Raw genomic sequence first — 112288 nt, 5'->3', positions numbered from 1 at the left:
CGTCGGATCGCCGCCCGGAGCAAGCTCGCTCCCACAGGGTCGAGGTATACGCAAAAGATCAGCGGTAATCGTCCACCGGCACACAGGCGCAGAACAGGTTGCGGTCGCCGTAGACGTTATCGACCCGGTTCACTGCAGGCCAATATTTGTTCGCCTTGGTGTGCGCATCCGGCGTGATGCCCTGCTCGATGCTGTATGGCCGTTCCCACACGCCGGTGATATCGGCCAGGGTGTGCGGGGCCCGTTTGAGTGGGTTGTCCTCGGCCGGCCAGTTGCCGTTCTGCACCTCGGTGATTTCTGCGCGGATGCTCAACATGGCGCCGATGAAGCGATCCAGTTCAGCCTTGGACTCACTCTCGGTCGGCTCGACCATCAAGGTGCCCGGCACCGGGAACGACATGGTCGGCGCATGGAAGCCGTAATCCATCAGGCGCTTGGCGACGTCTTCCTCGCTGATGCCGGTCTGCGCTTTCAGCGGCCGCAGATCCAGAATGCACTCGTGGGCGACACGCTCATTGCGACCGGTATACAGAACGGGGAAAGCACCGGACAGGTGCTGCGCCAGGTAATTCGCCGCGAGGATCGCCACTTCACTGGCATCCGCCAGTTGTGGCCCCATCATCGCGATGTACATCCAGCTGATCGGCAGAATGCTCGCACTGCCCCATGGTGCGGCGCTGACCGCACCGTTCTGCGGTTGCGGCCCGTCGATCGGGATCACCGGATGGTTGGCAACGAAAGGTGCCAGATGCGCACGCACGCCAATCGGCCCCATGCCCGGCCCGCCCCCGCCGTGGGGAATGCAGAAGGTCTTGTGCAGGTTCATGTGCGACACGTCGGCGCCGATGTCCGCCGGCCGCGCCAGCCCGACCTGAGCGTTGAGGTTGGCGCCGTCCATGTACACCTGACCGCCATGCTTGTGGATAACTTCGCAAATTTCGCTGATGCCCTCCTCGTACACGCCATGGGTCGACGGGTAGGTCGCCATCAGGCACGACAGCTTGGCCCCGGCCTCGGACGCCTTGGCTTTCAAGTCCTCCAGATCGACGTTGCCGGCGTCGTCACACTCGACAATCACCACGCGCATCCCGGCCATCTGCGCCGAGGCCGGGTTGGTGCCGTGGGCCGACGAAGGAATCAGGCAGATGTCGCGTCCACCCTGCTGGCGGCTCTCGTGGTATTTGCGGATAGCCAGCAGCCCGGCGTACTCGCCCTGTGCACCGGAATTGGGCTGCATACAGATTGAATCGAACCCGGTGATCGCGCACAGCCAGCGTTCCAGTTCCTCGATCATCAGCGTGTAACCAACGGCCTGCTCCCGGGGCACGAACGGGTGCAGATTGGCGAATTGCGGCCAGGTGATCGGGATCATTTCACTGGTGGCGTTGAGCTTCATGGTGCAGGAGCCCAGTGGAATCATCGACTGGTTGAGCGCCAGATCCTTGTTTTCCAGTTGCTTGAGGTAGCGCAGCATCTCGGTTTCGCTGTGGTGGGCGTTGAACACCGGGTGACGCAGGTACGGCGTGCTGCGTTGCAGCGTGTCGGGAATGCCGCAGGCCAGCGTTTCGGCGTCGAGATCATCGACGCTCAACCCGTGATCGGCGCCCAGCAGCACATCGAACAGTCTGGCCACGGTGTTTTCATCACAGGCCTCGTCGAGGCTCAGACCCAGTTGGCCACGACCGAGAATGCGCAGGTTGATCTGCGCGGCCTGGGCGCTTTCGATGATCGCGGTTTGCGCCCCGCCCACGTCCAGCGTGAGGGTATCGAAGAAGTGTTGGTTGAGGCGCTTGATGCCATGGCGTTCAAGCCCGGCGGCGAGAATGCAGGTCAGTCGGTGCACGCGCTGGGCGATTCGTTTCAGCCCGTCCGGGCCATGATAGACCGCATAGAAACTGGCGATGTTGGCCAGCAAGACCTGGGCGGTGCAGATGTTCGAATTGGCCTTCTCCCGGCGAATGTGCTGTTCGCGAGTTTGCAGGGCCATACGCAGCGCGACGTTGCCGCGGGCATCTTTCGACACGCCGATGATCCGTCCGGGAATCGCCCGTTTGTATTCCTCGCGACTGGCGAAAAACGCCGCGTGCGGACCGCCGTAACCCATCGGCACGCCGAAGCGTTGGGATGAGCCGAACACCACGTCGGCACCCAACTCGCCCGGCGGGGTCAGCAGCAACAGACTGAGCAGATCGGCCGCCACGCACGCCAGCGCCTGTTGCGCGTGCAGGTGATCGATCAGCGGCCGCAGGTCGCGGATCTCGCCGTGGGTGTCGGGGTATTGCAGCAGCGCGCCGAACACCTGGTGCTGCTTCAAGTTATCCACAGTGTCGACGATCAGCTCGAAGCCGAAGCCTTCGGCGCGGGTCTGCACCACGGAAATGGTCTGGGGATGACAGTTTTCGTCGACGAAGAACAGATTGCTTTTCGACTTCGCCACACGTTTGGCCAGGGCCATGGCTTCCGCCGCCGCGGTGGCTTCATCGAGCAGCGAAGCGTTGGCCAGCTCAAGGCCGGTGAGGTCGATGGTCAGTTGCTGAAAGTTGAGCAACGCTTCGAGCCGGCCTTGGGCGATTTCCGGTTGATAAGGCGTGTAGGCTGTGTACCAGCCGGGATTTTCCAGCACGTTGCGCAGGATGACGGTCGGCGTCAGGGTGCCGTGGTAGCCCATGCCGATCAGGCTGGTCCAGACCTGGTTCTGCTCGGCGTAACCGCGCAGCTTTGCCAGCGCCGCCTGTTCGTCCAGCGCCGGCGGCAGGTCCAGCTCGCGGTTGAGGCGAATGCCCGGCGGCACGGTCTGTTCGATCAGCTCGACCCGGCTGCCGAGACCGAGGCTGTCGAGCATCGCCTGTTGCTCGGCGGCATCGGGGCCGAGGTGGCGGCGCAGAAAGGCATGGGGATCGCGTAACTGGCTCAGGGATGGCAACTGGGACATGACGGGCTCTCTCTTGGCTGGCGGCTCGGCGTCAATGCAACACGGTCAAACCAGCATAGCAGCCACCCCGACGGCAAAAGTCCCGGGCAGAAAAAAGCCCCGACGGGTCGGGGCTTTGGGATCTCGCCTGCAGCTTATTCGCCGATGGCAGCCTTGTAGGCGGCAGCGTCGAGCAGCTTGTCCAGCTCGGCCTTGTCGCTTGGCTTGAGCTTGAAGATCCACGCGGTGTACGGGTCTTCGTTCAGCAGTTCAGGCGAATCCGCCAGTTCTTCGTTGACCGCGAACACTTCACCGCTGACCGGAGAGTAGATGTCGGAAGCGGCCTTGACCGACTCGACGACACCAGCCGCATCACCGGCGGCGAATACCTTGCCCACTTCTGCCAGCTCGACAAACACCACATCACCCAACGCTTCCTGGGCGTGATCGCTGATGCCCACGGTGACGGTGCCGTCGGCTTCCAGACGCGCCCATTCATGACTTTCGGCAAAACGCAGTTCAGCTGGGATGTTGCTCATGCTCGGTGTCCTCAAGAAATTGTCAGCGGTCGTGCCCGCCGGAAAAGGTTTAGATCAAGGTTTTGCCGTGACGGACAAAGGTCGGTTTGACCACTCGTACCGGATACCACTTGCCACGGATTTCCACTTCGGCGCGGTCGGCAGTCGCCATCGGTACACGCGCCAGGGCAATCGACTTGCTAAGCGTAGGAGAGAAACTACCACTGGTGATCTCCCCTTCGCCAACATCAGCGATACGAACCACCTGATGGGCCCGCAAAACACCGCGTTCCTCAAGCACCAGGCCGACCAGTTTGTGCTGCACGCCGGCGGTTTTTTCCGCTTCCAGCGCATCACGACCGATGAACCGGCGCGTGGCCGGTTCCCAGGCGATGCTCCAGGCCATGTTCGAGGCCAGTGGCGAAACGTCCTGGTGGATGTCCTGACCGTAAAGGTTCATGCCGGCTTCGACCCGCAGCGTGTCGCGGGCGCCGAGGCCGATAGGGGAAATGCCGGCGCCCACCAGATCGTTGAAAAATCCGGGGGCCTGATCGGCTGGCAGGGCGATTTCCAGGCCGTCCTCACCGGTGTAGCCGGTGCGCGCAATGAACCAGTCGCCGTCGACGTGGCCTTCGAAAGGCTTGAGCATCTGGATCAGATTGGCGCGGGACTGGGTCACCAGTTCGGCAATCTTGTGCCGGGCATGGGGGCCTTGAATGGCGAGCATCGCCAAATCCGTACGCTCGTGTAGATGCACGTCGAAGCCGGGGAGTTGCGCCTGCATCCAGGCCAGATCCTGATCGCGGGTGGAGGCGTTGACCACCAGACGATAACCATCGTCGAGGCGATAGACGATCATGTCGTCGACGATACCGCCGCGCTCGTTGAGCATGGTGCTGTACAACGCACGGCCGGGGCTGTGCAGGCGTTCGACGTCATTGGCCAGCAAATGCTGGAGCCAGGCCTTGGCCTGGGGCCCCGCGACATCGATTACGGTCATGTGGGAAACATCGAAAACCCCGCAATCGCGACGCACTTCGTGGTGCTCCTCGACCTGCGAGCCGTAATGCAGGGGCATGTCCCAACCGCCAAAATCGACCATCTTCGCGCCGAGGGCGAGATGCAGGTCATACAGAGGCGTACGCTGTCCCATGGGTTTCTCCTTCCGGGCGTGGCGAAGGTGCGGAGCGCTGCTGCACGGATCGGAAAACCCTGTAAAAAAGGGCTTTCAGCCGATTTCAGCGACAGGGTCTGTCAGACGGACCGCACCGAATGCCGCGCATTGTAGCCGCATGATTCAGGACTGACGACTAAGTGTTTCTGTGCGCCGAGCGCCGGATCAAACCAATAACCGGCAACAGACCGACCAATACCAGGGTCAGCGCCGGCAACGAAGCCCTCGCCCATTCGCCTTCGCTGGTCATTTCGAAGATCCGCACCGCCAGTGTGTCCCAGCCAAACGGGCGCATCAGCAGGGTCGCGGGCATTTCCTTGAGCACATCGACGAACACCAGCAACGCCGCGCTGAGCGTGCCGGGCAGCAACAACGGCAGATACACTTTGAAAAACAGTCGCGGCCCGCTGACGCCCAGGCTACGTGCCGCTTCAGGCAAAGATGGCCGTATACGCGCCAGACTGCTTTCCAGCGGCCCATAGGCCACCGCCACGAACCGCACCAGATACGCCAGCAGCAACGCCGCCAGACCGCCCAGCAGCAACGGTTTGCCCGCCCCGCCAAGCCAGCCGGACAGCGGAATCACCAGCTCCCGGTCCAGATAACTGAACGCGAGCATGATCGACACCGCCAGCACCGAGCCCGGCAAGGCATAACCGAGATTGGCCAGACCGACCGCGGAATTGATCGTCCGGGTAGGCGCCAGACGCCGGGCGAATGCCAGCAACATCGCCACGCTGACCGTGATCAACGCCGCCATGCCGCCCAGATACAGGGTGTGCAGAATCAGTCCCGCGTAGCGCTCATCCAGATCGAATCGCCCGCGCTGCCAGAACCACACCACCAGTTGCAGCACCGGAATGACAAACGCGCAGGCGAACACCAGACCGCACCAGCCGGTCGCCGCCCAGGCTTTTGGCCCGCGCAGGTGATACAACGCCTTGACCCTTGGCCGCTCGTTGCTTGCCCGATTGGCGCCGCGCGCGCGACGTTCGCCGTACAGCACCAGCATCACCACCAGCAGCAACAGGCTGGCCAGTTGCGCGGCGCTGGGCAGGCTGAAGAAGCCATACCAGGTCTTGTAGATCGCGGTGGTGAAGGTATCGAAGTTGAACACCGAGACTGCGCCGAAATCCGCAAGGGTTTCCATCAACGCCAGCGCAACACCGGCACCGATGGCCGGCCGCGCCATCGGCAATGCCACACGCCAGAATGCTTGCCACGGTGACTGGCCGAGCACTCGCGCGGCTTCCATCAATCCCTTGCCCTGCGCGAGAAACGCAGTGCGCGCCAGCAGGTAGACGTAGGGATAAAACACCAGCACCAGCACCAGAATCACCCCGCCGGTGGAGCGCACTCGTGGCAGGCGCAGGCCGGTGCCGAACCATTCTCGCAGCAGGGTTTGTACGGGGCCTGCGAAATCCAGCAGGCCGACGAAGACGAACGCCAGCACGTAGGCCGGGATGGCGAACGGCAGCATCAGCGCCCAGTCGAGCCAGGGGCGGCCGGGGAATTCGCAGAGGCTGGTGAGCCAGGCGAGGCTTACGCCCAGCAGGGTCACGCCGATGCCGACGCCAAAGACCAGTGTCAGGGTGTTGCCCAGCAGACGCGGCATCTGGGTTTCCCACAGGTGGGACCAGATCTGGTGGTCGATGGTTTGCCATGAGAGCAGGAGCACGCTGAGGGGGAGCAGCACCAACGCGGCGATGGCGAAGACGATGGGGTACCAGCGGCGTTGGGCGGGGTGGGCCAAGGAAACAGTCTCGTTCAAATGATTGTGCCCACGCTCTGCGTGGGCACACATTCTGTGACGCTCTGCGTCACGCTGTCGATGATACGACGCAGAGCGTCGAGGGCTGCATTCCCACGCAGACGGTTCGACGTAGGAAAGATCAATGTTGTTGTATGTTAAAACTCAGTTCCAACCCGCCCGATCCATCATCCGGATCGCTTCAGCCTGTCGCTTGCCCGCCACTTCAACCGGCAGCGTATCCGCCACGAACTGCCCCCACGCCGCCACTTCTTCCGAAGGCTTCACCGCCGGATTGGCCGGGAACTCCTGGTTCACATCGGCAAAGATCTTCTGCGCCTCAGGCGTAGTCATCCACTCCACCAGCGCCTTGGCTGCTTCCGGGTGCGGTGCATGTTTGGTCAGGCCGATACCCGACAGGTTGACGTGCACGCCACGATCCGCCTGATTCGGCCAGAACAGTTTCACCGGCAGATCCGGCTTCTGCTTGTGCAGGCGACCGTAGTAGTAAGTGTTGACGATGCCGACGTCGCACTGGCCGGCGTTGATCGCCTCCAGCACCGCGACGTCGTCGGAGAACACGTCGGTGGACAAGTTGTTGACCCAGCCCTTGAGGATCTTCTCGGTCTTCTCGGCGCCGTGGACTTCGATCATGGTGGCGGTCAGCGACTGGTTGTAGACCTTCTTCGCCGTGCGCAGGCACAGGCGACCTTCCCAGTTCTTGTCGGCCAGCGCTTCGTAGGTGGTCAGTTCGCCCGGTTTCACCCGTTCGGTGGAGTAGGCGATGGTTCGCGCGCGCAGGCTCAGGCCGGTCCAGGCGTGGCTGGACGAGCGATATTGCAGAGGGATGTTGGCATCGATGGTTTTCGAGGTGAACGGCTGGAGAATGCCCATCTGCTCGGCCTGCCAGAGGTTGCCGGCATCGACGGTCAGCAGCAGGTCGGCGGTGGCGTTCTCGCCCTCGGCCTTGATCCGCTGCATCAGCGGCGCTTCCTTGTCGGTGATGAACTTGATCTTCACCCCGGTCTTGGCGGTGTAGGCGTCGAACACCGGCTTGATCAGTTCATCGATACGCGAGGAGTAGACCACCACCTCGTCGGCGGCCTGGGCGGCAGTGCTGCCGATCAGGGTCAGGGCCAGTGCGGTCAGAACACGCTTGGATGCCAACATGGGAGCGGTCTCTCGGTAGGGAAAAGTGGCCCAAATGATAAGGACTCACATTTACGAGCTCAATCGAACACTTTCCCAAGGAGTTACCAGATGTTGCACAGCATAGGCGGTGCCTGATCTGACGCCTTCGCGGGCAAGCCCGCTCCCACAGGGTTCCAGGGTGTACTCAAATTTGAATTTCACACTGACCACTGTGGGAGCGGGCTTGCCCGCGAAGGGGCCATCAGCCGCAATGAAGATCTCAGGCCTTGGCGAGGGCCGGCAAGTCCCCGGTCAGCCCCAATGCCTCGCGCACGAACAACGCTTTGGCTTCGGGCATTTGCTCGACGATTTTCAACCCGGTGTTGCGCAACCAACGCAGCGGCAGCGGGTCAGCCTGGAACAAGCGCTCGAAACCTTCCATCGCCGCCATCAGCGCCAGGTTGTGCGGCATGCGCCGGCGTTCGTAGCGGCTCAGCACTTTAACATCCGCCAGACGCTCGCCCCGATCGTTGGCTTGCAACAGCACTTCGGCGAGTACGGCAGCGTCGAGGAAGCCGAGATTCACGCCCTGCCCCGCCAACGGGTGAATGGTGTGCGCGGCATCACCGATCAGCGCCAGGCCTTCGGCCACGTAGCGTTTGGCGTGACGTTGACGCAGCGGCACGCACAGGCGCGGGTCGGCGCTGATGACGTCGCCGAGGCAGCCTTCGAAAGCGCGCTCCAGCTCGCGGCAGAAATCCGCTTCATCCAGCGCCATCAGCCGTTCGGCTTCGCTCGGCGTGGTCGACCAGACGATCGAGCACCAGTCCTGCTGACCGTCTCGCTCCAGCGGCAAAAACGCCAGCGGCCCGTGATCGGTAAAACGCTGCCACGCGGTCATGCGGTGCGGTTTGCTGCTGCGCACGCTGGTGACGATGGCGTGATGCAGATAATCCCACTCGCGAGTGGCGACGCCGGTCAGACGGCGCACCGCAGAATTGGCGCCGTCCGCCGCGATCACCAGCGGCGCGCGCAAGGTGCGGCCATCGGCCAGGGTCAGCAGCCAGTCGTCACCGGAACGGCGCATCTGCTCCAGTCGCGCGTTGGCCAGCAGGCCCATATCGCAATCGTGCAGACGGTCGAGCAAGGCATCCTGGACCACGCGGTTTTCGACGATATGCCCGAGCACATCGGCGTGTACGCTACTGGCCGAGAAATGGATCTGGCCGGTGCCGCTGCCGTCCCAGACGTGCATGTCGGTGTAAGGGCTGCTGCGTCGATTGACGATGCCGTCCCACACGCCGAGGCGATCGAGGATCCGCTGACTGGCCGCCGACAGTGCGCTCACCCGTGGTTCGAACGGCGCATCGCCATTGAAGGGTTTGACGCTCAACGGGCTGCCGTCGAGCAGCAGGACTTCCAGCCCGCTGTCCTGCAACGCCAGCGCCAGGGCACTGCCGACCATTCCGGCTCCGACAATCAGCACATCCGCGCGCATTTCCATGCTTTAAGCCTGTCTCGCTGGCGGCTTGAGCCGCACGTAAAGGGTTTTACCGACCCGCGCCACCAGGTTGCCGGCGCCGTCATGAATGTCGACCTGCAACTGCGGCAAGTATTTCTCGCCACTGGCGGTCTGCCGACGGATCTCGTCGAGCAGGGTGTCGTCGATGTTGAACCGGGCGAACACCGGGCCTTTGCCCGGCGATATGAAATCAATGTCGGCGGCCTTGTCCCAGACGATGTACCGCGAGCCGAGGTTTTCCATGAGCATCAACATGAAGAACGGGTCGACCATCGAATACAGACTGCCGCCGAACTGGGTGCCGACGTAATTGCGGTTGTACCAGCCCAGGCCCATCGAGACCTGGATGTCACGAAAGTCATCGCTGATGTGCTTCACCCGGACGCCGGCGCCGAAGTACGGCGGGTAGAACGTCATGATCCAGCGCATCAGCCGCGCCTTGCCAAACTGTTTGATCAGCCACTCACGCATCCGGCCGCGTCCCCAGCCCCATGGCCTGACGGGCGAACCAGCGCTTGGCCGGCGGCAGCAGATCGAGACCGAGCAGGCCGATGTTGCGCCCCAGCGACACCAGCGGCTGGGTGCTGCCGAACAGGCGCGTGACCTGATCGGAGAAACCGACAGTGAGGTCCTGATCGAGACGCTGACGCTCGCGATAGGCCTGCAGCGTGGCGAAATCCCCCAGCGGTTTGTCACTGGCCAGCAGCGCGGCGGCCAACGCATCGGCATCGCGCAGGGACAGGTTGAAACCCTGCCCGGCAATCGGGTGCAGACTGTGGGCGGCGTTGCCGAGGACGGCCAGATGCGAACGCACCTGCTCTTCGGCTTCCACCAGCGACAGCGGGTACAGATGTCGCGCGCCAACCTGTTTCAGAGTGCCGAGACGGTAGCCGAACACGCCTTGCAGCTCGCTGAGGAAATCACGTTCGCTCAGGTCGGCCAGCCGTTGCGCGTCCATGCCCAGACGGGTCCAGACCAGCGCGCAGCGGTTTTCCGGCAGCGGCAGCAGCGCCATCGGCCCTTCGTCGGTGAAGCGCTCGAAGGCCATGCCGTTGTGCGCTTCGCTCGGCGTGATGTTGGCGATCAGCGCGCTCTGGTTATACGGGCGCTTGCGCACGTTGATGCCCAGTTGTTCGCGCAGACCGGAACGGCCGCCATCCGCGAGCACTGCCAGATCGCATTCGACCGTGGTTTCGTCATTGAGGGTCAGGCGATAGCCGTCGGGCAACGGTTCCATGCGGGTGACTTCCGCCGGGCAACGCCAGCTGATCACCTCTTTGTCGAGGTGCTGCCACAGGCACTGGCCGAGCCAGGCGTTTTCCACTACATAACCGAGCGCCGGGACGCCCTCTTCCATTGCCGAGAGACGGGCTGTGGAGAAACGACCACGGTCGGACACGTGAATCTGTTTGATCGGCTCGGCGCGGCGGGAAATTTCCTGCCACACGCCCAGCCGCTGATAAATCTGCCGCGAGCCGAAGGAAAGTGCCGAGGAACGCGCGTCGTAGCTTGGCTGCCAGGTGTCACCGGGGGCGAACGGTTCGATCAGCACGATCTTCCAGCCACGGGCCTTGGCTCCGGCCTGCAAGGCCAACGCCAGACTGGCGCCGACCAGACCGCCACCGATGATTGCCAGATTGACCCGGCTCATGCCGCGCAGGTCCGTGCTTGCGCCATCAGGGCTTCGATCTCGGCGACGGTTTTCGGCACGCCACCCGTAAGGATTTCACAACCACTTTTGGTCACCACCACGTCATCCTCGATGCGCACGCCAATGCCGCGCCATTTCTTCGCTACGTTCTGATTGTCCGGGGCAATGTAGATGCCCGGCTCCACGGTCAGCGCCATGCCGACTTCCAGCACTCGCCACTCGCCGCCGACCTTGTATTCGCCGACGTCATGCACATCCATCCCGAGCCAGTGGCCAGCGCGGTGCATGTAAAACGCCTTGTAGGCCTCGGAGGCGATCAATTCGTCGACTTCGCCCTGCAACAGCCCCAACTTCACCAGCCCGGCGGTGATGACCCGAACCGTGGCTTCGTGCGCCTGGTTCCAGTGTTTGTTTGGAGCAATTTCGGCGAACGCTGCTTCCTGCGAGGCCAATACCAATTCGTAGATCGCTTTCTGCTCGGCGGAAAACTTGCCGTTGACCGGCCAGGTGCGGGTGATGTCGCTGGCGTAGCAGTCGATTTCGCAGCCAGCGTCGATCAGTACCAGATCGCCGTCCTTGAGCAGCGCGTCATTCTGCTGGTAATGCAGGATGCAGCTGTTGCGCCCGGCAGCGACGATCGAACCGTAGGCGGGCATTTTCGCCCCGCCCTTGCGGAACTCGTAATCGAGCTCGGCTTCAAGGCTGTACTCGTACAGCCCGGCACGGCTGGCCTGCATCGCCCGGATGTGAGCCTGGGCGGAAATCCGCGCCGCTTCGCGCATCACCTTCACCTCTGCCGCCGATTTATACAGGCGCATGTCGTGCAGCAGGTGATCCAGGGCAACGAATTCGTTCGGCGGCTGGGCGCCGAGGTGCGCCTTGGAGCGGATCACGTTGATCCAGTCCATCAGGTGGCGGTCGAATTCCGGGTTGCTGCCCATGGCCGAATACACCCGATCGCGGCCTTCGATCAGGCCCGGCAGGATGTCGTCGATGTCTGTGATGGGGAAAGCGTCGTCGGCGCCGAAATCACGAATCGCGCCTTCCTGGCCGGCGCGCAGGCCGTCCCAGAGTTCGCGTTCGGCATTGCGTTCACGGCAGAACAGCACGTATTCGCCATGTTCGCGACCGGGCATCAGGACGATGACCGCCTGTGGCTCGGGAAAACCGCTGAGGTACTGGAAGTCGCTGTCCTGGCGATAGACGTGCTCGACGTCGCGGTTGCGAATGGCGACCGCGGCGGCGGGCAGGATCGCGATGCTGTTGGGTTCCATCTGCGCCATCAGCGCCTTGCGGCGCCGGGCGTATTCCGCTTTCGGGATATGGATCATGGGCAGATGGCTTTCCCTGGCACGCGATCAGTGCAGCGACGGCTTGGCCGCTGGCGGCACGTCGGCCTTTTTGGTTTCGGAGAACAGCAGCAGCGGAGCGACACGCAGGTACTCCATGACTTCCATATAGTCGCTTTCGCCGTCTTCGGATTCTTCCAGTGCGTCTTGCACTTGGGAGATCGCTGCCAAATCCTGCAACACTTCGGTGGCTTCGGTGCTCAGCATGCTGCTGTCGCGGCAGTTCAGGCCGAAACCGGTGAGGAAGCCCTGGCACCATTCACCCAGCGCGACGGCGCGCTCGGCCAGGGGCGCATCATCGTTCGGCAGCAGCAGAACCACAGTGATATCGTCGCCGGTGAGTTCGCTCTTGACCATCTCCTGCAGACCGATCAGCGCGTTGCGGACGTTGTCCTGCGGCTCGCTTTCGAGCAGCTCGGCGGCATCGATCAGCCACTCTTCGGCGTTGAAGCCGGCGCCGGCGCAACTGCGGCCCAGCAACAGGCCGTGCAGTTCGGCAGGCGAAACGGAATGACCGCTGGAGTTCAGCAGAGTGGCAAAGCCTTGGTACGGGGAATTCTGAATGGGCATGGGCAGCTAGGCGCCAGACGGCGCTATGTCTAGAATGAAGGCCTTGTATCCTACATCGACAGACTCGCCAAGACCATTAAAGGCTGTCCGCCAGCCAAACCCATCAGACCGAATCAGTGGACACAATGGAAGACACCGACCTGCAAGCGCTGATGGCCAGACTCGAACTGCTGATTACCCGAGTCGAGCAACTAAAGAGTCAAAATGCACTCTTACTTGCTCAGGAAAAGACCTGGCGCGAGGAACGCGCGCACCTCATTGAAAAAAACGAAATCGCCCGGCGTAAGGTCGAATCGATGATTTCGCGCCTCAAGGCCCTGGAGCAAGACTCATGAGTTCAAGCAATAGCGTTACCGTGCAGATCCTCGACAAAGAGTATTCGATCATCTGCCCGCAGGAGGAACGCAGCAATCTGGTCAGCGCCGCGCGCTACCTGGATGGCAAGATGCGCGAGATCCGCAGCAGCGGCAAAGTCATCGGCGCCGACCGTATCGCCGTGATGGCTGCGCTGAACATCACCCACGATCTCTTGCACAAAGAAGAGCGCCCGGACATCCAGGCCAGCGGCTCGACCCGTGAACAGGTGCGAGACTTGCTTGATCGTGTCGATCTGGTGCTGGCCGACGATCCGGACATCAGCAAGGGCTGATTCGCCAGGCCGCTTGAGGTATACTCGCCGCACTCCCTGGGGTGCTTGCCAGTTGACGATGTCCCTGAGCCGATTTGCACTACCCTGGGGGTTGCACGTTGGGCTGGTGTGCATGTCCGCCAGACGGAAAGCCTTAAAGCCTACTGCATCCTCCACCTTGAACTCTCGGGTTCAAGGGCTAAGTCGACAGCGGCTCATCCGGGGAGCCTGATTCGAATCCGATGCCGGTGCATGCCGGCATCGGATTTTTTATGCGTACGTTTTCGTCCCACCCTGCCGAAGCCGAACCATGACCGAACCCGCGTTGCTGCCCCGTCCCCAACTGCGCCGTCTGCTGCGCAAGGCCCGCCGCTCCCTGACGCCAAGCCAGCAACGCGCGGCCGCCGAAGGTCTGTACAAGCAACTGGCACAAGACCCGCACTTTCGCCGGGCGAAACACATTTCCCTGTACCTGCCCACCGACGGTGAAATCGATCCGCGCCTGTTGCTGCGCGCCGCTCAGCGTCGGGGCAAGAAAACCTACCTGCCGGTGCTCAGTGCCTGGCCACGGACCAAAATGATCTTTCAGCAAATCCGCCCCGGCGAAAAACTCAAACCCAACCGCTTCCGTATCCTCGAGCCGCGCGCCAATCTGGCCCGTCAGCGCAAGGTCTGGGCGCTGGATCTGGTGTTGTTGCCACTGGTGGGATTCGACGATGTCGGCGGGCGTCTGGGCATGGGTGGAGGATTCTACGACCGCAGCCTGGCATATCTGGCCCGACGCCAGAACTGGCGCAAGCCGACGCTGCTGGGCCTGGCCCATGAATGTCAGAAAGTCGAACGTCTTGCGCAGGCGAGCTGGGATGTACCGTTGCAGGGAACGGTGACAGACAAGGCGTGGTATTTCGCGGGATAGACGCCGCACGGATCAGCGGCGTCGAAAAGGCAGTTTCAGCGTTTGAAAGCTGTCGACTGTTGTACTTGTTGCGCTACTTCAATCGGTGCATCGGCCTTGTTGGCCCACAGACTTTGCGCATAACCGGTGGTCACGACGCCCAGACCGAACAAAATTACCAAAGTCCACAGCAAATCCGGTTTGCGTTTCATCGATTGCCCCCCCTCAAGGCACATCATCACGATGACAGCAGCGGTTTCCATTCGTAGGCCGTGCAGCAGCGTCAAGCTTTAAAGGCCGGCATTTTGCGACAACGTGAACCTCTGCGCAAACGCTGACGTCAACCGACCGTCGGTTTGTCATAAAATTGCCGGACAACCTGCCCAATGACCGCTTGAGGAGCACACACCATGGCCTACTGGCTGATGAAATCCGAGCCCGACGAGCTCTCGATCAAGGGCCTGGAAAAGCTCGGCAAAGCGCGCTGGGACGGGGTTCGCAACTATCAGGCACGCAATTTCCTTCGGGCCATGGCGGTGGGGGACGAATTCTTTTTCTACCACTCCAGTTGCCCGGAGCCGGGCATCGCCGGGATCGGCAAAATCATCGAGGCCGCGTACCCGGATCCCACCGCACTGGAACCGGAAAGCCATTACTTCGACCCGAAAGCCACGGCGGAGAAAAACGCATGGAGCGCGATTGATGTCGCCCACGTCGAAACTTTCAGCCGGGTGTTGAAGCTGGATTATTTGAAACAGCAGACCGCGCTGGCCGAGATGCCGCTGGTGCAGAAGGGTTCGCGGTTGTCGGTGATGCCGGTGACGGCCGAGCAGTGGGCGGCGGTTATCGCGTTGAAACCCTGAGTCATTTGTCGCCTGACAAAATGCCATCGCGAGCAAGCTCGCTCCCACAGGTTTCAGCGGCGATCACACAAATGTGTGGCACCACAAAACCACTGTGGGAGCGAGCTTGCTCGCGATGAGGCCCGCCCGGACAACGAATGCCTTACTGAATGATCAGGTTGTTGAACAACAGATCTTCAACCACCGGCCTGCCGGTCTCGTCATTCATCACTTGCTGAGTCTGCTTCAAGGCTTCCTGACGCAGCTTTTCCTTGCCCTCGATGCTGCCCATCGCATCAGTCGTCTGCTGAGTAAACAGAGCCACCAGCTGATTGCGGATCAGCGGCTCGTTGGCCTTGACCAGCTTGGTCGCCTCTTCACCGGTCACCCGCAGTGCCACGTCGGCCTTGTAGACCTTGAGCTTCGGCGTGCCGTCCAGCCCGTAGTTGCCCACGAAGGGCGGGCTCAGGGTGATGTAGTTGACCTTCGGCGCCTCGCCTTCTTTGGCTTCTTCGGCCAGCGCTGCCACAGGCAGAGACAGGGCCAGCAACAACATGATCCACGCTTTCACAATTCGCTCCTTATCCGGTTTGCGGCCTAGCATAACGACCCGCCGCGCAAGCACAAGCTTATGGCGGACTATCAGGGCCGGGCATGCTCGTTGACCCGTTGACTGCCACACCTACACTTATCGGCCATCACTCCCAAAGGAATAGCCCTGATGAAAGCCGTGCTGTGCAAAGCCTTCGGCCCTGCCGAATCGCTGGTGCTGGAAGACGTCGCCAGTCCTGTCGCCAAGAAGAACGAAATCCTGCTGGACGTGCACGCCGCCGGGGTCAACTTCCCGGACACGCTGATCATCGAGGGCAAGTACCAGTTCAAGCCTCCCTTCCCGTTCTCGCCAGGTGGCGAAGCCTCCGGCGTGGTCAGCGAAGTGGGTGAAAAGGTCAGTCACCTGAAGGTCGGCGACCGGGTCATGGCCCTGACCGGCTGGGGCAGCTTCGCCGAGCAGGTCGCAGTGCCGGGCTACAACGTGCTGCCGATCCCGCCGTCGATGGATTTCAACACCGCCGCCGCGTTCAGCATGACCTACGGCACGTCGATGCACGCCCTCAAACAGCGCGGCAACCTGCAACCGGGTGAAACCCTGCTGGTACTCGGTGCTTCCGGCGGCGTCGGCCTGGCCGCCGTGGAAATCGGCAAGGCCATGGGCGCCCGGGTGATCGCCGCCGCCAGCAGCGCGGAAAAACTCGCCGTGGCCAAGGCTGCCGGGGCCGACGAACTGATCAACTACAGCGAAACCAGCCTCAAGGACGAGATCAAGCGCCTGACCGACGGACAGGGCGCCGACGTGATCTACGACCCGGTCGGTGGCGACCTGTTCGACCAGGCCATCCGCGCCATCGCCTGGAACGGCCGCCTACTGGTGGTCGGGTTCGCCAGCGGCCGCATTCCCGAACTGCCGGTCAACCTCGCCCTGCTCAAGGGAGCGGCGGTACTCGGCGTGTTCTGGGGCTCCTTCGCCCAGCGCCAGCCGCAGGACAACGCGGCGAACTTCCAGCAACTGTTCGGTTGGTTTGCCGAGGGCAAGCTGAAGCCGCTGGTGTCACAGGTCTACCCGCTGGGCAATGCCGCGCAGGCGATCAATGATCTCGGGCAGCGCAAGGCTGTGGGCAAGGTTGTGGTGCAAGTGCGCTGAGCCGATCGAGCGATCCGGAATTGAAGGCAACTTCCGGATCGCCCTTCAGAACATTCCAGCCCTACATCAGACTGCGAATATCCTCCGGCAACAGGCTCATGTATTTCCGGACCGGACTGTCCCGGCATCCCCTGACAATCGTCGGAATCCGCTTGTTCAGCCTGGCGATCATCGCCAGGCGTTGTTCGTCCGGCAGTTGCGCTTTGTGGAAGACATTGGAAAGGTAGGCCCTGGTGTGAACGAATACCTTGGTATCGATCCACGACTGCTCCGCAATGTTGCCGAGATATTCGTTCAGGGTTCGGCACTTTAACGCTTTCAGTTGTCGGTTGATGTGAATGGGTTGATCCAGATCCAGCCTGAACACCATCGGCGCAAGGACTCGCCTTTCTGTCGGTCTGTCGCCCTCGACCGTCCAAGGTTTGAAACGCCATTGCTCGACGGCGACCCTGACCGCTTCGATGAGCTCCGGATGGCTGTTTGCCGCAAAGCTGATCCGGTCGACTGAACCGTCGGCATGGACGGTGAACTCGGCGCCCACCTCACCGACCACGCCAGCCCTGAAAAGCCCCCGCGGATAGACCGGCCTCGGGTTGTTTTCCGGAATGAGCAGCACCTCTAACGCCCACGTACCTCCCGATGCCATCAGCAAAAACAGCAACACACACCACCGCATGAGCCCTCCCCCCTTCACCGCACGAATGCCCGATTGGCACCCTCAAAAGGGTAGAGCCCGAAGGCCTGAAACAGAACGCCGTGCCTTCTGCATTGTCCGCAGGACATTTCCCAAACCTGTGCCCTACAACGCACCGAAACCCGGCAGGAAGACGCCGAAGTAACCTTTCCCACAACGCCCCGCACTTATATCTGAGCGACATGTTCATAAAGGAACGCGCGACTTCCAACATTTCCGCTGTTTTGCCGATGGGAAGCGGTGCTATTTTCGGTAACGAAACTGTAACATTCGCATCCGCAGTCAAAACAAGAAATCTGGAGCTCTTGAATGTTTGCTTTCTTTCGTCCTGCCGCACATCAGGCTCCATTGCCTGAAGAAAAAATCGACAGCACCTACCGACGCCTGCGTTGGCAGATCTTCGCCGGCATCTTCTTTGGCTATGCGGGTTATTACCTGCTGCGCAAGAACTTCTCGCTGGCCATGCCGTACCTGATCGACGAAGGCTACAGCCGTGGCGATCTGGGTCTGGCGATGTCGGCCATCGCCATCGCCTACGGTCTGTCCAAGTTCCTCATGGGGCTGGTGTCCGACCGCTCCAACCCGCGTTACTTCCTGCCATTCGGCCTGCTGGTTTCGGCCGGGGTGATGTTCATTTTCGGTTTCGCGCCTTGGGCAACCTCCAGCGTGACCATGATGTTCATCCTGCTGTTCATCAACGGCTGGGCCCAGGGCATGGGCTGGCCGCCGAGCGGACGCACGATGGTGCACTGGTGGTCGCAGAAGGAACGTGGCGGCGTGGTGTCGGTGTGGAACGTGGCGCATAACGTCGGCGGCGGCCTGATCGGCCCGCTGTTCCTGATCGGCATGGGCCTGTTCAACGACTGGCACGCAGCGTTCTACGTCCCGGCTGCTGTGGCTCTGGCAGTAGCGGTGTTCGCTTTCGTGACCATGCGCGACACCCCGCAATCGGTCGGCCTGCCGCCGATCGAGAAGTACAAGAACGACTACCCGGAAGGCTACGACGCCAGCCACGAAGACGAATTCAGCGCCAAGGAAATCTTCGTCAAATACGTGCTGCGCAACAAAATGCTCTGGTACATCGCCATGGCTAACGTCTTCGTCTACCTGCTGCGCTACGGCGTGCTGGACTGGGCACCGACCTATCTGAAGGAAGCCAAGGGTTTCACCGTGGATAAAACCTCGTGGGCCTATTTCTTCTACGAGTGGGCAGGTATTCCGGGCACGCTGCTGTGCGGCTGGATGTCGGACAAGATCTTCCGTGGCAACCGTGGCCTGACCGGCATGGTGTTCATGGCACTGGTGACCGTAGCGACCCTGGTGTACTGGCTGAACCCGGCCGGCAACCCGACCGTCGACATGATCGCGCTGTTCTCGATCGGCTTCCTGATCTACGGCCCGGTGATGCTGATCGGCCTGCAGGCGCTGGAACTGGCACCGAAGAAAGCCGCCGGTACTGCCGCAGGCTTCACCGGCCTGTTCGGGTATCTGGGTGGTTCGGTCGCGGCCAGTGCAGCGATGGGCTACACCGTCGACCACTTCGGCTGGGATGGCGGTTTCGTGCTGCTGGTGGGCGCTTGCCTGCTGTCGATGGCCTTCCTGGCCCCGACCCTGTGGCACAAGCAAGTCGCCAGTCAGAGCCGCGAAGCAGTCGCCTGATCGGTCTTTGACTTACAGCGCTTGAGCCGCGCCTCTAGATTCCGGTCCGGCATGGCGTGGCTGCGCAGGGCGTGCGCGGTCTGCTCGACATAATCGCGAGTCGTGCCGTAACGCCCGCAAGCGCTTTCGAACACCTGGCTCAGCACATGATCCGGCAAATTGCCGGCATAGCTGGGCAGGTGTCGCTCCAAGACGAATCCCAAGGCCTGTACCTGGCTGCCATCTTCGAGTCGGCAGTTGAGCCAGTGTGGCCGATAGGACGGGAACGGCATCTCGCGTTTCCACAACGCATACAGCGCGCTGTCCAGATTGTCTTCCGGCAACCGATAGGCGAAACCGCTGCAAGAACCGCCACGATCCAGACCAAAGACCAGACCCGGCATTTCCGGCGTGCCGCGATGTTCGTGAGACCACAGGTACAAACCACGATGGTAGCCATGCACTCGGCCGCGCATCCGCTCCACCGCCGTGCATTCCGGCCGCCAGATCAGCGAGCCGTAGGCGAACAGCCACACCGGCCCGCCCTTGTGGCGCGCCATGGCCGATTGCATGGAAGCGATAAGTTGTTCGTGCGTTAGCTGCGGCCCAAGATCGAGCCGCGGAGGGTAAGCCAGGTTCAGAAAGGCGTTTTCAATGGCGCTCATGGCGAATAGCGTTCAGCTCCCCGCGGGTGAAGAATTACTTAATAGAACGCACCGCTGTAACAATAAGGCACATATGTTTTAAGGCAATTTGAGTGCCATGGCACAGTTCTTAATTGATTGCCTGATCGATATATAACCTACCGGTATTTATGTAATTGCATAAATACCGATCGGCTATATAGAGAGTTATAACGAACTTACGACGAGACTCAAGAGCGCGGCGCGTAAGCGAACACATCCGCACGCATCTGATGAGCATCCATCCCCGCTTCCACCAGCGCATCCAGCGTGCCGTAGACCATGGCCGGCGAGCCGCTGGCATAGACGTGCAGCGGCTTCAAATCAGGGAAATCCTCGCAGACCGCTTCATGCAACATGCCGCAGCGCCCTTCCCAGCCGCACTGATCGCTGACGACCTTGTGCAGGAACAGGTTGGGCAACTTCAGCCATTCGTCCCAATGTTCGATTTCGTAGAAATCTTCCGGACGACGCACGCCCCAGTACAAGTGCACCGGATGCTTGAAGCCATTGGCCCGGCAATGTTCGATCAGGCTGTGGATCTGGCCCATGCCGGTGCCGGCGGCAATCAGCACCAGCGGCCCGTCCGGCAGTTCCGCCAGGTGGGTATCGCCGAACGGCAGTTCGACCCGCACCATCGGGTTGCGCCTGAGCTGATCGATCAGGCTCTGCGCACTGGATTCGCGCGCCAGCACATGGATTTCCAGATCGCGCCCGCCGTGGGGCGCCGAGGCCATGGAGAACGCCGACTTCTCGCCGTTCTCGCGCTCGATCATCAGATACTGACCGGCGTGATAACGCGGCGGCTTGCCGGCCGGCGCCCGCAGGCGCACACGAAAGGTATCGCCACCGACGTCCCGGCATTCGATGACCTGACACGACACGCTGCGCACGGGCAGTTCTCCCAGCGCGAGCACGCCATCCCACAGCACGATGCAGTCTTCCAGCGGCTCCGCTATGCAAGTGTAGAACTCGCCGTGGTCGTGCACCTTGCCGGCCTGTTCGACCCGGCCTTCCACCAGCAGCGCCGCACACACATGGCAATTGCCATTGCGGCAGCTTTGCGGGCATTCGTAGCCCAGGCGCCGCGCGCCATCGAGAATCCGCTCTCCGGGCTGTATCTCAAGCACTGCTCCGGAGGGCTGCAGGGTTACACGCATCAATCTATTCCTAACTGATTCCAGATGGCATCGATCCGTTGGGTGACGGCGTCATCCTTGACGATGACGCGGCCCCACTCGCGAGTGGTTTCGCCCGGCCACTTGTGGGTGGCGTCAAGGCCCATCTTCGAGCCGAGCCCCGACACCGGCGAGGCGAAGTCGAGGTAGTCGATCGGCGTGTTGTCGATCATCACCGTGTCGCGCTTGGGGTCCATGCGCGTGGTGATGGCCCAGATCACGTCGTTCCAGTCCCGCGCGTTGATGTCGTCGTCGGTGACGATAACGAACTTGGTGTACATGAACTGTCGCAAAAACGACCAGACACCCAGCATCACGCGCTTGGCGTGGCCCGGATACGACTTCTTCATCGTCACAACGGCCATGCGGTACGAGCAGCCTTCCGGCGGCAGGTAGAAGTCGGTGATCTCCGGGAACTGTTTCTGCAGGATCGGCACGAATACTTCGTTCAGCGCCACGCCGAGAATCGCCGGCTCATCCGGCGGACGGCCGGTGTAGGTGCTGTGGTAGATCGGCTTGATCCGGTGGGTGATGCGTTCGACGGTGAACACCGGGAAGCTGTCGACTTCGTTGTAGTAACCGGTGTGGTCGCCGTACGGCCCTTCATCGGCCATCTCGCCCGGATGGATCACGCCTTCGAGGATGATTTCGGCAGTGGCCGGCACTTGCAGGTCGTTGCCACGGCACTTCACCAGCTCCGTGCGACTGTCGCGCAGCAGACCGGCGAAAGCGTATTCGGAGAGGCTGTCCGGCACCGGAGTAACGGCGCCGAGAATGGTCGCCGGATCCGCGCCAAGGGCCACGGACACCGGGAACGGCTGGCCCGGATGCTTCTCGCACCACTCACGGAAATCCAGCGCGCCGCCACGGTGACTGAGCCAGCGCATGATGACCTTGTTGCGGCCGATCACTTGCTGACGGTAGATGCCGAGGTTCTGCCGATCCTTGTTCGGCCCTTTGGTAACCGTCAGGCCCCAGGTGATCAGCGGCGCCACGTCGCCCGGCCAGCAGGTCTGTACCGGCAGCATCGCCAGATCCACGTCATCGCCTTCGATGACCACTTCCTGGCACGGCGCGTCTTTGACGACTTTCGGCGCCATCGCGATGATCTTGCGGAAGATCGGCAGCTTCGACCACGCGTCCTTCAAGCCCTTCGGCGGCTCCGGTTCCTTGAGGAACGCCAGCAGCTTGCCGATTTCGCGCAGCTCGCTGACCGACTCGGCGCCCATGCCCATGGCGACCCGCTCGGGAGTGCCGAACAGGTTGCCGAGCACCGGGATGTCGTAACCGGTCGGCTTCTCGAACAGCAGCGCCGGGCCCTTGGCCCGCAGGGTGCGGTCGCACACCTCGGTCATTTCCAGCACCGGCGAGACGGGAATCTGGATGCGTTTCAACTCTCCGCGCTGCTCAAGCTGCTGCACGAAATCCCGAAGATCCTTGAATTTCATTGACGATGGCACCCTCAAAATAGGCGTACATCCTACCTGCTATGCCGGTCGCTGGCAGCCCGTCACTGCTTACTTGGCTGCATTCGCCTGGCCTTTTCCGAGTTTTGCCCTGGCTTGCAGGCTCACAAACAGCGGTTCAAGGATCGGCGCAACGAATCTCGCGCCGACCTCCGACAAGTGATTGTCATCGGTGTACAGCGAGTAGCCATTGAGCTCGACGCGGCACAGGCCGCTTTCATCGCACAGCTTCGGGGCCGGATCGACGACGCGTACTGCCGGGTCTTTCGCCAGATCGGCGAACAATTGGCTGATGAACACCTGACGCCTGTGATGTTCGGCGACGTTCAGCCCGACGTCATCCACCGGACGATCCAGCATCGCCAGACGCGTCAGACGGTAAGGCGGACTGAAAGCCTGCAGCGGCGCCTCTTTCACTAGCCAGACCCGATGCCCTCCGGCCCGCAACTGCGCCACGCGCGCGCGCAGGCCGTCAGCCAGGCGCTGCTCGGCAGCCACACGGTCGTAGTGTCCGTCGGACGCTTTTAGTGCGTGGCCCAGATCACCTTTGGCATCGCCATAGAGGTACAGGCTCCAGCGCGCCACCAGCACCACATCGCTGACGGCCTGCGGCTTGAGCGCCTGCACCACTCGCTGGTTGAATCGCGCGCAGCGGGCGTCGTGCTCCAGACCTTCCACCGGTACGCATCCTGGCGAACTGGCGAGGATCACACTGATTCCGTGGGCTTGCGCGCCATCGTCGAACACCGGGATCAATGCGGTGGCATGGCTGTCGCCCCAGACCAGCGCTCGCGAGGCACGGTTTTGCAGACCGTAATGGCAGAAGAGCTTGTCATCAGGGGTCTTGTCATCCGCCAGGCAAGCCATTAATTCCGGCCGCCAGTCGCGCCCCTTCGCATATTGCAGCGCCTGATCGGACAGACGCCACGGCAGGCCATCGGTCCAGCGCAAGGCTTGCCCGGCCAGTCCGAGCACCAGCACACCACAGGCACCGGCCAGGAGAATCTGCCGACGCCCGGCCAACACGCGCCGCTCCCGAAACGGCGTCTCGACAAACTTCCACGACAGATAACCCAGCACCATCGTCAGCAGAATGAGTCCGGCACTGTCGAGCGCGCCTGGCTCATCGACGCTGGCGTAGCTGGAAAACACGAACACTGGCCAGTGCCACAAGTACCAGGAATAGGAAATCAGGCCGAAACCGACCATGACCCGACTGCTCAAGATTTGACCAACCCAGGTCTGACGATGACCATTGGCCAGGATCAGCAGCACAACACCAAGCACCGGCAGCAACGCGGCCGCACCGGGAAACGGCGTGCGCTTGTCGAAACCGAACACCGCCAACAGAATCAGGCCCATACCCAACAGGCTCAACAATTGCGCCGCCATCGGCTTGAGGCGCCACGCATGCTTCGGCGCGATCGCCAGCATCGCACCGGCCAACAGCTCCCATGCGCGCATCGGCAACAGAAAGAAGGCTTTTTCCGGGTGATGATGGACCGCCCAGACACTCAGCCCGAACGAAACGAGCAGCACGCCGAACAGCGCCAGCCGCCAGTGCTTCAAGCGGCTCGATATCAATGTCAGCAACAACGGGAAGACGATGTAGAACTGCTCCTCAACCGCCAGCGACCAGGTGTGCAGCAGCGGTTTGAGATCCGAAGCGACATCGAAGTAGCCGTCCTGACGCATGAACAGGATGTTCGAGACGAACAGCACCTGATAGCGCACCGAGCGCCCCAGCTCTTCGTAGTCCTTGGGCGCCATCAGGAACCAGCCCACCGCCAGCACCGCAATGATCATCGCAAACAGCGCCGGCAGGATCCGCCGCGCACGCCGCGACCAGAACTCGACGAAACTGAACCGGCCGGCCTGACGCTGGTTCCAGATGATCGAGGTGATGAGGTAACCGGAGATCACGAAGAACACGTCCACACCGACAAAACCGCCGGTAAACCCCGGGACGCCAAAATGGAACAGCACCACGGCAATGACCGCGACTGCCCGCAAGCCGTCGATATCCCTTCGATAAGCAAGTGTGCTCATAAATCTTTAATGCCAATCAGATGGTTATTTTTTGTACAGCATCGAACGCTGCTTCTTGTTTTGCCAAGTCACTGACCTTACCAGATCGCAAACCTCCTGCCGGCCAGACAAAAAACAGGCAAAAAAATGGCGCCCCCTGAGGGACGCCATTTTCTGAATCAACCGACGATGTTACTTGCGCTTCATCGACAGGAAGAATTCGTCGTTGGTCTTGGTCGTTTTCAGCTTGTCGACCAGGAACTCGATGGCAGCCACTTCGTCCATCGGGTGCAGCAGTTTGCGCAGGATCCACATACGCTGCAGCTCGTCGTCGGCGGTCAGCAGCTCTTCGCGACGGGTACCGGACTTGTTGATGTTGATGGCCGGGAACACACGCTTCTCGGCGATACGACGGTCCAGTGGCAGCTCCATGTTGCCGGTGCCCTTGAACTCTTCGTAGATCACTTCGTCCATCTTCGAACCGGTTTCAACCAGCGCGGTGGCGATGATGGTCAGCGAGCCGCCTTCTTCGATGTTGCGCGCGGCGCCGAAGAAACGCTTCGGTTTCTCCAGGGCGTGGGCATCGACACCACCGGTCAGCACCTTGCCGGAGCTCGGAATCACGGTGTTGTAGGCACGGGCCAGACGGGTGATGGAGTCGAGCAGGATCACCACGTCTTTCTTGTGCTCGACCAGGCGCTTGGCCTTCTCGATCACCATTTCAGCAACCTGCACGTGACGGGTCGGCGGCTCGTCGAAGGTCGAGGCAACCACTTCGCCGCGCACGGTGCGCTGCATTTCAGTCACTTCTTCCGGACGTTCGTCGATCAACAGCACGATCAGGTGAACTTCAGGGTTGTTACGGGCGATGTTCGCTGCGATGTTTTGCAGCATGATCGTTTTACCGGCTTTCGGCGGTGCAACGATCAGACCACGCTGGCCTTTGCCGATCGGGGCGCACAGGTCGATTACACGACCGGTCAGGTCTTCGGTGGAACCGTTACCGGCTTCCATCTTCATGCGCACGTTCGGGAACAGCGGGGTCAGGTTCTCAAAGAGAATCTTGTTCTTCGCGTTTTCCGGACGATCGAAGTTGATCGTATCGACCTTGAGCAGGGCGAAATAACGCTCGCCTTCCTTCGGAGGGCGAATCTTGCCAACGATGGTGTCACCGGTGCGCAAGTTGAAACGGCGGATCTGGCTCGGCGAGACGTAGATGTCGTCAGGGCCGGCGAGGTAGGAAGCGTCAGCGGAGCGCAGGAAGCCGAAGCCGTCCTGGAGAATCTCCAGCACGCCATCACCGGAGATTTCCTCACCGCTTTTAGCGTGCTTTTTCAGCAGGGAGAAAATCACGTCCTGCTTGCGCGAACGGGCCATATTTTCTATGCCCATCTGTTCGGCCAATTCGAGCAGTTCGGTAATCGGCTTTTGCTTGAGTTCAGTCAGATTCATATAGGAATGACGTAATCATTTATGGAGGGGGGGAAATTAAGCTTTTGGCTTAATGAGGCCGCGCCGCGGAGAAGGCGACAGGATCGCGTACTTATTCGAAAAGGAGTGCGTCGGCGACGGCTAGCAGGGGGCAGTGGAGAAACCAGTGCGGGGCCGAATGTATCACCTGAGTTTCGGAGCGTCTAGCCCTGAATACGCAAAAAGCCCCGCAATTTGCGGGGCTTTTTCAGGACAATCTTTACAGCGACGCTTAGATGTTGGCGTCGAGGAAAGCAGCCAGTTGCGACTTCGACAGAGCGCCGACCTTGGTCGCTTCCACGTTGCCGTTCTTGAACAGCATCAGGGTCGGAATACCACGTACGCCGTGCTTGGCAGGGGTTTCCTGGTTTTCGTCGATGTTCAGTTTGGCAACGGTCAGCTTGCCTTTGTAAGTCTCTGCAATCTCGTCCAGAACCGGAGCGATCATTTTGCAAGGGCCGCACCATTCAGCCCAGTAGTCGACCAGGACAGCGCCTTCGGCCTTGAGTACGTCGGCTTCGAAGCTAGCGTCGCTAACGTGTTTGATCAGATCGCTGCTCATGGAATTCTCCAGGTTGTAAGCAAAAAAACGTGGCCCATCATAGCCGCCCTTCCCTTGTTCAGGAAGCCGCAGATGATTGAGTCTTGCTATGGCACTCGATGAGTTTGGGTATAGCTCAAGTCAAGCGCTGGCGGGGGCAATGAAGGAAATTCCGGTGCGCAGCGCCGCGTTACGCACGTGTTCCTGCATGGCTTTCTGCGCCGCAGCGGAAGCGCGGCGAGCCAGGGCGCGGAGGATCTTGCGGTGCTCCTGCCAGGTTTCCATGGCCCGTTCGACGCGGATGAACGGTAGTTTCTGGCTCTCCAGAAAAATGTCGGCGCTGGCGGTGAGGATGCTCAGCATCGCCTGATTGCCGCTGGCCAGCAGGATCCGCCGGTGGAATTCGAAATCCAGTCTCGCCGCTGCCTCGAAGTCGCCGGCGCGCAGTTGCTCGCGCATGGCCGCGACGTTGTCTTCCAGCTCATCCAGATCAAATGTGCTCAGCGTCACCGCCGCCAGACCGGCCGCGAACCCTTCCAGCGCGTAGCGCAACTGAAAGATTTCCAGCGGCGAAGCCTGGGCTGCAAACGGCCACGCCGGTGCGCCCTCGCCGCGCGTCAGCTCCACCGGTGCCTGCACGAACACGCCTTTGCCCGGCTGAATGCTGACCACACCCAGCGCACTCAAGGACGACAAGGCCTCACGCAACGACGCGCGACTGACGCCCAGCTGAACCGCCAGATCCCGTTGCGAAGGCAGCGCATCGCCGGGGCCGAAGCCTTGCTCGGTAATCAGTTTGCGGATCGCTTGCAGCGCCACTTCGGGTACGGCGCGGGAGATCGAGTTCATGGTTTTCCAGATGGACCAGGCCAAGGTGCGGCCAGTTGTAATGCTATTCGAGGCATCAGGCAAGTCGTGCCCCAGCGGGGTTCGACAGTGCGCGTCGATGCGCTATCGCAGTGCGAAACCCGACCTGACTGTTCAGACCAGTAAGACCGAATAAACCCGCTAAACCCGTGGCTTTGCGGGGCCAAACCTCTGTATTGGCACGGCCCATGCTCTGTCCGATCGCAGAATTTACTTCCCGCCGATCCGGAGATTGTCCATGACGAAGCGTTACAGCGCCCTCCTCGCCGCCCTGTTTGCCGGTCTGATGTTGAGCCAGGCCCCCGCCCATGCCGATGGTCTGGATGACGTGGTCAAACGTGGCACATTGAAAGTCGCCGTGCCTCAGGACTTCCCGCCATTCGGCTCGGTCGGCCCGGACATGAAGCCGCGCGGTCTCGATATCGACACCGCGAAACTGCTGGCCGACCAGCTCAAGGTCAAACTCGAACTGACCCCGGTCAACAGCACCAACCGCATCCCGTTCCTCACCACCGGCAAGGTCGATCTGGTGATTTCCAGCCTCGGCAAGAATCCCGAGCGCGAGAAGGTCATCGACTTCTCTCGCGCCTATGCGCCGTTCTACCTCGCCGTGTTCGGCCCGCCGGACGCAGCCGTCAGCACCCTCGACGACCTCAAGGGCAAGACCATCAGCGTCACCCGTGGCGCCATCGAGGACATCGAGCTGACCAAAGTCGCCCCCGAAGGCGTGACCATCAAGCGCTTCGAAGACAACAACTCGACCATCGCCGCCTATCTCGCAGGGCAGGTCGACCTGATCGCGAGCGGCAACGTGGTGATGGTCGCGATCAGTGAAAAGAATCCGAAACGCGTCCCGGCGCTGAAGGTGAAACTCAAGGACTCGCCGGTCTACGTCGGCGTGAACAAGAACGAGCCGGCGCTGCTGGGCAAGGTCAACGAGATCCTGGCCACCGCCAAGGCTGACGGCGCACTGGAAAAGAACGCGCAGACCTGGCTCAAAGAGCCACTGCCGGCCGACCTCTGACCGGCGACGCGGGAGACTTTCATGGCCTATCAGTTCGATTTCTTGCCGGTGGTGGAAAACACCGACCTGCTGCTGCGCGGGGCGTTGTTCACCCTTGAGCTGACGGCCATCGGCGCGATGCTCGGGGTTGGCGTGGGCATCGTCGGGGCGCTGGTGCGGGCGTGGAACATCCGCCCGTTCTCGACGATCTTCGGCGTTTATGTGGAGTTGATCCGCAACACGCCGTTCCTGGTGCAACTGTTCTTCATCTTCTTCGGCCTGCCGTCCCTCGGCGTGCAGATTTCCGAGTGGCAGGCGGCGGTGCTGGCGATGGTGATCAACCTCGGCGCGTACTCGACCGAGATCATCCGCGCCGGCATCCAGGCGATTCCGCGCGGGCAGCTGGAAGCTGCGGCGGCATTGGCGATGAGCCGCTTCGAAGCGTTCCGCCACGTGGTGCTGCTGCCGGCGCTGGGCAAGGTCTGGCCGGCGCTGAGCAGCCAGATCATCATCGTCATGCTCGGTTCGGCGGTGTGTTCGCAGATTGCCACCGAAGAGTTGAGCTTTGCCGCCAACTTCATTCAGTCGCGCAACTTCCGCGCCTTTGAAACCTACGCCCTGACTACCCTCATTTACCTGTGCATGGCGCTGCTGATCCGTCAGTTGCTGAACTGGCTCGGTCGGCGCTACCTGTCGAAAAGCAGCGCAAGGAGCAGCCAATGAGCGACTTCACGTTCTGGGACATCCTGCGCAACCTGCTGACCGGCCTGCAATGGACGCTGGCGCTGTCGCTGGTGGCATTCATCGGCGGCGGGATCGTCGGGTTGCTGATCCTGATCATGCGCATCTCGAAAAACTCGCTGCCCAGCAGCATCGCCCGCACCTGGATCGAACTGTTCCAGGGCACACCGCTGTTGATGCAGCTGTTTCTGGTGTTCTTCGGCGTGGCACTGGCCGGGGTGGAGATTTCGCCGTGGATGGCGGCGGCGATTGCCCTGACGCTGTTCACCAGCGCCTACCTGGCAGAGATCTGGCGCGGCTGCGTCGAGGCGATTCCCAACGGTCAGTGGGAAGCTTCGTCGAGCCTGGCGCTCAATCCGCTGGAGCAACTGCGCTACGTGATCCTGCCGCAAGCGCTGCGGATTGCCGTGGCGCCGACCGTGGGCTTCTCGGTGCAAGTGGTCAAGGGCACCGCGGTGACCTCAATCATCGGTTTCACCGAACTGACCAAGACCGGCGGCATGCTCGCCAACGCCACCTTCGAACCGTTCATGGTCTACGGCCTCGTTGCCCTGGGCTACTTCCTGCTCTGCTACCCCCTGTCCCTCAGTGCGCGCTACCTGGAAAGGAGACTGCATGCCTCTGCTTAGAATTTCCGCCCTGCATAAATACTACGGCGATCACCACGTGCTCAAAGGCATCGACCTGAGTGTCGAGGAAGGCCAGGTGGTGGCGATAATCGGCCGTAGCGGCTCGGGCAAATCCACCCTGCTGCGCACTCTCAACGGCCTGGAGTCGATCAACGACGGTGTGATCGAAGTCGACGGCGAATACCTCGACGCCGCCCGCGCCGACCTGCGCAGCCTGCGGCAGAAAGTCGGCATGGTGTTCCAGCAGTTCAACCTGTTCCCGCACCTGACGGTCGGCGAAAACGTGATGCTCGCGCCGCAGGTGGTGCAGAAAGTGCCCAAGGCCAAGGCGCAAGAGCTGGCCCGACAGATGCTGGAGCGCGTCGGTCTGGGCGAGAAATTCGATGCGTTCCCGGAACGGCTCTCGGGTGGCCAGCAACAGCGTGTGGCGATTGCCCGAGCGCTGGCGATGTCGCCCAAGGTGTTGCTGTGCGACGAGATCACCTCGGCGCTGGACCCCGAACTGGTCAACGAAGTGCTCAGCGTGGTCCGCCAGCTCGCGAAGGAAGGCATGACCCTGATCATGGTCACCCACGAAATGCGCTTCGCCCGGGAGGTCGGGGACAAACTGGTGTTCATGCATCAGGGCAAGGTGCACGAGGTGGGGGATCCGAAAGTGCTGTTTGCCGATCCGCAGACGCCGGAGCTGGCGAATTTCATTGGCACGGTTGAAGCGACAGCCTGAGGGCTCTGCGGGGGCTTGACGGACGCCTACGCGAGCAAGCTCGCTCCCACAAAGGAACGCGTACCCCTGTGGGAGCGAGCTTGCTCGCGAATGGCCGCGCCGCGGTCTTGAGACTTTATGCGCTGAATCAAGGGTTTGAACCCTGCGCGTTGGCGCCAGCGTTTGATCGTGGCACGATGTCGGGGTTATCGACCGAGACCCCCAGACCATGCCGCAATCCCAAGCCAAGAATCTGTCCCTGATCGCCGCGATCGACCTGGGCTCCAACAGCTTCCATATGGTCGTGGCCAAGGCCCAGAACGGCGAAATCCGTATTCTCGAACGTCTCGGGGAAAAGGTTCAGCTGGCCGCCGGCATCGACGATGAGCGCCAGCTCAACGAAGAATCCATGCAGCGCGGGCTCGACTGCCTCAAGCGCTTTGCCCAACTGATCAACGGCATGCCGCTGGGCGCCGTGCGGATCGTCGGCACCAACGCCCTGCGCGAGGCGCGCAACCGTGGCGAATTCATCCGCCGTGCCGAAGAAATCCTCGGCCATCCAGTTGAAGTCATCTCCGGCCGTGAAGAGGCCCGCCTGATTTACCTCGGCGTGTCCCATACCCTCGCCGACACCCCGGGCAAACGCCTGGTCGCCGACATCGGCGGCGGCAGTACCGAATTCATCATCGGCCAGCGTTTCGAACCGCTGCTGCGCGAAAGCCTGCAAATGGGCTGCGTGAGTTTCACCCAGCGCTATTTCAAGGATGGCAAGATAACCCCGGCCCGCTACGCCCAGGCGTACACGGCGGCGCGGCTGGAAATCATGAGCATCGAACACGCCCTGCACCGCCTGACCTGGGATGAGGCCATCGGCTCCTCGGGCACCATCCGCGCCATCGGCCTGGCGCTGAAGGCCGGCGGTCACGGCACCGGCGAAGTGAACGCCGAAGGTCTGGCGTGGCTCAAGCGCCGCCTGTTCAAGCTCGGCGATGTCGACAAGATCGATTTCGAAGGCATCAAGCCGGATCGTCGGGCGATCTTCCCGGCGGGTCTGGCGATTCTCGAAGCAATCTTCGACGCCCTTGAACTGCAACGCATGGATCACTGCGAAGGCGCACTGCGTGAAGGCGTGCTGTATGACCTGCTGGGTCGCCATCACCACGAAGACGTGCGTGAACGCACCCTGACCTCGCTGATGGAGCGCTACCACGTCGACCTGGAACAGGCCGCACGCGTCGAGCGCAAAGCTCTGCATGCGTTCGATCAAGTGGCCGTGGATTGGGAGCTGGACGACGGTATCTGGCGCGAACTGCTGGGATGGGCGGCGAAAGTGCACGAAGTCGGGCTCGACATCGCGCACTATCACTACCACAAGCACGGCGCCTACCTGATCGAGCACTCGGACCTCGCCGGGTTTTCCCGCGAAGACCAGCAAATGCTCGCCCTGCTGGTGCGCGGCCACCGCCGCAACATTCCCAAGGACAAGTTCGCCGAGTTCGGCGACGACGGCGACAAGCTGATCCGCCTGTGCGTGCTGCTGCGTTTCGCCATCCTGTTCCACCACATCCGTGGCACCCAGGCGATGCCGCAAGTGGCGCTGCATGCCAACGGCAACAACCTCGATGTGGAATTCCCGGAAAACTGGCTGGATGAAAACCAGCTGACCCAGGCCGATTTCGGGCTTGAGGCCGAGTGGTTGACGCGGGTGGGGATTGTCCTGACCGTACACTGAGTAACCGGCAGGTACAAAAAAGGCGATCCGGATGGATCGCCTTTTTTATTGTTCCGAAATCTTCGGTCAGCTGCTCACCGGCAAAATCGGGCTGCCCAACCGCTCCAGCAACGTCGCCTGCGCACTGCGCGGGTTCTGGTTGCCGGTCGGCGTGTTGCGGATGTAGCGGCCGTCCGATTGCAGGCTCCAGCTATGGGTGTTATCGGTCAGATACAGCTCCAGCTCTTTCTTGACCCGAGTCAGCAGCTTCTTGCCTTCCACCGGGAAGCAAGTCTCGACGCGCTTGTCGAGGTTACGCTCCATCCAGTCGGCGCTGGACAGGAACATCTGCTCCTCGCCACCGTTGAGGAAGTAAAACACCCGGGTGTGCTCAAGGAAGCGGCCGATGATCGAGCGCACGTGAATGTTGTGCGAAACCCCGGCGATGCCTGGACGCAGACAGCACATGCCGCGCACCACCAGATCGATGCGCACACCGGACTGGCTGGCCTTGTACAGCGCACGGATGATCTTCGGATCGGTCAGCGAGTTGAACTTGGCGATGATGTGCGCAGGCTTGCCGTCGAGCGCAAATTGCGTCTCGCGGGTGATCATGTCGAGCATGCCCTTCTTCAGGGTGAACGGCGCATGCAGCAGCTTCTTCATGCGCAGCGTTTTACCCATGCCGATCAACTGGCTGAACAATTTGCCGACGTCTTCGCACAAGGCGTCGTCGGAGGTCAGTAGGCTGTAGTCGGTGTACAGACGGGCGTTGCCGGCGTGGTAGTTACCGGTGCCGAGGTGCGCGTAACGCACGATCTCACCGGCCTCACGGCGCAGGATCAGCATCATCTTGGCGTGGGTCTTGAAGCCGACCACGCCGTAGATCACCACCGCACCGGCCGCTTGCAGACGGCTGGCCAGTTGCAGGTTGGACTCTTCGTCGAAGCGCGCACGCAGTTCGATGACCGCCGTCACTTCCTTGCCATTACGCGCGGCGTCCACCAGCGCATCGACGATCTCCGAGTTGGCGCCGGAGCGGTACAGGGTCTGGCGTACAGCCAGAACGTGCGGGTCTTTGGCAGCCTGGCGCAGCAGGTCGACCACCGGGGTGAACGACTCGAACGGGTGCAGCAGCAGGATGTCCTGTTTGCTGACAACACTGAAAATGTTCTCGCTGTTTTGCAGCAGTTTCGGGATCTGCGGCGTGAATGGCGTGTATTGCAGCTCCGGATGACTGTCCAGACCGGTGATGCTGAACAGACGCGTCAGGTTCACCGGACCGTTGACCTGGTACAGCTCGGTTTCGCTCAGGTTGAACTGCTTGAGCAGGTAGTCCGACAGGTGTTTCGGGCAGGTGTCGGCGACTTCCAGGCGCACGGCGTCACCGTAACGACGGGAGAACAACTCGCCACGCAGGGCGCGGGCCAGGTCTTCGACGTCTTCGGAGTCGAGCGCAAGGTCGGCGTTTCGGGTCAGACGGAACTGGTAGCAGCCTTTTACCTTCATGCCCTGGAACAGGTCATCGGCGTGGGCGTGGATCATCGACGACAGGAACACATAGTTGTCGCCAGGGCCGCCAACTTCTTCCGGCACCTTGATGATTCGCGGCAGCAGGCGCGGCGCCGGGATGATCGCCAGACCGGAATCGCGACCGAAGGCGTCGATGCCTTCGAGCTCGACGATGAAGTTCAGGCTCTTGTTCACCAGCAACGGGAACGGGTGCGTCGGGTCAAGGCCGATCGGGGTGATGATCGGCGCGATCTCGTCGCGGAAGTAACGGCGCACCCAGGTCTTGAGCTTGGTCGTCCAGTAGCGGCGACGGATAAAGCGGATCTGATGCTTTTCCAGCTCCGGCAGGAGGATGTCGTTGAGGATCGCGTACTGGCGGTCTACGTGACCGTGTACCAGCTCGCTGATGCGGGCCAGAGCCTGATGCGGTTGCAGGCCATCGGCGCCAGCCTGTTCGCGGGCGAAGGTGATCTGTTTCTTGAGGCCGGCGACGCGGATTTCGAAGAATTCGTCGAGGTTGCTGGAGAAGATCAGCAGGAACTTCAGCCGCTCCAGCAACGGGTAGGACTCGTCCAGCGCCTGTTCCAGCACGCGGATGTTGAACTGCAGTTGCGACAATTCACGGTGGATATACAGGCTGCTGTCATCCAGACCGGGAATCGCGATCGCCGGGACCGCCGCGGCGGCTTCTGCGGCCGGCGCGGGTGGCGCTGGCTCCAGTTCCGGCGGGGTTTCGGTAATCTGCTCGACCACGGGTTGAGCTTCTTTTACGGCAACTTCAGTGAGTCCTTCGGTATTCATCGAATGTTCCTGGGAGGGCTATTTCTGCTCTCGTAACAATTGAGCGGCACGGACAGCAAAGTAAGTCAGGATGCCATCAGCGCCGGCACGTTTAAAGGCGGTCAGGGATTCGAGGATCACGCCTTCGCTCAACCAGCCATTCTGGATCGCCGCCATGTGCATGGCGTATTCACCGCTTACCTGATAGACGAAGGTCGGCACTTTGAAGGCATCTTTTACCCGGAACAAAATGTCCAGGTACGGCATGCCGGGTTTGACCATGACCATGTCCGCGCCTTCAGACAAGTCCGCGCCCACTTCGTGCAGCGCTTCGTCGCTGTTGGCCGGGTCCATCTGGTAGGAAGCCTTGTTCGCCTTGCCCAGGTTCGCGGCCGAACCGACAGCATCGCGAAACGGGCCGTAATAGGCGCTGGCGTACTTGGCCGAATAGGCCATGATCCGCACGTTGACGTGACCGGCCAGCTCCAGCGCTTCGCGGATCGCCTGAATGCGGCCGTCCATCATGTCCGACGGGGCAACCACCTGGGCGCCCGCAGCGGCGTGGGACAAGGCCTGTTTGACCAGTGCATCGACGGTGATGTCGTTCTGCACATAGCCTTCTTCATCGAGAATGCCGTCCTGACCGTGAGTGGTGAACGGGTCGAGGGCGACGTCGGTGATCACGCCCAGCTCGGGGAATCGGTCACGCAGGGCGCGGGTGGCGCGCTGGGCGATACCTTCGGGATTCCAGGCTTCGGCGGCATCGAGGGATTTGAGTTCAGGAGGGGTGACCGGGAACAGCGCCAGCGCCGGAATCCCCAGTTCGACCCATTTGGCAGCTTCTTCAAGCAGCAGGTCGATGGTCAGGCGCTCGACACCCGGCATCGAGGCCACGGCTTCGCGGCGGTTTTCACCGTCAAGCACGAACACCGGCAGGATCAGGTCATCGACCGTCAACACATTCTCACGCACCAGCCGCCGGGAAAAATCATCACGACGATTGCGACGCAGACGGGTGGCAGGGAACAGACGGTTGGCTGGGGTAAAGCTCACGGCAGACTCCTGAGCCCGCGCAAACGGGCGAGCGTGACAGTTATAGACGGCCATTATGACGAACAGATGACAGTTGTGTGAGACCTGTGACGTGTAGTCGCATTCCATTCTCAGCGTAGGAATTGTTCACGTCGAGACACATTTCGACACTTTCCTGAATGTGCCCGAAGGGTTAGGCTGCGCGTTCATTTCGCCAGCACCCAGACAATGCTCCAACAATTTCTGCATGACTTCGGCTACTTTGCCCTGTTTCTCGGCACGTTTTTCGAAGGCGAAACCATCCTGGTGCTCGCGGGCTTCCTTGCGTTCCGTGAATACATGGACATCAAACTGGTGGTGGTCGTGGCGTTCTTCGGCAGCTATGCCGGCGATCAGCTGTGGTACTTCCTGGGCCGCAAGCACGGGCGCAAATTGCTGGCGCGCAAACCGCGCTGGCAGATGATGGGCGACCGCGCGCTGGAACACATCCGCAAGCACCCGGACATCTGGGTCTTGAGCTTCCGCTTCGTGTACGGCCTGCGTACGGTGATGCCGGTGGCGATCGGCCTGTCGGGCTATCCGCCGGGACGTTATCTGCTGCTGAACGGTATCGGCGCCGCGATCTGGGCCACCGCCCTGGCCGCTGCCGCCTACCATTTCGGCGCCGTGCTCGAAGGCATGCTCGGCAGCATCAAGAAGTATGAGTTGTGGGTGCTGGGTGCGCTGCTGGTGCTCGGCCTGGGCCTGTGGCTGCGCCGTCGGTTCAAAAATGCCCGGCTGGCAAAAAAGGTCTACGAGCAAGAGCAGGCCGAGCAACTGGCCAAGGCCGAACGGCACAAAGCCGAAATGGCCAAGGCCGCCGACCCTAAGACGCCAGCCGAGTAAGTCGCTGGCGGCAGCAATACAGCCCGATGCCGCTGAGCAGGCTGTAACTGAGCAGGCCGACCCACATCCCCGGGCTGGCCGGCCACAGCCCGACCAGCGGCGCCAGCCACACCAGCGGCAGATTCGATGCCAGCCGCAGCACTTCCAGCTTCCCCGCCCACGGGCGATTCTCCAGGGCCACGCCCAACACGAACAAACCGAACGCCATCGCGCCCCAGCCGAGCAGTAATGCGCCGGTGGACAGACTGCGTTCCAGATTCAGCAGATAACTGCCCAGCCCCACATAAACGCCGAACTGCATCCCCACGTACCACTGCTGACGGTTGTCCAGCGGCACCTCGAATTTGCGGAACTGACTGAGGTCCGGCTTGCTCATCGGGTACTTCGCCGCGACGTCCGCCGGACGCCAGCCAGTACGCATGAACCAGATCCGGATCTTGTCCCACGTGCGCTCGGCCCGGCGCGCGTCATCCCATAGCTGCGCGTAGAACTGCAGATTCGCCCACAACGGATTCCAACTCGCCAGCGGCGTAGTGACGCCGAAAATCACCGGTTCATTGTCGTCCTCTTCCTGAAACGAGCCGAACAGACGGTCCCAAATAATGAACACCCCGCCGTAGTTGCGATCCATGTAGAGAGCGTTCTGTGCATGGTGGGCCCGATGATTGGACGGCGTAACGAAGCACCACTCGAACCAGCCAAGCTTGGGAATGTGCCGGGTATGGACCCAGAACTGATAAAGCAGATTCAGCGCTGCGACACTGACGAACACCAGCAATGGCACCCCGAGCACCGCCATCGGCAGGTAGAAAATCCAGCCCAGCAGAAACCCGGTGCTGGTCTGGCGCAAGGCCGTGGAAAGGTTGTAGTCCTCGCTCTGGTGATGCACCGAATGCGCGGCCCAGAGGATGTTGCGCTCATGGCCCATGCGATGCAGCCAGTAATAGCAGAAGTCATAGAAGACAAAGGCAAACACCCAGACCCAGACGCTGTCTGCCGGCAACCTGACCAGCGCCAGATGCTCCAGGGCAAACGCATAGGTCACCAGGCCCACACCCTTGGTCAACAGGCCGGTGGTGGTCGACAAAACCCCGGTGCTGATGCTGTTCACCGCATCGGCCAGGCGATAGTTGCTCACTCTTCGCCAGCGGTCGGCGATGAGTTCGGCGGCGATCAATACGAAGAAAAACGGCACCGCATACAGAATGAAGTTCATGACGTGCCTTGGTCGGAATCTGTAGCACAGATCCTAGGTGTAGCCGCGGCTTCACCCTATGGCAACGGACGACAAATTAGTGGACATTTAACGCCATGAATCTGGAGAGAAACCCATGAGCAAAAAAGTTGCAGTGATCCTGTCCGGTTGCGGCGTGTACGACGGCGCCGAGATCCACGAGAGCGTCATCACCCTGCTGCGCCTCGACCAACGCGGCGCCCAGGTGCAGTGCTTCGCCCCGAACATCGCGCAATTGCATGTGATCAACCACCTGACCGGCGAAGAAATGCCCGAATCGCGCAACGTGCTGGTGGAATCGGCACGCATCGCCCGGGGCAACGTCAAGGATCTGGGTGAGGCCGATGTCGAGGACTTCGATGCGCTGATCGTGCCCGGCGGTTTTGGTGCGGCGAAGAACCTGTCGAACTTCGCCATCGAAGGCGCCGGCTGCACCGTGCAGCCGGAAGTGCTGGCGCTGGCCGAAGCCTTTGCCGAAGCGGGCAAGCCGGTGGGCCTGATCTGCATCTCGCCGGCGCTGGCCGCGAAAATCTACGGTCCGGGTGTGACCTGCACCATCGGCAACGACGCCGACACGGCCGCCGCCATGAACAAGATGGGCGCGACCCACGAAGACTGCGCGGTAACCGACATCATCGAAGACAAGGCGCGCAAACTGGTGACCACCCCGGCGTACATGCTGGCGCAGTCGATCAGTGAGGCGGCTTCGGGGATCAACAAGCTGGTGGATCGGGTGTTGGAGTTGACCCACGAAAACGACGCCTGAGCACCTCTTCCACTGGATCAAGACTGAACCCTGTGGGAGCGAGCTTGCTCGCGAAAGCGATGGGCCATTCAATATTGTGTTGTTTGGCCTGACGCCTTCGCGAGCAAGCTCGCTCCCACAGGTCTTGTATGAGGCTCAGGATTGGCGGGAAAGGCGGGTGAGGATCCGGTCCAGCGCATTGGCGAACGCCTGCTTCTCCCGGTCACCGAACGGCGCCGGGCCGCCGCTGACCTGGCCCTGTTCACGCAGGTCGGTGAACAGGTTGCGTGTCGCCAGCCGCTCACCCATGTTCTGCGCGTCGAACTCCTTGCCTCGCGGGTCCAGCGCTGCAACGCCCTTCTTCACCAACCGGTCGGCCAGCGGAATGTCGCTGCAGATCACCAGTTCGCCCGGCACCGCGTGTTCCACCAGATAATCATCCGCCGCATCCGGGCCGCTCGGCACCACGATCAGCTTGACGATCGCCAGCGCCGGTTTGCTCTGTGGCTGCCCCGCCACCAGCACCACTTCGAAGCGGCGCTTGAGGGCGAACTTCACCACCAGCTCCTTGGCCATCTTCGGGCAGGCGTCGGCGTCGATCCATACGCGCATGTTTTCTACCTCCAAAAAATTCGCGAGCAAGCTCGCTCCCACAGATTACGCACCAACCCTGTGGGAGCGAGCTTGCTCGCGAAGTGAGTGCAACGAATGCTGTTTAAGCAGTCACTCGGCGCTTTTCCGCCACCCAACTGCGACCATACAGCACGATAATCGCTGCAATCGCCACGGCCTGCGCCGTCAGCGAATAGGCATCGGCATGAATTCCCAGCCATTCGAAGTCGAAGAACGCCACCGGCCGGGTGCCGAAGATCCCGGCTTCCTGCAACGCCTTCACGCCGTGACCGGCGAATACCACCGACAGAGCGCACAGCAGCGCTGCGTTGATGCTGAAGAACAGCGTCAGCGGCAGTTTCGCCGAGCCGCGCAGGATCACCCACGCCAGACCGAACAGCAGCACCAGCGCCGTCGCACCGCCGGCGAGCACCGCGTTGTGCCCGGCGGGACCTGCCTGCAGCCACAGGGTTTCATAGAACAGAATCACCTCGAACAGCTCGCGGTACACCGAGAAGAACGCCAAGATCGCGAATCCGAAACGCCCACCGCCACCAACCAGGCTCTGCTTGATGTAATCCTGCCAGGCCGCCGCGTGCCGACGGTCGTGCATCCACACGCCGAGCCACAGCACCATGACGCTGGCGAACAGCGCCGTGGCGCCTTCGAGCAGTTCACGCTGGGAGCCGCTGACATCGATCACATATGCCGCCAACGCCCAGGTGCCGAGGCCGGCCAGCAACGCCAGACCCCAACCGACGTTGACGCTGCGCACCGCCGATTGCTGGCCGGTGTTGCGCAGGAACGCGAGGATCGCTGCCAGCACCAGAATCGCTTCCAGGCCTTCGCGCAGCAGAATCAGCAGACCGGAGATGTAGCTCAGCGACCAGCTCAGACCGTCGCTGCCCAGCAGGCCGGCGGATTCCTTGAGTTTGGCCTTGGCCGCGTCCAGACGCTGCTCGGCCTGCTCCACCGGCAAGCCGTCCTGCAGCGATTGCCGATAGGCCATCAGGGATTTTTCGGTGTCCTTGCGCACGTTGGCGTCGACGTTGTCCAGCGAGCTTTCGACCAGTTCGAAGCCTTCCAGATACGCCGCCACCGACAGGTCATAGGCCTGATCGTGTTCACCGGCGCGGTACGCCGCCAGGCTCTTGTCCAGAGTCGCGGCGGTGTAGTCGAGCAACTGCGCCGGGCCGCGTTTGACCTGCGGCGGCTGCGCTCGCTGTACACGGAAGATCGCGGCGGCGTCAGCACCTTCGGCGGCCTGCACTTCGGCCGGGGTCTGACGGGCCAGGTCGGCGATGTTGTAGGTCTTGTCGGATTTGGCCGTGGCCGGATCGGCGCTGAACTGTGCGATGTAGGTCGCCAGATCCCAGCGCTGACGGTCATCCAGCTGATCGGCGAAGGCTGGCATGTCAGTGCCTTCCACACCTTGGCCAAGAGTGCTGTAGATCGCGTACAGGCTCAGGTGATCCATCCGCGCAGCGTCGCGCAGATTGGCCGGCGCCGGCGTCATGCCGAGACCCGCCGGGCCGTCGCCGGCACCCGCGTCGCCGTGGCACACCGAGCAGTTTTGCGCGTACAGCGGCGCGCCACGGGTCGGATCGGGCGTGATGATCGGGGCCTGGCTGACTTCATAAGCCACCGCCAGTTTCGCGCCCAGTTGCCGGGCCTGACGGGCGACGTCCGCGCCGTCCTGTTTCGCGGTGATCGCGGCGTGCAAGGCGGTGACGCCCTGTTCCAGCACCGCTTTCTCCGGTTTGGCCGGCAGGCCGGCGATCAACCCTTGCAGCACCTGGGTGAATTCCAGCTGCTCGCGGTATTCGCCATCGTCAATGACCTTGCCTGCCTCCACCGTCGGCGGGTAATCAGCGCTGATGTAATCCAGCAGGTGCAGCGCTTGCGGCGCGCCTTCCACGGTGTCGGCCAGCAGATTGAAGCTGCTCAGGGCGCACAACGGGAACACCAGCCAGGCCAGGAATCGGGACGCGGCAGTCATGAATGAGTCTCAAGTGGAAATGCGAAGTTACATATTGTTCACGTCGATCGAGATCGACTCAAGCTTTCTCGGTGACTTGTCGAGAGATCTGCGCTGCTCAACGCCAATACTCATCCCTATAATGCTGGCCCGCCCCGCCCTTTCCGTTCAAGGAAGAACCGTTGCCCATGCGTCGACACTCGCTGCTTCTACTGCTCGCCAGCGTCGCCCTGCAATTGAGCGGGTGCGCCGCCTACCGCAATTACGACCTGGAAATGCAACAGACCAACGACCGGCTGATGCACGCCGACTACCAGGGCGCCCTGGATGTGCTGGAGTGGAACAACCCGTGGGAAGACAAGGATCTGCTGTATTACTTCGAGAAGGGCTCAATCCTCAGCTTCGCCAACGCACGGCCCCAGAGCCAGACAGCCTGGCGCAGCGCCGACCGGATGGTGTTCCAGCGCGAAGAGGCGGTGCCTTCTGCGCCCATGAAGCTGCTCAACCGCTTCGCCTATGAAATGGGCACCATGCTGGTCAACGACAAGCTCAGTCGCTACGAAGGTTACGACTACGAAAAAGTCATGCTGACCACGCAGATGGCCCTCAATCAGCTGGCCGAAAGTGATTTCGACGGCGCCCGGGCCGACATCAAGAAAACCCACGAACGCGAAACCCTGATCGCCCGCCAGCGGGAACGCCAGTACGAAGAACTCGAAGAGCAGGCCAAGGCTCAGGGTATCGCCGTGCATTACAAGGACCTGCAAGGCTATCCGGTCACCACCCTCGATGCGCCGGCCGTCATTGAATTGAAGAACGGTTACCAGAGTGCCTTCAGCCATTACCTCGCCGGGTTCACCTACGAAGCGCTGGGCGAACGCGGCCTGGCTGCGCCGGGTTATCGCCAGGCGATCGAGTTGCGCCCGAACACGCCCTTCCTCGAACAGGCGCTGCGCAATCTCGACAAACCGCCAGCCAAGGATGATGAAAGCGATGTTCTGATCGTTGTCCAGAGCGGTCTGGCGCCAGCCCGCAGCTCGGTAACTGTGCCGATCCCGGTCCGGCTCAATGAAACCCTGGTCATCACCGCGCCGATCTCGTTTCCCATTCTGGTGCCGGATACCGTCACACCGGCGTTCGACCACATCCTGGTCGATGGCCGCAAACGGCCACTGACCGTGATCAACAGCGTCACCGACATGGCGTTCCGTACGCTGCGCGACGACATGCCGGCGATCATTTCCCGGGCGATGTTTCGCGCCAACATGGCCGCCATTTCCCAGGCTCAGGAAAACGAACGCAATCCGGCCAAGGCATCGCTCGTGGTGACGGAGCACGATCCGTTTGAAGAAGCCGACACCCGCACCTGGCGCACCCTGCCGGACAAGACGCTGGTGGCACGAGTGCGCCTCAAAAAAGGCAATCACCAGTTCAGTGCGCCCAATGCCCCGGCAGCGGCGCCGGTCACCTTGCGTATCAACCGCGACCATCAGTTGATCAACCTGCGGGTTTTGAGCGACGTCGCCAACGTCATCGGCAACGCCAGACTGCCCGACAAGTAATGGCACCTAACTAACCGGTGCAATTAAAAAGCTATTACATGGCCAGCATCACCCGCCTATAATGCCGCGCCCGCGCTATCGCGATGCGGCATTAAAGCTCCTCTTTTTATGAGGAATTGGCAGGAGGCCAACGCCACTGCCGATCGGTCCCAGCAGCCCGACCCGCACCGAGGCTGTCGCTACTCATGGAAGAAGTACCCCATGGCATTCCGCGCTCCCACTCTGATCGCGCTCAGCGCTGTCACCCTGCTGTCCGGCTGTTCGGCGTTTCGCAACTACGATTCCGAACTGGCCCAGACCAACCAGCAACTGGCCACCGGCAACGTCGACGCCGCCCTGACCCTGCTGGAAAAGAACAACACCGGCCCGGACAAAGACCTGCTCTATTACTTCGAGAAGGGTGAGCTGCTGCGCGCCAAGGGCGATCTGTCCGGCAGCCAGAGTGCCTGGACCAGCGCCGACCAGGTGGTGGGCAAGTGGGAAGACTCAGTCAAGCTCGACACCGACAAGTACCTGGCCCAGTTCGGCAGTTTCCTGGTCAACGACAAGGTGCGCCGCTACGAAGGTTACGACTACGAGAAAGTCATGCTGACCACGCAGATGGCCCTGAACCTGCTGGCGGTCAACGATTTCGACGGCGCCCGCACCGCGATCAAGAAGACTCACGAACGTGAGGCCGTGATCGCCGACCTGCGTGACAAGGAATACCTCAAGAGCGAAGAGGAAGCCGAGAAGGAAGGCGTCAAGACCGAATACAAGGACTTGCAGGGCTACCCGGTCGCCAGCCTCGACGCGCCGGAAGTGGTCGGCCTGAAAAACAGCTACCAGAGTGCGTTCAGCCACTACCTGGCCGGTTTCGTCTATGAAGCCCTGGGCGAGAAAGACCTCGCTGCGCCGGGCTATCGCAAGGCTGCCGAGCTGCGCCCGAACACCCCGCTGCTGGAGCAGGCGCTGGTCAACCTCGACAAGCCGGTCAAGAGCGATGACAGCGACATCCTGATCGTGGTGCAAAGCGGTCTGGCGCCGGCCCGCGATTCGATCCGCGTGCCGTTGCCGCTGCCGATCTCCAACAACGTGGTTATCACCCCGCTGTCGTTCCCGATCATCAAGCCTGACACCTCCACCGCGCCATTCGCGCAGATCGGTGTCGACGGCCAACAGGTCGACCTGACCGCGCTGAACAGCACCACCGCCATGTCCCGCCGCGCCTTGCGCGATGACATGCCGGGGATCATCCTGCGCACCACCGTGCGTGCGATCACCAAAGGTGTGGCGCAAAAGAAGATCAACGAGACCAACCCGCTGGCCGGTCTGGCAGTCGGTATTTCTTCAGCTGTGCTCGAAGGTGCCGATACCCGTACGTGGCGCACCCTGCCGGACACCACTCAGGTGGTACGTCTGCGCTTGAAGAAAGGTGAGCACCACGTCACCCTGCCGAGCGCCGTCGGTGGCTCTCAGGTCAAGGTGACCGTCGATCAGCGTTACCAGGTGATCACCCTGCGCGCCGTCGGCAATCAGGTGTTCGCCGCCGGCCTCGCCGCCCACGTCACCCCGAGCGCTGGCGCCACCGCCGTGGCCAGCCTCAAACAACCTTAAGAACGGAGTCTTTGCATGCGCTTCAAACTCATCGCCGTCGCCGCCCTCGCCCTTTTGGCGAGCGGTTGCGCCACCCCGCCACCACCGGAGCCGGGCAGTGCCGCGAGCAAGGTCGTGGCCATGGGCCCGCAGAAACACATCGTGGTCGGCGCGATGCGCGTGGCCCGCGAAAACGGCTTCATGACCGTCAACGTACAGTTGAGCAACACCCTCAACAGCAACAAGACGTTCTACTACCGCTTCGCCTGGCTCGGGCCGGAAGGTTTCCCGATCGCCGAAGAAGAAGTCTGGAAGAGCCAGATGATGTACGGCGCCCAGACCAGCTTCATCCAGGGCATCGCCCCGACGCCGAAAGCTGTGGACTTCCGTCTGGAACTCAAGACGCCTTAAGCCCGACACCCTATTCCCGATTCAGAGACCATTCCCATGTTTGCACGCTTTTCCTTCATCGCCGTCCTCGCCCTGCTGGCCTCCGGTTGCGCCAACACTTCGCCGACCCTGGGCAGCAAGAACATCAGCTACGGCGACACCAAGGCCGTTGAAACCGTGACCAACGAGTTCGGTTCGACCGACCTGCAGATGATCGCCGAGTCAATGACCCGTTCCCTGGCCCAGTCCGGCATTCTGCAGGGTCGCCCTGTGGTGCAGGTCTACGACGTGAAGAACAAGACCAGCGAATACATCGACACCCGCGAAATCACCACCAGCATCAAGACCCAGCTGATGAAGTCCGGCACCGCCCGTTTCGCCAGCGACAACACCGCCATGCAGAGCCAGGTCGACCAGCTCAAGCTGCAAAACCAGAGCGGTCTGTACAAGAAGAGCACCGTGGCCAAGACCGGCAACATGATCGCCGCCAAATACCGTCTTGAAGGTTCGATCAGCTCGATCGTCAAGCGCAGCAGCGACTACAAGGACGTCTTCTACAAATTCAGCCTGCAACTGATCGACGTTGAAAGCGGTCTGGCCGAGTGGATGGACGAGAAAGAGATCCGCAAAACCACGGAGCGTTAATCGATGCGCACATGGATTGGCATGATGGCCCTGGCTTGCGCGTTCAGCGTGCAAGCGGCCCCGAAAGTAGCGGTGACGGATCTGGCGTACCAGGAACGTGTGGAGCAATACATCCACATCGTTTCGGCCCAGAACAATTACCGCGAGGGTTACTACAGCTCCAGCGGTTCTTCGAGCTACAACGAACTTGAAGCCACTACCAGCTACATCGAACAGACCGAACTGCGCAAGTTCACCGGCGACATCAAGGGTGAAATCCTGCGCACCGGCATGTTCCAGCTGGTGCAGGGCACGCCGTACACCGCGTCCTCCAAGGGTGACGTCTACGACGTGATCAAGCGGATCAAGGCCGGCAACTTCAAGGGCGCCGACTACGTGCTGTTCGGCACCGTGTCGGACATCGACTTCACCCAGGACGTGAACGAGCTGGCGAACACCGACAGCTATTCGGCAGTGCTGGGCCTGACGCTGGTGGCCGACTTCAGCCTGATCAACACCAAGACCTACGAAATCACCTCAGCCTTCACGGCGATGGGTGAAGCGCAGGACACCAAACTGGTGAACCACCGCGACATCAAGATCTCGCTCAACCGCCCACGGGTGGTGCGTGACGTGTCGAAGGCGCTGGGCGAAGACGTGGCCGGACAGCTGAGCATGCAGCTCGGCGGTGGTGGTTACGAGCAGCCGCGTGAACCGCAGCAGCGCAACAATCTGCCGCGTGATACTGCACCGGTGATTCTGCGCTGATCGACAGCCGGAAACGAAAAAGGCGACCTGAAAAGGTCGCCTTTTTTATGCCTGTACGCTTTACGCAGCAGCTTTGCGCAACGTCGCCATGAACGCCGCCGCGCCGATGAATAGCCCGGCAAACGTGCGGTTCATGCGTTTCTGCTGGGTCGGTGTACGCAACAGGCGCAACACCTTCGACGCCAGACCGGTGTAGCCGGCCATGACGATCAGGTCGACCGCGATCATGGTCACGCCGATCACCACATACTGGATCAACAGCGGCGCATGCGGATTGATGAACTGCGGCAGCACCGCCAGCATGAATACCAGCGCCTTGGGGTTGCTGATGTTCACCAGAAAGCCACGGAACACCAGGGCCAGCGGCTTGCCGATCGGCCGGACCGCCGCGTCGTCACTCATATCCATCGGCAGTGCGCGCCACTGTTTGATCGCGAGATAAACCAGGTAGGCGACACCGAACCATTTGATCGCATGGAACGCGGTGGCCGAAGCGGTGAGGATCGCGCCGACACCGGCGCCGACGATGGCGATCTGCACAGCCAGGCCGATCTGCAGGCCCAGGGCATTCCAGTAGCCGCGCCAGAAACCGTATTGCAGGCCGCTGGACATCGACGCAATGGCACCGGCACCCGGAGAAAGACTGATCACCCAGCAGGCGGCAAAAAACGCCAGCCATGTTTGAAGCTCCATCGCACACCTCGACTTCGGACTCGTGACAATCCTCAAAGCTAATGCGGATTTGGCTGGTTGACTACCGATTTTTTGCAGGATGTTGCAGCCGCCGACCGTGGGAGCGAGCCTGCTCGCGAAAAGCGTCAGTACAAACGCCGGGAGCCTACTTTTCGAAACCGCTGGAAGGGAAGACATCCGACCCGCGCCAGCGTCGCACCGAACGCTGGAAGAACAGGCTGTTGGGCACTTGTACCATGGCGCTGCCGGTGCCGAGTTCTTCAGCTTCGATCAAGGTGGTGTAGAGCAGATTGATCGCCACCACCCGGCCTTTGACGCCGGGTTTGTCGGTGGTGTCGACCAGTTCGACCACGTCGCCGAGACGGAACGGGCCGACGGTGAAGATCAGAATTGCGCAGAGCAGATTCGACAGCACACTCCACATGGCGAAGAACGCCACCGCCGCCACCGCGACGAAGCCCGACAACGCAGTCCACAGCACCGTGGCCGAGACCCCGAGGCGTTCCAGCACAAAGATCAGCGCACTGCCCATGATCAGCCAGCTCAGACCGCCGCGCAGCGGCATCAGCAACTGCGGCGGGAACGGGTACTTCTCGCCGAGGCGAGTCAGGAAGCGGGCGACGACGCGCTGGGCGAAGTAGCCGGCCAGCAGGATCAGCAGAATCTGCACGCCGAGCCAGATCGGCTCGACCCACATCGCCGGCAATGGAAGTTTGAAAGCTTCCATCAGGACAACGCCTCCAGCTCCGCCTGCATGCTTTCCAGCGTTTCCAGAGCTTCCATCCACGCTTCTTCAAGTTCGCCTTCGCGGACTTTCAGCTTGGCCTGTTCGGCCAGCAGTTCACGCAGTTCGTTCTTGCGTGCCGGCTCGTAGATGTCGCTGTCGCCAAGGCTGGCATCGACCTTGGCCAGTTTCTCATGCAGCTTTCCGAGCTCGGCTTCGAGCTTGTCAGCTTCGCGTTTATGCGGCGCCAGTTGCTGACGCAACGCAGCGGCAGCCTGGCGCTGGGCCTTCTTGTCGGTCTTGTCCGGGTTGACCGGCGTGTTGCTGACCGGGGCGTTGCGCTGACGGTATTCGACCAGCCAACGGGCGTAGTCTTCGAGGTCGCCGTCGAACTCTTCGACCTTGCCGTCCGCGACCAGGAAAAAGTTGTCGGTGGTGCTCTTGAGCAGGTGCCGATCGTGGGAAACCACCAGCACCGCACCACTGAATTCCTGCAACGCCATGGTCAGCGCCAGGCGCATTTCCAGATCGAGGTGGTTGGTCGGTTCGTCGAGCAGCAACAGGTTCGGCCTTTCCCAGGCGATCAACGCCAGGGCCAGGCGGGCCTTTTCGCCACCGGAGAAGTTCAGCACCGGCTCGTCGATCCGCGCGCCACGGAAATCGAAACCACCGAGGAAATCGCGCAGGGTCTGTTCGCGCTCGGTCGGCGCCAGACGCTGCAAGTGCAGCAACGGGCTGGCCTTGGAGTCCAGCGAGTCGAGTTGATGCTGGGCGAAGTAACCGACCACGGTGTTCTCACCGCGAGTCAGACGCCCGGCCAGGGGCTCGAGTTCACCGGCGAGGTTCTTGATCAGGGTCGATTTACCCGCGCCGTTGGGGCCGAGCAAGCCGATCCGCGCGCCGGGAGTCAGTTGCAGCTTGACCTTCTCCAGCACGGTTTTCTCGCCGTAACCCAGGCGCGCATCGGACAGGTCGATCAGCGGGCTGGAGATCTTGGTCGACTCGCGGAACACGAAGTCGAACGGCGAATCGACGTGGGCCGCCGACAGCTCTTCCATCCGCTCCAGCGCCTTGATCCGGCTCTGGGCCTGACGGGCCTTGGTGGCCTGGGCCTTGAAGCGGGCGATGTAGCTTTCCATGTGCGCACGCTGCGCCTGCTGCTTCTCGTAGGCCTGTTGCTGCTGGGCCAAGCGTTCGGCACGGGCGCGTTCGAACGCGGTGTAGCCGCCACGGTAGAGGGTCAGCTTGCGCTGATCGACGTGGGCCACGTGATCGACCACTTCATCGAGGAAATCCCGGTCGTGAGAAATCAGCAGCAAAGTGCCGGGGTAACTTTTCAGCCACTCTTCGAGCCAGATGATGGCGTCGAGGTCCAGGTGGTTGGTCGGTTCGTCGAGCAGCAGCAGGTCTGATGGGCACATCAAAGCCTGCGCAAGGTTCAGACGCATCCGCCAGCCACCGGAGAAATCTCCTACCTGACGATCCATCTGCTCGTTGGTGAAACCGAGGCCAGCCAACAATTTGCGAGCCCGCGCATCGGCGGTGTAGCCATCGGCGCTGTCGAGTTCGGCGTGCAGGCGGGCCAGCGCGGTACCGTCGTGGGCCTCTTCGGCTGCCGCGAGCTCACGCTGCACTTCGCGCAGGCGCAGGTCGCCGTCGAGCACATAGTCGACCGCCAGGCGTTCGAGCGTGTCGACCTCCTGGCGCATGTGGGCGATACGCCAGTCGGCCGGCAGCAGGCAGTCACCCGAGTCCGGGTGCAACTCACCGCGGAGCAAGGCGAACAGGCTGGATTTGCCGGCGCCGTTGGCACCGATGAGGCCGGCTTTGTGGCCGGCGTGCAGGGTCAGCTCGGCGTCTTCTAGCAGACGTTGCGGGCCACGCTGTAAAGTCAGGTTCTGAAGTCGGATCATAATGGCGGCGGAGTCTACCAGCTTCCCCCGCAACTGGCGCGAGTAGCACGATGTCCTCTGACCTGTGGAGCTTTGCCCTTGCCGTCTACGCCCGTCCCGGCGTGGAGGATGCCTGCCTGCGCCTGCAATCGGCGGGGGCCAACGTGTGCCTGATGCTGTGCGGTTTATGGCTGGAACAACGCGATGCGACCTGTGACGAGGCATGCGCCCGGCAGCTTCTGGAACTGACAGAGCCTTGGGACAGGGAAGTGGTCCAGCCGTTACGCGCATTGCGCATGCAGTGGAAAACCCTGGCCGACACCGATCCGGTACTCAAGGGCATGCGCGAGCAGATCAAGGGATTGGAGCTGGAGGCGGAGCGTGCGCTGCTGTCACGCCTGGAAGGCGTCGCGCAAGGCTGGAAGCGTAATTCGAAGGAATCGAGTGACTGGCTGCAAGTGCTGGCCGGCCCTGCGGCCAACCTGAACCGCGACGCGCTGCAAGTGCTGCGCGTCGCGGCGACCGGCGCTTAGGAGGCGCTGGACGGGTTGCTGGCGACGCTCGACACCGGCGCCGGCGATGGCGTGGTTGCGGTGGTCGAGGTAGTGGCGGCGGATGCCGGTGCTGCGGTCGGAGCCGGAGTTGCCGGTGCGGCAGGTTTGGCAGCAGGCGCAGTGGCAGGTTTTGCTGCAGCTGGTTTTGCGGCTGGCTTGGCGGCAGCCGGCTTGGCAGCGGCAGGTTTTTTCACCGCAGGTTTTGCAGCTGGTTTCGCTGCCGGCTTGGCGGCCGGTTTAGCAGCGGTCGCTGGCTTGGCTACGGTCGTTGCAGGCTTCGCTGCTGCAGCCGGTTTGGCCGCTGGTTTTGCAGCAGGTTTGGCCGCAGGCTTGGCCGCTGGTTTCGCCGCCGCTTTGGCAGCAGGTTTGGCAGCAACCGGTTTGGCAGCGGCTTTCGCCGCAGGCTTGGCTGCAGCAGTTTTGGCGGCCGGTTTAGCGGCGACTTTAACGGCTGGTTTTGCTGCCGGTTTAGCGGCCACTTTGGTGGCTGGCTTGGCAGCTGGTTTTGCAGCGGCGGTTCTTGCCGGTGCCGCTTTTGCAGCAGCGGTTTTCGCCGCAGGTTTGGCGGCTGGTTTTGCAGCAGCCGGTTTGGCGGCAGCTGGTTTGGCCGCTGTGGTTTTAGCCGCAGGTTTGGCAGCGCTGGCGGCTGCGGGTTTCTTCGCGGCTGGTTTTGCAGCGGTTTTCACTGGCGCTTTCGCAGGCGCTTTGACCGGTGCTTTTGCAGCAGGTTTGGCAGCCGCTTTTTTCGCAGGTGCCGCTGCAGGTTTAGCCGAACGCAGGGACAACGCCTTGCCGACGGCCTCTTGAACACGACCGACACCCTGGGCCAGTTTCAGGCTTTCCTGGGCATCGCGCTTGAGTTGCAGAATGTAGCTGCGGGTATCGGACTGACGATCCTTCAGCGCATCGAGCAGGTCTTCGAGTTCCTTCACGGCAGCCTTGGCCTTGGTCTGCGCCTTGGCTTTACCGGCTGTTGCTGCGTCCTGCAATTTGGTGCGGGATTTGTGCAGTTTTTCTTGCGCCTTGCCGCGTTGCTTTTCCAGTTTGGCGAGCAGTTTTTCAGCATCAGCCAAAGCTTGGGAGCAAGCGTTTTCCAGATGCTCGAGCAGGCTGCCCGAGAGTTGTTGGAGTAAATGCAACGGAGTGTTTACAGGCTTCTTGGTGGCCGACATGGTTTACCTCCTGGCTGACGTGAGTGCGGCTCATACTAGACCTCTGCTGCTACCGCCGCTAGGGCATGTTGACAGTATCGAAAGCACTCGGTTGCAGGCTTGCGAAAAACTTCTGCGCATTGGCAAAAGCAGTTCACCGTTGCAGACGTTCGCGCTGGCATAATCCACCGCAATTCAGGACGGAGAGTGCCCATGTCGCGCTACCTTTTTTTATCCCTCTGCATGATCTTTTCCGTGGCCCAGGCCGACGAAAAAACCACCGCGAACGATGCTCACGATCTGGCTTACAGCCTCGGTGCCAGCCTCGGTGAACGGCTGCGTCAGGAAGTGCCGCAGCTACAGATCCAGGCATTGATCGAAGGTCTGCAGCAGGCCTATCAAGGCAAGCCGTTGGCGCTGAGCGAGGCCCGCATCGAGCAGATCCTGGCTGATCATGAATCGCAGACAGCCGAGCAGGCAGCGATGCCTTCGACTGAAGCGGCGATGGAAAACGAGCGACGTTTTCTCACCGCCGAAAAAGCCAAGCCGGGTGTGAAGGAGTTGGCCGACGGCATCCTGCTGACCGAGCTGGCACCGGGGAATGGCACGAAGGCCGGGCCGGACGGAAAAGTGCAGGTGCTGTACATCGGCCGGCTGCCTGACGGCACCGTGTTCGACCAGAACACTCAGCCGCAGTGGTTCAATCTCGACAGCGTGATCGCCGGCTGGCGCACCGCGTTGCAGAACATGCCGGTCGGTGCGAAGTGGCGACTGGTGATTCCATCGGATCAGGCTTATGGCGCTGACGGTGCTGGCGACTTGATCGCGCCGTTCACACCGCTGGTGTTCGAAGTGGAATTGCGCGGCGCGACCAGTTGATCGCCCAATAAAAAACGGTGCGCTGTGGGCGCACCGTTTCTGTGTCTTGCGAAGTCCGATTCAGGCCTGAACCGAATCCTCTTCCTTGTGTGCGGTATGCAGCACTTCGATCAGGCAGTCTTCCAGTTCGAAGCGCTCGTGGAGCAGGCCGCCCAGCTCCTTGAATTTCTCCGCAACGCATTTGCCTTCATCGCAAAGGTCGTTGAATGCGAGCAGCTTTTCGGTGATGACATCGATCCGCGGATAGATCGTCTCTGCCAGTTCCAGGCCGCGCTTGTCGTTGAAAGCCTTGGCCTCGCCCGTCAGCTGTTCGTAGATCTCGAAGTGGCCGGCCGAGACATAATCGACGAGCACTCCACAGAATTCCTGCAGGGGTTTTCGATCTTCGGACAGCGCTTGAGGTTTGGCGCCCAGCTTGTCGTAAGCAGCGATCAATTCCTCGCGCTCCTGGAGCCAGCGGTCGATCAGCAGATGAACTCCACCCCAACGTTCCTGAGCATTCTGACAACTTTCGAGCATGGCGATCTCTCTTCCCTTGTGGGTCATGCTGCCCTGCACCCGCGCCCCTTCTTGTGACTATTGCTATGAGAGGCGGCCGGGCAGAGCGTCATCGAGCAACTAAAAATTGCTATGACACGTGCGGGCCAGATTATGCCCGCACGCCTATGGCTTCAAGGTACGCAGGAGAGAAAGTTCATACAAGTGTTTAATCCCTGACCAGCGCCAGGTGCGACGGTTGGCCGCTGAGGGGGCGCTGCAGAACCATCCAGACCTGGCGCAGCAACTGGTATACCGCCAGGATCGACATTCCCACGAAGAACAGCAGACTCCATTCCGGAATACTCAGATCGAACAGCGTCCAGGACAATTCCGCGCAGTCGGCAGTGTCATTGAACATACGCATCAACGCGCATAACCACGGCAGGCTGCTGAACATTTCTTCCGGCCCGGGCCCGCAATGCGCCAACCTTTGAAGGGAGTCACTTTGCAACAGCACTTGCCGCCACGCCGCCGTCATCCCGCCAAGACTGGTCAGCAATGCCGTCGTCCAATACAGCGACAAACCGACACGTTGCGGTCCATGAACCGCCGCCACGCCACAACAAAGGGTAAGTACGCTCATGAACAGGCGCTGGACCAGACACAGGCTGCAAGGCACCAGACCGACCGCGTATTCGAGGTAATAGGAAGCTCCCAGGGCCAGAATCCCCGCAGTGAAAGCCATAAAGAACAGGGAGCGTGAGCAGGCCAACGACATGGCTTATCCGTAACAATAAAGACAGGCAGTTACGGTAGAGGAAAGGGCCTCGGGCTTTCAAGGCAGGTCACTGTCGACACTTCAGCAGAAGTGTAGGGAAATCCCGACAGGCACCGAAGGATTCGGTGTAGCCCTCTGTAGGACGTTGCTCGGGAGGAGATTTACCGGTAACTATTCAGTCACCGGAAAGAAAAGGAGGAGCATGCTCCCCCTTTCTGATCACGCCCGAACGGCTACGGGCAATGGCGAAGCCAGCAGTCGTTCATCCAGCATGCCGAGCCCTTCCTGAAACAGCAGGTTGCTGCGCTCGGTGTCGCCCAGCCGGGCCAGCAGACGCGCCAACTCGGCGCACGCTTCCGGATTGCGCTGCACTCGCAGACTGCTTTCCAGATAGTCCCGCGCCTTGCCCCACAGACTGGCTTGCAGGCACAGACGCCCCAGCGTCAGCAGCAGGCTGGCATCGCCCGGATGATCCTTGAGCCAGCCCTCGGCCGTCTGCAACTGACGCGCCGGATCGCTGCCACGCACCAGACCGTATAGACGCGCCAGATGGCTGTCGTACTTGCGCTTGAGCGCCGTGCGCAGCATCTCTTCCGCTTCGACCTGAGCGCCCAGCTGACGCAATTGCTCGGCGTAAGCCAGCACCAGCGCAGGCTCCTGGCGCTGGGCAGACGTCAGTTGCTGCCAGGCGCGGTTGAGCGACTGCAAACCGACTGCGCCATCCTCTTCACGCTGGGCCGCCAGGGACAGGTTTTCTCCCCAGGCACGACGCTCGAGTTCGGTCAGTTCGGCCGGTGGCAGGACTTTGTCCTTGCGCAGCTCCGGCAACAGCCGGATCACGGACGACCAGTCACCGCGCTGCTGATGCAGACGCTGCAGCTGGCGCAAGGTCTGGACATTGTGCGGATGACGTTCGTGCATTGCCTGCAAGGTGACCAACGCGCCATCGGTATCGCCACGATCGGTTTGCAGTTGCGCATGGCTGAGGGCGATCGCCAGCTCGGCCTGCGGCTGACGCTCGAGGGCGCGCTCCAGCAAACGATCGCTTTCCTCGTAGTTACCCTGTTCGTTGGCGGCGCGGGCGGCGCCCAGGTAATAGAGCAACGGTTGACGTTCGGCTTCGGCGGCCCGGTAAAGGTGACGCTGGGCACTGGCCCAACGACCTTCGGCCAGATCGAGCTGACCATGCTCGATCGCCACCTGCACGCGGCGGCTGCGGTTACGTCGCGACCATGGATTGACCACACCGCCAGAGGTCAGCACCAGCTCGACCAGCACCTTGATCCCCCAGACCAGCAGCCACAGGACTGCCACCACCGCCAGGGTCGCCCACAGGCTCGATTCATAACGAAAGGTTTTGTAGGCGACCAGCACGTACCCGGAATGCTCGGCAATCGCCAGGCCCAGCGCCGCAGTCGCGGCGATCACCAGAAACACGATCACATACAGGCGCTTCATGGTGTCGCCTCCTGCGCGCTGCTGGCGGCCGGTTTGGCGAAGGGTTTGACCGAGTCCTCGGCGTTGACGTTACGGCGCTCCAGGTACGCCTGCACCGCGCTCAAGGTTCCGGTGAGATCCGGCGTGTTGACGGTAACCGGTTGCTTGCTCAATTCCGCGACCTGCTCGAGCATGATTTTGCTCTGCGGGTTGTCCGGGTTGAAGTTGCCCGTGAGGACGTCACGCGCTTCTGCCAAGGCCTGGGTGTATACCGGCGCCTGACCGTTGAGCGCGGCCCATTGCGCCTGCTCGAGCGAAAGGCTCAGGGCCAGACGCACCTGGCTCAGGCTCTGGCCAGCGAGCAGCGGCCGGACGTTTTTGTCGGCGTTGAAATCGATGCGGATGTAGCGCGAGATCTGATCCCACCACTGCGCCCAGCGACTGGCACCGTCGCCATCGGAGGTCAGGCCCAGCAGTGAATCGCCACGATCCTTGTACTCCGGCGCCAGCTCGGTGAGGCCGACGACCTGATCGCGCAAGGCGCCCAGGCGCAGGAACAGCCCCGTGCGATCCGGCTGCTCGGTACTGCGCAGCGCCACCAGGGTTTTCGCCACTTGCTCGCGGGCAGCGAACGAGCCGGGATCATTCTGCTCGCGCAGGATTTCGTCGGCACCCTGCACCAGCGCCTGGGCGCTGCTGATGTCCTGGAGGGCGGAAAGACGCAGGCTGGCCAGACGCAGCAAGTGCTCGGCCTCGGCCAGACGCCAGTCCTTGCGGCTGGCGCCGAGGACGGTTTCCAGACGTTGATTGAGGCGTTGCTGATCACCTTGAAGTTGCGTCACCAGACGCTGGCGATCAGCAAGTTCATCGGCGCCGGGCAATTGCCCGAGGCGTTCGGTCAGTCGTTGTTCGTTGAGCTTCAGGGTCTGAGCCTGATCGTTCAACGCCTGAACCTGACTCAACTGATTCTGAGTGCTGGCCTGCAGGTGTCGCACCTGCCAGACACCCCAGCCACCCACCGCAACACCGGCGGCGCCAAGCAGCAGCGCGAGAATGGCCAATCCGTTGCCTCGGCGCGGTTCCGCGGCCGGTGGCGGTGCATCAACCGGTGCATCGATCACAGGTTGAACGTCATCTTTAGGCAAGGCTGTTTCGCTCACGTATCCATCCTTTGCATTAGAAAACGGGCACGGGATGCTCCCGTAACGCCGTCAGCAAGGCCGCGGCACTCGCGCCGCGACAATCCACAACTGTTCGGGCCCCGGCGGCACTGGCCTGCTCGGCAACCCTTGGGCTTGGAACAAACAACGGCAACTGCGCAAGCACAGGCCAGGTGTCGCCGGCCAGTTGGCGCAGGTGCTCGAAACCCTGTCCACTGCTGACCACCAGCCCGTTCAGGCGTTCCGCAGTAATCCTGCGGGGCAGCTCCTGCGGCGGATAGTCCGGCAGGTCGCGACGGTACAACTCTAGATATTCGACACTAGCACCAAGCGCGCGCAGGCGCTCGGCCAGCAGTTCGCGTCCGCCCTCCCCGCGCAGGATCAACACCTGCGAGCCGGGCTCGGCCACCGCCGCCAGCAGACGCGGCAATTGCAGCAAGGCTTCGCTGTCGTCGCCCGCGTCCGGGAAGCTCACATCCAGCCCCCGATCCCGAAGGATAGCGGCGGTCGCTGCACCCACGCTGAACCACGGCATCGTCGGAGTCGCCAAACCCAAAGAGTCGAGCAGATCCACCGCGATCCGCGCCGCCGGCTTGCTGACCACGATCACCGCGCTGCAACGCGGCAGTTGCGTGATCGTGCGGCGCATTGTGTCAGAGACCGGCATTGGCGCGATTTCCAAAAGCGGCAGACAGCTGCTGAAAAACCCTTGTTCGGCCAGCACGGCGGCGAGCGCCGAACAGTCCTCCGCCGGGCGCGTCAGCAGCAGGCGCCAGGCGGTCACTCGTGACCTGCCTCGCCGTAGACTGCCTTGAGAATATCGTCGGCGCCCTGGCTGAGCAGGTCTTCAGCAACCTGCACGCCCAGCTTCTCCGCTGCGGCACGCGGGGCGCGAGCTTGCGCGCTGAGCAGCTTGCCGCCGCTCGGCTCACCCACCAGACCGCGCAACCACAACTGATCGCCTTCGAGTACGGCGTAGCAGGCGATCGGCACCTGGCAGCCGCCATTCAGATGTTTGTTGAGGGCACGCTCGGCGGTGACACGGTCAGCGGTGTCGGCATGATGCAAAGGTGCGAGCAAGGCATGGATTTCCGTGTCGGCGCTGCGGCATTCGATACCGACGGCGCCCTGGCCACCGGCCGGCAGGCTGTCGTCGATGCTGATGGCCGAGGTGATGCGGTCTTCGAAACCGAGGCGGATCAGGCCGGCTGCCGCGAGGATGATCGCGTCGTACTCGCCGGCGTCGAGCTTGGCCAGACGAGTGTTGACGTTACCGCGCAGGAAACGGATTTCGAGGTCGGGACGGCGAGTCAGCAACTGCGCCTGGCGACGCAGGCTGGAGGTACCGACGATGCTGCCGGCAGGCAACGCATCGAGGCTGGAATACGTATTGGAGACAAATGCATCGCGTGGATCTTCACGCTCGCAGATGCAAAACAGACCGAGGCCTTCGGGGAAGTCCATCGGCACGTCTTTCATCGAGTGCACGGCAATATCGGCTTCGTTTTCCAGCAGCGCGTTTTCCAGTTCCTTGACGAACAGGCCCTTGCCGCCGATTTTCGACAGGGGCGAATCGAGCAGCTTGTCGCCGCGACTGACCATGGGCACCAACGTCACCAGCAGGCCCGGGTGGGCTGCTTCCAGACGGGCTTTGACGTATTCGGCCTGCCAGAGGGCCAGAGCACTTTTGCGGGTGGCGATGCGGATTTCGCGAGAGGACATGGATCAATCCGTACTGAATAGATACGGCGGATAATAACAGCTCAGCCAAATCCTCTTTGACCTGAATCAGAAACGGCGTGGCCTCCCTGGCCTGCGATGCCTGGTAAAAAGAACGAAGAACCGCTCGGAGCCTGCGGATTAAAGCCCCTGCATCATTTTGCGCACGCCTGCCACATGTCGGCGGCTGACGATCAGCGCGTCACCGTTCAGGCCCTTGAGGAACAACTGGAAGTGGCCCAGCGGTGTGCGTTGCAGTCGCTCGATGCGGTCACGGGCGACCAGCGCGTTGCGGTGGATCCGCACGAAGCGCTCGCCGAATTCATCTTCCAGCGCCTTGAGCGGCTCATCCAGAAGGACTTCGCCACCTTCGTGGCGCAAGGTCACGTATTTGTGGTCGGCTATGAAATACACCACCTGATCCAGCGGGATCAGTTCAATGCCTTTTCGGGTCCGGGCGCTGATATGGCTGCGCGGGCCGTTGCCACTTTCGGCAGCAGGACGGGTCAGGGCCGAGAGCTGGGCCCGGTTGGGACGTTCGGCTTTTTTCAGGGCGTCATGCAGATGTTCGGTTCGCACGGGTTTCACCACATAGCCCACGGCGCTGGCCTGCAGGGCTTCCACGGCAAATTCATCGGGACCTGCGCAAAACACCACGGCTGGCGGGGTTTCGCGTTCGCACAGTCGGGCAGCAACCTGCAGGCCGTCGAGGCCCGGCATCCGGATATCGAGCAGCACGATATCCGGCTTGTGGCTGTCGATCAGTGCCAACGCCTCTTCGCCATTGGTGGCGCTGGGCTCCAGGACTGTGTAGCCCTCAAGCTCGCTCACCATTCGGGCAAGGCGCTCGCGGGCCAGTGGTTCGTCATCAACGATCAGGACATTCATATTGCGCTGGATTCCTGCGTGAGTCTCGCACAAGGATAGCGTAGACAAGTGGAGTGACGTCCGTCACCGCGGTCCACGCTAAGACTAGCGCGAGCGCCGAAAAGTGCCGTACGTCGGCCGGCAATATTTGCCGACGCCCGGTACACATCGCTCAGGGCCCGCCGCTGACTGCGTTTTACGCAGGGTATGCCAATGGCCAATCCACCTACCCCCTCTTCTTATAGCCGGTAGCCGGATCTTTAGCTGATCTGCGCCCCACCGACCCTTATGTCCTACTGTAGACGCTCGTCGGGACGATATTGCTCAATCGGAAAATATCCTTGCGCAAAACCCTCGGAGACGGCGAAGACTATGGAGGAGCGAATGAGAAAAAAACGTATCGACCAGTGTCAGCGACAGGATTGGCAACCCTGTTATTATCCGCGCCAGCGTTTCACGCCTACTTTCTTCAAGCCGATACGAGCGAATTCATGAGCACTGACAAGACCAATCAGTCCTGGGGCGGCCGCTTCAGTGAACCCGTCGACGCCTTCGTCGCCCGCTTCACCGCCTCCGTCACTTTCGACCAGCGCCTGTATCGCCACGACATCATGGGTTCGATCGCCCACGCCACCATGCTGGCCAAGGTCGGCGTGCTGACGGATGCCGAGCGCGACAGCATCATTGATGGCCTGAAGACCATCCAGGGCGAAATCGAGGCCGGCCAGTTCGACTGGCGCGTCGATCTCGAAGACGTGCACATGAACATCGAAGCACGCCTGACCGACCGCATCGGCGTCACCGGCAAGAAGCTGCACACCGGCCGTAGCCGCAACGACCAGGTCGCGACCGACATCCGCCTGTGGCTGCGCGACGAGATCGACCTGATCCTGAGCGAAATCACCCGCCTGCAAAAAGGCCTGCTGGAGCAGGCCGAGCGTGAAGCCGCCAGCATCATGCCGGGCTTCACCCACCTGCAGACCGCTCAGCCGGTGACCTTCGGGCACCACATGCTGGCCTGGTTCGAAATGCTCAGCCGCGACTACGAGCGTCTGGTCGACTGCCGCAAGCGCACCAACCGCATGCCACTGGGCAGCGCCGCGCTGGCCGGCACCACTTACCCGATCGATCGCGAATACACCGCGCAACTGCTGGGCTTCGATGCCGTCGGCGGCAACTCGCTGGACAACGTGTCCGACCGTGACTTCGCCATCGAATTCTGCTCGGCCGCGAGCATCGCGATGATGCACCTGTCGCGTTTCTCCGAGGAGTTGGTGCTGTGGACCAGCGCGCAGTTTCAGTTCATCGATCTGCCGGACCGCTTCTGCACCGGCAGCTCAATCATGCCGCAAAAGAAAAACCCCGACGTGCCGGAGCTGGTACGCGGCAAGACCGGCCGTGTGTTCGGCGCCCTGATGGGCCTGCTGACCCTGATGAAAGGCCAGCCTCTGGCCTACAACAAGGACAACCAGGAAGACAAGGAGCCGCTGTTCGACGCCGCCGACACCCTGCGCGACTCGCTGCGTGCCTTTGCCGACATGATCCCGGCGATCAAACCGAAACACGCGATCATGCGTGAAGCGGCGCTGCGCGGGTTCTCGACCGCCACTGACCTGGCCGACTACCTGGTTCGCCGTGGCCTGCCGTTCCGTGATTGCCACGAGATCGTCGGTCACGCGGTGAAGTACGGCGTCGACACCGGCAAGGATCTGGCGGAAATGAGCCTGGAAGAACTGCGCCAGTTCAGCGACCAGATCGAGCAGGACGTGTTTGCCGTGCTGACCCTGGAAGGCTCGGTGAATGCCCGCGACCACATCGGCGGCACTGCGCCGGCGCAGGTCAAGGCTGCCGTGGTTCGCGGTCAGGCTCTGATCGTCAGCCGCTAAAAGCCAAAAGCATCGCGAGCAAGCTCGCTCCCACAGGATTTGCGTAGAACACACAATCGTGTTTCAACACAAACCCTGTGGGAGCGAGCTTGCTCGCGAAGGCGACCCTCAGAACAGCAAAAACTTACTTCTTCGCAGCGATCATCGCCAAAAACGCCGGCATCGCCGCATCCTTGTCCGCCGCAATCTTCTGCACGTGCGGATTCTGCTCAAGCCGCTCCAGCAGCGCCTTGGCCTTCGGCATCTCCGCCAGCAAATCCAGACCGAACAGTTTGTGCCCCACCGCAGCCGCCAGCGGCACGCTGTAGAGGAAGTACAAATCCGCAATGCTCAGGCTGTCGCCCGCCACATACGGGGCGAACTTGCCGTGACGTCCCAGCGCTGCAAAGCCCAGCAGCAATTCAGCCTTGGTTTTCTCCTTGATCGCCTCCGGCAACACCGTGCCGAAAAACGCTTCGCCGTAACAGGCACGGGCCGGCAGCTCGATGTACAGCTCGATTTCCTTGGCCACCGCCAACACCTGGGCACGGGCGAACGGCTCGGTCGGCAACAGCGGGACACCCTTCTGGCTGCTTTCGAGGTATTCGAGCATTACCATCGTTTCGTTGATGTACCCGCCTTCAGCTCCCAGCACCGGCACCTTGCCGCGCGGGCTGATGGCCAGAGATTCAGGCGTAGGCGTCGGGTAGAACGTGACCTCTTCGAACGGCAGACCTTTTTCCAGCAGCGCCAGTTTGACCATGTTGTAGTAGTTGCTGACGGAGAATCCATAGAGCTTGAACATCACATAGCCTCCAGGCCGTGCGGGGTGGGCAGTGCCTGTTTATAGATCGCTCCGGGGAATCCTGCCAGCAGCATCACGCCGCTGAATGCGGGTAAACTGGCGCCTTTCCTTGAGGAGCCTGCCATGAGCGAGCCGACTGACATCGACAATGATGAAGAAGAGTTCACCGAATCGACGCTGATCGAAGCGATCGAGAACCAGATCGAAAGCGACAACCCGCCAGCGGCCAAGGCAACCTTCAACAAGCTGACGCTGGTCGGTTACGAGCGTGACGACATCCTGAATCTGATGGCCCACGTGCTGGCCTACGAAATCGACGCGATGCTCGACGATGACCGCGCGTTCGATACCGAATGGTACGAAACCGCGCTGCGCGCACTGCCGGAACTGCCACCGGAAAAACAGTAAACGGCCCCTCGCTGTGGGAGCAGGCCTGCTCCCACACAATTTGTCACCCATCTGCGCGGCCTTCTGCCGCCCCCTGACTACACTGGAATCCACCCCGGGACAAAAACCCTGACACGCGCACTGGACAGGCCGCGCCGGCAGGTTCACCTTAGGGGCGCTGTCGTCCAATTCCTAGAAAGTCTGGAGTCCTTATGTCGCTTACCCCTGAGTTGGTTGCCGAACTGGAAGTCCTCGCACTCTTCAACCTGGACAGTTCCCAGGAAGGTCTGAAAATTCATCAGACCGCTGCCCCGAAGCACATTGCCGCCGCACAACGCCTGTTCGAAAAAGAACTGACAGACCAGCCTGATGGCGGTTACCTGACCAGCCTCGGTCGCGATGCCGCACAGAACGTGCAAACCGTACTGACGATTCTCAAAGAGCAGCAAACCGCCTGATCCTCCCGACTTTGCCCACGGAAACCCCTGCCACGGGATTTCCGCGGGCCAGCCATGAACGTCGCCCATCGCCGCGCGATAGAAATCTGACGTCAAAAAACAAATTCAGCTTAAAACTCCTGCTGCTCAGGCGCTAAACTCCCGGACACCCGAGACCCCTTGCCTCCGAGCCCTGCGCGCCGGTTTGAGCCGACATGACCCGCACCCATGAAATCCGCCCCGACCTGGACGAAGGCATCGACCGCAAGGTACTCAGCCAGCTACGTGCACGTTTTCTGAAACTCAACGAAGGTCGCCTGAACCGGGCACTGGAAGGTCTTTCGACGCGCCAGCAAAGTGTGCTGACGCTGCTGCCGCTGTTTTTTCACGTCAATCATCCGCTGTTGCCAGGTTACGTCTCGGGCAGCACGCCAGCCGGGCTGTCGAATTACGAACCGGACGCCGACGCCCTCGCCGAAGCCCAGCGCCTGACCCGCTCGTTCTCCTACAAGCCGCGTCACGGCAGTAACCCGCCACGACCGATTCACGGTCTGTTCCTGATGGGCAGCCTCGGCACCCTGGCCCAGGCCGACCAGAGCGACATGGACGTGTGGGTCTGCCACGCCTCCGACCTGAGCGACAGCGAACTGGCCGAGCTGCGCAAGAAGTGCCAGTTGCTCGAGACCTGGGCTGCCAGTCAGGGGGCCGAGGCGCACTTCTTCCTGATCGACCCGGCACGTTTCGTCAAAGGCGAGCGCGACACCCAGCTCAGTTCCGAAGATTGCGGCACCACCCAGCATTACCTGCTGCTGGACGAGTTCTACCGCACCGCGATCTGGCTCGCCGGGCGCACACCCATCTGGTGGCTGGTGCCGGTCTACGAAGAGCGCGCCTACGACGCATACACTCACACCCTGATTTCCAAGCGCTTCATCCGCAACGATGAAACCCTCGACCTGGGGCCGATGGCACACATTCCGCCGGGCGAATTCGTCGGCGCCGGCCTGTGGCAACTGTTCAAGGGCATCGAATCACCTTACAAGTCGGTGCTCAAACTGCTGCTGACCGAGGTCTACGCCAGCGAGCACCCCCAGGTGCAGTGCCTGAGCCTGCGCTTCAAGCAGGCGGTGTTCGCCAACCGACTAGACCTCGACGAGCTGGATCCGTACATGGTGGTTTACCGCCGGATCGAGGAATACCTGACCGCGCGCAGCGAGCCGGAGCGCCTTGAGCTGGTGCGCCGTGCGCTTTACCTCAAGGTCAATCGCAAGCTCACCGGCAACAGCCGCACCCAGAGCTGGCAGCGTTCACTGCTGGAAAGACTCGCCAGCGAATGGCACTGGGATCAGCGTCAGCTTGCGCTGCTCGACAGCCGCAGCCAGTGGAAAGTCCGTCAGGTCAGCGCCGAGCGCCGGGCGCTGGTCAACGAACTGAACTACAGCTACCGCTTCCTGACCCAGTTCGCCCGCACCGAACAGACTGTCAGCCTGATCAACAAGCGCGACCTCAACGTTCTAGGCCGACGGTTGTATGCGGCATTCGAACGCAAGGCCGACAAGGTCGAGTTCATCAACCCCGGCATCGCCCCGGACCTGGCAGAAGACACGCTAACCCTGGTGCAATCGCCGAACAAAAAGGAACCGGGCCAAACCCAGTGGGGCCTGTACAACGGCAGCCTGACGGCGCTGGAGTGGGAACACTTCGCGCCGATCAAGCGCAGCCGCGAGTTGCTGGAACTGCTGACCTGGTGCCATCGCAACGGCGTGATCGACAGCAGCACCCGACTGGCCCTGCACCCCGGCACCAGCGATATGAGCGAGTTCGAGCTGTTCAACCTGCTCGGCAGCCTGCAACAAAGCATCGCCCTGCCCTTGTCGACCGTTGCCGAAGAACCGCTGCTGCGCGCCGCCGTGCCGAGCGAAGTATTGATGCTGGTGAATGTCGGGGTCGATCCGCTCAAGCATCACCGCGACCTGAACATCCTGATGACCACCGAGCGCACAGACTCGCTGAGCTACGCCGGCGTACGCGAAAACCTGGTGCTGACCCTCGATCAGGTCACGCTCAACAGCTGGAACGAAGTGCTGGTCAACCGCTTCGACGGCCCGCATGCCTTGATGGACTGCCTGCGCGATTACCTCAACAATCTGCCGCGCGGGTCGCAACAACCATCGCTGCGAGTGCGCTGTTTCTGTCACAACCGCGCGCAATTCATCGCCCGCCGGGTGGAAGAAATCATCGACACCGCGCAGACCCTGTTGCTCAGTGACCTGAATCACCGCTACCTGATCCAGGTGCAGCAGCACTATCACGTGCTGGAACTGGTGCCGGGTCAGGTCAGCCATGTCGCCCTCGCCACCCTGCCGGCGCTGCTCGATTACCTGGGCGAGGAACAGCCGCGCTACAGCCCGCTGCACCTGGACCCGATGGCGCTGGAAGACCACGACCTGGCGTTGATCCTGCCAATGGGCCAGCCTGAATGCATTCAGGTGTTCTACCGGATCAGTGAGCAAACCGCCGAGTTGTACGTACTCGACGAATTCAATGCGCTGTGGCAACAGCACTTGCCCTATCACGACGAGCAAAGCCTGTTGGTACCGTTGCAGCGGTTCCTGCAATCGATCCAGTTCCGCCGCGAAGCGCTGCTGCCGATGGATGCGGGCCATGCCGCCAGCCTTGAAATCTTGTATTACCAGTTATTGCCATCGGGGCCGGGACGCGCGCGACGGGTCGAAATGCGCCCGGCGCCGCAGACGCCGGTCAACAAACCGTTCTACGACGTGCAGGCGATCGTCGGCAAAGCCGCGCCAGGCGAAGTGCAAGTCACGCTGTATTGCAATCAACGGGAATTCAGCGAGCTGGAACATGGCGACCAGCTGTTCAGCGTGGTCGCCCGGGAGATCGTCGGGCAGCGCCGGGAAACCGAGCGCTACCGCTGCTACATCACCGACCTGGACCTGTCGGGCGTGATCGGTGACGGGCAGAGTTCGAGCAATCTGTATCTGCGTTACAAAGCCGACCTGGAACGCTCTCTGAACGAAGCGCTCGAGCAGGTCTAGGGCGGGTTACTCCGGGAAATCACCGCCGTTGGCCGGCTGCGATTCGACTTCGAGCAAGGTCAGTTTCAGGGTCTTGCCACCCGGAGCCGGCCAGTCGATGTGCTGACCAACCTTCAGGCCCAGCAGCGCACTGCCGACCGGGGCCAGGATCGAGACTTTGCCTTCATCGGCATTGGCGTGCTTCGGGTAGACCAGGGTCAGGTGGTAGTCCTTGCCACTGCTTTCTTCGCGGCAGTGCACACGGGAATTCATCGTCACGACGTCGGCAGGCACTTCATCGTGACCGACCAGGGTATCGGCGCGGTCCAGTTCGGTTTGCAGCGCGATCACGCCCGGCAGCGTGTCATCCAGGCTGTCGATCAGGCGCTCCAGACGTTGCACGTCCAGACGGGTAAGGGTGATGGAAGGTGCGGTCATGATCCGGGCAGACTCCTTTCTTCTGCACACAAAAAAAGCAAAACCCCGCCAAAAAAGACGGGGTTTTCACCAGGCCTCGATGGGTTGAGGCGTTTCCGGACACTATCACAGCTCAAAAAATATACAAGCTACGCTCCGGCGAGCTGCCGGCGCTGAGACGCTTGCGCGCAAATCACCCGGCGGCGCTCATCATCGGCCGAACGCCACTCGCGGATGTCTTCGACATGGCGCATGCAGCCGAGGCAGACCTTCTGCTCATCCAGCCGGCACACGCCGGTACACGGCGAAGGCACGGCCGGGCTGACGTTGCTGTAGAGCGGCTTCGGCGGACGGACGGGCGCGGTGTCAGTCACGAAATCACAGGCCTTCGAAATCGAATTCGGTGCCAGCCTGCTGCTTGACGATACGCTCGAGCATTTCGCCCAGCTGTTCTTCGCTCTTGTCGCACATCCAGCGTTCGCTTTCTTCGTCGTAGTCGAAGTGGAAACCGCCGGAGACAGCGGCCAGCCACAGCTGACGCAGCGGTTCCTGACGACTGAAGATCAACTGGGTGCCGTTCTCGAACTTGACGGTCAGCACACCGGCCGAGTTCTCCATGTCGATGTCCAGGTCGCTGTCGTCGAAGATGTCTTCCAGTTTTTCCTGGGTTTCATCGACCAGATCGTGGAAACGGGCTTCGGACAAACTCATTGCGGCAACCTCAAAAAATGTCTGATCAGGCTCAAGCGCCGCAAGATACGGACGCTGTCAGCCGATTGCAAAGGATAACGACCAACAACCCTGTCTGCACTGCTTCCTGTGGGAGCGAGCCTGCTCGCGATAGCGGTGGATCAGACAACCAGATGTTGAATGTGCTGACGCCATCGCGAGCAGGCTCGCTCCCACATGGATTGCACTTGATCGACCCGCCTGCGGGCGAGCCCCGCCGGACGGGAGTTCCGTCGCATAGGCAAGCTGCCGGGTGGCCGGTATACTCCGGCGCAATTAACGCATTTTCAAGGATTTCGCCATGAAGCGCCTGATCTCTTCCCTTGCTGCGCTCGTCGCGGTTGCCTGCCTTGTTTCGGCTTGTGGTCAAAAAGGCCCGCTGTACCTGCCCGATGAAGATCAGGACCCGGCCGAGCAAGCCAAGTCGTCGCAACAACAGCCTGCCTCCAAAGCACACAAGCACGACGTTTACTAAGGGATCGCCATGGACGCTTTTAACTACCGTGGCGGGGAACTGTTCGCGGAAGGTGTGGCGCTGTCCGCCATCGCCGATCGCTTCGGTACACCGACCTACGTCTACTCCCGCGCCCACATCGAGGCCCAGTACCTGGCCTACGCCGATGCCCTGGCCGGCATGCCGCATCTGGTCTGCTTCGCGGTCAAGGCCAACTCCAACCTCGGCGTCCTGAATGTCCTGGCCCGTATCGGCGCCGGTTTCGACATCGTTTCTCGTGGTGAGCTGGAACGCGTACTGGCCGCCGGCGGCAGCCCGGACAAGATCGTGTTCTCCGGCGTCGGCAAGACCCGTGACGACATACGCCGTGCGCTGGAAGTCGGCGTGCATTGCTTCAACGTCGAATCCACCGACGAGCTCGAGCGCCTGCAAGTGGTCGCCGCCGAGCTGGGCGTTCGCGCGCCGATCTCGCTACGCGTGAACCCGGACGTCGATGCCGGCACCCACCCGTACATTTCCACCGGTCTCAAAGAGAACAAGTTCGGCATCGCCATCGCCGACGCCGAAGACGTGTACGTGCGTGCCGCGCACCTGCCGAACCTGGAAGTGGTTGGCGTCGACTGCCACATCGGTTCGCAACTGACCACTCTGCCTCCATTCCTCGATGCCCTTGATCGCCTGCTGGATCTGGTCGATCGCCTCGGCGATTGCGGCATCCATCTGCGCCACATCGATCTCGGTGGCGGCCTGGGTGTGCGTTATCGCGATGAAGAGCCGCCGTTGGCCGCCGATTACATCAAGGCTGTGCGCGAGCGTCTGGTCGGTCGTGATCTGGCGCTGGTGTTCGAACCGGGCCGCTTCATCGTCGCCAACGCCGGCGTGCTGCTGACCCAGGTCGAGTACCTCAAGCACACCGAACACAAAGACTTCGCCATCGTCGACGCGGCCATGAACGACCTGATCCGTCCGGCGCTGTACCAGGCCTGGATGGACGTGACTCCGGTCAAGCCACGCGATACCGCAGCGCGTACCTACGACGTCGTCGGCCCGATCTGCGAAACCGGCGACTTCCTCGCCAAGGAACGCGAACTGGCGCTGGAAGAAGGCGATCTGCTGGCCGTGCATTCGGCCGGTGCCTACGGTTTTGTGATGAGCTCCAACTACAACACTCGCGGCCGTGCCGCCGAGGTGCTGGTGGATGGTGATCAGGCATTTGAAGTGCGTCGCCGCGAAACCGTGGCCGAGCTGTTTGCCGGCGAAAGCCTGCTGCCGGAGTAACCCCATGCTGCTGCGTTTTACCAAGATGCACGGCCTGGGCAACGACTTCATGGTCCTCGACCTGGTCAGCCAGCACGCGCATATTCAGCCCAAGCACGCAAAAATGTGGGGCGACCGGCACACCGGCATCGGTTTCGACCAGTTGCTGATCGTCGAAGCGCCGAGCAACCCGGATGTGGATTTCCGTTACCGGATCTTCAACTCCGACGGTTCCGAAGTGGAGCAGTGCGGCAACGGTGCGCGCTGCTTCGCCCGCTTCGTGCTCGACAAGCGCCTGACCGCCAAACGGCAGATCCGCGTCGAGACCAAGGGCGGCATCATCGAACTGGACGTGCGTAACGACGGCCAGATCGGCGTGAACATGGGCGCCCCGCGCCTGGTGCCGGCGGACATTCCGTTCCAGGCGCCGGAGCAGGCCCTGAGTTATCAGGTGGATGTCGACGGTACGCCGGTCGATCTGGCAGCGGTATCGATGGGCAACCCCCATGCGGTGCTGCGGGTCAGCGATATCAACACTGCACCGGTGCATGAACTGGGGCCGAAAATCGAACACCATCCGCGCTTCCCGGCGCGGGTCAACGTCGGTTTTCTCCAGGTCATCGACCGCCATCGCGCACAACTGCGCGTCTGGGAACGCGGCGCCGGGGAAACCCAGGCCTGCGGCACCGGTGCCTGCGCTGCTGCTGTAGCTGCGATCAGTCAGGGGTGGATGGATTCGCCACTGCTGATCGACCTGCCGGGCGGGCGCCTGTCCATTGAGTGGGCAGGCCCCGGCCAACCGGTGTTGATGACCGGCCCGGCAGTGCGCGTATACGAAGGACAAGTGCGTCTTTGAGTGAGCAGAAGCCATGACCGACAAGCCTCAGGTACCCGCCCGACAGTCCGGTGAATCAGCGTCCGAGAGCCTGGAGGCGGCAGCGGTTGCCGCATACCTGGAGGCTCATCCGGACTTCTTCGCCGAACATGAAGAACTGCTGCCGTCCCTGCGCATCCCCCATCAGCGCGGCGATACCGTCTCGCTGGTCGAGCGTCAGATGGCCATCCTGCGCGACCGCAACATCGAGATGCGTCATCGCCTCTCGCACTTGATGGACGTCGCCCGGGACAACGATCGCCTGTTCGACAAGACCCGTCGCCTGATCCTCGCGCTGATGGACGCTGCCACTCTGGAAGACGTGGTGATCAGCGTCGAAGACAGCCTGCGCCAGGATTTCCAGGTGCCCTTCGTCAGCCTGATCCTGCTGGGCGACAACCCGGCCCCGGTCGGCCGCTGGGTGACCCACGCCGACGCGCAGACCGCCATTGGCGGATTGCTCACCGAAGGCAAAAGCGTCAGCGGCAGCCTGCGTGAACACGAGCTGGACTTCCTGTTCGGCGAAGAACAGCGCAAGCAGATCGGCTCCACCGCCGTGGTCGCCGTCAGCCATCAGGGCATCCACGGAATCCTGGCCATCGCCAGCCGTGATCCGCAGCACTACAAGAGCTCGGTCGGCACGCTGTTCCTCAGCTACATCGCCGAAGTCATGGGTCGCGTGCTGCCACGGGTCAACAGCTCCCTGCGCTCGGTACGCTGAGCATGGAACGACAACTGGACGCTTACTGCGAACACCTGCGCAGTGAGCGACAGGTGTCGCCGCACACGCTGTCGGCCTACCGGCGTGACCTCGATAAAGTCCTCGGCTGGTGCATCAAACAGAACATCGGCAGCTGGCAGGCCCTGGACATCCAGCGTCTGCGCAGCCTGATCGCCCGCCTGCATGCCCAGGGCCAGTCCTCGCGCAGTCTGGCGCGCCTGCTTTCGGCGGTGCGCGGGCTCTATCACTATCTGAATCGCGAAGGCCTCTGCGATCACGACCCGGCAACGGGTCTGGCACCGCCCAAAGGCGAACGCCGCCTGCCGAAAACCCTCGACACCGATCGCGCCCTGCAACTGCTTGAAGGTGCCGTGGAGGACGATTTTCTCGCGCGACGCGATCAGGCGATTCTGGAGTTGTTCTATTCCTCAGGACTGCGCCTGTCGGAGCTGACCGGGCTCAATCTCGATCAGCTCGATCTGGCCGACGGCATGGTTCAGGTGCTCGGCAAGGGCAGCAAGACGCGTCTGTTGCCGGTCGGCAAAAAAGCCCGGGAAGCACTGGAGCAATGGCTGCCGCTGCGGGCGCTGACCAATCCTGCGGACGACGCGGTATTCGTCAGCCAGCAAGGCCGACGCCTCGGCCCGCGAGCGATTCAGGTGCGGGTCAAACTGGCCGGCGAGCGCGAACTGGGGCAGAACCTGCACCCGCACATGCTGCGGCACTCCTTCGCCAGCCATTTGCTTGAGTCCTCCCAGGATCTGCGCGCGGTGCAGGAATTGCTCGGCCACTCGGACATCAAGACCACCCAGATCTATACCCACCTGGACTTCCAGCACCTGGCGGCGGTCTACGACAGCGCCCATCCACGGGCCAAACGCATGAAAGGCGACGATTCATGAGCATCCAGTTGATCACCTTCGACCTCGACGACACCCTGTGGGACACCGCCCCGGTGATCGTCAGCGCCGAAGCGGTTTTGCGCGAATGGCTGAGCGAACATGCGCCGAATCTGGGCGCGGTGCCCGTAGAGCATCTGTGGTCGATCCGCGAGCGGGTGCTGGCCAACGAGCCGGGACTCAAGCACCGCATCAGCGCGCTGCGCCGGCGAGTGCTGTTCCATGCGCTGGAAGAAGCCGGGTACGCCCACGGCGAAGCGTCGGAGCTGGCAGACAAGAGTTTTGAAGTGTTTCTGCATGCGCGGCATCAGATCGAGGTGTTCCCGGAGGTCGAGCCGATCCTGGAAACCCTCGCCAAGCACTACGCCCTCGGCGTGGTCACCAATGGCAACGCCGATGTGCGTCGCCTCGGGCTGGCGGACTACTTCAAGTTTGCGTTGTGTGCCGAAGACATCGGCATCGCCAAGCCGGATGCGCGGCTGTTCCATGAAGCGTTGCAGCGCGGTGGCGTGAGCGCCGAAGCGGCAGTGCATATCGGTGATCACCCGGGGGATGACATCGCCGGGGCGCAACAGGCCGGATTGCGTGCGATCTGGTTCAACCCGGCGGGCAAGGTCTGGGAAGCGGAGCGCCTGCCGGATGCCGAAATTCGCAGCCTCAACGATCTGCCTGCCGTGCTCGCCCGCTGGAATGCTACCTCCCACTGACACATAACCTCTGTGGGAGCGAGCCTGCTCGCGAATACGCTGTGTCATTCAGCATTGCCGTGACCGACCTGGCGCTTTCGCGAGCAAGCTCGCTCCCAGAGGATGTGCATTCGTTTGTTTTTGTTTCAGACATGAAAAAGCCCGCAGCGACGGCGGGCTTTTTCAGCAAGCAAGCGACACGCCTCAGATAGGGCGGCTACCGTACTTGTTGTCCGGCTTCTTGGGCGGATCGGCGACCACGTTGGCCTCCACTTCCTGCACCTTGCCGCCGCGCGCAAGGAACTCTTCCATGGCCTTGGCCAAGGCATCGCGCTCCTTGTTCTTGGCTTCGATGCTCGGCAACTCGTCGACCGACACCGCAGCCTTGGCCTTGCCTTTGGCAGCCGGGGCCGGCGTATCGTCACCGCCATCGTCTTCAGCAACGTCTTCCGCTGCTGCTTCCAGACCGTCCTCGGCCTCGTCTTCGTCGCCTACTTCGAGGTCGTCGTTTTCCAGATCATCGTCGCTCATGTTCTACCTCATGACTTGCGAAAAGCAGATTAGTTATAGACCAGCTTTGGCGACTGTCGAAAGTCGCCGGAAAAAAATCAGTAACCATTGGTGACCAACGGTTTATGCCCCTTCACCGTGCAAGGTGGCGAGGACTTTACGGGCACCGCCATGATCACGGTGCTCGCCCAGGTAAACGCCTTGCCAGGTGCCCAATGCCAGCCGGCCCGCCGTTACCGGCAAACTGATCTGACAGCCCAGCACGCTGGCCTTGAAGTGCGCCGGGAGGTCGTCCAGGCCTTCGTCGTTATGCTCATAGCCGTCTGCTCCTTGTGGGATTAGACGATTGAAAAATCGTTCGAAGTCGCGACGTACCGCCGGATCGGCGTTCTCGTTGATGGTCAACGACGCCGAGGTATGCTGCAGCCACAAATGCAACAGACCGACCCGGCATGCCTTGAGTTCGGGCAGGCCGGCGAGCAACTCTTCCGTTACCAGATGAAAGCCCCGGGGCCGTGCCCGCAGGGTTATCAGAGTCTGTTGCCACATACAGTTCTCCGCACGTTCGGGGCGCATTCTAGCGCGCTCTGGAAAAAAACAAAGGCCCTGATGTTCCTTCAATGATGTAAGCCTTTGGCCGCAGAAAAACACTCGTCGTAAACACGACCAAAGCAGTACGAAAAATCCTTTCAGCTGTATCAGGGAAGACAAATTCCAGACAAAAAAATGCCCGGCAAGCCGGGCAAGTTTTTTGCGGCGCGTGCTTACAGGTTGTAGCCGCGCTCGTTGTGTTGTGCCAGATCCAGACCGACCGATTCTTCTTCCTCGGTCACGCGCAGCCCCATCACTGCATCCAGTACCTTGAGGATGATGAAAGTGACGATGGCGGTGTAGATCACGGTGAAGCCGACGCCTTTGCACTGAATCCAGACTTGTGCGGCGATGTCGGTGACGGTGCCGAAGCCACCCAGCGACGGTGCGGCGAACACACCGGTCAGGATCGCGCCGAGGATACCGCCGATACCGTGCACGCCGAAGGCGTCCAGGGAGTCGTCATAACCGAGTTTGCGTTTCAGGGTAGTGGCGCAGAAGAAGCACACCACACCGGCCGACAGACCGATCACCAGTGCACCCATAGGGCCCACGGTGCCAGCGGCCGGAGTGATCGCAACCAGACCTGCAACGACGCCGGATGCGATACCCAGTGCGCTTGGTTTGCCGTGGGTGATCCACTCGGCGAACATCCAGCCCAGTGCAGCAGCGGCGGTCGCGATCTGGGTCACCAGCATCGCCATGCCGGCGGTGCCGTTGGCGGCCGCAGCGGAGCCGGCGTTGAAGCCGAACCAGCCGATCCACAGCATCGCCGCGCCCATCAGGGTGTAACCCAGATTGTGTGGCGCCATCGGGGTGGTCGGGAAGCCTTTGCGTTTACCCAGTACCAGGCAGGCAATCAGACCGGCCACACCGGCGTTGATGTGCACCACGGTGCCGCCCGCGAAGTCGAGTACGCCCCAGTCCCACATCAGGCCGCCGTTGCCGGACCAGACCATGTGCGCGATCGGTGCATAAACCAGGGTGAACCAGATGCCCATGAAGATCAGCATCGCGGAGAACTTCATCCGCTCGGCGAACGCACCGACGATCAGCGCCGGGGTGATGATCGCGAAGGTCATCTGGAAGGTGATGAAGACCGCCTCGGGGAACAGCGCCGCCGGGCCGGTCAGGCTCGCTGGCGTGACACCGGCCAGGAACGCCTTGCCGAAACCGCCCACGAACGAGTTGAAGTTGACGACGCCTTGCTCCATGCCGGTGGTGTCGAACGCGATGCTGTAGCCATAAATGACCCACAGGACGCTGATCAGACCGGTAATGGCGAAGCACTGCATCATCACGGAAAGAATGTTTTTCGACCGAACCATGCCGCCGTAGAACAGCGCGAGGCCGGGAATGGTCATGAACAGCACGAGGGCTGTGGAGGTGAGCATCCAGGCGGTGTCGCCGGAGTTCAGGACTGGAGCTGCCACTTCGTCTGCCGCCATGGCCAGGCCGGGCATTACGATAGACAACAGGGCTCCTAGCCCTGCGAATTTACGCAGAGTCATATTGTTTTCTCCTGGGGCGTTGGGTTTGTGGCGGCGTTTAGATCGCGTCGGTATCGGTTTCGCCGGTACGGATGCGGATCGCCTGTTCCAGATTGACCACGAAGATCTTGCCGTCACCGATCTTGCCGGTGTTGGCAGCCTTGGTTATCGCCTCGATAACCCGATCCAGATCCTTGTCGTCGATGGCAACGTCGATTTTCACCTTGGGCAGAAAATCGACCACATACTCCGCGCCGCGATACAGCTCGGTGTGTCCCTTCTGCCGACCGAAGCCTTTGACTTCAGTAACGGTAATGCCCTGCACGCCGATTTCGGACAGCGACTCGCGCACGTCGTCCAACTTGAACGGCTTGATGATGGCAGTGACTAGCTTCATGAAACTCTCTCCCGAATTGGTGGACTTGCCCCAGGAAAACAAACCCGACTCAAGTCTAAGCGCAGTGCCTGGCTTTGTAACGCTTCGTTGTCGACGCCAGCTAACCGCTCCAGACGAAACTCCCCGCTCCGTCTGCCGCACTGCATTCGTCACAGCGACTGCATCAGTGCATGGGTCGAAGGTGACTAAGCAGAAAGCTTGCCATCTCGCCAAAAACCACTGATTTCAATCCCTTGGCCGCTGCCGCAGATGCCATCACCCAAATGGCACTCGGGATACGCACAACAACGGTGCGTGGCCGTGCATCCAGTTGCGCGAAAAGCGTGCATCCGTGCCTGCGCCAATGACTATAGACACTGCGTGATACACTGCCGGCCATAGTTTCCAGGACATATCCCATGCTCGCGCCCAAAGACTTCCTCGACGCCCTGAGCGGCACCGCTTCCCGCCTGTTCAGCGGCGACACGCCGTTGCCAAAAGCCGAAATCGAAAGCCAGTTCAAGATGCTGCTGCAAAGTGCCTTCAGCAAACTGGACCTGGTGAGCCGCGAAGAGTTTGACAGTCAGATGGTGGTGCTGGCGCGCACTCGCGCCCGGCTCGAGAGCCTTGAGGCGAAGGTGGCGGAGATGGAAGCGAAGCTGACGCCGCCGGCTGAGTGAGGCCTCATTCCAGCCCGCAACTGGCTGGAAGAATTTCGTTGATGCTTGTGCCACTGAGCAAACCTGCATAACCTCAGCAAACGCGAGTGTGTCCACTAAGGATGCGCAGGCCTTGGCCTCACCGAAGCCTGCAACTGAAAACCGTCTCCTCAAGGCGGTTTTTTTTCGCCTTGAGATAGCTGCGACAATTGGTTTTCTGAGGAGTAGTCACTGCAACTGTTCAGCTCCCAGCCGTACGACCTTGGATTCAGATCAAGCGCAATGCGCCAGCCGCTGCACTTGATCACGGACGGAAGCTCCTCTCTAAACCTCAGCTTTTCGCAAATCGTAAATCGACTGAAGATTCATCCAGAACTCAGGCGTGGTGTTGAGATGGATCGCCAGCCTGATTGCCAGATCGGCGCAGATCCTGAGCTGGCATTTCACAAGCTTCTCGATCTCGGTTTCAGGCCAGTTTGTGGGCATGGCCAAGTCCATGACAGTCATGCCCAATGGCTCCATGAATTCCTTATTCAGAACCTCCCCCGGATGAATCGGGCGCATACCATTGCGGTCCATTTTTCGCCTCCAGAGGCTGCATTGAGCGGCCAAACTGGAGCATCCCATTCGGCTATTCAAGACCTCCGCCACCGTTTCGCCGACGTCCTACAACCATCAAAGCATGGCCCTACAAGAATCACCTCCCGCGCCCGATTCCGTGATTTTTTACTTGTAGTTACGCTCCTGGCCATCACCTACGCTGATCGATCCATCACGTCGAGTTTCAGAAGGATCACATTGATTGCCAGACTTTCTGGTTCTGGACTCCCTCTTGTCTGATTTGCTCACACAAAAAGAAAACACGCTGGTTCGGCACCCAGATGGTAGTTACATCTTTGGTGCGATCCCCGATATGCCAAAATTCGGCTTGCCAGGGGGGAAGATTTATTTGCGAATAGGTATTCACCGCCGAGCGAATAGTGGTTTTGGCGTAGTACACATATGGGAAGCGCACAGAACCGATTTGCTCAAGCATGGTTGCCAGACTGTCGATGGGGTAGCAGCGATTGTTGCGAAAATGATCGCCCCAGGAGCACTAATCTATTGCGAGTTCAAAGAACAGCGATGTGGAAACAGGGTCGCGGTACTGAGAACATCCATGGGAACACTGATTCTTGAACCGCGACACGAGCGCGCCACAGGATTTGGTTACTTCGTGGTGACTTGGTACCCGCAAAAGCGCGCACATGGCACGTTGGTGGGGCAGATTCCACGAGCACCATCCAATCAGAAATAAAAAAGGCGTCCGAAGGACGCCTTTTGAATATTTTTTGAGGAGTAGTCGCAGCGATTCTTTAGCTCCCGGCTTTAAATCCATGGGTTCAGAATCCGACAGGCTATCCCGTCGTCACTACTTCAGAGAAACCAGCTTTCTCTGCTGCCAAAAATGCGGGGGAGCTTTTGCTGGTGCCCAGTCCCGACGAATGCGCAGTTGCAGTCCTCGAACGGGATGATCCGTCAATGCCGGCCGAGAGTCAACGCTCCAATTCAGGGAAGCAGTGACACTGACGCCAGGTCTTGATACGTCTTGTAAACCTCAATTCATACACTGAAACCCGGCTCAACTACCCTTCAAAAACCCGCAGGAAGCGGCCCCTCGATTCAACTCAAGGAACGACCATGTCCCTCGCCATCGTCCATAGCCGCGCCCAAATTGGCGTGGATGCGCCCGCCGTCACCGTTGAAGTTCACCTCGCCAACGGATTGCCCTCGCTGACCATGGTCGGCCTGCCCGAGGCGGCAGTGAAGGAGAGCAAGGACCGGGTGCGCAGTGCGATCATCAATTCCGGGCTGCAGTTTCCGGCGCGGCGGATCACATTGAATCTGGCACCGGCGGATCTGCCCAAGGATGGCGGGCGGTTCGATCTGGCGATTGCGCTGGGGATTCTGTCGGCGAGTGTGCAGGTGCCGACGTTGACGCTGGATGATGTGGAATGCCTCGGCGAACTGGCGTTGTCCGGCGCAGTGCGGGCGGTGCGCGGGGTATTGCCGGCGGCGCTGGCGGCACGCAAGGCCGGGCGGACGCTGGTGGTGCCACGGGCGAATGCCGAGGAGGCTTGTCTGGCGTCGGGACTGAGGGTGATCGCGGTGGATCATCTGCTTGAGGCCGTGGCGCATTTCAATGGACATACACCGGTCGAACCTTATGTCTCGGACGGGCTGATCCATGCCGCGAAACCCTATCCCGACCTGAACGAAGTACAGGGCCAACTGGCCGCCAAACGGGCGCTGCTGATTGCCGCTGCCGGCGCGCACAACCTTTTGTTCAGCGGGCCACCGGGGACGGGCAAGACGTTACTGGCCAGTCGATTACCCGGGTTACTGCCACCGCTGGCCGAGAGTGAAGCGCTGGAAGTGGCAGCGATTCAATCCGTTGCCAGCGGCGCGCCGTTGACCCACTGGCCGCAACGGCCCTTTCGACAACCTCACCATTCGGCCTCCGGGCCGGCACTGGTCGGTGGCAGTTCAAAACCGCAACCCGGCGAAATCACCCTCGCCCATCATGGCGTGCTGTTCCTCGATGAGCTGCCGGAGTTTGATCGCAAGGTGCTCGAGGTGCTGCGCGAACCCCTGGAATCCGGCTGCATCGTGATTGCCCGAGCCAAGGAACGGGTGCGGTTTCCCGCAAGATTCCAGCTGGTGGCGGCGATGAATCCCTGCCCCTGTGGATATCTTGGCGAACCGAGCGGCAAGTGTTCGTGCACGCCGGACATGGTGCAGCGCTATCGCAACAAACTGTCGGGGCCGTTGCTGGACCGGATCGATTTGCACCTGACGGTGGCGCGGGAGGCGACAGCACTGAACCCTGCGGTGAAACCGGGAGAAGAAAGCGCCAGCGCGGCCACGCTGGTCGCCGAGGCCCGCGAGCGCCAGCAAAAGCGCCAGGGCTGTGCCAATGCATTTCTCGATTTGCCGGGACTGAAGAAGCACTGCAAGTTATCCACAGCCGATGAAACCTGGCTGGAGACCGCGTGCGAGAGACTGAGCTTGTCGCTGCGCTCGGCGCATCGGCTGCTCAAGGTCGCGCGGACGCTGGCGGATCTGGAGAAGCGCGCGGATATCAGTCGCGAACATCTGGCCGAAGCGTTGCAGTATCGGCCGGCGACTCAGTAAGTGCCGAGGTCGTGGCGGGCCCAAACGCGAGCAGGCTCGCTCTCACAGATCCAACAAAAACCCTGTGGGAGCGAGCCTGCTCGCGATAGCTGTTTCAGAGAGACCTCAACGGAAGCGGTCGACCTCCTGACGCAGGTCGGCTGCCAGGCCTTCCAGCTCCTTCGCAGTGATTGCCAGGTTCGACACCACTTCGCGCTGCTCGCTGTTGGCCATCGCGATGCTCTGCAGATTGCTGCTCAACAGCGTCGCGGTGCTGCTCTGTTCCTGGGTCGCGGTGGTGATCGCAGCAAACTGTTGCCCCGCCGAACGGCTCTGCTCATCGATCCGCGCCAGCGCCGACGCCACGTTGGCGTTGCGCGACAGACCTTCCTGCATCAGCAGGTTGCCCTGCTCCATGGTGCTGATGGCGTTGCCGGTTTCCTGCTGAATACTGTGAATCATGCTGGAGATTTCGTCCGTCGCCTGACGGGTGCGCGAAGCCAGGCTGCGCACCTCGTCTGCCACTACGGCGAAACCACGACCTTGTTCACCGGCTCGGGCGGCTTCAATCGCAGCGTTGAGCGCCAGCAGGTTGGTCTGTTCTGCAATCGACGTGATCACGCCGACGATGCCACCAATCTCCTGGGAGCGCTGGCCGAGGGTGTTGATCACCGTGGCGGTGCTATTCAGCGCACCAGCAATCTGTTCGAGCGACGACGATGCTTCTTCCATCGAAGTACGACCGATCTGGGTCTGCTGGGCGTTTTCCTGTGCCAGACGCTGGGTGTTCCCCATGTTGTCCGCGATGTTCAGCGATGTAGCGGAGAACTCCTCCACAGCGCCAGCCATGCTGGTGATCTCACCCGACTGTTGCTCCATGCCTTCGTAAGCGCCGCCAGACAGACCGGACAAGGCCTGGGCACGGCTGTTGACCTCTTGCGAAGCGCGGCGGATGTGCTCGACCATGGTCGACAGGGCCTGGCTCATCTGGTTGAAGGCGCGGGCCAACTGGCCGATTTCGTCATTGCTCGACACGCTGAGACGCACACTCAGATCACCGGCACCCAGGGCTTCGGCCTGACGCACCAGATCACCCAAAGGCGCCAGCTTGCTGCGCAGCAACCAGACCACGGAACCGACCGCCAGCAGCATCGCCAGCAGACTGCCGATGGCCAACTGAGTGCCGACGCTCCAGGTCACCGCGCGGATCTCGGCTTTAGGCATGCTCGCCACCACCGACCACGGGCCGCCCTCGAACGGCACCGCGATGCTGTAGAAGTCTTCAGACTTGTCGCTCCAGAACTGTCCTTTACCCGGCGCTTTCGCCAGACCATTGATCACGGAAACTGCTTGATCCACTGCCTGCACGCCGGCCGGCGCGACCAGCCACTGGTTTTTCTCGTCCAGCAGCGCCAGCGAGCCGGTCTGGCCGATACGGAAGCGCTTGAGGTTGTCGAACTGGGCGTTCTGCGCGTCGGTGTAATCGAAGCCGACGAACAACACGGCAATCACCTTGCCGCTGCTGTCACGCACCGGGGTGTATTGAGTCATGTAAGAACGATCGAACAGCAATGCGCGGCCGACGTAACCCTGCCCCGCCATCAGCTTCGCATAGGCCGGATGCGCGTGATCGAGCACGGTGCCGATGGCGCGGGTGCCGTCCTGTTTGGTCAGGGAGGTGCTGACGCGGATGAAGTCTTCGCCGCTGCGCACGAACAGCGTGGCAACACCCGCCGTCATCTGTTTGAACTCGTCGACTTCCTTGAAGTTGTTGTTCAACACTTCGCTACCCAGATGCAGGCCCGGGGTCTGGGTGCCGGCAACGTTGACCGGCTCGCTCGGATGAATGCTCAGGCCGGCGCTGAAGCGCTTCTCGAACAACCCGCTCAGGCGCTGGGTGCTTTCCCGCAGCGTGCCGTGGAAAGTGCTCAGTTGGTCGGCGAGCAGGCGTGCCTCGCTGGCCAGGTGTTCTTCACGGGTGGCGAGGTTGGCGGTATCCAGCGAACGCAGGGCGAACACCGTACTGCCGCTGATGACTATCGCCAGTATCACGGCGAGCGCGAGGCCCAGCTGCGAGGCGATCCGAGCGCGAGGTTGAGACATGGACAGCTCCTGTTCGAACCTGCTGATCCTCCCTGATCGCGGCTCGGAATATTCTAATAATGGGGGTGAGTCGTGAAACCGGCACGAAGGTTCCACCTGCACGTATTCGGCGGTGAAACCGAATACTTGAGTGAGCAGCGGGGTTATGGCTAAAGGCCGGCATTGTGCAGGCTCGAACGTTTCAGCTCAAGCGCGTGACCGCCGGCAGCGCCATGGCGCGGACTTCGCTTTGCAGGAAGTCACTGAGGCGGCGCAAACGTTCACCTCCCGGACGGGTTTTTGGCCACACCAAGTAATAATTCAGTCCACTGGCGACTGCCGTCGGCCACGGCAGACTCAGGCGCCCTTGCGCGACATCCTCGGCCACCATCAGCAAGTCGCCCATGGAAACCCCATAGCCCCGAGCCGCCGCAATCATCCCCAGTTCCAGGGTGTCGAACACCTGCCCGCCCTTGAGCGAAACCTGATCAGAAAGCCCCATATATTCCAGCCAACTACGCCAGTCCCGCCGATCCGGTGTCGGATGCAACAACTCGGCGCTGGCCAGCCGTGCCACGTCCCAGGGCTGGTCGTTGAGCAGATTCGGCGCACCGACCGGAATCAGTTCCTCTGGAAACAACAGGCTGGCTTCCCAGTCCGGCGGGAAATGCCCGTCACTCAGCAACACCGCGCAATCGAAGGGCTCGTTGTTGAAGTCCACCGAATCCACGTCCATCCATGCACTGGTCAGTTGCACCTCGTTGCCTGGCTGTAAATGCCGGAAGCGACTGAGCCGTGCCAACAGCCAGCGCATGGTCAGGGTCGACGGGGCTTTCATGCGCAGGATGTCATCTTCGGCGCGCAAGGTATTGCAGGCCCTCTCCAGTGCGGCGAACCCCTCGCGGATGCCCGGCAGCAGCAGGCGCGCCGACTCGGTCAGTTGCAGGTTGCGCCCGCTGCGGTGGAACAAGCGGCAGGCGAAGTGCTCTTCGAGTGTGCGGATGTGCCGGCTCACTGCGCTTTGAGTGATCGACAACTCCTCGGCTGCCCGGGTGAACGAACTGTGGCGGGCCGCCGCTTCGAATGCGCGCAGGGCATACAAGGGTGGAAGACGACGGGACATGCACAACGCTCCAATGGCGGGATTGCGCCAACTTAGCAGAATCGCGGCAGGATGAGTTTTAATCATGCCACCCATCCTTTTTATCCCTTTGTGCAACCTGCGCCAAACCCTGAGAATCGACGGTCTCTTGCTCCCTCTTTTATAAGGATGTGAAAACATGCAGCGTCCTGTGCGTACCGAACTCTGGGCCATCCTGCGGCTGGCGGGGCCGTTGATCGCCTCGCAGTTGGCGCACATGCTGATGGTGCTGACCGACACCCTGATGATGGCGCGCCTCAGTCCCGAAGCGCTGGCCGGTGGCGGTCTGGGAGCGGCGAGCTATTCGTTCGTGTCGATTTTCTGCATCGGCGTGATTGCGGCGGTCGGCACCCTGGTGGCGATTCGTCAGGGCGCCGGCGACATTATCGGTGCCGCCCGGCTGACTCAGGCCGGACTCTGGCTGGCGTGGCTGATGGCGTTGGGTGCCGGGTTGCTGTTGTGGAATCTGAAACCGGTGTTGCTGCTGTTCGGCCAAACCGAGACCAACGTCAACGCCGCCGGGCAATTTCTGATCGCCCTGCCGTTCGCCCTGCCCGGCTACCTGAGCTTCATGGCCTTGCGCGGCTTCACCAGCGCCATCGGCCGGGCGACACCGGTGATGGTCATCAGCCTCGCCGGCACCGTGGCCAACTTCCTGCTCAATTACGCGCTGATCACCGGCATGTTCGGCCTCCCAAAACTCGGGCTGACCGGTATCGGCCTGGTCACGGCGATTGTCGCCAACTGCATGGCGCTGGCGCTGGCCTGGCACATTCGCCGGCATCCGGCATACGACGCGTACCCGTTGCGCGAAGGCCTGTCGCGGCCAAACCGGCAATACCTCAAAGAACTCTGGCGCCTGGGTCTGCCGATCGGCGGCACCTACGCGGTGGAAGTCGGGCTGTTCGCCTTCGCGGCGCTGTGCATGGGCACCATGGGCAGCACCCAACTGGCGGCACACCAGATTGCCCTGCAAATTGTTTCGGTGGCATTCATGGTCCCCGCGGGGATGTCCTATGCGATCACCATGCGTGTCGGCCAGCATTACGGCGCCGGGCAATTGAGCGATGCGCGGATGTCCGGGCGGGTCGGCATCGTCTTTGGTGCAGTGGTGATGCTGGGGTTTGCGATGGTGTTCTGGTTGCTGCCGAATCAACTGGTTGGTTTGTTCCTCGACCATAACGATCCGGCGTTTGCCGAGGTGATTCGACTGGCCGTGAGCCTGCTGGCGGTGGCGGCCTGGTTCGAGCTGTTCGACGGCACGCAGACGATTGCCATGGGCTGCATCCGTGGACTCAAGGATGCCAAGACCACATTTCTGGTCGGGCTCGGTTGCTACTGGCTGATCGGTGCGCCGGCGGCGTGGCTGATGGCGTTCCATTTGCACTGGGGGCCGACCGGCGTCTGGTGGGGTCTGGCACTGGGCCTGGCCTGCGCGGCGATCAGCCTGACGCTGGCATTCGAATGGAAGATGAAGCGGATGATTCGGCTCGAGCCGCAAACTCAAGGCTTCAAGATCGCTCAGCCCGAGTGAGTTTCACTGTGGGAGCGAGCTTGCTCGCGATAAGGGTGTGTCAGTGACTAATCGTTCGACTGATACTCGGCCATCGCGAGCAAGCTCGCTCCCACAGGGTCTTGAGGCTAAACCACGATTCCCAGCGGAGGCTGGCTGGCATCTGCCACCAGGTAATCAACCAGCTCCGCCAACGGCAACGGCTTGCTGATCAGGTAACCCTGCACCTGATCGCAGCCGAACCCTCGCAGCAAATCCAGTTGCTCGCGGGTTTCCACCCCTTCGGCAACCACTTCCAGGTGCAGGTTGTGCGCAAGGTTGATCATCGCGTGCACCAGTTTGCGATTCTCTTCGCGCTGCTCCATGCCGCCGACGAAGCTCTTGTCGATCTTCAGCAGCGTGATCGGCAGGCTGTTGAGGTGCACGAACGATGAGAATCCGGTGCCGAAATCATCCAGCGAAAAACGCACGCCGAGGCGACCGAGGGCGTCCATGGTCTGCTTGACCAGATCGCTGCGGCGCATCACGGCGGTTTCGGTGAGTTCGAACTCCAGCCATTGCGCCTCGACCCCGCGCTCGGCGATCAGACGGCTGAGCGTCGGCAGCAACTGACTATCCTGGAACTGGCGGAACGACAGGTTGATCGCCATGTGCAGCGCCGGCAGACCGCGCTCGCGCAACGCCTGCATGTCACGCAGGGCCCGGGAAATGACCCAATAACCCAGCGGCACAATCAAGCCGCTCTGCTCGGCCAGCGGCACGAATTCGCTTGGCGCAAGCAAACCGCGCTCACTGTGGCGCCAGCGCACCAGCGCCTCAAGGCCGACGATCTGGCCATCCTGCAGGTTCAGGCGCGGCTGGTAATGCAACTCCAGCTCATCGCGACGCAAGGCCCGGCGCAGCTCGCTTTCGAGGTCGGCCATGCTCCGCGCGTTGCGGTTGATCCGCTCGTTGAAGATGTGAAAGGTGCAGCCCTGAGTGCTCTTGGCCTGCTGCATGGCGATGTGCGCGTGCCACATCAGCGGATCGGCGCCGCCCTGGGCGCGGGCATGGGCGATGCCCAGGCTGGAGCCGATCAACAGGCTTTCGCCATCGACCCAGTAAGGTTCGGCCAGGGCTTCGGTGATCCGTTCGGCCATCCATTCCGCCCGTTGCGGGGCGCGGCGGGTGTCGATCAGCAAGGCGAATTCATCGCTGCCGAGGCGCGCCAGTTGATCGCCGACTTCCAGCTGACTTTTCAGCCGCGCGACGACTTGCAGGATCAGGCGATCACCGGCCTGATGGCCGAGGGCGTCGTTGGCGTGGCGGAAGTTGTCGAGATCTAGATGCCCGAGGGCCAGGCCGCGACCGTCATTTTCGGCCAGGCGCGCCGTGAGCAAAGTCTGGAAACCCTGACGGTTGGCGATGCCGGTCAGCGGATCCTGCTCGGCCAGGCGTTGCAGAGTGTTTTCCAGCACGCCGCGTTCGCGCACATGCCGCAGGCAACGCCGGAGCATGCCGGCATCGAGGGCATCGAATACCAGCCAGTCGCTGACGCCATCGGGCGCGGTCGCCGGCTCGTGTTCCAGAAGCAATACCGTCGACAGGCTGCAACGACCAGGCGCCGGCTGCAACGCGGGAACGGTCAACAACACCGCGTGGCGGTTGTCTTCGAACAGACTGCTGACCGACTCCCAGTTCGGCGCGCTGATCAGCACCGCCGCACTCCCCAACGGAGCCAGACACTCGCGCAATAACGCTGTCCACGCTGGCTCTTCGGCCAGTAGCAGCAAACGCAAGGGTTCGACAGGCGTAGTCAAGCTGACTCCCTAGACTCTGCAATGATGTGGGCGGCGGGCATTATGCCGTTGTGGCAACCAATGACCAAATGACAACGGTTATCAAAACGTTATTTTGTGTCACGAATGAGTACATTAGCCGCAAAATCACCGCGCATCCTGCGTGAAAGTAACAAAACCGGCAAATATGAATCGCGCGGTACGTCACAAGTCGGAGAGAGCAGCACAATTTGCTGAGCCTGTTAAAATGCCGGCCCATTTCGTCAACGACTCCCGTATTTTCGTATGTCCCGACTCAATCCCCGGCAGCAAGAAGCCGTGAACTACGTCGGCGGCCCTCTATTGGTGCTCGCCGGTGCTGGCTCCGGCAAGACCAGCGTGATCACGCGCAAGATTGCGCACCTGATCCAGAACTGCGGCATCCGTGCCCAGTACATCGTCGCCATGACCTTCACCAACAAGGCCGCGCGCGAGATGAAGGAACGGGTCGGCACCCTGCTGCGTGCCGGCGAGGGTCGCGGCCTGACGGTCTGCACCTTCCACAACCTGGGCCTGAACATCATCCGCAAGGAACATGAACGGCTGGGCTACAAACCCGGTTTCTCGATCTTCGACGAAACCGACGTCAAGTCGCTGATGACCGACATCATGCAGAAGGAATACGCAGGCGACGACGGCGTCGACGAGATCAAGAACATGATCGGCGCCTGGAAGAACGACCTGATCCTGCCGGCCGAGGCACTGGAAAACGCCCGCAACCCCAAGGAGCAGACCGCCGCCATCGTCTACACCCACTACCAGCGTACGCTCAAGGCGTTCAACGCAGTGGACTTCGACGACCTGATCCTGCTGCCGGTGAAACTCTTCGAAGAACACGCCGACATCCTCGAAAAGTGGCAGAACAAGGTGCGTTACCTGCTGGTGGACGAATACCAGGACACCAACGCCAGCCAGTACCTGCTGGTGAAAATGCTCATTGGCAAGCGCAACCAGTTCACCGTGGTGGGCGACGACGACCAGTCGATCTACGCCTGGCGCGGCGCGCGGCCGGAAAACCTGATGCTGCTCAAGGACGACTATCCGTCCCTGAAAGTGGTGATGCTGGAGCAGAACTACCGCTCCACCAGCCGCATCCTGCGTTGCGCCAACGTGCTGATCTCGAACAACCCGCACGAATTCGAGAAGCAGCTGTGGAGCGAGATGGGCCACGGCGACGAGATCCGCGTGATCCGCTGCCGCAACGAGGACGCCGAAGCCGAGCGCGTGGCCATGGAAATCCTCAGCCTGCACTTGCGCACCGACCGCCCGTACAGCGATTTCGCGATCCTCTATCGCGGCAACTACCAGGCCAAGCTGATCGAATTGAAACTGCAGCACCATCAGGTGCCGTACCGTCTGAGCGGCGGCAACAGCTTCTTCGGCCGTCAGGAAGTGAAAGACCTGATGGCCTACTTCCGCCTGATCGTGAACCCGGACGACGACAACGCCTTCCTGCGGGTGATCAACGTGCCGCGCCGCGAGATCGGCTCGACGACCCTGGAAAAACTCGGCAACTACGCCACCGAGCGCAAGATCTCGATGTACGCCGCCACCGACGAACTCGGTCTGGGCGAGCATCTGGACAGCCGCTTTACCGATCGTCTGTCGCGCTTCAAGCGCTTCATGGACAAGGTGCGCGAGCAGTGCGCCGGCGAAGACCCGATCTCCGCCCTGCGCAGCATGGTCATGGACATCGACTACGAGAACTGGCTGCGCACCAACAGCTCCAGCGACAAGGCCGCGGACTACCGGATGAGCAACGTCTGGTTCCTGATCGAAGCCTTGAAAAACACCCTGGAAAAAGACGAAGACGGCGAAATGACCGTCGAGGACGCCATCGGCAAACTCGTCTTGCGTGACATGCTGGAACGTCAGCAGGAAGAGGAAGACGGCGCCGAAGGCGTGCAGATGATGACCCTGCATGCGTCCAAGGGGCTGGAATTCCCTTACGTGTTCATCATGGGCATGGAAGAGGAAATTCTCCCGCACCGTTCCAGTATCGAAGCCGACACCATCGAAGAAGAACGCCGCCTGGCTTACGTGGGTATCACCCGCGCGCGCCAGACCCTCGCGTTCACCTTCGCCGCCAAGCGCAAACAGTACGGCGAGATCATCGACTGCGCGCCAAGCCGCTTCCTCGATGAACTGCCGCCGGACGACCTGGCCTGGGAAGGCAACGACGACACACCGACTGAAGTCAAAGCCGTGCGGGGCAACAGCGCATTGGCTGATATACGCGCGATGTTAAAGCGCTAGAATTGACCACTTTTTACTAGACCTTCGACGCACAAAGCGTCAAATGAGGACAGCTTCATGGAAGCATTGCACCAGAAAATCCGCGAACTAGGCATTGTGCTTTCCGACCAGGTCCTGAAGGTCGACGCCTTCCTGAACCACCAGATCGACCCGGCCCTGATGAAGCTGATCGGCGACGAATTCGCCACGCTGTTCAAGGATTCGGGCATCACCAAGATCGTCACCATCGAAGCCTCGGGCATCGCTCCGGCGATCATGACCGGTCTGAACCTCGGCGTGCCGGTGATCTTCGCCCGCAAGCAACAGTCCCTGACCCTGACTGAAAACCTGCTGTCGGCGACCGTTTACTCGTTCACCAAGAAGACCGAAAGCACCGTGGCCATCTCCCCGCGCCACCTGACCAGCAGCGACCGCGTGCTGATCATCGACGACTTCCTGGCCAACGGTAAGGCGTCCCAGGCGCTGATCTCGATCATCAAGCAGGCCGGCGCCACCGTCGCGGGTCTGGGCATCGTGATCGAGAAGTCATTCCAGGGCGGCCGTGCGGAGCTGGATTCGCAGGGTTACCGCGTCGAGTCGCTGGCTCGCGTGAAGTCGCTGGCGGGCGGCGTCGTGACGTTCATCGACTGATCACTGACTCAACTGCGCCGCAATACTTGTGGGAGCGAGCTTGCTCGCGATGAGGCCATTACATTCAACATCGTGTTGGCTGTAAGGCCGCCATCGCGAGCAAGCTCGCTCCCACAGTGTTTTGTGTGGCTGCTACTGCGCGGTGGCCTTCAGGCCAGTGAGCAACAACCGCTGAAACAGGTCTTCCTTCAGACCTTCCGGATCGGTGAGCTGCATGCGCGCCAGATGCTCCGGAAACAGCGAAGCCTCAGGCGCATCCAGCGCTGCCTTGCCCAGTTCCAGAATCTCGGTCAGCTTGAACTTGCTCTTGAGCCAGTTCAGCGCCCGCAACAGATCCTTCTCGATCTCAGTGAAATCGCAGCCCAGCGGATACTCCGGAAACAGGTTCGGATGCCGCGCAGCAATCGCCTGCAAGCGTTGCGGGGTGTTGTCGGTAAAGCGCGGATCGAGACGGAAATCCTTCGGCAGCTTGCCGACCTTCTGCGCCTGCTCGATCAGCCCCTGCTGGAAGCGCGAGTCGCTGATGTTCAACAGCGTCTCGATTACCACCGCATCCGACTTGCCGCGCAGATCGGCGATGCCGTACTCAGTCACCACGATATCGCGCAGGTGCCGTGGAATCGTGCAGTGGCCGTACTCCCAGACGATGTTCGAACTGACATCGCCACCGGACTCGCGCCAGCTGCGCAGCAACAGGATCGACCGCGCATCGTGCAGCGCATGGCCCTGAGCAACGAAGTTGTACTGCCCGCCGACGCCGCTGAGTACCCGCCCGTCTTCCAGTTGATCCGCCACGCCCGCCCCGAGCAGGGTCATGGTGAATACGGTGTTGATGAACCGCGCATCCAGACGCTGCAGGCGCTTGAGTTCTTCCTGACCGTACAGCTCGTTGATGTAGCTGATGCGGGTCATGTTGAATTCAAGGCGTTTGCTCAGCGGTAACTCACGCAAGCGCTCATAGAAACTGCGCGGCCCGAGGAAGAAACCGCCGTGGATCGACAGGCCATCGGTTTGCGCCGCCTCGTCGAGCGTCCCGGCGTTGGCCTGCTCCTGGGTCTGCACATCCGGATAGACCTTGCGCCGGATGATTCCGGCTTCGGCCAGCACCAGCAGGCCGTTGACGAACATTTCGCTGCAGCCGTACAGGCCTTTGGCGAATGGCTCGATGCCGCCCTCGCGTTCGATCAACTGCGCCCACTGGCTGAGGTTCGCATCGGCCAGCAAGTCCTGGTATCCGGCGTTGTCCGCCTGACGCGCCAGCAACGCTGCGGTCAGCGCATCGCCCATCGAACCAATCCCGATCTGCAAAGTACCGCCATCGCGCACCAACGTGCTGGCGTGCAAACCGATGAAGTGATCCTGAAACCCGACGGGCATGTTCGGCGTGGAAAACAGCGTGCTGCTGTCCTTCTCGTCGATCAGCAGGTCGAAGGTATCGATATCGACTTCGGCGTCGCCCGGCATGTACGGCAACTCGGTGTGCACCTGGCCGACCAGCAGAATGGTCTCCCCCGCCGCCCGGCGTTTGGCGATCATCGGGAACAGGTCGAGGGTGATGTCCGGGTTGCAACTCAGGCTCAGACGATCCGGATGTTCGCTGCTGCTGGCGAGCAACTGCGCCACCAGGTTCAGGCCGGCGGCGTTGATGTCACGGGCGGCATGGCTGTAGTTGCTGCTGACGTAGTCCTGCTGGGCCGGCGCGCTGTTGAGCAGGCTGCCGGGCTGCATGAAGAATTGCTCGATGCGGATGTTGGCCGGCAGGCTGTCGCGGTGTAGGTCGGCAAGAAACTCCAGCTCCGGGTAATCGCCGAACACCCGCTCCACGAAGGGTTCGATGAAGCGCTTCTGCAAACCGTCGCCCAGGGCCGGGCGGCCGAGACACAGGGCGGTGTAGATCGTCAGTTGCCGGTCGGGCAATCCGGCAACCCGCCGGTACAGCGCGTTGACGAAGGGGTTGGGCTTGCCCAGTCCCAGCGGCAGGCCCATGTGGATATGCGCCGGCAACCGCGCCAGTACGTCGTCCACTGCCTGTTCGATCGAACACAACTGCACCATCTGAAGCCTCCTGCCCGTTCCGTGAATAGAGGTACGACCGAGATTGCCGGTTGTTTGCTGCAAAGAACAGCCTCAGGCCTGAGTCACGGGCACAAAAAAACCGTCCGGAGACGGTTTTTTTCGTCAGAAGCGCGGCTTATTTCAGGCCGGACATCTTCTGGATGGCGCCCTTCAGCTCTTCATCGGAGCAGTCGGCGCAGGTGCCTTTCGGTGGCATGGAGTTGATGCCGGTGATGGCCTTGGCCAGGATGCCGTCGAGGCCGCCCTGGTGATCGGCGCGCTCTTTCCAGGCTGCGGCGTCACCGATTTTCGGTGCGCCCAACAGGCCGGAGCCGTGGCAGGCGTTGCAATGTTTGGCAATCACTTCGTCCGGCGTCTTGGCGCCGCCACCGCCACCTGCCGAAGCAGCGACTTCCATCCCCTTGCACTCTTGCCCTTGAACACACACCTGGCCGACCGGCTCGAGGCGTTTGGCAATATCGTCATTCGTCGCAGCTTGAGCGCTGACAGCCCAGAGGGCCAATACGGTTGCTGGTGCAGCCAGCATTTTCATAATTAGGTTCACGCGTTCACCCTCAATGGTGGCTATTCACGCCTGCGGCCACGGTTCGCAGGCGGGCGCAAGTATAGCGGTTAGCCCGCTTCACTGAAACAACCCCAAAGTCGAAGGGGTTATATCGCGCTGTGGAAAAACGTTTCGGGTGCCTTCGCCGGTATGGCCTGGCGCCTCTTTGTTTAAAAATTCGCCGGCGTGGCTGCGCTGATTAGTCGCGCCGGTGCATCGAACGGATTACGGAAACGATGCGGCTTGGTACTTTCAAAGTAGTAGCTGTCGCCGGCTTCGAGGATAAAAGTTTCAAGACCTACGACCAGCTCCAGGCGACCTTCCACCAGAATCCCGGTTTCCTCGCCTTCGTGGGTGAGCATTTCTTCGCCGGTGTCGGCGCCCGGCGGGTAGATTTCGTTGAGAAACGCGATGGCCCGGCTCGGGTGCGCGCGGCCGACCAGTTTCATGGTCACGGCGCCGTCGGAAATGTCGATCAGCTCGTTGGCCTTGTAGACGATCTGGGTCGGAACTTCCTGCAGGATCTCTTCGGAGAAGAACTCGACCATGGACATGGGAATCCCGCCCAGAACTTTCCTCAGCGAACTGATCGAAGGGCTGACGCTGTTCTTTTCGATCATCGAAATGGTGCTGTTGGTGACGCCCGCGCGCTTGGCGAGTTCACGCTGGGAAAGCCCTTTGAGCTTGCGGATCGATTGCAGTCGTTCACCGACGTCCAAGGCTGGAGCCTCCTGATGCTGTAGAAATATTGAGCGTTATCATGGCGACAGCGTTCAGTATTTACAACACTTGGGCCCCGCTCGCGCTTCAACCCTCGGAATAGAGCCTTGGCACCCGGCGCAGGTTGCAGAAGATCTGGTACGGAATGGTATCCGCCCACTTCGCCACGTCGCTGGCGAGGATGTTCTTGCCCCACAACTCGACGGTCGAACCGAGGCCGGCTTGCGGCACGTCAGTCAGGTCGATGCACAGCATGTCCATCGACACCCGGCCAAGAATACGGCTGCGCTGACCGGCCACCAGCACCGGGGTGCCGGTGGGCGCCTGACGCGGATAACCGTCGGCGTAACCCATGGCGACCACGCCGATGCGCATCGGTTTGTCGGTGATGAATTTCGCGCCGTAACCCACCGGTTCGCCCGCCGGCAGTTCGCGCACGCTAATAACTTTCGATTCCAGTGTCATCACCGGTTGCAGGCGCTCGGCCACGGCGTTGGCTTCTTCGAACGGGGTGGCGCCATAGAGCATGATGCCAGGACGCACCCAGTCGCTGTGAATCTGCGGCCAGCCCAGCACAGCCGGCGAGTTGCGCAGGCTGACTTCAGCCGCCAGGCCCTGACGTGCCGCTTCGAACACCGCAACCTGATCGGCGCTGCTTTGCTCGTGCAGTTCATCGGCCCGGGCGAAGTGGCTCATCAGCACAACTTTCGCCACTTTGCCGCTGGCCAGCAAACGCTGGTAAGCCGCCGGGTAATCCTTCGGATGCAGGCCTACGCGGTGCATACCCGAATCGAGCTTCAGCCACACGGTGATCGGTTTGCTCAATGCCGCCTGCTCGATCGCTTCGAGCTGCCACAGCGAATGCACCACGCACCAGAAATCGTGCTCGACGATCAGCGCCAGCTCGTCCGCCTCGAAAAAACCTTCGAGCAACAGCACCGGCGCACGAATCCCGGCGGCACGCAGTTCCAGGGCTTCTTCGATACACGCCACCGCGAAGCCGTCCGCTTCAGCCTCCAGCGCCTGGGCGCAACGCACCGCGCCATGGCCGTAGGCATCGGCCTTGATCACCGCCAGTGCCTTGGCACCGGTGACTTCACGGGCGATACGGTAGTTGTGACGCAGGGCTTGAAGGTCGATCAGGGCACGGGCAGGACGCATGGCAGCAGACTTCTTGGCGGTCATGGGAATAAAAACCGGCGCTGGCTGACGGCGTGAACCACCAACAGCACCGGGAGAGGGATCTTTACAACGGGTTACGGCAACGCGGCGACGATGGAGATCTCGACCAGGATGCTCGGCTTGGCCATCTTCGCTTCAACCGTGGCACGGGCCGGTGCGGCGCCCTTGGGCAGCCACTGATCCCACACCGAATTCATGCCGGCAAAGTGCGCTTCGATGTCGTTCAGGTAGATCGTCGCCGACAGCAGGTGCTGTTTGTCGGTGCCGGCCAGATCGAGCAGACGCTCGATGTTGGCGAGTACGTCGCGGGTCTGCTGTTCGACACCGGCGTTGAAGTCATCGCCGACCTGCCCGGACAGATACACCGTACCGTTGTGGCTGACGATCTGACTCATGCGCTCATTGGTGAGCTGGCGCTGGATTGCCATGCTTTGCGGACTCCTGGGTGGTGTTGCCATAACGGGAAATATCGAGGCCTTCGGCGCTGATCTGTGGTTTTTTCTTCGCCATCAGGTCGGCCAGCAATCGACCGGAGCCGCACGCCATGGTCCAGCCGAGGGTGCCGTGACCGGTGTTCAGGAACAGATTCTTGAACGGGGTGGCGCCGACGATCGGCGTGCCATCCGGGGTGGTTGGGCGCAGGCCGGTCCAGAAACTCGCTTCGGCCAGATTGCCGCCCTGAGGATAAAGGTCGTTGACGATCATCTCCAGGGTTTCGCGCCGACGCGGGTTCAGCGACAAGTCAAAACCGGCGATCTCCGCCATGCCGCCGACGCGGATGCGGTTGTCGAAACGGGTGATCGCGACCTTGTAGGTCTCATCGAGAATGGTCGAAGTCGGGGCCATGTCCGGGTTGGTGATCGGCACGGTCAGCGAGTAACCCTTCAGCGGATAAACCGGGGCCTTGATGCCCAGCGGCTTGAGCAGTTGCGGCGAATAGCTGCCGAGGGCCAGCACGTAGCGGTCGGCGGTTTCCAGCTTGCCGTCGATCCACACGCCGTTGATGCGGTCACCGGCGAAGTCGAGGCGCTGGATGTCCTGGCCGAAGCGGAATTCCACACCCAGTTTGGTGGCCATTTCGGCGAGGCGGGTGGTGAAGATCTGGCAGTCGCCGGTCTGGTCGTTCGGCAGGCGCAGGGCACCGGCGAGGATGTCGGTGACACCCGCCAGAGCCGGTTCGACGCGGGCAATGCCGGCGCGGTCGAGGACTTCGAACGGCACACCGGACTCTTTCAGTACAGCGATGTCCTTGGCGGCGTTATCCAGTTGTGCCTGGGTGCGGAACAACTGAGTGGTGCCGAGGCTGCGGCCTTCATAGGCGATGCCGGTTTCGGCTCGCAATTCATCGAGGCAGTCGCGGCTGTACTCGGACAGACGCACCATGCGCTCCTTGTTCACCGCGTAACGGTTGGCGGTGCAGTTTCGCAGCATCTGCGCCATCCACAGGTACTGGTCGATGTCGGCGGTGGCCTTGATCGCCAGCGGCGCGTGGCGTTGCAGCAGCCATTTGATGGCCTTGAGCGGAACGCCCGGCGCAGCCCACGGCGAAGCGTAGCCCGGCGAGACCTGGCCGGCGTTGGCGAAACTGGTCTCCATGGCCGCGGCAGGCTGGCGGTCGACCACCACCACTTCAAACCCGGCACGGGCAAGATAGTAAGCACTGGCGGTACCGATGACGCCGCTACCCAAGACCATAACGCGCATTTTTGTATCCCTCATCGCGGCGTGCCGCGCATGTGTGTTGTCAGAGCAATGATGCGCGCAGTGTAAAAAAGATTTGCCAGTGCTTTTCACTGTATAAGCGCCTATATTTGGCGACAATTCTCGGCAGAAACCCTTTTCACGGAGGCGCATCCCCTATGCGTACCAACACTCAGACCAAACGTGAGCTGGACAAGATCGACCGCAACATCTTGCGGATCCTGCAGGCGGACGGGCGGATTTCATTCACCGAACTGGGCGAGAAGGTCGGGCTCTCCACCACGCCGTGTACCGAGCGGGTGCGGCGCCTGGAGCGCGAGGGGATCATCATGGGCTACAACGCCCGCCTGAATCCGCAGCACTTGAAGGGTAGTCTGCTGGTGTTCGTCGAGATCAGCCTCGACTACAAATCCGGCGATACTTTCGAAGAGTTCCGACGTGCGGTGCTGAAATTACCCCACGTACTGGAGTGCCACCTGGTGTCAGGGGATTTCGACTATCTGGTGAAGGCGCGGATTTCCGAGATGGCCTCGTACCGCAAGCTGCTGGGCGACATCCTGCTCAAGCTGCCGCACGTGCGCGAATCCAAGAGCTACATCGTGATGGAAGAAGTGAAAGAGAGCCTGAGCCTGCCGATTCCGGATTGAGACTGGCGGTGCGGCCATCGCCAGCAGGCTGGCTCCCACAGGAACACCGCTGTACCCGTGGCAGCTAGCCTGCTAGCGATGCGGGCAACTCGGTTCAACTGACTAAACCAGCACCTGCCGGTTTTCGGCCATGTACTCGAACACCTGCTTCTCCACACGCGGGTGAATCAGCTCCACCGGCCGCCGGCCGTTGGGGCACGGCAAGGTCTGGGTGGTGCCGAACAACCGGCAGATCAGCGGTCGCTCGTCATACACCGTGCAGCCATTTGGCCCCAGGTGCACACAGTTGAGCTCTTCCATGGCCGCGTCCTGCTCGGCGCGGGTCTTGCGCGGCAGGCGGGACATTTCCTCGGGCGAGGTGGTCACCGGCCCGCAGCAGTCATGGCAGCCCGGCACGCACTCGAACGTGGGAATCTGCTGACGCAGGGTGCGGATTTTCTGACTGTTGCAGGTCATTGCAGCGGTAACCGGAACGAAATAGGCGGCAATTGTGCCGCAAAAGCCGTGATCCAGACACCACGGGCCGACCAATGTTGCCCGGCCTCGGGCCTGCGGCTTATGCTCCGTCAAATTTTCTCGACACCCGCTCAGGATGACGCCCATGAATGCCCGCGCCCAAGCCACCGCGAGCCAACCCCACGTTGCCTCTTATTACGCCGCCAGCAGCCTGCCGCAACCCGATCATCCGGTGCTGCAAGGTGAATTGATCGCGGACGTGTGCGTGGTCGGTGGCGGTTTTTCCGGGCTGAACACCGCGCTGGAACTGGCTGAACGGGGTTTGAGCGTGGTGCTTCTGGAAGCGCACCGGATCGGCTGGGGCGCCAGCGGTCGCAACGGCGGGCAATTGATTCGCGGGGTAGGCCACGGCCTCGATCAGTTCGCCAACGTGATCGGCGCCGACGGCGTGCGTCAGATGAAACTCATGGGCCTGGAAGCGGTGGAAATCGTCCGCCAACGCGTCGAAAAATTTCAGATCCCCTGCGACCTGACCTGGGGTTACTGCGATCTCGCCAACAAACCTTCCGACCTTGAAGGCTTTGCCGAAGACGCCGAAGAGCTGCGCGGCCTCGGTTACCGCTACGAAACCCGCCTGCTGCAAGCGAACGAAATGCACACCGTGGTCGGCTCAAAACGCTACGTCGGCGGCTTGATCGACATGGGCTCCGGACATCTGCACCCGCTGAACCTGGCACTCGGCGAAGCCGCAGCAGCGCAGCAACTCGGGGTGAAGCTGTTCGAGCAATCGGCGGTCACCCGCATCGACTACGGCCCAGAAGTCCGGGTGCACACAGCTCAAGGCTCAGTGCGAGCGAAGACCCTGGTGCTGGGCTGCAATGCCTATCTCAACAATCTGAATCCGCAACTCAGCGGCAAGGTGCTGCCGGCCGGCAGCTACATCATCGCCACCGAACCCCTGAGCGAAAAACAGGCCCACGCCCTGCTGCCACAGAACATGGCGGTCTGCGACCAGCGGGTGGCGCTGGATTACTACCGGCTCTCGGCGGATCGCCGCCTGCTGTTCGGCGGCGCTTGCCACTACTCGGGGCGTGATCCGAAGGACATCGGCGCGTATATGCGGCCGAAGATGCTCGAAGTGTTTCCTCAGCTCGCTTCAGCGAAAATCGATTATCAGTGGGGCGGGATGATCGGCATCGGTGCCAACCGTCTGCCGCAGATTGGCCGACTCGCGGATCAGCCGAATGTGTATTACGCCCAAGCTTATTCCGGTCACGGCGTGAATGCCACGCACCTGGCCGGCAAGCTACTGGCCGAGGCCATCAGCGGCCAGCACAGCGGCGGCTTCGACCTGTTCGCCAAAGTACCACACATCACCTTCCCCGGCGGCAAACATCTGCGCTCGCCATTGCTGGCGTTGGGGATGTTGTGGCATCGCCTTAAAGAACTGGTCTGATGGACTTTCAGCGTCCCTGAAGACGACTTCGCGAGCAAGCTCGCTCCCACAGTTGACCGCGATCTGCCTGCCAGACACGGTCGAATGTGGGAGCGAGCTTGCTCGCGAATCTAAAGATCACCGCAGAGTTCAGATCCGCCAGAACGGCTTCAACCCCTCCTCCATCGCCTGCTCGCGGGTCAGCCCGATGTCCTTGAGCTGCTCCGGCGTCAGACGCAGCAACGCCTTGCGCGTGTGCAGACGATGCCAGAACAGATCCCAGCGACTCAGGCCGGACGGTGCGTTGCGCATGATCTCGTTGCGCGCATTGTCCTGTTGCCCTGCCTCCAGTTCCTGACTGTGTAACATCAGCCGCACATCGCTCAAGCCGTTCATTTTCATTGCTCCTGTTTACTTGGGTAGCCAGAGATTCCATGATGCGCGGGCGAGCAAAAGCATTACAGATTCAACACACCTGTATTAATTCCATACAGATTTGCTGTTCCTGAGACTGAATTGTCGATTTACGCCGCATCTGTACTGGTTTAACGAATCATCTGCATCGAGGCAGTGCCATGACGCTCTATGTGAACCTCGCCGAATTGCTCGGCACCCGCATCGAACAAGGCTTCTACCGTCCTGGTGACCGCCTGCCGTCGGTGCGCGCCTTGAGCGTAGAACACGGGGTCAGCCTGAGCACGGTGCAGCAGGCCTATCGGATGCTGGAAGACAGCGGCCTGGCCACGCCGAAACCCAAGTCCGGGTACTTCGTGCCGGTCGGGCGCGAGTTGCCCGAACTGCCAGCAGTCGGGCGTCCCGCGCAGCGGCCGGTGGAAATTTCCCAGTGGGATCAGGTGCTGGAACTGATTCGTGCCGTGCCGCGCAAGGACGTGGTGCAGCTCGGTCGCGGCATGCCGGACATCTCGTCCCCGACGATGAAACCGCTGCTGCGCGGACTGGCCCGTATCAGCCGACGTCAGGACATGCCCGGTCTGTATTACGACAACATCCACGGCACCCTCGAACTGCGCGAACAGATTGCCCGGTTGATGCTCGATTCCGGCTGCCAGTTGAGCGCCAGCGATCTGGTGGTCACCACCGGTTGCCACGAAGCACTGTCCACCAGCATCCACGCGATCTGCGAGCCCGGCGACATCGTCGCGGTGGATTCGCCAAGCTTTCACGGCGCCATGCAAACCCTCAAAGGCCTGGGCATGAAAGCCCTGGAAATCCCCACCGACCCGCTCACCGGCATCAGCCTCGAAGCCCTGGAGCTGGCGCTGGAGCAATGGCCGATCAAGGTCATCCAGCTCACACCCAACTGCAACAACCCGCTCGGCTACATCATGCCGGAGTCGCGCAAACGCGCCCTGCTCAACCTGGCCCAGCGCTTCGACGTGGCAATCATCGAGGACGATGTGTATGGCGAACTGGCCTACACCTACCCGCGTCCGCGCACGATCAAGTCCTTCGACGAGGATGGCCGTGTGTTGCTGTGCAGTTCGTTTTCCAAGACTCTCGCGCCGGGATTGCGCATCGGCTGGGTCGCGCCGGGTCGCTATCTCGAACGCGTGCTGCACATGAAATACATCAGCACCGGTTCCACCGCGCCACAGCCACAGATCGCCATCGCCGAATTCCTCAAGTCCGGACACTTTGAACCGCATTTGCGGCGGATGCGTTCTCAATATCAGCGCAATCGCGACGTGATGATCGACTGGGTGACCCGCTACTTCCCGGTCGGCACCCGCGCCAGCCGACCGCAGGGCAGCTTCATGCTCTGGGTCGAATTGCCGGAAGGTTTCGATACGCTGAAACTGAATCGTGCCCTGCACGATCAGGGCGTACAGATTGCCGTCGGCAGCATCTTTTCCGCCTCGGGCAAGTACCGCAATTGCCTGCGCATGAACTACGCGGCCAAACCGACAGCGCTGATCGAGGAGGCCGTGCGCAAGGTTGGCGCGACCGCGATCAGGCTGTTGGCCGAGGCCGATTAATCCACCGTAAATGTACCCTGACCTTCAAACCGCTCCAGATCGACGGGGCGGCTTGACGCGTCATCGACCCGCGCATCGAGCTCCAACACCACTTCCAGCAGGCTGCCCTGGATACCGGCGTCCGCCCGCCATGGAACAACGTAGATGCCCGGTCGCAGGAAATCACCTTCGACCGGTTGGCCGCTGTCCAGCCGCCAGGGCACCGCCGCACCGTCGAGACGCACGGCCACGATGCGCAGTTGCAACGTGCCCGCCGCCCAACGGAAACGTTGCGGATCGGCCGGGGGCGCGACAAATGCCCAACGCATCAAGCGCACGTCTGGACAGTGCACCCGCAAGTGCACGCTGCGCAGACCAAATCCCGGGCCCTGGCCATCAAGCGCCGTGCGTTGCAGCAGGTCGGCGCGCGTTGCGCTACCCAGGTTCACGCTCGCGGGCGACAGGCTCGACTGACACATTCCGGCGCCTGACGCCGATTGAAATACCAGGCACAGCAACACGATCCAAACCGGCAAAATTTTCATCAGATGCACTCGTTCAGGACAGCTCGGCCGGCGCGCAGGTGGCATCGACCCGCTCGATGAGCGCGCTGTCGTCAGGGGATTCGGAAAGCGGGAAACGCAACACGCACTGCGTGTTGTCAGGGAGTTGCACATGCAGGCGCTGACCGGCTTTTGCGTCGGGCAGAAAAATCGTTCCGGCATCCTGGACCGTTGTCAGGTAGCGGCCCTGTTCATCGTGAACGCTCAACCCCTTGGCCAGCCATTGCCGGTCGGCGGTCATTGCGTTGAGCAACAATCGCCGGACCGTGACGAGCGAGAAGTCCAGATGCTGCACCGACCCACGGGCCGGCTGCACCTCCTTCACCCCGTCGAGCACTTCAACGTTGCGCGACAGGCTGAGCGGGTCGACTTCCAGCCGTGCGGTCGACCAGGCCGGCAGGCTCGCCGCGACGGCGTGGCCCGAGCCATCGGTCCAGACTGGCCCTTGAGGCGTGTTCAGTTTTACGCCCGATCGATCACCGGCCTTGAGTACGCCGAAGGTGTCGCGCAGGGGATAAGGCGACAACGTTGCGCCATCGCGATGCAGCGCCACACCACCGCGCAGCCCTACATCGTAATCGGTCGCCCCGGATCGCTGGCCGACGCCAACGTCGAGGCTGGTGTAGCGCGGCAGCGCATTGAAGCGAACGCCGTAGCTCGCTGCCGCCTCGTCGCGGTATTCAGCGTTGGCGCTGTAGGCCAGGTTTTCACCCAGTACATCGCTGACGGCCACGCCCCGGCGCAGGCCGGATCGGTCATCCCTGCGCAAATAACCGCGCAGTCTTCGCTGGCCACCCAGCGCCATCCCCAGTGTCAGATAAGCGGAGTTGCCGAGGCGATCGGACGCCGTATCGCCAATGGCACGCTCCAGGTTCAACGACAGACTGATGCGCTCAGGCAATGTGCGAGACCAGGACAGGCCAAGACGCGACTGCGACGGCTCACCCTGAGTCGAATATCGCGACCAGGTCGCCCCGAATGCACCCCATTGATCCACCGAGCCGGTGAGAGAAAACACCAGGTGATCGCGACCGGGTGATTCGGCCCGGTGAAGGTCCTGATCCCAGCCGGTGTCTGACAGCGTGCGAAAATTCCGGCTCTGGCGCACCGCAACCAGGCTCGTCGACAGGTGTTCGGACAGCGGCGCACTGAGCGTCAGTTGCGTCTGCCTGCCTCCCGCGCCATTGGAGCGGTCATCGGACAGCACCTGTCGCAGGCCCAGTGCGTAGCCCCCTGCCCACTGCCGCTGAAGGCCCCAGCCTGCCGACAGGTAGTCGGTTGCCGCGAGCACACCGGCGGTCAGTCGTGTAGCCTGCCCCCAATCCCAATCCTTGCTGAATGTGGTGAAAGAAGGTGTCTGTCGGTCGTCCGAGCCCAGCCGTCGCACCGAACCCAGCGCAAAGTTGAACCCGCTCGGCCCGGCCCATTGCGCTTCGTGGAGACTCGCCGCCGGCACCCGCAAGCGCCTCGCCTGCCCATCCTGTTCGTGGACGGTCACGTCCAGATCAATCTGATTGCTCAGCAGCGGCAGCGCTCGCAGCGTGAACGGCCCACTCGGCACCATGGTGGTGTAGATCAACACACCGTTCTGCCGGACTTCAATGCGGGCCGGCGAATACGCGACACCCTCCACCTGCCCGCGCGCGCCGTCCTGCGCCGTGCGCAACTGCGTGAATGCCGCTTCCGGCAGGATTTGTACACCGTTGAACGGCTCACCGGCAAACAAGCTCGACGCGAGATTCAATTGCCCGACCTGCAGACTGGCTTCGGCGTCCTCCAGGGTTCGCGCACCGTAGGCATACAGGTGCTCGAACCGCGAGTTGCCGGCGGTCGACGTGTAGGACTGCCGGCTGCGCAGCACCCAGTCCCCGGCATTCAGGCCGACCTCCGTGCCCAGGCTTTGAAACCTGTCGTGCCGGCCTTGATGCTGACTGCCGACCATCAGCGCGTCGTAGTTGAAAACGCCGGCCGTACCGCCATGGGCGAAGTTGTTGGACGCACGTTCCGGCAGCATCAGACTGTCGGTCGGTACCAGCAGGTCAATCCGTTCGCGTCCCGGATCCAGTTGCACGACCGCTTCGGGAAATCCCTCCACCAGCGTCATGCACTGCGCCGGTTGCAGCTTGTCCATCGAGGTGGGCGGGCGTACTCCCGCAGCGTTCAGCCATTGGGGGTGCAGGCACAATTCGCCGCGCTCGTTGAATGTCACACGTACACGGCCTCTGGCCTGTCCGTTGACCTCAAGCGCCACGGAGTGCTCGCCTTGGGTGAAGCGCGGCGCCTCACGAAAGTACGCCGCCAACGCGGGATCGATGCCTCGGTCTTTCAACACGCGGGCGTCAAACTCCAGTGACTCGGCCGCCAGCACGGTGCCGTTAGCCGCGAGCAGCAACACGCCAAAACGAGCGCAGAACTTCATCAGCGGGTAACCGGCGCGTCGTAATGATCGACCGCAAAGCCGTAGGTGGTGGCCGGAAAAATCCTCACCGCCATCGTCTGTGCCGAGGTGTGTAAGGGCAGATCAGCGTGCATTCGCTCGCCGGGCAAGATGTAGGTCTTGGGCAGGTTCGCCGAGCGGGTGCCCGGCAGAGGCACAATGGTTTTCGCCAGCCGAACCACATAGGGGCTCGGATTGACGACCTGCACACCAGTAGCATCCATTGACCAAGTCAGCAGCTTCCACGGCTCGCGCTCGACCGGCAACCCGGCGGGACGCAAAATCACCGGCAGGTTCTGGCGCACACCGAGGGTGACCCGCGCTCCGGCAGCGTCACTGGCCGGGCTGATTCCCTCGAAGATCACCCGCTTCAGGTGTTCGGTTTTCAACGGTTGTCGGTTTTGCAGAATGAATCGCACTTGCTGAATGCCGCCCGGCTCGACCCGGGCAATGGGCGGGGTGAAGACCAGCAGGACGTCGTCACTGTCCTCGATGTTCTCAACGGTGGTGTGCAGCAATGCGGGATGCGTGTCGGTATTGCGCACGTTCATCACCGCCTCACCCATGCCCTCCTCCACCAACAGCACCGGCGTCTGCGGAACCATTCCGGCGGCGTGGGCCAGCGGCATTGAAAACCATGCGGACAGGCACAGCGGTGCCGTCTTGAGAGCAGACTTGAAAGAAATGAGCATCGGGATAATCCGTGAAATCCTGGATGCGATCCGGCAGAGGCCGGACCGCGCTCGCGTGCGCCAGTCAGTCCCGGTGCGTGAGATTCACCGGGACGCCGCCGTCAGAGGTAGAACATGTCGAACGTCACGGAGCCATCCAGCGGGATTTCGTTGGCAATCGGCAAGGCGTTGCTTGGGCCGATGATCGGCAGCAGGTGCATAGGGAAACCATGGTGGCGGGCGGCAACCGGACCGGTCGCGGCGCTGACGCCCCACGAGTACAACTGTGGCGCATTGCTGACCAGTGTGCTGGTCGGCACAAGCCATGTTGGGGCCGCCAGGGTACGGGTCAGCAGCGTCTGGGCATTGCCGTCAGTCTCCGGAATGCCGTGACGCAAGGCGAAACCACCAATGGGTGTGCCGTTGATGTCGCCCAACCCGTAGAACAACTCCGGACTGTTCTGGCCAGCACCATCACTGATGCCCGGCAGCTTGGTGCCGGCGCGGTTGTCACGCACCGACACTTCCACCGGAGCCGGTGCATCGCAATTGATGTGCAGGGACACATCGCGACCGGCCAGCAGGGTCTGGGTGGTCGGATTCAAAGTCGCCGCCGAAATCTTGCGCAGATCCACTGTGCTGCCACCGGCAAAGGCCGGAATGCAGGAGGTCGGAATAATGGTGCCGATGACATTCAGGTCAACGCTTTCTGCCATTGCCATTGTTGGCAGCAGCGCCGCCGCCAGTACTGCAAGACGGTATGTCTTTTTCATAAGCCGTAATCTTCCATTTGATTGACAGTTCAGTCCCTACAAACTTGGTATGTAAGTAAGCGGGCTGATGATTGCGGCTTATGAGAGATAAATCTGTAGGAAACGGGAGCGCTTAAACAGCGAAATCACGACTGGTTTAATAGGTAATTTGAGCTTGGTGGCGAGATCCTACGCTGCAGTGGCCGGATGTTTTGAACCGCCATGTCTCCGGGGTCCGAGCTTCAGTACGCCTGAAAGCGCAGATCGGTCCCGAACCGGGTCAGGTCGGCAACCCGGGTCTGCGCTGACCCTACCCGCCCTTCAAGTTCCACTTCGACGTCCATACGCTGACCTTCCAGTGCAACGCCCGCCCGCGCGGGAATCAGACGTTGCCCGGCGGGCCAGACAGCCGCACCGGATGGGACACCCGGTTCAAATCCAAGCCACTGCACGGCTTTGCCATCCACCCGGACAGCCATCACATGGACCCTCAACGCCCCTGCGCCAAACCGATAGTCCACGGCATCCGCTGCCGGCGCCGCCAGGTCGAGTCGCAGCGCAACTGTCCGCTCACACTGAACGGTGATCTGCACCCGTCGGCGCCCGAAACTCAACTGGTCATTTTCCAGGGGCTGCTGCAGCAACTGACCGCGCGTCATCACACCAAAATCGATGGAAGGCTGCCCCAGTCTGACTGCACAGCCTGACTGCGCTTGGGCCTGATCGGCGATAAACACGGCACTGAGCAATGCCAGACCGATCGTGCCGGTATTCAAACGATGCATGGTGACTGACTCCTTAAACCGTGTGGCAGGTGGCTTGCGCCGTTTCAAACAGCAATTGGGTGTCGGGGTGTTCACCGAGGCTGTAGACCAACCGGCAGCGACTGCCATCGGGCAACACCACGTGCAAATTCGTGTCTGGCCGGACATCGGGCAGGAAGATCGTGCCGGCCTCCAGTACGTTGGTGATGTACTGCCCCTGCGCATCGAAAACGGCTCCGCCCTTGCGCAGAAGAACGTTGTCGGCGGTGCGCGCCTGCAACAGCAGGCGCCGCGCGGTCACCATGTCGAACGCCAGATGCGCGACCGCACCACGTCCGGCTTCGACCTCTTGAAAAGCGTTGTGCACATCGACATTGCGCCCCAGGCTGGCCGTGTCGAGTTCGACCCGTCCTTTGCTGTATGCCGGCAGACTCGCTGCCACGGCGTGCCCGGAATGATCGGTCCAGACCGGGCCACGCGGAGTGTTCAACTTGACGCCCGCGCTTTCGCCGGCCTTGAGCAAGGCGAAGGTTTCGCGCAGCGGATAGGGCGACAGCGTCACTCCGTCACCGTGTACCAACGCACCGCCGCGCAGGCCGATGTCATAGTTCCGGTTACCGGCGCCACTGCGGGAATAACCCATGTCCACCTGACTATAGCGGGGCAACAGATTGACCCGTCCGTTGAACCCGGCGCTGCCGTCATCCGGTCGCTCGGCGCCGATGCTGTAGGCCAGGGTGTCGCTGAGCTGTTCATTGAATCGCAGACCGCTGCGGGTGCCACCGACCTGATCATTGCGCACGTCACTGCGCAACGCCTGGCGCGGCCCCAGAGGTATACCGACACTTAAATAGACTGCCGTTCCGCGGGCATCGTCCGCCTCACCCGCAACGTCGCGCTCCAGGGTCAATGTCAGATTGGCCCGGCGAATATTCTGCGACCACGCGAAAGCGACCCGGGAAGTAGCCGTGCCGTCAAACATGGAAAACCGGGAGTAACTGGTGGAAAAACCACCCAGTGTCGAACTGCTGGCACTGAGGTTCGCCGTCATTTGATTGCGCACTCTCACGAAGGGCTGATCACTTTTCTGGTCCCAGGTGGTATCGGACAGCGTGCGAAAATCCTGCGTCTGCTGCGTCATCGCGAGACCGGCTGACAATCCTTCGCCGAGCAGACCGTTGGCCGTCCATTGCAACTGTGTTCCGGACAGGGCCTGATCGTGCGTCCGGGAAATCACCTGACGCCCCCCGAACACCAGACGATCCCCCAGCGTCCGTTGCATCGCCCATCCCAGCGACTGATAGCCAGTGCCGAGCATTGCGCCACCCGTGGCCTGCCAGCGCGGGCCGAGCCGCCAGTCCCTGCTGGCGGCGGCAAACGATGGCGCATACCGCTCATCCCCGGCATAACGCCGTACACGCCCGGCGGCCAGTCCGTAGCCTGGCGCTCTGCCCGGCATCACACTTCGCAATTGGGTCGCGGGAACAATAAAACGCCGCTGCTGACCGTCCTCCTCGTGCACCGTAACCTCCAGATCAACGTTCTGGCTGAGCAACGGCAATCCCGCCAGCGTGAACGGTCCGCCGGGCACCACCGTGGTGTAGATCAAAGCGCCGTTCTGAGTCACCTCGATCCGGGCTGAGGAATAGGCAATGCCTTCGACTCTTGCACCGGAGCTGTCCTCATCCAGCTCTATCAAGGCCAGCTCCGGCTGTACCTGAAAGCCATTGAAAGCCTCACCGGAGAACAGGGGCGAAACCATGTTCAACTGTCCCATCTGCAGATTGGCCTGATAGCGCTCGGAGGTATGCGAAGCGTAGGCGTACAAGTGCTCGACGCGGCCCTGCCCGGCCAGCTCACTGTAGGCCTGGCGGCTGCGCAATGCCCAGTCCGCCGTGTTCAAGCCGATTTCGGTATTGAGGCTGCGGTATTGCGAGGACTGCCCGGCATAGTGGCTACCGAGCAACAACGCGTCGTAATTGAACAGCCCTGCCGTACCCCCGTTAACGAAACTGCGCCGGGCCGGGCTATCAGGCAGTAACGCGTCGGTTGGCACCAGCAGCGCAACGTGTTCACGGGACGGATCAGCTTGCACCACCGCGTGCGCAAAGCGCTGGACGAACAACTCGCATCCCGGTTCGGTTACAGACTCGGCGTGATCCGGAATACGGATGCCGCCACGCTCCAGTAGTGACGGCGTAAAACACAACTCGCCCTCAGTATTGAACGTCACCTGTAACCGCCCCTTGGGCACGCCGTTGACCGAGAGCGTGACCGCCTGCACTCCCTCACGAAAGCGCGGGGCCATGCTGAAATACTCCGCCAGACGTGGATCCAGCCCGCGCGACTTGATCACTTCCTGATTGAATTGCACCCTGACCTGCTCTGCGCCGTGGGTCGACGAATAACCCAGGGCTCCCATCAGCAAGAGGCCGCCGAACCACCGCGAATGCATCAGTCCAGACCCAGAGGTGCATCAAAATGCGCAATGGCGAATCCGTAAGTGGTCACCGGGAACAACCGCACGTGTGTCGCCGCTTGTCCGCGCTCAACAGTTCCACTTAGCGTGAGCGTTTCACCGGGCAGCACATAAGTGCGCCCCAGATCCAGCTCCCGCTGTCTTGGCAGCAACATCACCGAGTGCCCCAACCGTACAACATACGGACTGGGGTTGCGCACCTGCACCTCGGTGCCTTTTTGCGACCACAGCAAATGCTTCCAAGGCTCGCGGTCGATCGGTAAGTGCTTAGGACGTAAAATCGCCGGAATGTTCTGGCGTACGCTCAAGCTTATCTGAGCATTACCTGATGAATCCTGAGGCGCTATGCCTTCGAACACCACGCGCTTGAGACGCTCGGTCTTCAATGGCTCGGCGCTGCGCAGGATGAAACGAACGCGCTGGGTCGCGCCGGCTTCGACCCGGGCAACCGGTGGCGTCAGCAACAGCAATGACTCGGTGTCTTGCGGCACGTCTTCGACAGAGGTGTGCAACAGCGCCGGATGCGGCTCACTATTGAACACGTTGATCCCCGCTTCACCCACCCCTTCGTCCAGCACTACGATCGGCGTTTCCGGAACCATCCCCGCCGCCCGGACACTACCGGGCCCCCATAGACCAACCAGCAATACACCGGTGATGGCATTGCGCACATAAGCATTCATATTGTTGTCCACACGCGAACGCGAAACTGGCAGTGACGCCGAGCAACGGGACTGCCGACCGGGTTGATTACAAGCGACAGGCCTCGCAAGCACGCAAAGCCTGTCCATTGTCCTGCGCAGGGTGCGCGACACTGATCCGCCCTCTGTTCAAGGCAGTCGTGTGCTCCCCGTCAGAGGTAAAGCAGCTCGAACGTCGCCGAGCCGTTGAGTGGTATGTAGTTACTGAGATCCAGATTCTGCGAGGGGCCGATGACCGGAACAAGGGTCATGGGAAACGTATGCACGACCCCTGGCATCGGCCCTGCTGCCAGCGACGCCCCCCATGAGTAGCGCAGGTTGCCACCCTCCACGTTTTTCCCGACCAGGGTTGCCGTATCCGGACTATCCCAGTTGGGCATGCTCCCTTGCTTGTACATCACCATGGAAGGCTGACCATCGACCGTAGGTGTCCCGAAGCGCAGCCCGTAACCACCGATTTTTTTAGCTCCAGGCGCCAGGCCGATTCCATAGATATACAACGGCCAGTCCGTTCCATCGACAATGATGCCCGGCAGTTGAGTATGAGCCTGATTGTCATGCACCTTGATCGCCATGGGCGCGGACGCCGAGCAGGTCACGTTCAAGGATATGGTGTGATTGGTCAGCTCGGTCTGACGGTCGGGGTTCAGAGATGCGGCAGAAATATCCCCCAGATTGACCGTGTTACCGCCGGTGAATGCAGGCTTGCATGAGGTCGGCACGATGGTGCCGGTGATGTTCAGATCCCCACCAGCAGCCATGACCAATGACGGACACAGGGCACCTGCTATAGCTATTGCACGAAAGGTCTTGCACATGAAAATTCTCACTCCATAAGAATCGAAAGATGACAGCCAGCTGCGCTTCTTCTGCTGAAAAACAGGAACCTTCCTGCCTCAGAATCGGCGTTGTCATTATTCCGGTTGCTTCCCGGTAGCGATGTAAGGCGAGGGTGTATTGCGCGCTGGAAAAATCGCTGAGGGGCGTAGCTGATGTGCGCCGGAAAAATCGTCAATTCGTTTGAGAACTCTCGCGGTGCCGACAGTCATAAGCTACAGGCAGCTCTGGTTCAGGGGTCGGATTGCCTGACCGTCGAACCGAAAACACGCTGCGTACGCCGTGCCATACTCCTGACCTCGCCCACACCTGGAACAATCCGACTTGAGCTCCAGACACTCTCTGCCGTTTGTACTGTTGTTCGTCCTGCTGCTCGCCGGGTGTGCTTCGCTGGATACTCCGCGCGAGCCCAGCCAGGCCCTGCCGGCCAATGGATCGGCGTTCGGCCGCTCGATCCAGGCCCAGGCGGCGCCGCACAAAGGCCAGTCCGGTTTTCGCCTGCTGTCCAACAGCACCGAAGCCTTTACTGCCCGTGCCGAGCTGATCCGCAACGCTCAAAGCAGTCTCGATTTGCAGTACTACATCGTCCATGACGGGATCAGTACGCGAATGCTGGTGGAAGAAGTCTTGAAGGCTGCCGATCGTGGCGTGCGGGTGCGCATCCTGCTGGACGACACCACCAGCGACGGCCTCGACCTGATCATCGCCACGCTGGCGGCGCATCCGCAGATCCAGATCCGCCTGTTCAATCCATTGCACCTGGGGCGCAGCACCGGCGTTACCCGTGCAGCCGGGCGGCTGTTCAACCTGTCGCAGCAGCACCGGCGGATGCATAACAAGTTGTGGCTGGCGGACAACAGCGCGGCCATCGTCGGCGGACGCAATCTGGGCGATGAATACTTCGATGCCGAGCCCAACCTGAACTTCACCGACATCGACATGCTGAGTGTCGGGCCGGTCGCCGAACAACTCGGGCACAGTTTCGATCAGTACTGGAACAGCGCTCTGAGCAAACCGATCGACGAATTTCTCTCCAGCAAACCATCAGCCAAAGACCTGCAGAACACCCGCACGCGCCTGGAAGAGTCACTCGAGGAGACCCGTAAACAGAACCACGCGCTGTACCAACAGCTGATGACCTTCACTACTCACCCGCGCATGGACATCTGGCGCCGGGAGCTGATCTGGGCCTGGAACCAGGCGTTGTGGGATGCACCAAGCAAGGTGCTGGCGGACGGCGAGCCAGACCCGCAACTGCTGCTGACAACGCAATTGGCGCCAGAACTGCGGGGCGTCAGCAAGGAACTGATGATGATCTCCGCCTACTTCGTACCCGGTCAGCCGGGGCTGGTTTACCTGACCGGCCGCGCCGACGCGGGCGTATCGGTGACCCTGCTGACCAACTCGCTGGAAGCCACCGACGTGCCGGCGGTGCACGGTGGTTACGCGCCATATCGCAAGGCGTTGCTGGAACATGGTGTGAAGCTCTACGAACTGCGGCGCCAGCCCGGGGATAACTACGGCAGCGGCCCGCACCTGTTTTACAGCAAGTCTTATCGCGGTTCGGACTCGAGCCTGCACAGCAAGGCGATGATCTTCGACGGCAAAAAATCGTTCATCGGCTCGTTCAATTTCGACCCGCGCTCGGTGCTGTGGAACACCGAGGTCGGCGTGTTGGTGGACAGCCCCGAACTGGCGGCCCATGTGCGCGAACTGGCCTTACAGGGCATGGCGCCGGCGCTGAGCTACGAAGCGAAACTGCAGGACGGAAAAGTGGTGTGGGTCACCGAGGACAATGGCCAGATGCATACGTTGACCAAGGAGCCCGGCAGTTGGTGGCGGCGCTTCAATGCGTGGTTCAGCACCACCGTGGGACTGGAGCGGATGCTGTAGCAGCCCGCTCCAGCCGGCTCATCAAGCGGGCTCCGGCACCTTGCCGAACGCCCCTTGCCGCGACAGCAGAATCACCAGCCCGAACGCACCGGCCGCCATCAGCCACGGCAACGCATGCCCGCTGATCCACTGACTGCCGGCCCCCGCCATCAACGGCCCGATCAGACAACCGACGCCCCACAGCTGCGCGACATGCGCGTTGGCCCGCACCAGCGCATCGTCGCGGTAGCGCTCGCCGATCAGGATCAGCGACAGGGTGAACAGTCCACCGGCACTGGCGCCGAACAGCACCCACAGCGGCCAGATCAGCAAGGTGTCGAGCAACATCGGGATCGCCAGACTCGACAACATCAGCACCACGGCGCAGCCGGTGAACAAAGTCCGCCGCGACAGGTAGTCGGCCAGCGCACCGATCGGCAATTGCAGCAGTGCATCGCCCACCACCACGGTGCTAACCATCGCCAGCGCGATTTCCGCGGTGAAGCCCTGTTGCAGGCAATACACCGGCAACAGCGTCAGGATCATCGCTTCGAACGCGGCGAAGAGCGACACCGCCCAGGCGATGGCCGGTAGTTCACGAGCGAAACCCCACAGGTCGCCGAAAGTCACGCTGCTGGCCTCGCTGCTTGGCGCGCCGCTGCGGCCCAGCAGCAGAAACGGCGAAGCGATCAGCAGACCGACACCCACCCAGAAACCGTAATCGTGATCCGTGCCGAGTGCGCCCAACAGCAACGGACCAGACAGTTGGCTCAACGCATAACTGCTGCCATACAGAGCGACCAGTCGCCCGCGCCAGTGCTCGACCACCAGTTGATTGATCCAGCTCTCGCCGAGGATGAACACGATGGTCAGAACCACGCCGATCATCAGCCGCAGCACCAGCCAGATCGGGTAGCTCGGCAGCAGCGCCAGCAGGCCGATGGACAGCGCCCCGGCCCACAGGCACAGGCGCATCAGGTTTGCCGTACCGAAGCGCGCCGCCAGATGACTGGAGATCTTCGCCCCCAGCAACACGCCGATGGCCGGCATCGCCGCCATCACGCCAATGGCGAACGAGCCGTAGCCCCAGCCCTCCAGGCGCAACGATACCAGCGGCATGCTGACCCCAAGGGCCAGGCCAACACTCAAGACAGACGCCAACACGGCGAAATACGTCGCCCAACGCATGGTCCACGCTCCTGTGGATATTTTTTATGTGCACCACAAAACATTGTGGGAGCGAGCTTGCTCGCGATAACGGTTTCACATTCAGCAAATGTGCTGACTGATACACCGCTTTCGCGAGCAAGCTCGCTCCCACAGGGATCTTTGTATCGTTCGGGAGCCCGCCTCGGCAGGCTCCCTCAGCGATTTACAGCTTGATCCAGGTCGCCTTCAGCTCGGTGTATTTGTCGAACGCATGCAGCGACTTGTCGCGACCGTTGCCCGACTGTTTGAAGCCGCCGAACGGTGCGGTCATGTCGCCGCCATCGTATTGGTTGACCCACACGCTGCCGGCACGCAGCGCCTTGGCGGTCAGGTGTGCCTTGGAAGTGTCCTGAGTCCACACCGCTGCCGCCAGACCGTAAGGCGTGTCGTTGGCGATGCTGATCGCTTCCTCGGCGGTATCGAACGCAATGACCGACAGCACCGGGCCGAAGATCTCTTCCTGAGCGATCTTCATCGCGTTGCTCACACCGTCGAAAATCGTCGGTTCAACGTAAGTGCCACCGGTTTCCTGAAGAGTGCGCTTGCCGCCAGCCACCAGTTTGGCACCGTCGGTGTGACCCGACTCGATGTAGGACAGTACGGTGTTCATCTGTTGGGTGTCGACCAGCGCACCCACGTTGGTGGCCGGGTCCAGCGGGTTACCCGGTTTCCAGGTTTTCAGCGCCTCGATCACCATCGGCAGGAATTTGTCCTTGATCGAACGCTCGACCAGCAGACGCGAGCCGGCGGTGCAGACTTCGCCCTGGTTGAAGGCGATGGCGCTGGCGGCGGATTCGGCGGCGGCTTGCAGGTCCGGTGCATCGGCAAACACGATGTTCGGGCTCTTGCCGCCGGCTTCCAGCCACACGCGCTTCATGTTCGATTCGCCGGAATAGATCATCAGTTGCTTGGCGATCTTGGTCGAACCGGTGAACACCAGGGTGTCGACATCGTTGTGCAGCGCGAGCGCCTTGCCGACGGTGTGGCCATAGCCTGGCAACACGTTCAGCACGCCTTTCGGAATACCGGCCTCGACCGCCAGTTCGGCGATACGGATGGCGGTCAGCGGGGATTTTTCCGACGGCTTGAGGATCACCGAGTTACCGGTCGACAGCGCCGGGCCGAGCTTCCAGCAGGCCATCATCAGCGGGAAGTTCCACGGCACGATGGCGCCGACCACGCCGACGGGCTCACGGGTCACCAGACCCAGTTGATCGTGCGGCGTAGCGGCGACTTCGTCGTAGATCTTGTCGATCGCTTCACCGCTCCAGCTCAGCGCTTGCGCAGCGCCCGGCACGTCGATGTACAGCGAATCGCTGATCGGCTTGCCCATGTCGAGGGTTTCGAGCAGGGCCAGTTCTTCGGCGTGCTGCTTGAGCAGGCCGGCGAAACGGATCATGGTGGCTTTGCGTTTGGTCGGCGCCAGGCGCGACCAGACACCGGAATTGAAGGTGGCGCGGGCGTTTTCCACGGCGCGCTGGGCGTCGGCGGCGTCACAGCTGGCAATCTTGCCCAGCAGACGGCCATCGACCGGGCTGATGCACTCGAAGGTCTCGCCGGAGACGGCATCGGTGTACTCGCCATTAAGGTAGGCGCGGCCTTCGATCTTCAGGTCGCGGGCGCGTTGTTCCCAGTCGGCACGAGTCAGGGTGGTCATTCGAGTGTCCTCCTCTTGTTCAATACGAGCGCCGCGATCGTCGCGGTCGTCCTCAGGAATACTGCCCGGCCAGCCTGCTTTTCGGCCCAAGGCATCCGCCACCCTAAACCAGCGGCCGGGGTTGTTTCAATATATTTGACATAAGCTCGCCATACGGCCTTGCGGCGTTCAATTTAATCAACATAGACTTTGGCCCTTTCACGCCATCGCGCCGTCATCACGGGAGAAAACAACAATGAACATCCAGAACGTCGTCGACATCAGCCTGACCACCACCGAAGCCGAACGCTATCGCCCGGACCCGGCCAAAGTACTAAAGGGCGATCCCGAGCAGGCGGTGTTCAATCAATACGACAGCCCTTGCGGGCAAATGGGCGTCGGCGTGTGGGAGGGTGCGGTGGGTCAGTGGACGGTGAATTACACCGAGCATGAATACTGCGAAATCCTCCAGGGCGTTTCCGTGCTGCGTGACGGCGAAGGCAATGCAAAGACCCTGCGCGTCGGCGACCGCTTCGTTATTCCGGCCGGCTTCCGTGGCACCTGGGAAGTGCTGGAAGCTTGCCGCAAGGTCTATGTGATCTTCGAACAGAAGGTCTGAACCGACACAAGTGGTGACTACGCAAGTAAGACGCGTGCGGTGCTTCTGAGCGAAACTTCGCGGCAGCGCTCATACATCGGGCAATTTCCTACCGAGGCAGGATGTTTCGGCAGGCTCGACCGATGAGCGCTCCCAACTGAATGGAACGCAAGGAGGCACCATGCCTGATTTCTGCAATATCAACGCTGCACAATTTGCTAT

Annotated in this window: 108 protein-coding genes and 1 other RNA gene (1 of these 109 only partly in view); 43 read left to right on the top strand and 66 right to left on the bottom strand. The window is 61.5% G+C overall.

All coding sequences use genetic code 11. The features are described 5' to 3' along the window. Nucleotides 1-58 precede the first annotated feature (58 nt). The 10 genes from gcvP to N8H71_RS05595 form a co-directional block, all read right to left on the bottom strand. Complete coding sequence (gene gcvP / locus N8H71_RS05640) at nucleotides 59-2932, bottom strand: aminomethyl-transferring glycine dehydrogenase (RefSeq protein WP_262193228.1); 2874 nt, start codon at nucleotides 2930-2932, stop codon at nucleotides 59-61. Nucleotides 2933-3066: 134 nt separating this feature from the next. Next, nucleotides 3067-3450: a glycine cleavage system protein GcvH gene (gene gcvH, locus N8H71_RS05635; RefSeq protein WP_262193227.1), complete on the bottom strand. Its 384-nt coding sequence runs from the start codon at nucleotides 3448-3450 to the stop codon at nucleotides 3067-3069. A 49-nt stretch (nucleotides 3451-3499) separates the two neighbouring features. After that, complete coding sequence (gene gcvT, locus N8H71_RS05630) at nucleotides 3500-4582, bottom strand: glycine cleavage system aminomethyltransferase GcvT (protein ID WP_262193226.1); 1083 nt, start codon at nucleotides 4580-4582, stop codon at nucleotides 3500-3502. Nucleotides 4583-4739: 157 nt separating this feature from the next. Beyond that, nucleotides 4740-6356 carry an ABC transporter permease gene (locus N8H71_RS05625; protein WP_262193225.1) on the bottom strand — a complete coding sequence of 539 codons (1617 nt, stop codon included), beginning with the start codon at nucleotides 6354-6356 and terminating at the stop codon, nucleotides 4740-4742. 162 nt (nucleotides 6357-6518) lie between these two features. Further along, nucleotides 6519-7523, bottom strand: coding sequence for an extracellular solute-binding protein (locus tag N8H71_RS05620; RefSeq protein ID WP_085689889.1), 1005 nt, complete (start codon nucleotides 7521-7523; stop codon nucleotides 6519-6521). 241 nt (nucleotides 7524-7764) lie between these two features. Further along, nucleotides 7765-8982, bottom strand: coding sequence for a 2-octaprenyl-3-methyl-6-methoxy-1,4-benzoquinol hydroxylase (locus N8H71_RS05615; protein ID WP_262193242.1), 1218 nt, complete (start codon nucleotides 8980-8982; stop codon nucleotides 7765-7767). Between the two features lie 9 nt (nucleotides 8983-8991). Further along, the gene (locus N8H71_RS05610) at nucleotides 8992-9477 is read right to left on the bottom strand and encodes a DUF4442 domain-containing protein (protein WP_007951806.1); all 486 of its coding nucleotides are present in this window, start codon (nucleotides 9475-9477) and stop codon (nucleotides 8992-8994) included. Then, nucleotides 9470-10657 (bottom strand): 2-octaprenyl-6-methoxyphenyl hydroxylase, encoded by a 1188-nt coding sequence (gene ubiH, locus N8H71_RS05605; protein WP_007951808.1) that lies wholly within the window; start codon nucleotides 10655-10657, stop codon nucleotides 9470-9472. Before ubiH ends, N8H71_RS05610 begins: the two co-directional genes overlap by 8 nt. Continuing rightward, on the bottom strand, nucleotides 10654-11988 hold the full coding sequence (gene pepP / locus N8H71_RS05600; RefSeq protein WP_085696903.1) for a Xaa-Pro aminopeptidase: 1335 nt from the start codon (nucleotides 11986-11988) through the stop codon (nucleotides 10654-10656). The genes ubiH and pepP overlap by 4 nt, the downstream gene beginning before the upstream one ends. A gap of 27 nt (nucleotides 11989-12015) precedes the next feature. Continuing rightward, nucleotides 12016-12576 (bottom strand): YecA family protein, encoded by a 561-nt coding sequence (locus N8H71_RS05595; protein ID WP_262193224.1) that lies wholly within the window; start codon nucleotides 12574-12576, stop codon nucleotides 12016-12018. A 125-nt stretch (nucleotides 12577-12701) separates the two neighbouring features. On the opposite strand from N8H71_RS05595, the gene N8H71_RS05590 reads away from it, so the two are divergent. From N8H71_RS05590 to N8H71_RS05575, 4 genes are all read left to right on the top strand, one after another. After that, nucleotides 12702-12911: a TIGR02449 family protein gene (locus N8H71_RS05590; RefSeq protein ID WP_007940359.1), complete on the top strand. Its 210-nt coding sequence runs from the start codon at nucleotides 12702-12704 to the stop codon at nucleotides 12909-12911. Continuing rightward, complete coding sequence (locus N8H71_RS05585; RefSeq protein WP_007967943.1) at nucleotides 12908-13225, top strand: cell division protein ZapA; 318 nt, start codon at nucleotides 12908-12910, stop codon at nucleotides 13223-13225. The genes N8H71_RS05590 and N8H71_RS05585 overlap by 4 nt, the downstream gene beginning before the upstream one ends. A 30-nt stretch (nucleotides 13226-13255) precedes the next feature. After that, nucleotides 13256-13434: non-coding RNA, 6S RNA (gene ssrS / locus N8H71_RS05580), on the top strand. An 80-nt stretch (nucleotides 13435-13514) separates the two neighbouring features. Further along, on the top strand, nucleotides 13515-14120 hold the full coding sequence (locus N8H71_RS05575; protein ID WP_262193223.1) for a 5-formyltetrahydrofolate cyclo-ligase: 606 nt from the start codon (nucleotides 13515-13517) through the stop codon (nucleotides 14118-14120). A 35-nt stretch (nucleotides 14121-14155) separates the two neighbouring features. On the opposite strand, the gene N8H71_RS05570 is transcribed toward N8H71_RS05575, so the two are convergent. Beyond that, complete coding sequence (locus tag N8H71_RS05570; protein ID WP_262193245.1) at nucleotides 14156-14386, bottom strand: hypothetical protein; 231 nt, start codon at nucleotides 14384-14386, stop codon at nucleotides 14156-14158. Between the two features lie 123 nt (nucleotides 14387-14509). Between N8H71_RS05570 and N8H71_RS05565 the strand changes: the two genes are divergently transcribed. Further along, nucleotides 14510-14962 carry an EVE domain-containing protein gene (locus N8H71_RS05565; RefSeq protein ID WP_127800546.1) on the top strand — a complete coding sequence of 151 codons (453 nt, stop codon included), beginning with the start codon at nucleotides 14510-14512 and terminating at the stop codon, nucleotides 14960-14962. 142 nt (nucleotides 14963-15104) lie between these two features. Here the strand turns inward: N8H71_RS05565 and N8H71_RS05560 are convergent, their stop codons facing one another. Then, nucleotides 15105-15512, bottom strand: a complete 408-nt coding sequence (locus N8H71_RS05560; RefSeq protein ID WP_262193222.1) for a flagellar basal body-associated protein FliL — start codon at nucleotides 15510-15512, stop codon at nucleotides 15105-15107. A 150-nt stretch (nucleotides 15513-15662) separates the two neighbouring features. Between N8H71_RS05560 and N8H71_RS05555 the strand changes: the two genes are divergently transcribed. After that, nucleotides 15663-16640, top strand: a complete 978-nt coding sequence (locus tag N8H71_RS05555; protein WP_007951816.1) for an NADPH:quinone oxidoreductase family protein — start codon at nucleotides 15663-15665, stop codon at nucleotides 16638-16640. A gap of 61 nt (nucleotides 16641-16701) precedes the next feature. On the opposite strand, the gene N8H71_RS05550 is transcribed toward N8H71_RS05555, so the two are convergent. Beyond that, on the bottom strand, nucleotides 16702-17316 hold the full coding sequence (locus N8H71_RS05550; protein ID WP_262193221.1) for an energy transducer TonB: 615 nt from the start codon (nucleotides 17314-17316) through the stop codon (nucleotides 16702-16704). A gap of 327 nt (nucleotides 17317-17643) precedes the next feature. Here N8H71_RS05550 and glpT point away from each other — a divergent pair, with 327 nt between their 5' ends. After that, nucleotides 17644-18993, top strand: coding sequence for a glycerol-3-phosphate transporter (glpT, locus tag N8H71_RS05545; RefSeq protein ID WP_007951819.1), 1350 nt, complete (start codon nucleotides 17644-17646; stop codon nucleotides 18991-18993). Here glpT and N8H71_RS05540 read toward each other — a convergent pair. The 7 genes from N8H71_RS05540 to N8H71_RS05510 form a co-directional block, all read right to left on the bottom strand. Further along, nucleotides 18969-19637 (bottom strand): gamma-glutamylcyclotransferase, encoded by a 669-nt coding sequence (locus N8H71_RS05540; protein ID WP_262193220.1) that lies wholly within the window; start codon nucleotides 19635-19637, stop codon nucleotides 18969-18971. The genes glpT and N8H71_RS05540 overlap by 25 nt on opposite strands. Nucleotides 19638-19846: 209 nt before the next feature. Next, nucleotides 19847-20815 carry a CDP-6-deoxy-delta-3,4-glucoseen reductase gene (locus N8H71_RS05535; RefSeq protein ID WP_262193219.1) on the bottom strand — a complete coding sequence of 323 codons (969 nt, stop codon included), beginning with the start codon at nucleotides 20813-20815 and terminating at the stop codon, nucleotides 19847-19849. Further along, nucleotides 20815-22281: a 4-hydroxy-3-polyprenylbenzoate decarboxylase gene (ubiD, locus tag N8H71_RS05530; protein WP_007951823.1), complete on the bottom strand. Its 1467-nt coding sequence runs from the start codon at nucleotides 22279-22281 to the stop codon at nucleotides 20815-20817. Before ubiD ends, N8H71_RS05535 begins: the two co-directional genes overlap by 1 nt. 69 nt (nucleotides 22282-22350) lie before the next feature. After that, nucleotides 22351-24348: an acyltransferase family protein gene (locus N8H71_RS05525; RefSeq protein WP_262193218.1), complete on the bottom strand. Its 1998-nt coding sequence runs from the start codon at nucleotides 24346-24348 to the stop codon at nucleotides 22351-22353. Between the two features lie 171 nt (nucleotides 24349-24519). Continuing rightward, nucleotides 24520-25779, bottom strand: a complete 1260-nt coding sequence (gene rho / locus N8H71_RS05520) for a transcription termination factor Rho (RefSeq protein WP_007951825.1) — start codon at nucleotides 25777-25779, stop codon at nucleotides 24520-24522. 250 nt (nucleotides 25780-26029) lie between these two features. Further along, nucleotides 26030-26359: a thioredoxin TrxA gene (gene trxA / locus N8H71_RS05515; protein ID WP_003206727.1), complete on the bottom strand. Its 330-nt coding sequence runs from the start codon at nucleotides 26357-26359 to the stop codon at nucleotides 26030-26032. Between the two features lie 120 nt (nucleotides 26360-26479). Further along, a complete protein-coding gene (locus N8H71_RS05510; protein WP_262193217.1) occupies nucleotides 26480-27187 on the bottom strand; it encodes a FadR/GntR family transcriptional regulator in 708 nt (235 codons plus the stop codon). A gap of 256 nt (nucleotides 27188-27443) precedes the next feature. Between N8H71_RS05510 and N8H71_RS05505 the strand changes: the two genes are divergently transcribed. The 5 genes from N8H71_RS05505 (at nucleotide 27444) to ppx (ending at nucleotide 32013) form a co-directional block, all read left to right on the top strand. Continuing rightward, nucleotides 27444-28229, top strand: coding sequence for a transporter substrate-binding domain-containing protein (locus N8H71_RS05505; protein ID WP_192562789.1), 786 nt, complete (start codon nucleotides 27444-27446; stop codon nucleotides 28227-28229). Between the two features lie 21 nt (nucleotides 28230-28250). After that, nucleotides 28251-28931: an amino acid ABC transporter permease gene (locus N8H71_RS05500; protein WP_262193216.1), complete on the top strand. Its 681-nt coding sequence runs from the start codon at nucleotides 28251-28253 to the stop codon at nucleotides 28929-28931. Then, nucleotides 28928-29578 carry an amino acid ABC transporter permease gene (locus N8H71_RS05495; protein ID WP_262193215.1) on the top strand — a complete coding sequence of 217 codons (651 nt, stop codon included), beginning with the start codon at nucleotides 28928-28930 and terminating at the stop codon, nucleotides 29576-29578. The genes N8H71_RS05500 and N8H71_RS05495 overlap by 4 nt, the downstream gene beginning before the upstream one ends. Further along, the gene (locus N8H71_RS05490) at nucleotides 29565-30302 is read left to right on the top strand and encodes an amino acid ABC transporter ATP-binding protein (RefSeq protein ID WP_064600296.1); all 738 of its coding nucleotides are present in this window, start codon (nucleotides 29565-29567) and stop codon (nucleotides 30300-30302) included. Before N8H71_RS05495 ends, N8H71_RS05490 begins: the two co-directional genes overlap by 14 nt. A 208-nt stretch (nucleotides 30303-30510) precedes the next feature. After that, nucleotides 30511-32013, top strand: a complete 1503-nt coding sequence (gene ppx / locus N8H71_RS05485; RefSeq protein ID WP_258712583.1) for an exopolyphosphatase — start codon at nucleotides 30511-30513, stop codon at nucleotides 32011-32013. Between the two features lie 66 nt (nucleotides 32014-32079). On the opposite strand, the gene ppk1 is transcribed toward ppx, so the two are convergent. Both ppk1 and hemB read right to left on the bottom strand, forming a co-directional pair. After that, the gene (gene ppk1 / locus N8H71_RS05480; RefSeq protein WP_262193214.1) at nucleotides 32080-34305 is read right to left on the bottom strand and encodes a polyphosphate kinase 1; all 2226 of its coding nucleotides are present in this window, start codon (nucleotides 34303-34305) and stop codon (nucleotides 32080-32082) included. Between the two features lie 18 nt (nucleotides 34306-34323). Further along, nucleotides 34324-35337: a porphobilinogen synthase gene (gene hemB, locus N8H71_RS05475; RefSeq protein WP_007951836.1), complete on the bottom strand. Its 1014-nt coding sequence runs from the start codon at nucleotides 35335-35337 to the stop codon at nucleotides 34324-34326. Nucleotides 35338-35544: 207 nt separating this feature from the next. Between hemB and N8H71_RS05470 the strand changes: the two genes are divergently transcribed. Beyond that, complete coding sequence (locus N8H71_RS05470) at nucleotides 35545-36201, top strand: DedA family protein (RefSeq protein WP_262193213.1); 657 nt, start codon at nucleotides 35545-35547, stop codon at nucleotides 36199-36201. Here the strand turns inward: N8H71_RS05470 and N8H71_RS05465 are convergent. Continuing rightward, nucleotides 36182-37417, bottom strand: coding sequence for a sterol desaturase family protein (locus N8H71_RS05465; RefSeq protein WP_262193212.1), 1236 nt, complete (start codon nucleotides 37415-37417; stop codon nucleotides 36182-36184). The two genes, N8H71_RS05470 and N8H71_RS05465, sit on opposite strands and share 20 nt — an antisense overlap. Before the next feature lie 115 nt (nucleotides 37418-37532). Between N8H71_RS05465 and elbB the strand changes: the two genes are divergently transcribed. Next, nucleotides 37533-38201: an isoprenoid biosynthesis glyoxalase ElbB gene (elbB, locus tag N8H71_RS05460; protein WP_262193211.1), complete on the top strand. Its 669-nt coding sequence runs from the start codon at nucleotides 37533-37535 to the stop codon at nucleotides 38199-38201. 135 nt (nucleotides 38202-38336) lie between these two features. On the opposite strand, the gene N8H71_RS05455 is transcribed toward elbB, so the two are convergent. After that, nucleotides 38337-38792: a YaiI/YqxD family protein gene (locus tag N8H71_RS05455; protein ID WP_262193210.1), complete on the bottom strand. Its 456-nt coding sequence runs from the start codon at nucleotides 38790-38792 to the stop codon at nucleotides 38337-38339. A 103-nt stretch (nucleotides 38793-38895) separates the two neighbouring features. Next, on the bottom strand, nucleotides 38896-40791 hold the full coding sequence (locus N8H71_RS05450) for an FTR1 family protein (RefSeq protein ID WP_262193209.1): 1896 nt from the start codon (nucleotides 40789-40791) through the stop codon (nucleotides 38896-38898). Nucleotides 40792-40958: 167 nt separating this feature from the next. Between N8H71_RS05450 and N8H71_RS05445 the strand changes: the two genes are divergently transcribed. The 5 genes from N8H71_RS05445 (at nucleotide 40959) to N8H71_RS05425 (ending at nucleotide 45689) form a co-directional block, all read left to right on the top strand. Continuing rightward, on the top strand, nucleotides 40959-42332 hold the full coding sequence (locus tag N8H71_RS05445; protein ID WP_262193208.1) for a COG3014 family protein: 1374 nt from the start codon (nucleotides 40959-40961) through the stop codon (nucleotides 42330-42332). A gap of 201 nt (nucleotides 42333-42533) precedes the next feature. Further along, nucleotides 42534-43928, top strand: a complete 1395-nt coding sequence (locus N8H71_RS05440) for a COG3014 family protein (RefSeq protein WP_262193207.1) — start codon at nucleotides 42534-42536, stop codon at nucleotides 43926-43928. A 15-nt stretch (nucleotides 43929-43943) separates the two neighbouring features. Beyond that, on the top strand, nucleotides 43944-44318 hold the full coding sequence (locus N8H71_RS05435; protein WP_011336502.1) for a YcfL family protein: 375 nt from the start codon (nucleotides 43944-43946) through the stop codon (nucleotides 44316-44318). Nucleotides 44319-44354: 36 nt separating this feature from the next. After that, nucleotides 44355-44942, top strand: a complete 588-nt coding sequence (lpoB, locus tag N8H71_RS05430) for a penicillin-binding protein activator LpoB (RefSeq protein WP_007951848.1) — start codon at nucleotides 44355-44357, stop codon at nucleotides 44940-44942. Between the two features lie 3 nt (nucleotides 44943-44945). Then, on the top strand, nucleotides 44946-45689 hold the full coding sequence (locus N8H71_RS05425) for a penicillin-binding protein activator LpoB (RefSeq protein ID WP_085689935.1): 744 nt from the start codon (nucleotides 44946-44948) through the stop codon (nucleotides 45687-45689). 60 nt (nucleotides 45690-45749) lie between these two features. Here the strand turns inward: N8H71_RS05425 and N8H71_RS05420 are convergent, their stop codons facing one another. The 3 genes from N8H71_RS05420 to N8H71_RS05410 form a co-directional block, all read right to left on the bottom strand. Continuing rightward, the gene (locus N8H71_RS05420) at nucleotides 45750-46382 is read right to left on the bottom strand and encodes a LysE family transporter (protein ID WP_007951851.1); all 633 of its coding nucleotides are present in this window, start codon (nucleotides 46380-46382) and stop codon (nucleotides 45750-45752) included. Nucleotides 46383-46527: 145 nt separating this feature from the next. Next, nucleotides 46528-47109: a mechanosensitive ion channel family protein gene (locus N8H71_RS05415; protein ID WP_262193206.1), complete on the bottom strand. Its 582-nt coding sequence runs from the start codon at nucleotides 47107-47109 to the stop codon at nucleotides 46528-46530. Next, complete coding sequence (locus N8H71_RS05410) at nucleotides 47109-49019, bottom strand: ATP-binding cassette domain-containing protein (RefSeq protein ID WP_262193205.1); 1911 nt, start codon at nucleotides 49017-49019, stop codon at nucleotides 47109-47111. The genes N8H71_RS05415 and N8H71_RS05410 overlap by 1 nt, the downstream gene beginning before the upstream one ends. Nucleotides 49020-49069: 50 nt before the next feature. Here N8H71_RS05410 and N8H71_RS05405 point away from each other — a divergent pair, with 50 nt between their 5' ends. Beyond that, the gene (locus tag N8H71_RS05405; protein WP_262193204.1) at nucleotides 49070-49531 is read left to right on the top strand and encodes a TIGR02444 family protein; all 462 of its coding nucleotides are present in this window, start codon (nucleotides 49070-49072) and stop codon (nucleotides 49529-49531) included. On the opposite strand, the gene N8H71_RS05400 is transcribed toward N8H71_RS05405, so the two are convergent. After that, on the bottom strand, nucleotides 49528-50724 hold the full coding sequence (locus tag N8H71_RS05400; protein ID WP_262193203.1) for an AlgP family protein: 1197 nt from the start codon (nucleotides 50722-50724) through the stop codon (nucleotides 49528-49530). The genes N8H71_RS05405 and N8H71_RS05400 overlap by 4 nt on opposite strands. A 192-nt stretch (nucleotides 50725-50916) precedes the next feature. Here N8H71_RS05400 and N8H71_RS05395 point away from each other — a divergent pair, with 192 nt between their 5' ends. Beyond that, the gene (locus N8H71_RS05395; protein WP_262193202.1) at nucleotides 50917-51582 is read left to right on the top strand and encodes an FKBP-type peptidyl-prolyl cis-trans isomerase; all 666 of its coding nucleotides are present in this window, start codon (nucleotides 50917-50919) and stop codon (nucleotides 51580-51582) included. Nucleotides 51583-51642: 60 nt separating this feature from the next. Here the strand turns inward: N8H71_RS05395 and N8H71_RS05390 are convergent, their stop codons facing one another. The 7 genes from N8H71_RS05390 to N8H71_RS05360 all read right to left on the bottom strand — a co-directional run bounded on the left by N8H71_RS05390 (nucleotide 51643) and on the right by N8H71_RS05360 (nucleotide 58044). Then, nucleotides 51643-52101: an Rsd/AlgQ family anti-sigma factor gene (locus N8H71_RS05390; RefSeq protein ID WP_007951863.1), complete on the bottom strand. Its 459-nt coding sequence runs from the start codon at nucleotides 52099-52101 to the stop codon at nucleotides 51643-51645. 187 nt (nucleotides 52102-52288) lie between these two features. Further along, complete coding sequence (locus N8H71_RS05385) at nucleotides 52289-52840, bottom strand: disulfide bond formation protein B (protein WP_262193201.1); 552 nt, start codon at nucleotides 52838-52840, stop codon at nucleotides 52289-52291. 219 nt (nucleotides 52841-53059) lie between these two features. After that, nucleotides 53060-54298, bottom strand: a complete 1239-nt coding sequence (locus N8H71_RS05380; protein ID WP_262193200.1) for a heme biosynthesis protein HemY — start codon at nucleotides 54296-54298, stop codon at nucleotides 53060-53062. Further along, on the bottom strand, nucleotides 54295-55437 hold the full coding sequence (locus N8H71_RS05375) for a uroporphyrinogen-III C-methyltransferase (RefSeq protein ID WP_262193199.1): 1143 nt from the start codon (nucleotides 55435-55437) through the stop codon (nucleotides 54295-54297). Before N8H71_RS05375 ends, N8H71_RS05380 begins: the two co-directional genes overlap by 4 nt. Nucleotides 55438-55453: 16 nt before the next feature. Beyond that, the gene (locus tag N8H71_RS05370; protein WP_262193198.1) at nucleotides 55454-56221 is read right to left on the bottom strand and encodes a uroporphyrinogen-III synthase; all 768 of its coding nucleotides are present in this window, start codon (nucleotides 56219-56221) and stop codon (nucleotides 55454-55456) included. Beyond that, on the bottom strand, nucleotides 56218-57159 hold the full coding sequence (hemC, locus tag N8H71_RS05365; RefSeq protein WP_262193197.1) for a hydroxymethylbilane synthase: 942 nt from the start codon (nucleotides 57157-57159) through the stop codon (nucleotides 56218-56220). The genes N8H71_RS05370 and hemC overlap by 4 nt, the downstream gene beginning before the upstream one ends. Nucleotides 57160-57297: 138 nt before the next feature. After that, nucleotides 57298-58044: a LytR/AlgR family response regulator transcription factor gene (locus N8H71_RS05360; RefSeq protein ID WP_262193196.1), complete on the bottom strand. Its 747-nt coding sequence runs from the start codon at nucleotides 58042-58044 to the stop codon at nucleotides 57298-57300. Between the two features lie 470 nt (nucleotides 58045-58514). On the opposite strand from N8H71_RS05360, the gene argH reads away from it, so the two are divergent. Beyond that, complete coding sequence (gene argH / locus N8H71_RS05355) at nucleotides 58515-59909, top strand: argininosuccinate lyase (RefSeq protein WP_262193195.1); 1395 nt, start codon at nucleotides 58515-58517, stop codon at nucleotides 59907-59909. A 124-nt stretch (nucleotides 59910-60033) separates the two neighbouring features. Here the strand turns inward: argH and N8H71_RS05350 are convergent, their stop codons facing one another. Then, nucleotides 60034-60693: a glutathione S-transferase family protein gene (locus N8H71_RS05350; RefSeq protein WP_262193194.1), complete on the bottom strand. Its 660-nt coding sequence runs from the start codon at nucleotides 60691-60693 to the stop codon at nucleotides 60034-60036. A 123-nt stretch (nucleotides 60694-60816) separates the two neighbouring features. On the opposite strand from N8H71_RS05350, the gene N8H71_RS05345 reads away from it, so the two are divergent. The 3 genes from N8H71_RS05345 (at nucleotide 60817) to N8H71_RS05335 (ending at nucleotide 64576) form a co-directional block, all read left to right on the top strand. Next, complete coding sequence (locus N8H71_RS05345; RefSeq protein ID WP_207984306.1) at nucleotides 60817-61101, top strand: hypothetical protein; 285 nt, start codon at nucleotides 60817-60819, stop codon at nucleotides 61099-61101. 191 nt (nucleotides 61102-61292) lie between these two features. Then, entirely contained in the window at nucleotides 61293-61538 is a 246-nt protein-coding gene (locus N8H71_RS05340) for a TIGR02647 family protein (RefSeq protein WP_007951883.1), read from the top strand. 194 nt (nucleotides 61539-61732) lie between these two features. Beyond that, nucleotides 61733-64576, top strand: a complete 2844-nt coding sequence (locus tag N8H71_RS05335; protein WP_262193193.1) for a class I adenylate cyclase — start codon at nucleotides 61733-61735, stop codon at nucleotides 64574-64576. Nucleotides 64577-64582: 6 nt separating this feature from the next. Here the strand turns inward: N8H71_RS05335 and rnk are convergent, their stop codons facing one another. From rnk to cyaY, 3 genes are all read right to left on the bottom strand, one after another. Continuing rightward, a complete protein-coding gene (gene rnk / locus N8H71_RS05330) occupies nucleotides 64583-64993 on the bottom strand; it encodes a nucleoside diphosphate kinase regulator (protein WP_007951886.1) in 411 nt (136 codons plus the stop codon). Nucleotides 64994-65121: 128 nt separating this feature from the next. Beyond that, complete coding sequence (locus N8H71_RS05325) at nucleotides 65122-65346, bottom strand: DUF1289 domain-containing protein (RefSeq protein WP_262193192.1); 225 nt, start codon at nucleotides 65344-65346, stop codon at nucleotides 65122-65124. A gap of 4 nt (nucleotides 65347-65350) precedes the next feature. Next, the gene (gene cyaY, locus N8H71_RS05320; RefSeq protein WP_007951887.1) at nucleotides 65351-65683 is read right to left on the bottom strand and encodes an iron donor protein CyaY; all 333 of its coding nucleotides are present in this window, start codon (nucleotides 65681-65683) and stop codon (nucleotides 65351-65353) included. 319 nt (nucleotides 65684-66002) lie between these two features. On the opposite strand from cyaY, the gene lptM reads away from it, so the two are divergent. Genes lptM through N8H71_RS05290 form a run of 6 tightly spaced genes read left to right on the top strand, consistent with a single transcriptional unit; the run spans nucleotide 66003 to nucleotide 70613 of the window. Then, nucleotides 66003-66176, top strand: coding sequence for an LPS translocon maturation chaperone LptM (lptM, locus tag N8H71_RS05315; protein WP_262193191.1), 174 nt, complete (start codon nucleotides 66003-66005; stop codon nucleotides 66174-66176). Nucleotides 66177-66185: 9 nt separating this feature from the next. Next, nucleotides 66186-67433 carry a diaminopimelate decarboxylase gene (lysA, locus tag N8H71_RS05310; RefSeq protein WP_262193190.1) on the top strand — a complete coding sequence of 416 codons (1248 nt, stop codon included), beginning with the start codon at nucleotides 66186-66188 and terminating at the stop codon, nucleotides 67431-67433. Nucleotides 67434-67437: 4 nt separating this feature from the next. Further along, nucleotides 67438-68268 (top strand): diaminopimelate epimerase, encoded by an 831-nt coding sequence (gene dapF / locus N8H71_RS05305; RefSeq protein WP_011336523.1) that lies wholly within the window; start codon nucleotides 67438-67440, stop codon nucleotides 68266-68268. A 13-nt stretch (nucleotides 68269-68281) separates the two neighbouring features. Then, nucleotides 68282-69007, top strand: coding sequence for a DUF484 family protein (locus tag N8H71_RS05300; protein WP_262193189.1), 726 nt, complete (start codon nucleotides 68282-68284; stop codon nucleotides 69005-69007). Nucleotides 69008-69009: 2 nt separating this feature from the next. Next, a complete protein-coding gene (gene xerC / locus N8H71_RS05295) occupies nucleotides 69010-69909 on the top strand; it encodes a tyrosine recombinase XerC (RefSeq protein WP_103385881.1) in 900 nt (299 codons plus the stop codon). Further along, nucleotides 69906-70613, top strand: coding sequence for an HAD family hydrolase (locus tag N8H71_RS05290; protein ID WP_262193188.1), 708 nt, complete (start codon nucleotides 69906-69908; stop codon nucleotides 70611-70613). The genes xerC and N8H71_RS05290 overlap by 4 nt, the downstream gene beginning before the upstream one ends. Nucleotides 70614-70796: 183 nt before the next feature. Here N8H71_RS05290 and sutA read toward each other — a convergent pair whose 3' ends face one another. From sutA to glnK, 4 genes are all read right to left on the bottom strand, one after another. Beyond that, nucleotides 70797-71123, bottom strand: coding sequence for a transcriptional regulator SutA (gene sutA / locus N8H71_RS05285; protein ID WP_007951900.1), 327 nt, complete (start codon nucleotides 71121-71123; stop codon nucleotides 70797-70799). A gap of 102 nt (nucleotides 71124-71225) precedes the next feature. Beyond that, entirely contained in the window at nucleotides 71226-71651 is a 426-nt protein-coding gene (locus N8H71_RS05280; protein ID WP_007951902.1) for a secondary thiamine-phosphate synthase enzyme YjbQ, read from the bottom strand. A gap of 215 nt (nucleotides 71652-71866) precedes the next feature. After that, nucleotides 71867-73204 carry an ammonium transporter gene (locus N8H71_RS05275; protein ID WP_230734193.1) on the bottom strand — a complete coding sequence of 446 codons (1338 nt, stop codon included), beginning with the start codon at nucleotides 73202-73204 and terminating at the stop codon, nucleotides 71867-71869. Between the two features lie 37 nt (nucleotides 73205-73241). Then, nucleotides 73242-73580, bottom strand: coding sequence for a P-II family nitrogen regulator (gene glnK, locus N8H71_RS05270; RefSeq protein ID WP_002555808.1), 339 nt, complete (start codon nucleotides 73578-73580; stop codon nucleotides 73242-73244). Between the two features lie 398 nt (nucleotides 73581-73978). Here glnK and N8H71_RS05265 point away from each other — a divergent pair, with 398 nt between their 5' ends. Beyond that, the gene (locus tag N8H71_RS05265) at nucleotides 73979-74239 is read left to right on the top strand and encodes an accessory factor UbiK family protein (RefSeq protein WP_007920416.1); all 261 of its coding nucleotides are present in this window, start codon (nucleotides 73979-73981) and stop codon (nucleotides 74237-74239) included. 303 nt (nucleotides 74240-74542) lie between these two features. Here the strand turns inward: N8H71_RS05265 and N8H71_RS05260 are convergent, their stop codons facing one another. Next, complete coding sequence (locus N8H71_RS05260) at nucleotides 74543-74797, bottom strand: HigA family addiction module antitoxin (RefSeq protein ID WP_262193187.1); 255 nt, start codon at nucleotides 74795-74797, stop codon at nucleotides 74543-74545. Between the two features lie 223 nt (nucleotides 74798-75020). Here N8H71_RS05260 and N8H71_RS05255 point away from each other — a divergent pair, with 223 nt between their 5' ends. Both N8H71_RS05255 and N8H71_RS05250 read left to right on the top strand, forming a co-directional pair. Further along, on the top strand, nucleotides 75021-75515 hold the full coding sequence (locus tag N8H71_RS05255; protein ID WP_262193186.1) for a hypothetical protein: 495 nt from the start codon (nucleotides 75021-75023) through the stop codon (nucleotides 75513-75515). A 383-nt stretch (nucleotides 75516-75898) separates the two neighbouring features. Next, the gene (locus tag N8H71_RS05250) at nucleotides 75899-77392 is read left to right on the top strand and encodes a YifB family Mg chelatase-like AAA ATPase (protein WP_262193185.1); all 1494 of its coding nucleotides are present in this window, start codon (nucleotides 75899-75901) and stop codon (nucleotides 77390-77392) included. Nucleotides 77393-77497: 105 nt separating this feature from the next. Here N8H71_RS05250 and N8H71_RS05245 read toward each other — a convergent pair whose 3' ends face one another. Both N8H71_RS05245 and N8H71_RS05240 read right to left on the bottom strand, forming a co-directional pair. Then, nucleotides 77498-79474, bottom strand: coding sequence for a methyl-accepting chemotaxis protein (locus N8H71_RS05245; RefSeq protein ID WP_262193184.1), 1977 nt, complete (start codon nucleotides 79472-79474; stop codon nucleotides 77498-77500). A gap of 181 nt (nucleotides 79475-79655) precedes the next feature. Then, nucleotides 79656-80576 (bottom strand): LysR substrate-binding domain-containing protein, encoded by a 921-nt coding sequence (locus tag N8H71_RS05240; protein ID WP_262193183.1) that lies wholly within the window; start codon nucleotides 80574-80576, stop codon nucleotides 79656-79658. 157 nt (nucleotides 80577-80733) lie between these two features. On the opposite strand from N8H71_RS05240, the gene N8H71_RS05235 reads away from it, so the two are divergent. Beyond that, nucleotides 80734-82128, top strand: a complete 1395-nt coding sequence (locus N8H71_RS05235; RefSeq protein WP_262193182.1) for a NorM family multidrug efflux MATE transporter — start codon at nucleotides 80734-80736, stop codon at nucleotides 82126-82128. A 107-nt stretch (nucleotides 82129-82235) separates the two neighbouring features. Here the strand turns inward: N8H71_RS05235 and N8H71_RS05230 are convergent, their stop codons facing one another. Beyond that, nucleotides 82236-83906: a putative bifunctional diguanylate cyclase/phosphodiesterase gene (locus N8H71_RS05230; protein WP_262193181.1), complete on the bottom strand. Its 1671-nt coding sequence runs from the start codon at nucleotides 83904-83906 to the stop codon at nucleotides 82236-82238. A 264-nt stretch (nucleotides 83907-84170) separates the two neighbouring features. On the opposite strand from N8H71_RS05230, the gene rep reads away from it, so the two are divergent. Beyond that, nucleotides 84171-86180: a DNA helicase Rep gene (gene rep / locus N8H71_RS05225; protein WP_085731399.1), complete on the top strand. Its 2010-nt coding sequence runs from the start codon at nucleotides 84171-84173 to the stop codon at nucleotides 86178-86180. Between the two features lie 57 nt (nucleotides 86181-86237). After that, entirely contained in the window at nucleotides 86238-86810 is a 573-nt protein-coding gene (locus tag N8H71_RS05220; RefSeq protein ID WP_262193180.1) for a xanthine phosphoribosyltransferase, read from the top strand. Nucleotides 86811-86942: 132 nt separating this feature from the next. Here the strand turns inward: N8H71_RS05220 and N8H71_RS05215 are convergent, their stop codons facing one another. From N8H71_RS05215 to dadA, 6 genes are all read right to left on the bottom strand, one after another. Continuing rightward, entirely contained in the window at nucleotides 86943-88865 is a 1923-nt protein-coding gene (locus N8H71_RS05215; RefSeq protein ID WP_262193179.1) for an acetyl-CoA hydrolase/transferase C-terminal domain-containing protein, read from the bottom strand. 136 nt (nucleotides 88866-89001) lie between these two features. Next, nucleotides 89002-89418, bottom strand: coding sequence for a c-type cytochrome (locus N8H71_RS05210; protein ID WP_064600380.1), 417 nt, complete (start codon nucleotides 89416-89418; stop codon nucleotides 89002-89004). 182 nt (nucleotides 89419-89600) lie between these two features. Further along, on the bottom strand, nucleotides 89601-90149 hold the full coding sequence (locus N8H71_RS05205) for a cupin domain-containing protein (protein WP_007920393.1): 549 nt from the start codon (nucleotides 90147-90149) through the stop codon (nucleotides 89601-89603). Between the two features lie 88 nt (nucleotides 90150-90237). Beyond that, entirely contained in the window at nucleotides 90238-91311 is a 1074-nt protein-coding gene (gene alr, locus N8H71_RS05200) for an alanine racemase (protein ID WP_085612071.1), read from the bottom strand. 95 nt (nucleotides 91312-91406) lie between these two features. Next, on the bottom strand, nucleotides 91407-91760 hold the full coding sequence (locus N8H71_RS05195) for a RidA family protein (RefSeq protein ID WP_039765240.1): 354 nt from the start codon (nucleotides 91758-91760) through the stop codon (nucleotides 91407-91409). Beyond that, nucleotides 91732-93036 carry a D-amino acid dehydrogenase gene (gene dadA, locus N8H71_RS05190; RefSeq protein ID WP_262193178.1) on the bottom strand — a complete coding sequence of 435 codons (1305 nt, stop codon included), beginning with the start codon at nucleotides 93034-93036 and terminating at the stop codon, nucleotides 91732-91734. Before dadA ends, N8H71_RS05195 begins: the two co-directional genes overlap by 29 nt. Before the next feature lie 155 nt (nucleotides 93037-93191). Between dadA and N8H71_RS05185 the strand changes: the two genes are divergently transcribed. Further along, on the top strand, nucleotides 93192-93680 hold the full coding sequence (locus N8H71_RS05185; RefSeq protein WP_003177284.1) for an Lrp/AsnC ligand binding domain-containing protein: 489 nt from the start codon (nucleotides 93192-93194) through the stop codon (nucleotides 93678-93680). A gap of 102 nt (nucleotides 93681-93782) precedes the next feature. Here N8H71_RS05185 and N8H71_RS05180 read toward each other — a convergent pair whose 3' ends face one another. Beyond that, on the bottom strand, nucleotides 93783-94136 hold the full coding sequence (locus N8H71_RS05180) for a YkgJ family cysteine cluster protein (RefSeq protein ID WP_262193177.1): 354 nt from the start codon (nucleotides 94134-94136) through the stop codon (nucleotides 93783-93785). Nucleotides 94137-94281: 145 nt separating this feature from the next. Here N8H71_RS05180 and N8H71_RS05175 point away from each other — a divergent pair, with 145 nt between their 5' ends. Beyond that, a complete protein-coding gene (locus tag N8H71_RS05175) occupies nucleotides 94282-95592 on the top strand; it encodes an NAD(P)/FAD-dependent oxidoreductase (RefSeq protein ID WP_262193176.1) in 1311 nt (436 codons plus the stop codon). A 129-nt stretch (nucleotides 95593-95721) separates the two neighbouring features. Here N8H71_RS05175 and N8H71_RS05170 read toward each other — a convergent pair whose 3' ends face one another. Beyond that, nucleotides 95722-95967 carry a DUF1127 domain-containing protein gene (locus N8H71_RS05170; protein ID WP_262193175.1) on the bottom strand — a complete coding sequence of 82 codons (246 nt, stop codon included), beginning with the start codon at nucleotides 95965-95967 and terminating at the stop codon, nucleotides 95722-95724. A 179-nt stretch (nucleotides 95968-96146) separates the two neighbouring features. Between N8H71_RS05170 and N8H71_RS05165 the strand changes: the two genes are divergently transcribed. Beyond that, the gene (locus N8H71_RS05165; RefSeq protein WP_262193174.1) at nucleotides 96147-97568 is read left to right on the top strand and encodes a PLP-dependent aminotransferase family protein; all 1422 of its coding nucleotides are present in this window, start codon (nucleotides 96147-96149) and stop codon (nucleotides 97566-97568) included. On the opposite strand, the gene N8H71_RS05160 is transcribed toward N8H71_RS05165, so the two are convergent. From N8H71_RS05160 to N8H71_RS05125, 8 genes are all read right to left on the bottom strand, one after another. Next, entirely contained in the window at nucleotides 97565-98092 is a 528-nt protein-coding gene (locus N8H71_RS05160; protein WP_262193173.1) for a hypothetical protein, read from the bottom strand. The genes N8H71_RS05165 and N8H71_RS05160 overlap by 4 nt on opposite strands. A 13-nt stretch (nucleotides 98093-98105) precedes the next feature. Beyond that, nucleotides 98106-100529: a fimbria/pilus outer membrane usher protein gene (locus N8H71_RS05155; RefSeq protein WP_262193172.1), complete on the bottom strand. Its 2424-nt coding sequence runs from the start codon at nucleotides 100527-100529 to the stop codon at nucleotides 98106-98108. Then, on the bottom strand, nucleotides 100529-101239 hold the full coding sequence (locus N8H71_RS05150; protein WP_262193171.1) for a fimbria/pilus chaperone family protein: 711 nt from the start codon (nucleotides 101237-101239) through the stop codon (nucleotides 100529-100531). The genes N8H71_RS05155 and N8H71_RS05150 overlap by 1 nt, the downstream gene beginning before the upstream one ends. A gap of 101 nt (nucleotides 101240-101340) precedes the next feature. Beyond that, nucleotides 101341-101991 carry a DUF1120 domain-containing protein gene (locus N8H71_RS05145; protein ID WP_262193170.1) on the bottom strand — a complete coding sequence of 217 codons (651 nt, stop codon included), beginning with the start codon at nucleotides 101989-101991 and terminating at the stop codon, nucleotides 101341-101343. 221 nt (nucleotides 101992-102212) lie between these two features. Beyond that, nucleotides 102213-102755 (bottom strand): hypothetical protein, encoded by a 543-nt coding sequence (locus N8H71_RS05140; protein ID WP_262193169.1) that lies wholly within the window; start codon nucleotides 102753-102755, stop codon nucleotides 102213-102215. 13 nt (nucleotides 102756-102768) lie between these two features. Beyond that, nucleotides 102769-105189, bottom strand: coding sequence for a fimbria/pilus outer membrane usher protein (locus N8H71_RS05135; protein WP_262193168.1), 2421 nt, complete (start codon nucleotides 105187-105189; stop codon nucleotides 102769-102771). Beyond that, nucleotides 105189-105896 (bottom strand): fimbria/pilus chaperone family protein, encoded by a 708-nt coding sequence (locus tag N8H71_RS05130; protein ID WP_262193167.1) that lies wholly within the window; start codon nucleotides 105894-105896, stop codon nucleotides 105189-105191. The genes N8H71_RS05135 and N8H71_RS05130 overlap by 1 nt, the downstream gene beginning before the upstream one ends. Nucleotides 105897-106066: 170 nt before the next feature. Beyond that, nucleotides 106067-106732 carry a DUF1120 domain-containing protein gene (locus N8H71_RS05125; protein WP_262193166.1) on the bottom strand — a complete coding sequence of 222 codons (666 nt, stop codon included), beginning with the start codon at nucleotides 106730-106732 and terminating at the stop codon, nucleotides 106067-106069. Nucleotides 106733-107075: 343 nt separating this feature from the next. Here N8H71_RS05125 and N8H71_RS05120 point away from each other — a divergent pair, with 343 nt between their 5' ends. Next, complete coding sequence (locus N8H71_RS05120) at nucleotides 107076-108644, top strand: phospholipase D family protein (RefSeq protein WP_262193165.1); 1569 nt, start codon at nucleotides 107076-107078, stop codon at nucleotides 108642-108644. Nucleotides 108645-108665: 21 nt separating this feature from the next. Here N8H71_RS05120 and N8H71_RS05115 read toward each other — a convergent pair whose 3' ends face one another. Continuing rightward, a complete protein-coding gene (locus N8H71_RS05115) occupies nucleotides 108666-109811 on the bottom strand; it encodes an MFS transporter (protein WP_064379350.1) in 1146 nt (381 codons plus the stop codon). Nucleotides 109812-109995: 184 nt separating this feature from the next. Further along, a complete protein-coding gene (locus N8H71_RS05110; RefSeq protein WP_262193164.1) occupies nucleotides 109996-111489 on the bottom strand; it encodes an aldehyde dehydrogenase in 1494 nt (497 codons plus the stop codon). Between the two features lie 235 nt (nucleotides 111490-111724). Here N8H71_RS05110 and N8H71_RS05105 point away from each other — a divergent pair, with 235 nt between their 5' ends. Then, complete coding sequence (locus N8H71_RS05105; protein ID WP_262193163.1) at nucleotides 111725-112087, top strand: cupin domain-containing protein; 363 nt, start codon at nucleotides 111725-111727, stop codon at nucleotides 112085-112087. 160 nt (nucleotides 112088-112247) lie between these two features. Next, nucleotides 112248-112288: the start of a hypothetical protein gene (locus N8H71_RS05100; protein ID WP_262193162.1), read on the top strand. It continues 169 nt past the right edge of the window; only the first 41 of its 210 coding nucleotides appear in the window; it begins with the start codon at nucleotides 112248-112250; the stop codon falls past the right edge of the window.

Origin of the sequence: Pseudomonas koreensis (assembly GCF_025447595.1) — a bacterium.
GTDB lineage: Bacteria > Pseudomonadota > Gammaproteobacteria > Pseudomonadales > Pseudomonadaceae > Aquipseudomonas > Aquipseudomonas koreensis_H.
The sequence above is the reverse complement of the archived record's forward strand: the minus strand, read 5'-3'. Positions and strand labels throughout refer to the sequence as shown.

Bases quoted from the DNA above. Each gene is read 5' to 3' on its own strand.
- gcvP (WP_262193228.1), bottom strand. From the start codon at position 2,932: ATGTCCCAGTTGCCATCCCTGAGCCAGTTACGCGATCCCCATGCCTTT.
- gcvH (WP_262193227.1), bottom strand. From the start codon at position 3,450: ATGAGCAACATCCCAGCTGAACTGCGTTTTGCCGAAAGTCATGAATGG.
- gcvT (WP_262193226.1), bottom strand. From the start codon at position 4,582: ATGGGACAGCGTACGCCTCTGTATGACCTGCATCTCGCCCTCGGCGCG.
- N8H71_RS05620 (WP_085689889.1), bottom strand. From the start codon at position 7,523: ATGTTGGCATCCAAGCGTGTTCTGACCGCACTGGCCCTGACCCTGATC.
- N8H71_RS05615 (WP_262193242.1), bottom strand. From the start codon at position 8,982: ATGCGCGCGGATGTGCTGATTGTCGGAGCCGGAATGGTCGGCAGTGCC.
- N8H71_RS05610 (WP_007951806.1), bottom strand. From the start codon at position 9,477: ATGCGTGAGTGGCTGATCAAACAGTTTGGCAAGGCGCGGCTGATGCGC.
- ubiH (WP_007951808.1), bottom strand. From the start codon at position 10,657: ATGAGCCGGGTCAATCTGGCAATCATCGGTGGCGGTCTGGTCGGCGCC.
- pepP (WP_085696903.1), bottom strand. From the start codon at position 11,988: ATGATCCATATCCCGAAAGCGGAATACGCCCGGCGCCGCAAGGCGCTG.
- N8H71_RS05595 (WP_262193224.1), bottom strand. From the start codon at position 12,576: ATGCCCATTCAGAATTCCCCGTACCAAGGCTTTGCCACTCTGCTGAAC.
- N8H71_RS05590 (WP_007940359.1), top strand. From the start codon at position 12,702: ATGGAAGACACCGACCTGCAAGCGCTGATGGCCAGACTCGAACTGCTG.
- N8H71_RS05585 (WP_007967943.1), top strand. From the start codon at position 12,908: ATGAGTTCAAGCAATAGCGTTACCGTGCAGATCCTCGACAAAGAGTAT.
- N8H71_RS05575 (WP_262193223.1), top strand. From the start codon at position 13,515: ATGACCGAACCCGCGTTGCTGCCCCGTCCCCAACTGCGCCGTCTGCTG.
- N8H71_RS05565 (WP_127800546.1), top strand. From the start codon at position 14,510: ATGGCCTACTGGCTGATGAAATCCGAGCCCGACGAGCTCTCGATCAAG.
- N8H71_RS05555 (WP_007951816.1), top strand. From the start codon at position 15,663: ATGAAAGCCGTGCTGTGCAAAGCCTTCGGCCCTGCCGAATCGCTGGTG.
- N8H71_RS05550 (WP_262193221.1), bottom strand. From the start codon at position 17,316: ATGCGGTGGTGTGTGTTGCTGTTTTTGCTGATGGCATCGGGAGGTACG.
- glpT (WP_007951819.1), top strand. From the start codon at position 17,644: ATGTTTGCTTTCTTTCGTCCTGCCGCACATCAGGCTCCATTGCCTGAA.
- N8H71_RS05540 (WP_262193220.1), bottom strand. From the start codon at position 19,637: ATGAGCGCCATTGAAAACGCCTTTCTGAACCTGGCTTACCCTCCGCGG.
- N8H71_RS05535 (WP_262193219.1), bottom strand. From the start codon at position 20,815: ATGCGTGTAACCCTGCAGCCCTCCGGAGCAGTGCTTGAGATACAGCCC.
- ubiD (WP_007951823.1), bottom strand. From the start codon at position 22,281: ATGAAATTCAAGGATCTTCGGGATTTCGTGCAGCAGCTTGAGCAGCGC.
- N8H71_RS05525 (WP_262193218.1), bottom strand. From the start codon at position 24,348: ATGAGCACACTTGCTTATCGAAGGGATATCGACGGCTTGCGGGCAGTC.
- rho (WP_007951825.1), bottom strand. From the start codon at position 25,779: ATGAATCTGACTGAACTCAAGCAAAAGCCGATTACCGAACTGCTCGAA.
- trxA (WP_003206727.1), bottom strand. From the start codon at position 26,359: ATGAGCAGCGATCTGATCAAACACGTTAGCGACGCTAGCTTCGAAGCC.
- N8H71_RS05510 (WP_262193217.1), bottom strand. From the start codon at position 27,187: ATGAACTCGATCTCCCGCGCCGTACCCGAAGTGGCGCTGCAAGCGATC.
- N8H71_RS05505 (WP_192562789.1), top strand. From the start codon at position 27,444: ATGACGAAGCGTTACAGCGCCCTCCTCGCCGCCCTGTTTGCCGGTCTG.
- N8H71_RS05500 (WP_262193216.1), top strand. From the start codon at position 28,251: ATGGCCTATCAGTTCGATTTCTTGCCGGTGGTGGAAAACACCGACCTG.
- N8H71_RS05495 (WP_262193215.1), top strand. From the start codon at position 28,928: ATGAGCGACTTCACGTTCTGGGACATCCTGCGCAACCTGCTGACCGGC.
- N8H71_RS05490 (WP_064600296.1), top strand. From the start codon at position 29,565: ATGCCTCTGCTTAGAATTTCCGCCCTGCATAAATACTACGGCGATCAC.
- ppx (WP_258712583.1), top strand. From the start codon at position 30,511: ATGCCGCAATCCCAAGCCAAGAATCTGTCCCTGATCGCCGCGATCGAC.
- ppk1 (WP_262193214.1), bottom strand. From the start codon at position 34,305: ATGAATACCGAAGGACTCACTGAAGTTGCCGTAAAAGAAGCTCAACCC.
- N8H71_RS05470 (WP_262193213.1), top strand. From the start codon at position 35,545: ATGCTCCAACAATTTCTGCATGACTTCGGCTACTTTGCCCTGTTTCTC.
- N8H71_RS05465 (WP_262193212.1), bottom strand. From the start codon at position 37,417: ATGAACTTCATTCTGTATGCGGTGCCGTTTTTCTTCGTATTGATCGCC.
- elbB (WP_262193211.1), top strand. From the start codon at position 37,533: ATGAGCAAAAAAGTTGCAGTGATCCTGTCCGGTTGCGGCGTGTACGAC.
- N8H71_RS05455 (WP_262193210.1), bottom strand. From the start codon at position 38,792: ATGCGCGTATGGATCGACGCCGACGCCTGCCCGAAGATGGCCAAGGAG.
- N8H71_RS05450 (WP_262193209.1), bottom strand. From the start codon at position 40,791: ATGACTGCCGCGTCCCGATTCCTGGCCTGGCTGGTGTTCCCGTTGTGC.
- N8H71_RS05445 (WP_262193208.1), top strand. From the start codon at position 40,959: ATGCGTCGACACTCGCTGCTTCTACTGCTCGCCAGCGTCGCCCTGCAA.
- N8H71_RS05440 (WP_262193207.1), top strand. From the start codon at position 42,534: ATGGCATTCCGCGCTCCCACTCTGATCGCGCTCAGCGCTGTCACCCTG.
- N8H71_RS05435 (WP_011336502.1), top strand. From the start codon at position 43,944: ATGCGCTTCAAACTCATCGCCGTCGCCGCCCTCGCCCTTTTGGCGAGC.
- lpoB (WP_007951848.1), top strand. From the start codon at position 44,355: ATGTTTGCACGCTTTTCCTTCATCGCCGTCCTCGCCCTGCTGGCCTCC.
- N8H71_RS05425 (WP_085689935.1), top strand. From the start codon at position 44,946: ATGCGCACATGGATTGGCATGATGGCCCTGGCTTGCGCGTTCAGCGTG.
- N8H71_RS05420 (WP_007951851.1), bottom strand. From the start codon at position 46,382: ATGGAGCTTCAAACATGGCTGGCGTTTTTTGCCGCCTGCTGGGTGATC.
- N8H71_RS05415 (WP_262193206.1), bottom strand. From the start codon at position 47,109: ATGGAAGCTTTCAAACTTCCATTGCCGGCGATGTGGGTCGAGCCGATC.
- N8H71_RS05410 (WP_262193205.1), bottom strand. From the start codon at position 49,019: ATGATCCGACTTCAGAACCTGACTTTACAGCGTGGCCCGCAACGTCTG.
- N8H71_RS05405 (WP_262193204.1), top strand. From the start codon at position 49,070: ATGTCCTCTGACCTGTGGAGCTTTGCCCTTGCCGTCTACGCCCGTCCC.
- N8H71_RS05400 (WP_262193203.1), bottom strand. From the start codon at position 50,724: ATGTCGGCCACCAAGAAGCCTGTAAACACTCCGTTGCATTTACTCCAA.
- N8H71_RS05395 (WP_262193202.1), top strand. From the start codon at position 50,917: ATGTCGCGCTACCTTTTTTTATCCCTCTGCATGATCTTTTCCGTGGCC.
- N8H71_RS05390 (WP_007951863.1), bottom strand. From the start codon at position 52,101: ATGCTCGAAAGTTGTCAGAATGCTCAGGAACGTTGGGGTGGAGTTCAT.
- N8H71_RS05385 (WP_262193201.1), bottom strand. From the start codon at position 52,840: ATGTCGTTGGCCTGCTCACGCTCCCTGTTCTTTATGGCTTTCACTGCG.
- N8H71_RS05380 (WP_262193200.1), bottom strand. From the start codon at position 54,298: ATGAAGCGCCTGTATGTGATCGTGTTTCTGGTGATCGCCGCGACTGCG.
- hemC (WP_262193197.1), bottom strand. From the start codon at position 57,159: ATGTCCTCTCGCGAAATCCGCATCGCCACCCGCAAAAGTGCTCTGGCC.
- N8H71_RS05360 (WP_262193196.1), bottom strand. From the start codon at position 58,044: ATGAATGTCCTGATCGTTGATGACGAACCACTGGCCCGCGAGCGCCTT.
- argH (WP_262193195.1), top strand. From the start codon at position 58,515: ATGAGCACTGACAAGACCAATCAGTCCTGGGGCGGCCGCTTCAGTGAA.
- N8H71_RS05350 (WP_262193194.1), bottom strand. From the start codon at position 60,693: ATGTTCAAGCTCTATGGATTCTCCGTCAGCAACTACTACAACATGGTC.
- N8H71_RS05345 (WP_207984306.1), top strand. From the start codon at position 60,817: ATGAGCGAGCCGACTGACATCGACAATGATGAAGAAGAGTTCACCGAA.
- N8H71_RS05340 (WP_007951883.1), top strand. From the start codon at position 61,293: ATGTCGCTTACCCCTGAGTTGGTTGCCGAACTGGAAGTCCTCGCACTC.
- N8H71_RS05335 (WP_262193193.1), top strand. From the start codon at position 61,733: ATGACCCGCACCCATGAAATCCGCCCCGACCTGGACGAAGGCATCGAC.
- rnk (WP_007951886.1), bottom strand. From the start codon at position 64,993: ATGACCGCACCTTCCATCACCCTTACCCGTCTGGACGTGCAACGTCTG.
- cyaY (WP_007951887.1), bottom strand. From the start codon at position 65,683: ATGAGTTTGTCCGAAGCCCGTTTCCACGATCTGGTCGATGAAACCCAG.
- lptM (WP_262193191.1), top strand. From the start codon at position 66,003: ATGAAGCGCCTGATCTCTTCCCTTGCTGCGCTCGTCGCGGTTGCCTGC.
- lysA (WP_262193190.1), top strand. From the start codon at position 66,186: ATGGACGCTTTTAACTACCGTGGCGGGGAACTGTTCGCGGAAGGTGTG.
- dapF (WP_011336523.1), top strand. From the start codon at position 67,438: ATGCTGCTGCGTTTTACCAAGATGCACGGCCTGGGCAACGACTTCATG.
- N8H71_RS05300 (WP_262193189.1), top strand. From the start codon at position 68,282: ATGACCGACAAGCCTCAGGTACCCGCCCGACAGTCCGGTGAATCAGCG.
- xerC (WP_103385881.1), top strand. From the start codon at position 69,010: ATGGAACGACAACTGGACGCTTACTGCGAACACCTGCGCAGTGAGCGA.
- N8H71_RS05290 (WP_262193188.1), top strand. From the start codon at position 69,906: ATGAGCATCCAGTTGATCACCTTCGACCTCGACGACACCCTGTGGGAC.
- sutA (WP_007951900.1), bottom strand. From the start codon at position 71,123: ATGAGCGACGATGATCTGGAAAACGACGACCTCGAAGTAGGCGACGAA.
- N8H71_RS05280 (WP_007951902.1), bottom strand. From the start codon at position 71,651: ATGTGGCAACAGACTCTGATAACCCTGCGGGCACGGCCCCGGGGCTTT.
- N8H71_RS05275 (WP_230734193.1), bottom strand. From the start codon at position 73,204: ATGACTCTGCGTAAATTCGCAGGGCTAGGAGCCCTGTTGTCTATCGTA.
- glnK (WP_002555808.1), bottom strand. From the start codon at position 73,580: ATGAAGCTAGTCACTGCCATCATCAAGCCGTTCAAGTTGGACGACGTG.
- N8H71_RS05265 (WP_007920416.1), top strand. From the start codon at position 73,979: ATGCTCGCGCCCAAAGACTTCCTCGACGCCCTGAGCGGCACCGCTTCC.
- N8H71_RS05260 (WP_262193187.1), bottom strand. From the start codon at position 74,797: ATGGACCGCAATGGTATGCGCCCGATTCATCCGGGGGAGGTTCTGAAT.
- N8H71_RS05250 (WP_262193185.1), top strand. From the start codon at position 75,899: ATGTCCCTCGCCATCGTCCATAGCCGCGCCCAAATTGGCGTGGATGCG.
- N8H71_RS05245 (WP_262193184.1), bottom strand. From the start codon at position 79,474: ATGTCTCAACCTCGCGCTCGGATCGCCTCGCAGCTGGGCCTCGCGCTC.
- N8H71_RS05240 (WP_262193183.1), bottom strand. From the start codon at position 80,576: ATGTCCCGTCGTCTTCCACCCTTGTATGCCCTGCGCGCATTCGAAGCG.
- N8H71_RS05235 (WP_262193182.1), top strand. From the start codon at position 80,734: ATGCAGCGTCCTGTGCGTACCGAACTCTGGGCCATCCTGCGGCTGGCG.
- rep (WP_085731399.1), top strand. From the start codon at position 84,171: ATGTCCCGACTCAATCCCCGGCAGCAAGAAGCCGTGAACTACGTCGGC.
- N8H71_RS05220 (WP_262193180.1), top strand. From the start codon at position 86,238: ATGGAAGCATTGCACCAGAAAATCCGCGAACTAGGCATTGTGCTTTCC.
- N8H71_RS05215 (WP_262193179.1), bottom strand. From the start codon at position 88,865: ATGGTGCAGTTGTGTTCGATCGAACAGGCAGTGGACGACGTACTGGCG.
- N8H71_RS05210 (WP_064600380.1), bottom strand. From the start codon at position 89,418: ATGAAAATGCTGGCTGCACCAGCAACCGTATTGGCCCTCTGGGCTGTC.
- alr (WP_085612071.1), bottom strand. From the start codon at position 91,311: ATGCGTCCTGCCCGTGCCCTGATCGACCTTCAAGCCCTGCGTCACAAC.
- N8H71_RS05195 (WP_039765240.1), bottom strand. From the start codon at position 91,760: ATGGCAATCCAGCGCCAGCTCACCAATGAGCGCATGAGTCAGATCGTC.
- dadA (WP_262193178.1), bottom strand. From the start codon at position 93,036: ATGCGCGTTATGGTCTTGGGTAGCGGCGTCATCGGTACCGCCAGTGCT.
- N8H71_RS05185 (WP_003177284.1), top strand. From the start codon at position 93,192: ATGCGTACCAACACTCAGACCAAACGTGAGCTGGACAAGATCGACCGC.
- N8H71_RS05180 (WP_262193177.1), bottom strand. From the start codon at position 94,136: ATGACCTGCAACAGTCAGAAAATCCGCACCCTGCGTCAGCAGATTCCC.
- N8H71_RS05175 (WP_262193176.1), top strand. From the start codon at position 94,282: ATGAATGCCCGCGCCCAAGCCACCGCGAGCCAACCCCACGTTGCCTCT.
- N8H71_RS05170 (WP_262193175.1), bottom strand. From the start codon at position 95,967: ATGAACGGCTTGAGCGATGTGCGGCTGATGTTACACAGTCAGGAACTG.
- N8H71_RS05165 (WP_262193174.1), top strand. From the start codon at position 96,147: ATGACGCTCTATGTGAACCTCGCCGAATTGCTCGGCACCCGCATCGAA.
- N8H71_RS05160 (WP_262193173.1), bottom strand. From the start codon at position 98,092: ATGAAAATTTTGCCGGTTTGGATCGTGTTGCTGTGCCTGGTATTTCAA.
- N8H71_RS05155 (WP_262193172.1), bottom strand. From the start codon at position 100,529: ATGAAGTTCTGCGCTCGTTTTGGCGTGTTGCTGCTCGCGGCTAACGGC.
- N8H71_RS05150 (WP_262193171.1), bottom strand. From the start codon at position 101,239: ATGCTCATTTCTTTCAAGTCTGCTCTCAAGACGGCACCGCTGTGCCTG.
- N8H71_RS05145 (WP_262193170.1), bottom strand. From the start codon at position 101,991: ATGAAAAAGACATACCGTCTTGCAGTACTGGCGGCGGCGCTGCTGCCA.
- N8H71_RS05140 (WP_262193169.1), bottom strand. From the start codon at position 102,755: ATGCATCGTTTGAATACCGGCACGATCGGTCTGGCATTGCTCAGTGCC.
- N8H71_RS05135 (WP_262193168.1), bottom strand. From the start codon at position 105,189: ATGCATTCGCGGTGGTTCGGCGGCCTCTTGCTGATGGGAGCCCTGGGT.
- N8H71_RS05130 (WP_262193167.1), bottom strand. From the start codon at position 105,896: ATGAATGCTTATGTGCGCAATGCCATCACCGGTGTATTGCTGGTTGGT.
- N8H71_RS05125 (WP_262193166.1), bottom strand. From the start codon at position 106,732: ATGTGCAAGACCTTTCGTGCAATAGCTATAGCAGGTGCCCTGTGTCCG.
- N8H71_RS05115 (WP_064379350.1), bottom strand. From the start codon at position 109,811: ATGCGTTGGGCGACGTATTTCGCCGTGTTGGCGTCTGTCTTGAGTGTT.
- N8H71_RS05110 (WP_262193164.1), bottom strand. From the start codon at position 111,489: ATGACCACCCTGACTCGTGCCGACTGGGAACAACGCGCCCGCGACCTG.
- N8H71_RS05105 (WP_262193163.1), top strand. From the start codon at position 111,725: ATGAACATCCAGAACGTCGTCGACATCAGCCTGACCACCACCGAAGCC.